Source organism: Levilactobacillus sp. FUA 3915 (assembly GCF_044053135.1).
GTDB lineage: Bacteria > Bacillota > Bacilli > Lactobacillales > Lactobacillaceae > Levilactobacillus > Levilactobacillus lanxiensis.
Genome location: NZ_CP168704.1, coordinates 865,073 through 980,415 on the forward strand (window position 1 = coordinate 865,073; position 115,343 = coordinate 980,415).

110 protein-coding genes, 1 tRNA gene, 2 pseudogenes and 1 riboswitch (2 of these 114 running past the window's edge) are annotated in these 115,343 nt (G+C 50.6%); of the genes and pseudogenes, 34 read left to right on the forward strand and 79 right to left on the reverse strand.

Annotated elements, in window-relative coordinates; translation table 11 throughout:
- Positions 1-851: the 3' portion of an ArgE/DapE family deacylase gene (locus tag ACEPST_RS04205; RefSeq protein ID WP_203642540.1), read on the forward strand. Its footprint begins 385 nt before the window's first position; 851 of the gene's 1,236 nt are visible here — the last part of the coding sequence; its start codon lies off the left edge, out of view; the stop codon is at positions 849-851.
- Between the two features lie 737 nt (positions 852-1,588).
- On the opposite strand, the gene ACEPST_RS04210 is transcribed toward ACEPST_RS04205, so the two are convergent.
- From ACEPST_RS04210 to ACEPST_RS04225, 4 genes are read right to left on the reverse strand one after another with little or no spacing between them, the layout of a single operon-like run.
- Complete coding sequence (locus ACEPST_RS04210; protein WP_395390522.1) at positions 1,589-1,903, reverse strand: WxL domain-containing protein; 315 nt, start codon at positions 1,901-1,903, stop codon at positions 1,589-1,591.
- Positions 1,792-3,729: a lectin-like domain-containing protein gene (locus tag ACEPST_RS04215; RefSeq protein ID WP_395390523.1), complete on the reverse strand. Its 1,938-nt coding sequence runs from the start codon at positions 3,727-3,729 to the stop codon at positions 1,792-1,794. The genes ACEPST_RS04210 and ACEPST_RS04215 overlap by 112 nt, the downstream gene beginning before the upstream one ends.
- 12 nt (positions 3,730-3,741) lie before the next feature.
- Positions 3,742-4,767 (reverse strand): DUF916 and DUF3324 domain-containing protein, encoded by a 1,026-nt coding sequence (locus tag ACEPST_RS04220; protein ID WP_239064462.1) that lies wholly within the window; start codon positions 4,765-4,767, stop codon positions 3,742-3,744.
- 46 nt (positions 4,768-4,813) lie between these two features.
- Positions 4,814-5,461, reverse strand: coding sequence for a WxL domain-containing protein (locus ACEPST_RS04225; RefSeq protein WP_204120417.1), 648 nt, complete (start codon positions 5,459-5,461; stop codon positions 4,814-4,816).
- A 257-nt stretch (positions 5,462-5,718) separates the two neighbouring features.
- Here ACEPST_RS04225 and ACEPST_RS04230 point away from each other — a divergent pair, with 257 nt between their 5' ends.
- Positions 5,719-5,853 (forward strand): hypothetical protein, encoded by a 135-nt coding sequence (locus ACEPST_RS04230; protein ID WP_395390525.1) that lies wholly within the window; start codon positions 5,719-5,721, stop codon positions 5,851-5,853.
- 242 nt (positions 5,854-6,095) lie between these two features.
- Here ACEPST_RS04230 and ACEPST_RS04235 read toward each other — a convergent pair whose 3' ends face one another.
- From ACEPST_RS04235 to ACEPST_RS04290, 12 genes are all read right to left on the reverse strand, one after another.
- A complete protein-coding gene (locus ACEPST_RS04235; protein ID WP_204120418.1) occupies positions 6,096-6,758 on the reverse strand; it encodes a hypothetical protein in 663 nt (220 codons plus the stop codon).
- A gap of 617 nt (positions 6,759-7,375) precedes the next feature.
- Positions 7,376-8,746 (reverse strand): amino acid permease, encoded by a 1,371-nt coding sequence (locus tag ACEPST_RS04240; protein WP_204120419.1) that lies wholly within the window; start codon positions 8,744-8,746, stop codon positions 7,376-7,378.
- 611 nt (positions 8,747-9,357) lie between these two features.
- The gene (locus tag ACEPST_RS04245) at positions 9,358-9,876 is read right to left on the reverse strand and encodes a GNAT family N-acetyltransferase (RefSeq protein ID WP_203637681.1); all 519 of its coding nucleotides are present in this window, start codon (positions 9,874-9,876) and stop codon (positions 9,358-9,360) included.
- A 601-nt stretch (positions 9,877-10,477) separates the two neighbouring features.
- Positions 10,478-10,924 (reverse strand): flavodoxin domain-containing protein, encoded by a 447-nt coding sequence (locus ACEPST_RS04250; protein ID WP_204120420.1) that lies wholly within the window; start codon positions 10,922-10,924, stop codon positions 10,478-10,480.
- A 259-nt stretch (positions 10,925-11,183) separates the two neighbouring features.
- Entirely contained in the window at positions 11,184-12,383 is a 1,200-nt protein-coding gene (locus ACEPST_RS04255) for a trans-2-enoyl-CoA reductase family protein (RefSeq protein ID WP_239064463.1), read from the reverse strand.
- Positions 12,384-12,541: 158 nt separating this feature from the next.
- Positions 12,542-13,537 (reverse strand): tRNA dihydrouridine synthase, encoded by a 996-nt coding sequence (locus tag ACEPST_RS04260; RefSeq protein WP_204120421.1) that lies wholly within the window; start codon positions 13,535-13,537, stop codon positions 12,542-12,544.
- A gap of 268 nt (positions 13,538-13,805) precedes the next feature.
- Entirely contained in the window at positions 13,806-14,771 is a 966-nt protein-coding gene (locus ACEPST_RS04265; RefSeq protein ID WP_204120422.1) for a DUF4097 family beta strand repeat-containing protein, read from the reverse strand.
- Positions 14,768-15,400, reverse strand: coding sequence for a DUF1700 domain-containing protein (locus ACEPST_RS04270; protein ID WP_204120423.1), 633 nt, complete (start codon positions 15,398-15,400; stop codon positions 14,768-14,770). Before ACEPST_RS04270 ends, ACEPST_RS04265 begins: the two co-directional genes overlap by 4 nt.
- The gene (locus tag ACEPST_RS04275) at positions 15,393-15,710 is read right to left on the reverse strand and encodes a PadR family transcriptional regulator (protein ID WP_203642552.1); all 318 of its coding nucleotides are present in this window, start codon (positions 15,708-15,710) and stop codon (positions 15,393-15,395) included. Before ACEPST_RS04275 ends, ACEPST_RS04270 begins: the two co-directional genes overlap by 8 nt.
- A gap of 148 nt (positions 15,711-15,858) precedes the next feature.
- Entirely contained in the window at positions 15,859-16,230 is a 372-nt protein-coding gene (locus ACEPST_RS04280; RefSeq protein WP_204120693.1) for a replication associated protein, read from the reverse strand.
- Positions 16,231-16,500 carry a type II toxin-antitoxin system RelB/DinJ family antitoxin gene (locus ACEPST_RS04285; RefSeq protein ID WP_204120424.1) on the reverse strand — a complete coding sequence of 90 codons (270 nt, stop codon included), beginning with the start codon at positions 16,498-16,500 and terminating at the stop codon, positions 16,231-16,233.
- 201 nt (positions 16,501-16,701) lie between these two features.
- Entirely contained in the window at positions 16,702-17,481 is a 780-nt protein-coding gene (locus ACEPST_RS04290; RefSeq protein ID WP_204120425.1) for a hypothetical protein, read from the reverse strand.
- 257 nt (positions 17,482-17,738) lie between these two features.
- Here ACEPST_RS04290 and ACEPST_RS04295 point away from each other — a divergent pair, with 257 nt between their 5' ends.
- From ACEPST_RS04295 to ACEPST_RS04305, 3 genes are all read left to right on the forward strand, one after another.
- A complete protein-coding gene (locus ACEPST_RS04295; RefSeq protein WP_204120426.1) occupies positions 17,739-18,290 on the forward strand; it encodes a cysteine hydrolase family protein in 552 nt (183 codons plus the stop codon).
- A 275-nt stretch (positions 18,291-18,565) separates the two neighbouring features.
- Positions 18,566-20,218, forward strand: a complete 1,653-nt coding sequence (locus ACEPST_RS04300; protein WP_204120427.1) for a peptide ABC transporter substrate-binding protein — start codon at positions 18,566-18,568, stop codon at positions 20,216-20,218.
- Between the two features lie 13 nt (positions 20,219-20,231).
- Positions 20,232-21,407 carry a mandelate racemase/muconate lactonizing enzyme family protein gene (locus ACEPST_RS04305; RefSeq protein ID WP_204120428.1) on the forward strand — a complete coding sequence of 392 codons (1,176 nt, stop codon included), beginning with the start codon at positions 20,232-20,234 and terminating at the stop codon, positions 21,405-21,407.
- Positions 21,408-21,468: 61 nt separating this feature from the next.
- Here the strand turns inward: ACEPST_RS04305 and ACEPST_RS04310 are convergent, their stop codons facing one another.
- From ACEPST_RS04310 to ACEPST_RS04345, 8 genes are all read right to left on the reverse strand, one after another.
- Positions 21,469-22,452, reverse strand: coding sequence for a LacI family DNA-binding transcriptional regulator (locus ACEPST_RS04310; RefSeq protein WP_204120429.1), 984 nt, complete (start codon positions 22,450-22,452; stop codon positions 21,469-21,471).
- 160 nt (positions 22,453-22,612) lie between these two features.
- Positions 22,613-23,155, reverse strand: coding sequence for a 6-phospho-3-hexuloisomerase (gene hxlB / locus ACEPST_RS04315; RefSeq protein ID WP_203642562.1), 543 nt, complete (start codon positions 23,153-23,155; stop codon positions 22,613-22,615).
- Positions 23,155-23,775 (reverse strand): orotidine 5'-phosphate decarboxylase / HUMPS family protein, encoded by a 621-nt coding sequence (locus ACEPST_RS04320; protein WP_204120430.1) that lies wholly within the window; start codon positions 23,773-23,775, stop codon positions 23,155-23,157. The genes hxlB and ACEPST_RS04320 overlap by 1 nt, the downstream gene beginning before the upstream one ends.
- Positions 23,775-24,737 (reverse strand): sugar kinase, encoded by a 963-nt coding sequence (locus tag ACEPST_RS04325; RefSeq protein ID WP_204120431.1) that lies wholly within the window; start codon positions 24,735-24,737, stop codon positions 23,775-23,777. Before ACEPST_RS04325 ends, ACEPST_RS04320 begins: the two co-directional genes overlap by 1 nt.
- A 25-nt stretch (positions 24,738-24,762) precedes the next feature.
- Positions 24,763-26,052 carry a gluconate:proton symporter gene (locus ACEPST_RS04330; protein WP_204120432.1) on the reverse strand — a complete coding sequence of 430 codons (1,290 nt, stop codon included), beginning with the start codon at positions 26,050-26,052 and terminating at the stop codon, positions 24,763-24,765.
- Between the two features lies 1 nt (position 26,053).
- Positions 26,054-26,803 (reverse strand): sugar phosphate isomerase/epimerase family protein, encoded by a 750-nt coding sequence (locus ACEPST_RS04335; protein WP_204120433.1) that lies wholly within the window; start codon positions 26,801-26,803, stop codon positions 26,054-26,056.
- A 17-nt stretch (positions 26,804-26,820) separates the two neighbouring features.
- Positions 26,821-27,075, reverse strand: coding sequence for a hypothetical protein (locus tag ACEPST_RS04340; protein ID WP_203642568.1), 255 nt, complete (start codon positions 27,073-27,075; stop codon positions 26,821-26,823).
- Between the two features lie 357 nt (positions 27,076-27,432).
- Positions 27,433-28,740, reverse strand: a complete 1,308-nt coding sequence (locus ACEPST_RS04345; RefSeq protein WP_204120434.1) for a hypothetical protein — start codon at positions 28,738-28,740, stop codon at positions 27,433-27,435.
- A gap of 288 nt (positions 28,741-29,028) precedes the next feature.
- Between ACEPST_RS04345 and ACEPST_RS04350 the strand changes: the two genes are divergently transcribed.
- The 5 genes from ACEPST_RS04350 to ACEPST_RS04370 all read left to right on the forward strand — a co-directional run bounded on the left by ACEPST_RS04350 (position 29,029) and on the right by ACEPST_RS04370 (position 32,761).
- Entirely contained in the window at positions 29,029-30,051 is a 1,023-nt protein-coding gene (locus tag ACEPST_RS04350) for a C39 family peptidase (protein ID WP_204120435.1), read from the forward strand.
- A 79-nt stretch (positions 30,052-30,130) separates the two neighbouring features.
- A complete protein-coding gene (locus tag ACEPST_RS04355; protein ID WP_395391032.1) occupies positions 30,131-31,135 on the forward strand; it encodes a DUF5776 domain-containing protein in 1,005 nt (334 codons plus the stop codon).
- A 196-nt stretch (positions 31,136-31,331) separates the two neighbouring features.
- Positions 31,332-31,652, forward strand: coding sequence for a hypothetical protein (locus ACEPST_RS04360; protein ID WP_204120437.1), 321 nt, complete (start codon positions 31,332-31,334; stop codon positions 31,650-31,652).
- A 40-nt stretch (positions 31,653-31,692) separates the two neighbouring features.
- Entirely contained in the window at positions 31,693-32,214 is a 522-nt protein-coding gene (locus tag ACEPST_RS04365; protein ID WP_204120438.1) for a hypothetical protein, read from the forward strand.
- A 31-nt stretch (positions 32,215-32,245) separates the two neighbouring features.
- A complete protein-coding gene (locus ACEPST_RS04370; protein ID WP_204120439.1) occupies positions 32,246-32,761 on the forward strand; it encodes a helix-turn-helix domain-containing protein in 516 nt (171 codons plus the stop codon).
- A 120-nt stretch (positions 32,762-32,881) separates the two neighbouring features.
- Here ACEPST_RS04370 and ACEPST_RS04375 read toward each other — a convergent pair whose 3' ends face one another.
- The 4 genes from ACEPST_RS04375 to ACEPST_RS04390 all read right to left on the reverse strand — a co-directional run bounded on the left by ACEPST_RS04375 (position 32,882) and on the right by ACEPST_RS04390 (position 36,720).
- Positions 32,882-33,718: an arginase family protein gene (locus ACEPST_RS04375; RefSeq protein WP_204120440.1), complete on the reverse strand. Its 837-nt coding sequence runs from the start codon at positions 33,716-33,718 to the stop codon at positions 32,882-32,884.
- 47 nt (positions 33,719-33,765) lie between these two features.
- Complete coding sequence (locus tag ACEPST_RS04380; protein ID WP_395390528.1) at positions 33,766-34,500, reverse strand: MerR family transcriptional regulator; 735 nt, start codon at positions 34,498-34,500, stop codon at positions 33,766-33,768.
- Between the two features lie 463 nt (positions 34,501-34,963).
- Positions 34,964-36,127 (reverse strand): glycerate kinase, encoded by a 1,164-nt coding sequence (locus ACEPST_RS04385; protein WP_204120442.1) that lies wholly within the window; start codon positions 36,125-36,127, stop codon positions 34,964-34,966.
- On the reverse strand, positions 36,127-36,720 hold the full coding sequence (locus tag ACEPST_RS04390; RefSeq protein ID WP_204120443.1) for an AMP-binding protein: 594 nt from the start codon (positions 36,718-36,720) through the stop codon (positions 36,127-36,129). The genes ACEPST_RS04385 and ACEPST_RS04390 overlap by 1 nt, the downstream gene beginning before the upstream one ends.
- A 323-nt stretch (positions 36,721-37,043) precedes the next feature.
- On the opposite strand from ACEPST_RS04390, the gene ACEPST_RS04395 reads away from it, so the two are divergent.
- The gene (locus ACEPST_RS04395) at positions 37,044-38,783 is read left to right on the forward strand and encodes an aryl-sulfate sulfotransferase (protein WP_204120444.1); all 1,740 of its coding nucleotides are present in this window, start codon (positions 37,044-37,046) and stop codon (positions 38,781-38,783) included.
- 888 nt (positions 38,784-39,671) lie between these two features.
- Positions 39,672-41,214 (forward strand): annotated as a pseudogene (locus ACEPST_RS04400) (IS1182 family transposase); the annotation flags it as partial.
- A gap of 232 nt (positions 41,215-41,446) precedes the next feature.
- On the opposite strand, the gene ACEPST_RS04405 reads toward ACEPST_RS04400, so the two are convergent.
- Positions 41,447-42,391 carry a zinc-binding dehydrogenase gene (locus tag ACEPST_RS04405; protein ID WP_204120445.1) on the reverse strand — a complete coding sequence of 315 codons (945 nt, stop codon included), beginning with the start codon at positions 42,389-42,391 and terminating at the stop codon, positions 41,447-41,449.
- A 98-nt stretch (positions 42,392-42,489) separates the two neighbouring features.
- On the opposite strand from ACEPST_RS04405, the gene ACEPST_RS04410 reads away from it, so the two are divergent.
- Positions 42,490-43,296: a MerR family transcriptional regulator gene (locus ACEPST_RS04410; RefSeq protein WP_204120446.1), complete on the forward strand. Its 807-nt coding sequence runs from the start codon at positions 42,490-42,492 to the stop codon at positions 43,294-43,296.
- A 98-nt stretch (positions 43,297-43,394) separates the two neighbouring features.
- Here ACEPST_RS04410 and ACEPST_RS04415 read toward each other — a convergent pair whose 3' ends face one another.
- From ACEPST_RS04415 to ACEPST_RS04425, 3 genes are all read right to left on the reverse strand, one after another.
- Positions 43,395-44,051 carry a DUF1275 family protein gene (locus ACEPST_RS04415; protein ID WP_204120447.1) on the reverse strand — a complete coding sequence of 219 codons (657 nt, stop codon included), beginning with the start codon at positions 44,049-44,051 and terminating at the stop codon, positions 43,395-43,397.
- Between the two features lie 126 nt (positions 44,052-44,177).
- On the reverse strand, positions 44,178-45,110 hold the full coding sequence (rihA, locus tag ACEPST_RS04420) for a pyrimidine-specific ribonucleoside hydrolase RihA (protein WP_204120448.1): 933 nt from the start codon (positions 45,108-45,110) through the stop codon (positions 44,178-44,180).
- 121 nt (positions 45,111-45,231) lie between these two features.
- Positions 45,232-45,303 (reverse strand) — tRNA-Gln (locus tag ACEPST_RS04425).
- A gap of 317 nt (positions 45,304-45,620) precedes the next feature.
- On the opposite strand from ACEPST_RS04425, the gene ACEPST_RS04430 reads away from it, so the two are divergent.
- On the forward strand, positions 45,621-46,598 hold the full coding sequence (locus tag ACEPST_RS04430) for a LacI family DNA-binding transcriptional regulator (protein WP_204120449.1): 978 nt from the start codon (positions 45,621-45,623) through the stop codon (positions 46,596-46,598).
- Here the strand turns inward: ACEPST_RS04430 and ACEPST_RS04435 are convergent.
- The 10 genes and pseudogenes from ACEPST_RS04435 to ACEPST_RS04480 all read right to left on the reverse strand — a co-directional run bounded on the left by ACEPST_RS04435 (position 46,590) and on the right by ACEPST_RS04480 (position 56,018).
- Positions 46,590-47,219, reverse strand: a complete 630-nt coding sequence (locus ACEPST_RS04435; protein WP_204120450.1) for a pentapeptide repeat-containing protein — start codon at positions 47,217-47,219, stop codon at positions 46,590-46,592. The two genes, ACEPST_RS04430 and ACEPST_RS04435, sit on opposite strands and share 9 nt — an antisense overlap.
- A gap of 384 nt (positions 47,220-47,603) precedes the next feature.
- Positions 47,604-48,038, reverse strand: a pseudogene (locus tag ACEPST_RS04440) (RNA-guided endonuclease TnpB family protein); the annotation flags it as partial.
- A 26-nt stretch (positions 48,039-48,064) separates the two neighbouring features.
- A protein-coding gene (locus ACEPST_RS04445) for an IS5-like element ISLpl3 family transposase (RefSeq protein WP_096109514.1) occupies positions 48,065-48,840 on the reverse strand; the annotation gives its coding sequence in 2 pieces (ribosomal slippage) (positions 48,065-48,516 and positions 48,516-48,840; 777 coding nt in all).
- Between the two features lie 50 nt (positions 48,841-48,890).
- The gene (locus ACEPST_RS04450) at positions 48,891-49,607 is read right to left on the reverse strand and encodes a hypothetical protein (RefSeq protein WP_395425080.1); all 717 of its coding nucleotides are present in this window, start codon (positions 49,605-49,607) and stop codon (positions 48,891-48,893) included.
- Positions 49,608-50,621: 1,014 nt separating this feature from the next.
- A complete protein-coding gene (locus tag ACEPST_RS04455; RefSeq protein WP_125764212.1) occupies positions 50,622-51,014 on the reverse strand; it encodes a VOC family protein in 393 nt (130 codons plus the stop codon).
- A gap of 13 nt (positions 51,015-51,027) precedes the next feature.
- Positions 51,028-51,735 (reverse strand): fructose permease, encoded by a 708-nt coding sequence (locus tag ACEPST_RS04460; RefSeq protein ID WP_225893650.1) that lies wholly within the window; start codon positions 51,733-51,735, stop codon positions 51,028-51,030.
- A 90-nt stretch (positions 51,736-51,825) separates the two neighbouring features.
- On the reverse strand, positions 51,826-52,827 hold the full coding sequence (locus ACEPST_RS04465) for a zinc-dependent alcohol dehydrogenase family protein (protein ID WP_125764208.1): 1,002 nt from the start codon (positions 52,825-52,827) through the stop codon (positions 51,826-51,828).
- 25 nt (positions 52,828-52,852) lie between these two features.
- Entirely contained in the window at positions 52,853-53,728 is an 876-nt protein-coding gene (scrK, locus tag ACEPST_RS04470; protein WP_204120452.1) for a fructokinase ScrK, read from the reverse strand.
- Between the two features lie 693 nt (positions 53,729-54,421).
- Positions 54,422-55,534 carry a glycerol dehydrogenase gene (locus ACEPST_RS04475; RefSeq protein WP_395390533.1) on the reverse strand — a complete coding sequence of 371 codons (1,113 nt, stop codon included), beginning with the start codon at positions 55,532-55,534 and terminating at the stop codon, positions 54,422-54,424.
- Between the two features lie 241 nt (positions 55,535-55,775).
- Positions 55,776-56,018, reverse strand: a complete 243-nt coding sequence (locus tag ACEPST_RS04480) for a hypothetical protein (protein WP_395425081.1) — start codon at positions 56,016-56,018, stop codon at positions 55,776-55,778.
- A 59-nt stretch (positions 56,019-56,077) separates the two neighbouring features.
- Positions 56,078-56,175, forward strand: a riboswitch (guanidine-I (ykkC/yxkD leader).
- Positions 56,176-56,231: 56 nt separating this feature from the next.
- Between ACEPST_RS04480 and ACEPST_RS04485 the strand changes: the two genes are divergently transcribed.
- Both ACEPST_RS04485 and ACEPST_RS04490 read left to right on the forward strand, forming a co-directional pair.
- Positions 56,232-56,555: a DMT family transporter gene (locus ACEPST_RS04485; protein WP_204120454.1), complete on the forward strand. Its 324-nt coding sequence runs from the start codon at positions 56,232-56,234 to the stop codon at positions 56,553-56,555.
- A 2-nt stretch (positions 56,556-56,557) separates the two neighbouring features.
- Positions 56,558-56,872 (forward strand): DMT family transporter, encoded by a 315-nt coding sequence (locus ACEPST_RS04490; RefSeq protein ID WP_204120455.1) that lies wholly within the window; start codon positions 56,558-56,560, stop codon positions 56,870-56,872.
- Here the strand turns inward: ACEPST_RS04490 and ACEPST_RS04495 are convergent.
- From ACEPST_RS04495 to ACEPST_RS04510, 4 genes are all read right to left on the reverse strand, one after another.
- Positions 56,861-57,355 (reverse strand): GNAT family N-acetyltransferase, encoded by a 495-nt coding sequence (locus tag ACEPST_RS04495; protein WP_204120456.1) that lies wholly within the window; start codon positions 57,353-57,355, stop codon positions 56,861-56,863. The two genes, ACEPST_RS04490 and ACEPST_RS04495, sit on opposite strands and share 12 nt — an antisense overlap.
- A gap of 52 nt (positions 57,356-57,407) precedes the next feature.
- Entirely contained in the window at positions 57,408-57,863 is a 456-nt protein-coding gene (locus ACEPST_RS04500; protein ID WP_204120457.1) for a hypothetical protein, read from the reverse strand.
- Between the two features lie 185 nt (positions 57,864-58,048).
- On the reverse strand, positions 58,049-58,603 hold the full coding sequence (locus ACEPST_RS04505; RefSeq protein ID WP_395390536.1) for a DUF2441 domain-containing protein: 555 nt from the start codon (positions 58,601-58,603) through the stop codon (positions 58,049-58,051).
- Between the two features lie 135 nt (positions 58,604-58,738).
- Positions 58,739-59,569: a histidine phosphatase family protein gene (locus ACEPST_RS04510; protein WP_395390537.1), complete on the reverse strand. Its 831-nt coding sequence runs from the start codon at positions 59,567-59,569 to the stop codon at positions 58,739-58,741.
- A 266-nt stretch (positions 59,570-59,835) separates the two neighbouring features.
- On the opposite strand from ACEPST_RS04510, the gene ACEPST_RS04515 reads away from it, so the two are divergent.
- Both ACEPST_RS04515 and ACEPST_RS04520 read left to right on the forward strand, forming a co-directional pair.
- On the forward strand, positions 59,836-60,285 hold the full coding sequence (locus tag ACEPST_RS04515; protein ID WP_204120459.1) for a hypothetical protein: 450 nt from the start codon (positions 59,836-59,838) through the stop codon (positions 60,283-60,285).
- 12 nt (positions 60,286-60,297) lie between these two features.
- Entirely contained in the window at positions 60,298-60,759 is a 462-nt protein-coding gene (locus ACEPST_RS04520) for a hypothetical protein (RefSeq protein WP_204120460.1), read from the forward strand.
- A 297-nt stretch (positions 60,760-61,056) separates the two neighbouring features.
- Here ACEPST_RS04520 and ACEPST_RS04525 read toward each other — a convergent pair whose 3' ends face one another.
- From ACEPST_RS04525 to ACEPST_RS04560, 8 genes are all read right to left on the reverse strand, one after another.
- Positions 61,057-63,225, reverse strand: a complete 2,169-nt coding sequence (locus ACEPST_RS04525) for a glycoside hydrolase family 65 protein (RefSeq protein ID WP_395391034.1) — start codon at positions 63,223-63,225, stop codon at positions 61,057-61,059.
- Positions 63,226-63,376: 151 nt separating this feature from the next.
- Positions 63,377-64,429, reverse strand: a complete 1,053-nt coding sequence (locus ACEPST_RS04530; protein ID WP_203642617.1) for an alpha/beta hydrolase fold domain-containing protein — start codon at positions 64,427-64,429, stop codon at positions 63,377-63,379.
- 213 nt (positions 64,430-64,642) lie between these two features.
- The gene (locus tag ACEPST_RS04535; protein WP_204120462.1) at positions 64,643-65,470 is read right to left on the reverse strand and encodes an alpha/beta hydrolase; all 828 of its coding nucleotides are present in this window, start codon (positions 65,468-65,470) and stop codon (positions 64,643-64,645) included.
- Positions 65,457-66,833 (reverse strand): MFS transporter, encoded by a 1,377-nt coding sequence (locus tag ACEPST_RS04540; protein WP_204120463.1) that lies wholly within the window; start codon positions 66,831-66,833, stop codon positions 65,457-65,459. Before ACEPST_RS04540 ends, ACEPST_RS04535 begins: the two co-directional genes overlap by 14 nt.
- Positions 66,834-67,717: 884 nt before the next feature.
- On the reverse strand, positions 67,718-68,500 hold the full coding sequence (locus ACEPST_RS04545) for a tyrosine-protein phosphatase (protein ID WP_204120464.1): 783 nt from the start codon (positions 68,498-68,500) through the stop codon (positions 67,718-67,720).
- Between the two features lie 376 nt (positions 68,501-68,876).
- Entirely contained in the window at positions 68,877-69,611 is a 735-nt protein-coding gene (locus ACEPST_RS04550; protein ID WP_204120465.1) for a hypothetical protein, read from the reverse strand.
- A gap of 318 nt (positions 69,612-69,929) precedes the next feature.
- Positions 69,930-70,181, reverse strand: coding sequence for a hypothetical protein (locus ACEPST_RS04555; RefSeq protein WP_204120466.1), 252 nt, complete (start codon positions 70,179-70,181; stop codon positions 69,930-69,932).
- 181 nt (positions 70,182-70,362) lie between these two features.
- Entirely contained in the window at positions 70,363-70,896 is a 534-nt protein-coding gene (locus ACEPST_RS04560; protein ID WP_204120680.1) for a PadR family transcriptional regulator, read from the reverse strand.
- Positions 70,897-71,093: 197 nt separating this feature from the next.
- On the opposite strand from ACEPST_RS04560, the gene ACEPST_RS04565 reads away from it, so the two are divergent.
- Positions 71,094-71,630 (forward strand): phenolic acid decarboxylase, encoded by a 537-nt coding sequence (locus ACEPST_RS04565; RefSeq protein ID WP_203637720.1) that lies wholly within the window; start codon positions 71,094-71,096, stop codon positions 71,628-71,630.
- 57 nt (positions 71,631-71,687) lie between these two features.
- Here ACEPST_RS04565 and ACEPST_RS04570 read toward each other — a convergent pair whose 3' ends face one another.
- Both ACEPST_RS04570 and ACEPST_RS04575 read right to left on the reverse strand, forming a co-directional pair.
- Positions 71,688-72,278: a Fic/DOC family protein gene (locus tag ACEPST_RS04570; RefSeq protein WP_204120467.1), complete on the reverse strand. Its 591-nt coding sequence runs from the start codon at positions 72,276-72,278 to the stop codon at positions 71,688-71,690.
- Positions 72,275-72,772, reverse strand: coding sequence for a helix-turn-helix domain-containing protein (locus tag ACEPST_RS04575; RefSeq protein ID WP_395390539.1), 498 nt, complete (start codon positions 72,770-72,772; stop codon positions 72,275-72,277). Before ACEPST_RS04575 ends, ACEPST_RS04570 begins: the two co-directional genes overlap by 4 nt.
- Positions 72,773-72,842: 70 nt before the next feature.
- Here ACEPST_RS04575 and ACEPST_RS04580 point away from each other — a divergent pair, with 70 nt between their 5' ends.
- Complete coding sequence (locus ACEPST_RS04580) at positions 72,843-73,307, forward strand: NUDIX hydrolase (RefSeq protein WP_204120469.1); 465 nt, start codon at positions 72,843-72,845, stop codon at positions 73,305-73,307.
- Positions 73,308-73,811: 504 nt separating this feature from the next.
- Here ACEPST_RS04580 and ACEPST_RS04585 read toward each other — a convergent pair.
- The 5 genes from ACEPST_RS04585 to ACEPST_RS04605 form a co-directional block, all read right to left on the reverse strand.
- Complete coding sequence (locus ACEPST_RS04585; protein WP_204120470.1) at positions 73,812-73,991, reverse strand: hypothetical protein; 180 nt, start codon at positions 73,989-73,991, stop codon at positions 73,812-73,814.
- A 501-nt stretch (positions 73,992-74,492) separates the two neighbouring features.
- Complete coding sequence (locus ACEPST_RS04590; protein WP_204120471.1) at positions 74,493-75,821, reverse strand: dihydrolipoyl dehydrogenase family protein; 1,329 nt, start codon at positions 75,819-75,821, stop codon at positions 74,493-74,495.
- 12 nt (positions 75,822-75,833) lie between these two features.
- On the reverse strand, positions 75,834-77,048 hold the full coding sequence (locus ACEPST_RS04595; RefSeq protein WP_204120472.1) for a cupin domain-containing protein: 1,215 nt from the start codon (positions 77,046-77,048) through the stop codon (positions 75,834-75,836).
- A 531-nt stretch (positions 77,049-77,579) separates the two neighbouring features.
- Positions 77,580-79,376 carry a translation elongation factor 4 gene (gene lepA / locus ACEPST_RS04600; protein WP_204120473.1) on the reverse strand — a complete coding sequence of 599 codons (1,797 nt, stop codon included), beginning with the start codon at positions 79,374-79,376 and terminating at the stop codon, positions 77,580-77,582.
- Positions 79,354-80,028: a TetR/AcrR family transcriptional regulator gene (locus ACEPST_RS04605; RefSeq protein WP_204120474.1), complete on the reverse strand. Its 675-nt coding sequence runs from the start codon at positions 80,026-80,028 to the stop codon at positions 79,354-79,356. The genes lepA and ACEPST_RS04605 overlap by 23 nt, the downstream gene beginning before the upstream one ends.
- A gap of 685 nt (positions 80,029-80,713) precedes the next feature.
- Between ACEPST_RS04605 and ACEPST_RS04610 the strand changes: the two genes are divergently transcribed.
- From ACEPST_RS04610 to ACEPST_RS04635, 6 genes are all read left to right on the forward strand, one after another.
- A complete protein-coding gene (locus ACEPST_RS04610) occupies positions 80,714-81,844 on the forward strand; it encodes a TcaA second domain-containing protein (protein WP_204120475.1) in 1,131 nt (376 codons plus the stop codon).
- A 16-nt stretch (positions 81,845-81,860) separates the two neighbouring features.
- Positions 81,861-82,301: a zinc ribbon domain-containing protein gene (locus tag ACEPST_RS04615; RefSeq protein WP_203637730.1), complete on the forward strand. Its 441-nt coding sequence runs from the start codon at positions 81,861-81,863 to the stop codon at positions 82,299-82,301.
- Between the two features lie 17 nt (positions 82,302-82,318).
- The gene (locus tag ACEPST_RS04620) at positions 82,319-83,800 is read left to right on the forward strand and encodes a zinc ribbon domain-containing protein (RefSeq protein ID WP_204120476.1); all 1,482 of its coding nucleotides are present in this window, start codon (positions 82,319-82,321) and stop codon (positions 83,798-83,800) included.
- Between the two features lie 11 nt (positions 83,801-83,811).
- Positions 83,812-84,672: a DUF6574 domain-containing protein gene (locus ACEPST_RS04625; RefSeq protein WP_395390540.1), complete on the forward strand. Its 861-nt coding sequence runs from the start codon at positions 83,812-83,814 to the stop codon at positions 84,670-84,672.
- A gap of 107 nt (positions 84,673-84,779) precedes the next feature.
- Positions 84,780-85,307 carry a GNAT family N-acetyltransferase gene (locus tag ACEPST_RS04630; protein WP_204120478.1) on the forward strand — a complete coding sequence of 176 codons (528 nt, stop codon included), beginning with the start codon at positions 84,780-84,782 and terminating at the stop codon, positions 85,305-85,307.
- A 178-nt stretch (positions 85,308-85,485) separates the two neighbouring features.
- Complete coding sequence (locus ACEPST_RS04635; RefSeq protein ID WP_203642645.1) at positions 85,486-86,142, forward strand: EAL domain-containing protein; 657 nt, start codon at positions 85,486-85,488, stop codon at positions 86,140-86,142.
- Positions 86,143-86,212: 70 nt separating this feature from the next.
- On the opposite strand, the gene ACEPST_RS04640 is transcribed toward ACEPST_RS04635, so the two are convergent.
- The 4 genes from ACEPST_RS04640 to ACEPST_RS04655 all read right to left on the reverse strand — a co-directional run bounded on the left by ACEPST_RS04640 (position 86,213) and on the right by ACEPST_RS04655 (position 90,727).
- Entirely contained in the window at positions 86,213-86,926 is a 714-nt protein-coding gene (locus ACEPST_RS04640; protein WP_204120479.1) for a response regulator, read from the reverse strand.
- 3 nt (positions 86,927-86,929) lie between these two features.
- Entirely contained in the window at positions 86,930-88,528 is a 1,599-nt protein-coding gene (locus ACEPST_RS04645; RefSeq protein ID WP_395390541.1) for an ATP-binding protein, read from the reverse strand.
- 98 nt (positions 88,529-88,626) lie between these two features.
- Positions 88,627-89,631: a 2-hydroxyacid dehydrogenase gene (locus ACEPST_RS04650; protein ID WP_204120481.1), complete on the reverse strand. Its 1,005-nt coding sequence runs from the start codon at positions 89,629-89,631 to the stop codon at positions 88,627-88,629.
- A gap of 22 nt (positions 89,632-89,653) precedes the next feature.
- The gene (locus tag ACEPST_RS04655; RefSeq protein ID WP_395390542.1) at positions 89,654-90,727 is read right to left on the reverse strand and encodes an AEC family transporter; all 1,074 of its coding nucleotides are present in this window, start codon (positions 90,725-90,727) and stop codon (positions 89,654-89,656) included.
- Between the two features lie 726 nt (positions 90,728-91,453).
- On the opposite strand from ACEPST_RS04655, the gene ACEPST_RS04660 reads away from it, so the two are divergent.
- Positions 91,454-93,103, forward strand: a complete 1,650-nt coding sequence (locus tag ACEPST_RS04660) for a peptide ABC transporter substrate-binding protein (protein ID WP_204120483.1) — start codon at positions 91,454-91,456, stop codon at positions 93,101-93,103.
- Between the two features lie 281 nt (positions 93,104-93,384).
- Here the strand turns inward: ACEPST_RS04660 and ACEPST_RS04665 are convergent, their stop codons facing one another.
- The 3 genes from ACEPST_RS04665 to ACEPST_RS04675 form a co-directional block, all read right to left on the reverse strand.
- A complete protein-coding gene (locus ACEPST_RS04665) occupies positions 93,385-93,897 on the reverse strand; it encodes a hypothetical protein (RefSeq protein ID WP_204120484.1) in 513 nt (170 codons plus the stop codon).
- Between the two features lie 18 nt (positions 93,898-93,915).
- Positions 93,916-94,398: a hypothetical protein gene (locus ACEPST_RS04670; protein WP_204120485.1), complete on the reverse strand. Its 483-nt coding sequence runs from the start codon at positions 94,396-94,398 to the stop codon at positions 93,916-93,918.
- Positions 94,399-94,632: 234 nt separating this feature from the next.
- Positions 94,633-95,631 carry a LacI family DNA-binding transcriptional regulator gene (locus tag ACEPST_RS04675; protein ID WP_204120486.1) on the reverse strand — a complete coding sequence of 333 codons (999 nt, stop codon included), beginning with the start codon at positions 95,629-95,631 and terminating at the stop codon, positions 94,633-94,635.
- A 288-nt stretch (positions 95,632-95,919) separates the two neighbouring features.
- Here ACEPST_RS04675 and ACEPST_RS04680 point away from each other — a divergent pair, with 288 nt between their 5' ends.
- Positions 95,920-97,317, forward strand: a complete 1,398-nt coding sequence (locus tag ACEPST_RS04680; RefSeq protein WP_204120487.1) for an SLC45 family MFS transporter — start codon at positions 95,920-95,922, stop codon at positions 97,315-97,317.
- A 30-nt stretch (positions 97,318-97,347) separates the two neighbouring features.
- On the forward strand, positions 97,348-99,021 hold the full coding sequence (locus tag ACEPST_RS04685) for a glycoside hydrolase family 13 protein (protein WP_204120488.1): 1,674 nt from the start codon (positions 97,348-97,350) through the stop codon (positions 99,019-99,021).
- 367 nt (positions 99,022-99,388) lie between these two features.
- Here the strand turns inward: ACEPST_RS04685 and ACEPST_RS04690 are convergent, their stop codons facing one another.
- The 3 genes from ACEPST_RS04690 to ACEPST_RS04700 all read right to left on the reverse strand — a co-directional run bounded on the left by ACEPST_RS04690 (position 99,389) and on the right by ACEPST_RS04700 (position 101,899).
- The gene (locus ACEPST_RS04690; protein ID WP_125764133.1) at positions 99,389-99,937 is read right to left on the reverse strand and encodes a phosphoribosyltransferase family protein; all 549 of its coding nucleotides are present in this window, start codon (positions 99,935-99,937) and stop codon (positions 99,389-99,391) included.
- Between the two features lie 3 nt (positions 99,938-99,940).
- Entirely contained in the window at positions 99,941-101,014 is a 1,074-nt protein-coding gene (locus tag ACEPST_RS04695) for an NCS2 family permease (RefSeq protein ID WP_204120490.1), read from the reverse strand.
- 204 nt (positions 101,015-101,218) lie between these two features.
- Positions 101,219-101,899, reverse strand: coding sequence for a hypothetical protein (locus tag ACEPST_RS04700; protein WP_204120491.1), 681 nt, complete (start codon positions 101,897-101,899; stop codon positions 101,219-101,221).
- 175 nt (positions 101,900-102,074) lie between these two features.
- On the opposite strand from ACEPST_RS04700, the gene ACEPST_RS04705 reads away from it, so the two are divergent.
- Together ACEPST_RS04705 and ACEPST_RS04710 are read left to right on the forward strand one after the other, a co-directional pair.
- Positions 102,075-102,497 (forward strand): MerR family transcriptional regulator, encoded by a 423-nt coding sequence (locus tag ACEPST_RS04705; protein WP_203642659.1) that lies wholly within the window; start codon positions 102,075-102,077, stop codon positions 102,495-102,497.
- A gap of 178 nt (positions 102,498-102,675) precedes the next feature.
- Entirely contained in the window at positions 102,676-103,953 is a 1,278-nt protein-coding gene (locus ACEPST_RS04710) for an MFS transporter (RefSeq protein WP_275404321.1), read from the forward strand.
- 183 nt (positions 103,954-104,136) lie between these two features.
- On the opposite strand, the gene ACEPST_RS04715 is transcribed toward ACEPST_RS04710, so the two are convergent.
- The 3 genes from ACEPST_RS04715 to ACEPST_RS04725 all read right to left on the reverse strand — a co-directional run bounded on the left by ACEPST_RS04715 (position 104,137) and on the right by ACEPST_RS04725 (position 106,072).
- The gene (locus ACEPST_RS04715; RefSeq protein ID WP_204120492.1) at positions 104,137-105,324 is read right to left on the reverse strand and encodes an NADH-dependent flavin oxidoreductase; all 1,188 of its coding nucleotides are present in this window, start codon (positions 105,322-105,324) and stop codon (positions 104,137-104,139) included.
- Entirely contained in the window at positions 105,314-105,622 is a 309-nt protein-coding gene (locus ACEPST_RS04720) for a hypothetical protein (RefSeq protein WP_204120493.1), read from the reverse strand. Before ACEPST_RS04720 ends, ACEPST_RS04715 begins: the two co-directional genes overlap by 11 nt.
- A gap of 78 nt (positions 105,623-105,700) precedes the next feature.
- On the reverse strand, positions 105,701-106,072 hold the full coding sequence (locus ACEPST_RS04725; RefSeq protein WP_203642663.1) for a winged helix-turn-helix transcriptional regulator: 372 nt from the start codon (positions 106,070-106,072) through the stop codon (positions 105,701-105,703).
- A gap of 146 nt (positions 106,073-106,218) precedes the next feature.
- Between ACEPST_RS04725 and ACEPST_RS04730 the strand changes: the two genes are divergently transcribed.
- Positions 106,219-107,307, forward strand: a complete 1,089-nt coding sequence (locus ACEPST_RS04730; protein ID WP_204120495.1) for a S66 family peptidase — start codon at positions 106,219-106,221, stop codon at positions 107,305-107,307.
- Between the two features lie 378 nt (positions 107,308-107,685).
- Here ACEPST_RS04730 and ACEPST_RS04735 read toward each other — a convergent pair whose 3' ends face one another.
- The 3 genes from ACEPST_RS04735 to ACEPST_RS04745 form a co-directional block, all read right to left on the reverse strand.
- Positions 107,686-108,663 carry a cation diffusion facilitator family transporter gene (locus ACEPST_RS04735; protein ID WP_204120496.1) on the reverse strand — a complete coding sequence of 326 codons (978 nt, stop codon included), beginning with the start codon at positions 108,661-108,663 and terminating at the stop codon, positions 107,686-107,688.
- A gap of 84 nt (positions 108,664-108,747) precedes the next feature.
- On the reverse strand, positions 108,748-109,722 hold the full coding sequence (locus ACEPST_RS04740; protein WP_204120497.1) for a serine hydrolase: 975 nt from the start codon (positions 109,720-109,722) through the stop codon (positions 108,748-108,750).
- A 71-nt stretch (positions 109,723-109,793) separates the two neighbouring features.
- On the reverse strand, positions 109,794-110,564 hold the full coding sequence (locus ACEPST_RS04745; protein WP_204120498.1) for a hypothetical protein: 771 nt from the start codon (positions 110,562-110,564) through the stop codon (positions 109,794-109,796).
- 1,065 nt (positions 110,565-111,629) lie between these two features.
- Here ACEPST_RS04745 and ACEPST_RS04750 point away from each other — a divergent pair.
- The gene (locus tag ACEPST_RS04750; protein ID WP_203642671.1) at positions 111,630-112,802 is read left to right on the forward strand and encodes an iron-containing alcohol dehydrogenase; all 1,173 of its coding nucleotides are present in this window, start codon (positions 111,630-111,632) and stop codon (positions 112,800-112,802) included.
- 450 nt (positions 112,803-113,252) lie between these two features.
- A complete protein-coding gene (locus ACEPST_RS04755; RefSeq protein ID WP_204120499.1) occupies positions 113,253-113,909 on the forward strand; it encodes an HAD family hydrolase in 657 nt (218 codons plus the stop codon).
- A 52-nt stretch (positions 113,910-113,961) separates the two neighbouring features.
- On the opposite strand, the gene ACEPST_RS04760 is transcribed toward ACEPST_RS04755, so the two are convergent.
- Together ACEPST_RS04760 and ACEPST_RS04765 are read right to left on the reverse strand one after the other, a co-directional pair.
- Positions 113,962-114,588 (reverse strand): GyrI-like domain-containing protein, encoded by a 627-nt coding sequence (locus ACEPST_RS04760; RefSeq protein ID WP_204120500.1) that lies wholly within the window; start codon positions 114,586-114,588, stop codon positions 113,962-113,964.
- A 349-nt stretch (positions 114,589-114,937) separates the two neighbouring features.
- Positions 114,938-115,343, reverse strand: the 3' portion of a protein-coding gene (locus ACEPST_RS04765; RefSeq protein ID WP_203642678.1) for a GyrI-like domain-containing protein. It continues 65 nt past the right edge of the window; 406 of the gene's 471 nt are visible here — the last part of the coding sequence; the start codon falls outside the window, past its right edge; its stop codon occupies positions 114,938-114,940.

Consider the following 115,343-nt stretch of genomic DNA (forward strand, 5'->3'; position numbering starts at 1 on the left):
TCATGGCCACGGTTGGTGAAGAATACGGCCAATACGGTGCCCAACAACTCGGCGAGGCCGGTTACGCCAACGACCTCGACACGTTGATTGTCGGCGAACCTAGTGGGGTTCACAAACAACTCTTACTGCAAAAGCAGATTCAATACATGCTACAAAGCGACGAGGCCGGCGCCAAGGCGCTGTTAGCCGCCAACCAGACCAACGAACAACACTTCATTGAACTGGCACACAAGGGCTCATTGACCTACACCGTTCATTCTAAAGGGGTCGCTGCCCACAGCTCCATGCCTGAAATCGGCAAGAACGCCATCACCCCACTGATGACCTTCTACCAAAAAGAAGAGGCTTACTTTGACAGCATCAAGGATTACCGCAACCCCGTTCTGGGTGCCATCACACCCGTTGTGACGGTTATCAAGGGTGGCGAGCAAATCAACACGGTTCCCGCCAGTGCCGACTTATCCGTAAAGATTCGGACCATCCCCGAACTGCCAAACGCCGACATCACTGCCGCTATCAAGCAAATCATCGCTGACATCAACGCGCAGGGTGCCGACCTCAGCTTGGACATTCTCAGTGACTTACGGCCAATGCACACCATGGAAGATACTGAACTCGTCTCAACGGCCAAACAGATTGCCGAAGACGTGCTGCAACAGAAGCTGCCATTGATTGGTGTTCCCGGTGGCACCGACGCCTCTTCCTTCCTGGCGTTCAATCCGGACATCGACGTGATTGTCTTTGGGCCTGGTAACATTACCGCGCACCAGGTTAACGAGTACGTGGATTTGGACATGTACCACCGGTTTATCACCATCTACGAGCGCCTAATCACTTCCTTGCTGAAATAGGTTAAACTGGTCGTTGTTTCGCGCCTTCGGGCTGGTGAAAAATGGGCCGTGGCGCTGTGGGCGCACGTCTGGAGCCAAAAGGCGGTCTCCAGACTTACTTTGAGCCGAAGTTCACGTCTCAAAGATAGCAGTTGCCTAAGCGGGAAACCCGCTAAGGCAACTCCCACGGCTGAGCCCATTTTCACCAGCCCTGCGGCTTACACTTGTTTAACCTATTTCTGGTCGGGTTCTCTACTGTCACCATTTAGTGCACATAACTCCAAATGGTGATGGACCCGCTGTTAGCTTTCACGACTGACACCTACTTGACCTATTTCTAGGTGATTCATTTACGACCCAGTTAGTACAATTGGCTATTCCATTAAACAGCCATAGCTTGATTTCCTGAACCAATTGGTATGATAACCCAGCCAGGTATTAACTAATCTTTCGTCACAATGATCCCTTAAAATTAACCATTTAACCCAAAACAAGCCGAAAACCGTTCATCACCACGATGACCGTCTCCGACTTGTTTTTTATCTCCACCACCAAAAACAGCCGCCCTTCTACGGACGACTGCTTTTGGAACATAAACTATTGGACTTGCCACTTCCAGACGGGCACCCGGTCACGTTGGCAGTTAGCTGCTTACTGAGTAGTTAACCGGTAGTCGTCTGTGGCTGCCTTTACGGTGTCAAAGCGTACCCGCGACATTCCGTGTTGACTGTTTGGTTTTAACGTGGCATCCGGTTCCTCTAGCTTGGTGCATTGGCCAGTGACCACGTGAGCGTTCCCTGGTAGCGACCTTGGCTGGAGCTGCTCTGGATGTCTAAGAAGACACCCGTTTGCGGCGTCCAGCTGCCGGCCACATCGACCAGCCCATCGTTGACGCTGTCGTCCGTCACGTGTGACAGAACGGGCGTCGGCGTTGGACCAAGCCGAATTGTTTGGTAGGGCGTCACGTACACTGGGTAACCTGCCATAGCCCGACCATCCTGGGCGGTAAACGCTGAGGCCTGCGCTGATAGCGTCCAGCGTTCGCTCGTCCCCCGGGTATCGCGAACCGCCATTCTCCGGCGCGTTTAACCCGCTGTGCCCGGCCAGTTAATCGGGCGGCTTGAAAGCTCTCACTCGGGGAAATACTCGCAAATGTTAAGTTACCCGCCACCGTTAAAACGAGGGTGACTGGGCGTGAAGCATCGCCTTGTTCCGTGCGTGCCACCAACTTCAGACGGTTGGTTCCGCCTTGGAGTTGCGCGGCAGTCAGCGGTACCTGAAACGTGCCATCTTGACCGACAACTTGTTCTTTGAGCGTCTGCCCATTTAGCACCGGGGTGACGACCACCCCAGGCTGCTGGGCTTCTGACGTCAGAATACCCACGTGTCCCCTGACCGTGGTATCCTGACCAACCTTCAGCGCTACGGGATTGTCGCTCGTCACGCGTAGCTCAAGGTCGGTTCTCGGGTTGATGATAAAGTCCGGTGTGTCCGCAGCACTAACCAGATCCGGAGAGGTAAACGTACTGGTCGTTGCCGGAACCTTGTGCGTTTGGGTGGCGTTGGCTGCGTGCCCAGTCAACCTGATTGTCGCCGTCGGGTTTGCCGCATTCAGCTGTTTCGTCAGTTGAACCGGTAACCGGCCCGCCTGAATGACCGCTAAGTCTAGTAGCTGGGCCGTTCCGTCGGCGTAAATTATTTGACCACCCGTCACGTCAAATTTTTCGGGGATTTTTAAATCGGTGCGAAGATCTGACCATGGTTGGTTGCCACCGTGGTAGGTCAGTTGGTATTCCAGCGATAACCGATCGTTACTCAGAACTTGATCCCCCGCTTGAATCACTCGCTGCCGCGTTAAGTTCGTTAACGTGGCTTGGCTCGTCGCATCGATCAAGTTGGGAATATTCTCCAAAACAACGAGGTTATTTTCAAAATACCGACTGCTCGCAGACGTAAATCCCCAGCGGACTGTGCCGGTCTTACCCGGATCAATTTTAGACGGCATGATACGCGCCGATTGGCTGACGCCTGGTTGCCGTTCATTGGTCAGCGGATCCCGGTCGTCGAAGGTATAAGTCATGGTTTCGGCCTTGGCCGCCCACTTCAAAGTGAGGTGGTGCCATTGACCGTTCGACAAGAAATCGGGCTCATTAACATTGGCAATCAGGCCATTGTGCGTCATGCTGTAAAAATAATCTTTCTGTCCGAGAAGCGCCCCAAAGAAGTTCGTTGCCGGTAAAAAGTGTTGCACGTAAGTCGTGGGTTGGGCGGGATAATTGGATGCGATGTGTACCGCCGGATAATTGGTATCAAAGGCATTTGCCTTGCCCGCCGGTCGATTATCCGGCTGGTCGTTGAAGTACGTGTCGAACTCCAGCGCCCAGCTGTTCTGAATGGCGGACTTAGCCAAGTTGACTGCCGAGGATTCGGTGGCGTCGGTATCTTTGGCCCAGACCCCCAGCGTTTCACCGGGAATCTGACCGCTAACTTTACCACCTGGCATGGCTGCCAATTTGGCTTCATCATTTTGCAAGACAAACGCTAACCCATCACCGGCTTGGGCGTCCTGATCACCCAGGTACAGCCACATCCGTAGCGTTTGGTTCTGCGTCAGGTTCAGCGCCCCCACGATCGTTGACCACAACGCCCCAAACTGATTGGGACCCGTGGTCAACTTGGCCGCTTCGGTGCCGGGAGACTGTGGATTGGTGCCCTCAACCACGGCTGCCGAGCTCTTACTGGTTGTTTTCGTCGTGACAAATGGATCTGTCCGATTGAGGCGAATGCCCTGAGGCACTTTTTGTAGCGCCTTAGTGTAGTCCGCGTCAGCGCGGGCGACCACGCTGCCAAGGCAAACGACTAGTAGAATCAAGCTAGCGCTCAGCCACCATTTCAACAACGCCAATCCCTCCTATTTCGCTGATTTTTGGTGCCGATTGCGATACCACAGGTAGCCAATGATTGCTAACAGTAAAGCAATCAACAGGCCTAATAAAGCGTACAACCAGTAGTTAGGCTGCTGAGTTGGTGTCAAGACGGTCTTGTTCATCCGCTTGACGGTGCGGTTCGCAATGGTGAAATTACGGGTAAACTGCCAATCTCGTTTGCCAGCTTGGGCCGTTAGATGCAGGGTGTACTGCCCCGCCGGTAAGTTCTGGGTCCCCCACGGAATCCCAAAGTTAAAGTTACTGTTGGGCGCCATCCCCAGCCCACTCTGCTGTTGCCGGATGAGTGTCTGGGTCGCGCCAACCTTGGTAACTCGCGCATTGATCTTCAGCTTTTGCATAATGCCTGGCTCAGGGTTTTGCAGATTGGCCGTCACAAAGTTGCGGCGGTTGATCTGTGTCGCTTGAATCTGATGTAGTAACAGATTCGGCGCTACCGGCTGGCGGCTCTCTTGCAACTCGATGCCGATTGCGTAGGCAAAGGCATTTTGGATGGTAAAGTGGGCCGTTGGCTTCTTGGTTTTGCCGGGAATCTGTTCCACATACACGCCACCGAGAATCATTCCCCGGAGCCGTTTGGCGGGCATCGTATAGGTGAGCGTCACTTGTTTCCGGGCATTAGCTGGGACCGTGACCTTCTGGTTGGACGCCCGACTGAAAATGTCTTTGATGCCGACCTTCAGCGATTGATCCAACTGTGGCTTGAGCTGACTGTAGTCGATCACCCCGTTATCGTTGGTGATGGCTTGGGTCACACTGACATTGAATGATTGCTGGCGGTTACTGGTGTTTGAAATATAAATCGTCAGGTGTTGTTGCGCCCGGGGTTGTGTCAGCAGGTCAAAGTAGCCGGCCTGCTTGTTCAACTGATTACTGGGTAACGACGCTTTAACGGTATACCCCACGGAATCCGCGGCAGCCGTCGGTACGTGACCGGCTAACGTCAACATGGCCAGTCCCATGGCAAGCAAAATTTTTAGTCCCCGATTCATCACTGACTCCCCCTCAGTCACCAAATTAACTACCGGTCAACCATCATCATTGTGGCGTCTCACTCAGCTGCCACGTCAGCGTTGAGGTGTAGTCCCCAGGAAGTTGCCCAGCGGGAACCGTCAAGTTAACTTTGGCTGGGGCATAGCTTGCGTCCCACACACCTAAGCCACCCTTGGCTTCGGCGGCGAAGACTAGCTGATTGATGCTGCCACCCTCAAGCGGCGAAATCGTCGCGATTGGTGTAGCTGAAGGGTTGCCCTCGTTGGCTGCATCTACGCTCGCGTCACCTAAGCTCAGGACGGCGCCGTTCAGGGTATCGCCCGCGGTATCCGTGAACGGCGTGTTCTTTAACTGAACACTCCACCCAGTAGCTACCCCAGGGTTAGAAACCTCAAGTGGATTATCAACGGTCGTTGAGAAGTAATTGCCGTTGACCTTCCCGTTAGGTGCTGGATTGCTCCCAAAGCTAATGTTTGGGGCACTATCCAGCGAAACAGCTGCGTTTGGATCCATGGTAAAGTCTGCAGACGTTGTCGTGTTTTCCGTGGTAGTGGCAGATGAACTGCTACTACTGCCGCTGCTACTGCTGGTATCGGTAGTTGCTGCTGCAGCTGGAAGCGCACCGGCAAAGCCAATTCCGAGGCCTAAAATTGCTAGGCTACTCAGCAGCGAAACCTTTAATCTGCGAGTCATCATACTCACTCCTCTAAAAGTTAGTCCTACGATCTCCGAGCTGCTTTGAAAATATCTATTAGCAAATGGTTCGTTCCCGACGGCGAGCTCAAATCGCCCTGTTGTGGGGCCGGTTCCAGCCTATGGTACGGGCTTCCACCTCGACTTTGAGCCTGAGGAACGGTCTCAAAGGTCGTCCCCTGCTCTAGCTGAGTAAAATTCTCAGCTAAGACCAGCGACACAACCGGGCGATTTGGCCCGCCTCTGGTCACTGACATTTGCTAGCTATTTTCTATCTGCAATCCGCATTCGTTTGGATCGTCGTGGGTTACTATCCCGTTGATCAGTTAGGCCTGTTGCCGTGCCCCTCACCGACTGTTGCCATCGTTAAGGGGGACCTGCTGACGAACTGAATTTGAACCCATTACCCATCAATCATAGTCTCATGATTACCAGTTTTAGAGTAAACGAATAGCCCCGGTAATGGCTGAGCCACCCGTAAGTTGATTACCTAACTTGTTCCGTGCCGGCCACTTGGTCCGCCGACGGTCTTACTAAATAATTCCTTTAGTAGCCAATTGCTTGATTCACTAATGATGATAACCGGTTCCAAATAAAAAGACCAGCTTTAAGCCGGCCTTTCGTACCTAGTCATTTAATGATGGAAGTCGGCCACGGTTAAGGCCAACAACCCGTTTAACCATTCACGAGTAGCGTCATCTGGGGTTCCCTGAATCTGATAACCCAACGGACTAAACAGGGCATCCACCGCGGGCCACTGTACCTGGCCATCGTGGAAGAAACTCTGCGTTAACCGTTCTCGTTGCTCGGGCGTGATGGGTGTCGCCATGACGGTTAGTAAGTTCACGGCCAGTTGGTCGGCCACTAAGGCCGCATACGCCGTGGCCGTCAGGGGTTTCACGATTTGACGGCGCGTGGTCAGTGGCACGGCTGGCCCCTCCCGCAACAGAAACTTTTGCCAGTTCATGACTTGTTCCAGCAGGACGCCGTAGAACTGCCAGGGTACCTGATTGCCAATGTGTTTCAGCGTGGTGGCCGTGGTGGCGGCAATGTCCCATTGCACCTGGGATTCGCCTTGTGCCAGCACGGTGGTCAACCATTCACTGAAGAATCGCTGAATGGTGGCGTCCACTAGCGGTGAGCGCTTGCTGCCTTGGGTCAAATGGTAACGCCCGAGGAGAAAATCCTCCACCTGTTGCCAGTCGATGACGTTGCCGGCCTGGCGCTGTTTGCGGCGCTTTAGCTGGCGTAATTGTTTTAGACGACTTGATTTGCCGTAATTCCCTGGTCGACTCATATTTTTTTTGCTCCTTCTTTGGGGTTTTCTTTATTGTGTTAGTGCTTTAGGTCAAGTGCGGGTTGTGATGGCCGCCTGCGGCTTCCAGGACTACGCCTGCTGTGGGGTCGGTTTCCGCCAAAGTTCGGGCTCCCACCTCAACTTTTAGCCTTGAAACCCACAAGTCTAAAAGGTTGCCCCAGGCTGTAAGCCGGCTAAGAAACGCCGACTAACACCCTCGACACAGCTGGCTCCGTCCTGGCTTCCTCCGGCTCTTGGTTGGGCGTTGTTGCTTACTCTGGTTTGAAAACCCCAAAGCAGGAGCTGGTCATAGTCGTCGCTGGTGGCGGTATGGTTGGTCAACTTTCTTATTGTAGTTCGGTTGCCATAACTCGTTGTCGGTAGTGCAATCGGGCTGACATTTTTACCTCAGTTACTGTATCATACCGCAACCTTGCGATGAATTAAAAGATTAATCGGCTAGTTAAGAACATAGAAAGGCCCAGTCCATAAACTACCGAACTGGGCCCCAATACACATTTAATTTTATACAGCGAGTGAACCCCCAGCTGCTAATGACACACAGATTGTCAGCCCCAGCAGGCGGCGTGCCTGGCTGACGGAGGCGTTAAACCCATCTATTTCTTAGCCGCAACCTTTTCGCGTGGCTGGTACTTGCGGAAGTAGATGATGGTCATGATGGCCAAGAAGACCACCCCAACCAAGATGGATACCCGCGTTTCCGGGTTCAGGAACATGAAAATCAGCGTGATGGCCAAGAAGACCAGCGTGATGTAGTTCGACCATGGCGCAAACGGCATCTTGAATGGATGGTTGGCCATTTCTTTCGGATTTTGCTTGCGGAACTCGATTTCACTGATCAGAATCACGAACCACGGCACCATGCCGGGCAGGACACTGGAACTGTAAACCATCACGAAGATTTGGCTCGCATCCTTGAAGAACATGGGCAAGACCACGTTGAGCACAATCCCAATCGCAATCCCGACAGAAATCGCGATGACGGAGTAAAATGGCACCCCATGACGGTTAAGCAGCGTGACCTTTCGGGGCAGTTGGCCCTTGTCCGCTAAGGTAAAGGCCATCCGGCTGGCACTGTAGATTCCGGAGTTAGATCCAGACAGCGCGGCCGTCACAACCACAAAGTTGATGATAGACGCCGCGGCCGTAATCCCAATTTTCGCAAACGTTTGAACGAACGGTGAGCCAATTTGGTTCAATTGGTCCCACGGATAGATGGCCACAATCACAAAGATAGCGCCCACGTAGAAAATTAAAATCCGGGCAACCGTCGAGCGAATCGCGGCGACCAAAGTGTGTTGTGGGTTCTCAGCTTCACCGGCTGTGACCCCAATCAACTCGATACCTTGATACGACGCCAACACGATGGCCAACGCGTAAATGAAGCCCTTGGCGCCACCGGTGAAGAAGCCGCCGTGGGTCCACAGGTTACTGATACCTACCGCGTGACCGCCATTGCCAAACCCAAACAGGATGACACCCAGACCAGCAATGATCATTAAAATAATCGTGACCACCTTAATCAGGGCAAACCAGAATTCTAGCTCCCCGAACATTTTCACGGAGATCAGGTTGGCGATACAGAGGAAGGTGATGGCCACCAGACCCGGTATCCAGTCCGGTAGGTTGGGCCACCAGAACCGGAAGTATCCGCCCAGCGCAATCATTTCACTCATGCCGACCACGATGAACTGGAAGATGTTACTCCAGGCGGTCAGGTAACCAAAGACGGGATGCATGTATTCGGAAGCGAAGGTCGCAAACGACCCGGTTGTGGGGTGAACGTAAAGCATTTCGCCTAACGCCCGCATAATTAAGTATAAGAAAATCCCTGAAATAATATACGCGATAAGGACGGAAGGTCCCGTCCACTTGATTGTGGAACCAGACCCCATAAATAATCCAACGCCGATTGTACCGCCCAACGCAATCATCTGCATTTGACGGGCACTTAGTTTTCTCTGCAATCTAATTCCTTCTTTCTATACGTATGATCACGCTTGGTTCGGGTTAAACCAGTGCCTCCGGGAGGGTGAAAATGAGACCGTGGTCAAATCCGTTCCCGCCGGCGGGCTCAAGATATCCTGCTGTGGGGAACGGTTCCGGCCTGAGAAACGGTCCTTCACCTCGCCTTGAAACCTCACCAAAACCGTGAGTTTCCAAGGTCGTCCCGTGCTCTAAGTTGAGAAAACCACTCAACCAAGACCACCGACACAGCTGGACACCTTGGCCCGCCTCTGGTCACTAACATTTGCCCCTGATTTTCACTACCTCGGGACTGACACTGGTTTACCCGCTACACAAGCGTTTCATTTAATGAACAATAATCTCGTTACTATCTGCCCGCTTACATATAAATCTGGCATTGGTTAACGAACACAAACATGTATGATTAAAACTTCATGAGAAAAGGTTACCTGATTTGGGCCCTTTTCGCAATCTTTTTTTATGCAAAAATTGCGTATGTTTGTTAATTCTATTTTCAAGTATGCCGCAAAATTAGTGTTGTTTCAATCTGACCTGTATACAAAAAAGGCCGTTAGCGGCGGTGTGCCGGTAACGGTCTTCACGAAACTTTTTACAAAACCTTCTCATAAACGAAGCAAACGTCGTCTGGATGGTAAACGCCAACGATTTGCCCGGCCTTGACGAACCCAAATTTTTCAATTAAATGTTGCATCTTGGCATTGTCCCGGTGGGTATCGATCCGAATCGTTTCAGCATCTGGATGATTCTTCGCGATGTAGTCGAATAAGTCACGGAACAATTGTGAGGCATACCCTTTTCCTTGGTGATGGGAGAAGATAGCTACCCGGTGGACCGTCACGTACTTATCGGTATCCTTTTGCCATTCACCCTGCAAGGTGTCGTAGGCGTGGTCTGGGGCTTCAATCACAGCGGCAACGCCCAACGTTTCGTGGTCATCACTGTTGTAAATCACTGCTCGGCCGTCTTCAATATCCCCCTTGATCACGTTGCGGTTAGGGTATTCGTTTTGCCATTGGTCGATGCCGGCGTCAGCGAGTTGCTTCTTGCCATCTTCGATAATGTCACAAACTAGGTCTAATTCTTCAATCTTTGCTTTCCGTAAATACATGGTGGTCTCACCTCATCTTAAATTTTATCTTACATTGGTTGGTACTGGTTATTCTAGTCCTTGGTTTCGCCTTACCGGGCAACGAAAATCAACCGGAACGCGGTGGGCGGGCGTCTGAAGCCAAAGAGCGGTCTTCAGACTTACTTTGAGCCTCCAAGTACGAGTCTCAAAGATACCAATTCTCTAACCGGCAGAGCCGGCAAGAGAATTCCCACGGCTGAGTTGATTTTCGCTGCCCTCACGGCTGACATGGGAGTAGCCCCACAATGGTCGCGGCATTTAACCTGACTGCGGCCACCCTCATTGTTGCCTAAATTTATCTGGCGTGCCAACAGTTATAGTAACTCCCGAGCTTAACCAGTCTGTTGGGAAGCCCACAATCAGGAGCCGGAGGCAGCCAGGTACGGAGACGGCTGTGTCGGTGGCGTTAGACCGAGCGTTCTTCTCGGCCTTACACCACGGGACAACCTTTGAGACCTGCATGACCCTCGCAGGGCTTAAAGTTGAGGTGGGAGCCCGCTTCTCAGGCGGAAACCGGCCCCACAGCAGGCGGAGTACCTGGAGGCCGCAGGCGCAGCAGCTTACACAATCTGCTTGCTGGCTAAACCTGCAGGCTAGCTAACACTTGGGCGGCTAGTGCGTCGACGCGGGCCCAGTCTGAATCGTCTGGATCCTGGTCAATCTTGACTGAGTCAGCGACCTGTTCCCCATTGCTGGAATTCAGCTGGATGGTGAGGTAGTCGACGGCCCGGCCAAAGTGGATGTGCTTCTTTGAACTGGAACCCAGAACGGCAAACTTGGTCCGTGCCAAATCAACTTCTTTTAAATCTTCAAAGAAGTCCTGGGCCTCGTCTGGCAAGTCGCCGTCATGGAAGGTATAGCTAATCACAATAATGGCATCGTTCGCTGCTAAATCAAAGGCGTTGGCCTGTGAAATCTCAGTAATCACGGTCTGTGCCCGGGACGCCAGTTGTGCTTGCACGTGGCCAGCGATGGCCCGGTTGCGACCAGATTGACTGGCAAATATAATCTGAATTGATGGTGTCATAAGTTAAATTTCTCCTCAATCGATTTCAACTAGCCGCGTCATGAAGCCCTTTAACGCCACTAGAAACTGCTAAGTATTATAGACCTTTTTGCCCCATTTCCCTAGCAAAAAGCAATCGTTCGCGCGAACTTTTTCTGGGCGTGATGACGCCAATTTGACACTAGGCCCCCGACTAATCCCGGTATTTCACAGATTAAACCGCTCTCGCACCACACAGAAAAACGACACCACTAGCCGTGTCGTTCTCATCAATCTCTTATTAAAACGATAATTTTGTAAATTCATCCGGGTCCATCACGTTCGGTACCCCGGTGATACCGAATCCATTTAGCTGACGGAACTCCTGGCGAAACTGCTGGTAGCCAGGAAAATCCGGGGTGAAGTTGGCTGGCGTGATTTGCGGCAAGACGGCTTCGACCACGTCCTGAACCGCCGGCGACAATTCCAACGCATCCGGACGCAAACGCCCGCGGCCATCCACTTCACGGTGGCTACCGTAGACCATGTCCCGGAATAACCGGTCAATGTGGTCGATGGGTTGTTCGTGGCCGCCACGGTCCTGTTCGACGCGGTAAAGCGCCATGCAGTAGCGGGAAAATCCCGGAATCACCACGGACGCCTTGGTCGTCACGGAACGGTTGACGCTGACCAACGCTTCCCCGCCCAGCGGTGCCAACTCGGCTTGTAGGCGCCGGCCGCTGGCTTCAGCTGCCCGCTTGGCCTGACCCAACGTGCCATCGTGATAGATGGGCGCCGTGACCCGGGGACCTTCGTAAGAGTAGAGAATCGTTTTGAAATTATCGGCAAGGACCCCGGCCGCCTGTAGCGCGTGGACCCAGAGTTCCCAGTCCTCGCCACCCATCACGTGGTTGGTCGCGGCGACTTCATCCACCGTTGCGGGGTCTAACGTGGTACTGACGAGTTTTTCATGTTCCAGGTCCAACGTATAGTCCGTGAGGGGCGCGCCCAACGGCTTGATGACGGATCGCCAAGCCTCATCGGGATTCACCGGATTTTTTCGTTTGGGTGCGGCGATTGAGTAGACCAGGAAATCAATTTTGCCACCGAAATCGGCCTTGATGGCTTGAATGACCGCCCGCTTGGTTTCCGGTAAGAAAACGTCGGCGTTCAAATTTTCCGCCAGCAAGCCAGCCTTTTCCGCCGCCTGCTTGAAGAAAACCTGATTCCACCAACCGGCCGTTCCCAAAAAATCAGGCCGTGGTGGGCGTTCGTAGCCGACAGACAGCGTCGCCGCGCCCATGCCAAAGGCGGCCGTGAGCCGACTGGCTAGCCCATAGCTAGAGGAACCACCCAAAATCAACGCGTGTTTGGCCCCCGCGTACGTTCCCTGTTTCGTAACCGTCGCAATCTGTTGGGCCATCATTTGTTGGAGTCCTAAAGGATTCACCGAACGCGCAACGTTGCCTGCAATTTTTTCCGTGAGCGTCATCTGTGCCATACCGTCGTCACCCTCCCGAGTGTTTACTTCTAAAGTACCACTTCTGGGGACGGTGCCGGTAGGAATTTGCCTTAAGTCAGAGCCATCACAGAAAAAGACACCACTCACCATCAACCTCATAACAGGCTGATGGTGAGCGGTGTCTTCATTTTTAAGGGTTAATCGGTAAATTCTGAATCCGCCAATAACTGGCGAACCTCATCCGTGGAGTGGGTCTCCATCATCGCGTTCCGCAGGCTAGCGGCGTTGCGCTGGTTGCGGACGTAAATCTTGAAGAACCGCTTGAGCGAAGGGAACCGGGACGTATCGAAGCGTTTTTCGAAGTCGTCATACAGGTCGAGTTGATAGTTCAACAGGCCCAACAGCTCCTTGATGTCGTGTTCCTTGGGTTCCTTTTCAAAGGCAAACGGACTGGAAAAAATGCCCCGTCCAATCATGATGCCGTCGACGCCGGGATGTTCCTGGGCAATCTGGCAACCTTGTTGGTAGGTTTCGATGTCCCCGTTGAGTTGTAACAGGGTGTCGGGGGCGACTTCATCACGTAGCTTCACGATGTCGTCGATCAGCTCGAAGTGCGCGGGCACGCGGCTCATTTCCTTCTTGGTCCGCAGGTGAATCGTTAACAACGGAATATCCTGTTGAAGCAGGAAGGTCAACCAGTCACGCCATTCATCCAGGCGACTGTAGCCCAGCCGCGTCTTCACGCTAACGGGCAAGCCCGCCGTCTTGGTTGCCGCAATCACGGCACCCGCGGTCTCAAAGTTGCGGATCAGGTCACTCCCACCGTGGTTCTTGATCACGGTCGCATCCGGGCAGCCCATATTCAAATCAATGGCCTCATAGCCGCGCTCCTTGACGTCAGCGGCGGCCCGTTCAAAGGCCTCCGGCTCATTGCCCCAGAGTTGGGCAACCGGCATGTGGGCCTCTTCTGGCGCCACGTAGAGCCGACCCTGAACGGTAAATTTAGCCTTGGGATGGGTCACGCTGATAGCGTTGGTGAATTCCGTGAAGAATACGTCGGGCGCAGCGGCCTTGGCCACGACCCGCCGGAATATGGCGTTGGTCACGGCTTCCATGGGTGCCAAGCTAAAGAACGGCCGGTTTTCGGCCTTGGCGTGGTCCGCAATAGTTTGCCAGTAAGATGAATCAGACACGATAAAGTCTCCTTAATGTAAGTAAATTTGATGTTTAGTCCGGTTTAGTGCAGTCCATACATTTTACCACGTTTGGCGGTGAAAGCTAGCAAAAGAGTGGGACAAAAGGTGCTTAGCCGGCGAGCATTAAGGCGGCTAACCGAATAATCCCGGTCTTGGATTGTTTGGTTAGCCGTTTTAAGCGGACCCGGCTGCCTTTTGTCGCACGTTTCGGCCAGATAAACAGGTACGCAAAAATGCGTCTGGGGTTCTGCCCCAGACACATTTTTTAATCGGTCCCGACAGTCACATCGCCGTCTTCTGTGGTCAGTTTATACTGACTCGTGGCATTCGGATGTAACCAATAACCACTGTGCCGCGCGTGACCCTTGACCTTGATATCCCCCATATCAGCGTCTTTGACCACGACCTTGGCACCGGCCGCCTTGGCAATGTGGGCGTTGATGTCCCCATCATCCGTCGACGCCGTTAACGTCTTAGTCAGCCGATTATTTTGTAAATGCACGTCGCCATCCGCCGTGGTTAAATGACCGCCACCCAGTTTCGTTTTCGAGAGCCGGACGTCCCCATCCGTGGCTGTCAGCTGGTTGTTCGTTGCGGCTAAGCGACTATCACTGATGCCGATATCCCCGTCATCCGACGTAACTTGTAGGCGATTGGCTTTGACTTGACTCGCCCAAACATCCCCATCGCTGGACGCCACCGTCACACCGTTTTGAATCTTCAAGTTCATAAGACTGATATCATCTGAACTTTTCACGTTCACCTGTTTGACGGTCAAGTCTCGTAGTGAAACGCCGCTGTTCTCCCGTTTGACGTCGATACTAGTCAGATGCTTATTCCGTGGCACCGTGATCAGCACGCCCCCATTACTGTAGTCGTCATCGCTGAAGCCAACGATTGTCTGACTCATCTGCTTCGTGGTACGACCACCCCGAACAGTTAGGGTGCCTTTGGAAACCGTTGCCGTTGGCCGTCCCTGTGTATTGTCCAGATAGCTGGCGGTCACCCGATCGGTATTGCCGGCCTTGATGGTCACCGGCGCCTGGGCATCCACCACAATTTTATCGTAAGCGCCGGGCTGGTAAGACAGCTTGCTGCGCCGAATGACCCGAAAGCTCCGCGAATCGTGGGACCACACGACACCTTTGTCGCCATGATTCCACCAGCCAATGCCAATCAAAATGGCCCCCAAGACCACTAAAGTCAACGCTATTTTTGTCGTTCGTTTCATAGTTTCCGCCCCCGTTCTGCCCGACTCCGTGGAATGAAGCGGTGATAAATCTTTTGTGCCGTCCACGACAGAGCCCAAGCAACCTTACTCCCGATCCATTTCAAAATTAGCCAGCCAATCCAGCTTGCCCCCAACGCGAAGAACCCGATTCCTAGATAGAAAATTCCGGTCCAAGGCGCTTGGAAAATGGTGCTAACGCCCATGACTAGCCCCATGACGCCCACCGCAATGATGCTGAGGTAAACCGCCAGAGCGGCCACAAACAGGCTAAAGACGACTGCGGCAAACGCCAGAAAGAGTGCACCGACAACAATTAAAATGGGAATGGTTACGGGCGTTGACAGTAGGGCCAAAATAATCAGCCAAACCGTCCGCACGTTGTTCTTCGTAGCTTGAACGGTCGACCGTGACTGTGCGTGGTCGCCGGCCTGTTCCGTCATTTTAATGGAATAATCGGCGAGAACCTTGCGCGCCAACGACCGGGGTGAGCCCAATTCGTCCACGGCCTGCTGGTAGGTTTCAATGCCGGCATCCAATAAGTATTCGCGATAATATTCCACGACCTCCTGCTGCTCCGCCGTTGTTAACTGGCCGAGTAGCTTTTGTACGGTCTGAATGTACTCATTCATCTTGGTTGCCCCCTAATAACTTTGTGATTGCTTGATTGAAATCCTGCCATTCGGCCTGAATCTCGGCCAGCCGCTGTCGACCGCTCGTCGTTAGCCGATAGTAGCGGCGATTGCGACCCTGAAAGGGTTCGTCGTAGGTTTCCAGCCAACCATTTTTCTTCAGCCGCCGAAGGACTGGGTACAGGGTCGATTCCGAAATGGGAATCAACGCTCGGACCTCCTGGGTCAACGTGTAACCGTAATGATCCTCGCGTGTGAGTAGGCCCAGCACACTGCCGTCCAACAACTCCGTGGGTACTTGAATCGCCATGTGACTGCCTCCCTTGCAATGCTATACGACGTATAATATCAATTCACTAATAATATACGATAGTCGTTAGGGGTTGTCAAGAGTTTGGTGGGAATGATTGGATGTAAAAACGACCTCGGCGTTGGGCTGAGGTCGTTAACTATCACTATCATCGGATCAAATCACTATGCGTGCCAATATCTAACAAACATACAATTTTTTCAGATTCAATCCGAACGTACATTAATAGATGGTCACCATTATGTCCATCAAGATGAAGTTCCAATACCCTCGTCGTCAGATGCCCTTGTGGATATTGGCGACGCAATCCTTGCAGAATTTCTTTAGAAACTACAATTTCGTGAACGTAATAGTACGCAGGAACTTTTTCCCCAGTAATAAAACACTGAATCACAAATTCCCACGGTGACTGAAAACTGGTAGCACCTTCATTGAAAATTGCCTGCCAGCGAGAATTTTTATTAACCTTTTTAAAATGCTTTTTGAAACGATGGGTGGCAATTACTTGATAATCACTCATCTAATTAAGCAAATCATGATTCAGTTCATCAAAGTTATCGTAACGCTTTAATTTTTTCTTACCAGTGGCATCATCAATCACTTCCTGCAGCGAAGCCAAGACTTCGTCATTAGCAACTTCTAAAACAGAATCTAATTGACCGTTAGCAAGATTAGTCATCATCATTCGCGTGAAATCTGAAAGCGTCAAGCCTGTATTCGCAAGCTTGGCTTCAGCTTTTCGTTTTGTATCAGCATCAATTCTGACTTGAATCCTAGCTGTGGTTGCCATAGTATCCCTCCTTTCCTTATCGTACTCCAATTGTAGCACGCTATTAGATAATACTAGCTGATTACGCTTAACCTGTTTCATCAAATCACACCTTTACAGAATTTTTATGGTTCATAGGTTAACTCCGTAAAAACACTGTAAATTTTTTATTTAATTGAAAAACGGCTCAAATCCATTGAAAGGACTTGAGCAGTTTGACTGTTACCAAATAATTTTAGGGACGTGCTTAGCATAGTGATAAGTCCGAACTTTCTTACCGTGAAACGTGGTTAGGCTAGTGGCCGTAAACGATTTGCTAGAAAGCTTGTGGATCTTGTACGTGTGCTTTTCAACTTTCGTGAGACCGGGAGCTTCAATCTTACCTTTGAGGTAATAGTTTGTCCCCCGCTTCTTGTACTGTACGCCGCTCAGACCCGTGTCGCCAGCCTGGCCGAGGCCTTCCGTTAAGGCCGTCTTACGGAAAGCGAAGAAGTAGTAGCCGCTAACGCCCTTCTTGGAATACATGTTGGCGTAGAATGACTTGTGCCGTAAGAACTTGGGGAAGCCTTTGTGCCAGACCTTTTTGGACAGTTTACGCGCAATGGTCCGGTGCTTGGTCGTGGTTCCGGGTTCATATGATTCGCCATACGTTCTGGTTACAGCAATCTTTTTGCTTCCCTTAGGCACTAACGTCAAATTAGCCCGATAACCACCGCCTAGGCCAGCATAACTGAGCTTCCAGCCGTTCTTGTAACGCTCCGCACCAGCGGCGAAATGCTTATCTTTGGCAATCTTTCCCTGACTGTTTAATTTCAGCTTATCCATTTTGACAACTTTAAATAAGTTGTAGTGATTCGTTAATTTAACCGCCTCTTTCAGGCTCAACTTCTTCACACTAGCAGATGCCGTTGTGGTGCCAACAACCTGAGTCATCCCCACTAAGCCAATGCCTAATCCTAAAACGGCCAAACTGGCCATTAAAATCCGTTTCATATTTTTCATGACGCTTCCTCCATCTATGTAGAACTAACTCAATATAGTATTATTTGGAAACCTTCGTCCTATTAATCATCTTAATCTCACAACAAGGTAGAGGGTAATGTGTTATGACTTATAGAATTACCGTTAGCTACACCGTAGTCTTCCCAAATCATTCCACATCACGTTGGTTGATATAACAAAATAAATAGCGTAATCCTTTGACTTCACTCGTGGGCTTCGACATACTGGTGAAAACGATTGAAAACGGGGGATTTTTCATGACAAATCAAGCTTTGTTGATCATCGATTACACCAATGATTTTGTGGCAGACACTGGGACACTGACTTGCGGCCAACCGGGACAGCTCTTGGCACCGGCCATTACCAAACTAGCCGACGAAACGCACCAGGCTGGCGGTTGGGTACTCCTACCGACCGACGTTCATACGCCGAACGACCCCTACCATCCCGAAACCAGGCTCTTCCCACCCCACAATGTTCGCAACAGTTGGGGCCGCGAGTTGTTTGGCGATGTGAAGACGTGGTTTGACCAAAATCAAATCGCTGAAAACGTGTGGCAATTCGATAAAACCCGCTACAGTTCATTTGCCGGTACGGATCTCGACCTACGTTTGCGTGAACGCCACGTGGACACCCTGATTCTCACGGGCGTTTGTACCGATATCTGTGTCCTGCATACTGCCGTGGATGCCTACAACCTCGGCTACCACATCATCATCCCCGCCGATGCGGTGGCTAGCTTCGATCCCGCTGGCCATACTTGGGCGTTGAACCACTTTAAGACCTGCCTAGGCGCAGAAGTTATTTAAGCCAAACTAATTAACGTCCGTTACTTTCTCACGGTTTCAGAAAGTAGCGAACGTTTTTCATTAATTTTCATTTTCCCAAAGACCACTAATCCCTTGACCAGCATGCTCTAGATCATCAGTCACGTTCAAAATAATCAACTACCCCAAAAGTTATCTGTTGAAGCGCTTACACCCTTGTGGTTATAATGGCTGTGGTTCTGCCAAATCACTTCTAATTTTCACGGTTGAATTGACCTGGCAGTTTGGTTAATAGATTTTATTGGGAGGTTAATATTATGTCTTTTCGTTTAACGCGTCATAAGTCGGTGGCTGTGGTGGCCCTGGCTATGACTCTTTTAGCCACGCTCTCTGCGTGTGGTTCCAAACCAGCAGCATCGCAGCAGAAATTAGTCCGTACGGCTAACATATCTGCCAACTTTGTGATTTCAACGCTGGATATTTCAAAGTCACGAGGATTCGACCAAGCCGGTAATATGTTTGATAGTCTATTCTATCTCAACCGGGATCATAAGGTTGTCCCAGCATTAGCGACCAAATCGACCGTCTCCAAAGATGGCAAGACCTATACGTTTACCATTCGTAAGGGCGCAACTTTCAGCAACGGTGATCCAATCAACGCGCAGAGCTTTGTGTACTCCTGGCAACGTTCTTTGAAACCAAGTACCAAGTCCTTGCACCCCTATATTTTTAAGGGCATCAAGAACGCCATGGCGGTCAATGCGGGTAAACTCCCCGTTAGCAAATTGGGTGTTAAGGCCACGGACAGTCACACCTTTGTCGTTACTCTGGATCATCCAATTGCTTACTTTAACAAGTTGATGACCTACCAAGCCTTCTCCCCACAGGACAAAAAAATTGTGGATAAGTATGGCAAGGATTACGGAACAGCCCCAGACAAAGTCGTCTTCTCAGGTCCTTACAATATGACTAAGTGGAAACCACAGGGCACCACCTGGAGCTTTGTCAAAAACAACAAGTATTGGGACAAAGACAAAGTTAAAATGCACAGAATTAACATGCTTTACGAAGTCGACCCGCAAACTAGTCTAAATCTCTATCAGGCTAAAAAACTGGACTTCACGATTCTAACCAGTGACCAATTTAAGAATTTCAAACACAGTCATCAACTGTACACGGGTCCCTATTCCTACATGAATTACTTAATTTATAATCAAGGTATTAAGAATTCAGAATTGAACAAGGCCTTTAACAACATCAACATCCGTAAGGCTATTTCCTTAACCATTGACCGGAAACAAATCGTTAATGACCTTCTGAATGGATCTGGTCTGGAGCCAACTGGTGTGGTGACCCGCTACCTGGGTTACAACGCTAAGAACCAAGACTTCGCTGAGCTACAAGCCGGTGGCGACAGCGTTCGTTATGACACCAAGTTAGCCAAATCCTACTGGAAGAAGGGGCTCAGTCAACTGAATACGAAATCGCTGACCTTCTCACTAATGACCCCAACGGGCGATACCTCAAGCAAACTCGCAGAATTGATCAAGGCCAATGCTGAAAAGCAGCTCCCTGGCTTGACCATCAAGCTGCAAAATGTGCCCGACCAAATCGCCTACCAACGCAGTACCGAAGGCCAATTTGAGGCTTACCTGGGTGGGCGTGGCGCCGATATCGCTGACCCCATCGAATTTCTCCAACCAATGCTCAGCACCAATCCGCAAAACTACGGCGCTTGGAAGAACAAGACCTATGACAAGTTAATTGATGATTCAACCACCGATAATCTGAGTGCGACCGACCGTTGGCAAAAACTGTTAAAAGCTGAAAAACTCCTGTCAGATGATCAAGCTTTAACGCCTCTCTACCAAAACTACAATTACTACCTGAAGCGCTCAAACTTACATGGCATTACGCACAACACAACTGGCGCACAATGGAACTATAAGTACATGTACATGACCAAGTAGGGGGCAAATAGTTATGAAAATTACTAGTGTTGATATCTTTCAAGTCAAGTGGAATCAACAGTATGGCGCCTGGCATCCCATCGTCATTCGGGTCAATACCGACGATGGCATCAGCGGCTTCGGCGAATCTGGTATCTTTTATGGTGACGGGGAATATGGTGCGCTGGGAAGTCTAAAAGACCTCTCTCAGCTCATCATTGGCCAAGATCCTCGGAATACCGAAAAAATTTGGCAACAGTTTTACCAACGCACCTTCTGGGGTAAAAGCAGTGGCACCACTTTCTACGCCGCCGTTAGTGCCATTGACACGGCGCTCTGGGACATCAAGGGGAAAGCCCTTGGCGTCCCCGTCTACCAACTTTTAGGTGGTCAAACCCGCACTGAAATTCCGGCGTATGCCAGCCAGTTGCAGTTTGGTTGGGACCCCGAAACAAGGTATTTGGCCACACCGGCAGACTACGCAGCGGTGGCTAAAAAAGCCGTTGCCGAGGGCTATAAAACCATCAAGATTGACCCCTTCATGCTCGATGAACACGGTCATTTTGGTCAAAAGCTCATCGGCCTGCAGGACTACGCCCAACTCCAGTTGCCAGTTGACCGGTTAAAAGCTGCTCGCGATGCGGTTGGCCCTGAAATTAATTTAATCGTCGAATGCCATGCTGGCCTCGACGTCAATTCCGCCAAACAGTTCTTACCCCTGATTGAACCCCTGAACATCTTCTACCTGGAAGAACCATGCTCACCATTGAGTCCGGAATTAACGAAACAATTAAAGAACGTTACCGCGATGCCGTTAGCTAGTGGTGAACGGATTACGACGCGTTTCGGCTTCCAGCCATTCATTACCAATCGTTTGCTGGACGTTATTCAACCCGACGTCGCCATCTGTGGGGGGATTAGCGAAGCCAAGAAGATTTGTGACATGGCCGCCGCGTTCGACATCGGCGTCCAACTCCATACCTGTGGAACGCCAATTGCGACGGCAATGGCCTTACAACTTGAGGCCGCCGTGCCAAATTGCTTTATTCATGAACAACACGAAATTTCGCTGAAGCCTGACAACGAAAGGATTGGGAAGTTCGCCCAACAACCCCAAGAGGGTGTCTTCACCTTCTCCTCTCGTCCAGGAATTGGCCAAGAACTGAGTGACGCGGCCATTCAGGAGTCTCACTGCGAAACAATCAAATAGTCCGTCTAAGCAAAAAAGGTATTCGCCACGGCGAATACCTTTTTCTAATCCATTCATTTACCTACTGCAATTTGGCCGGGATAATCATCTTATCCGGTGCAACTTTTTCCCCAGCAAGTTGTCTGAGCATCAATTCAGCTGAACTGGCCCCCATCAAGAAGGGATTCTGCGTCAGCAACGTGAGTTTGGGCTCCATTCGGCGGATAAAGTCCGTATCCGCAAAGCCCGTTGCCGTCACGTTCTGATTATCAATGACACCAGAGACAATGAGATTCGGGAAGAATTCCAACAGCCAACGTTCCTTTAGGGCAAAGACCACCGTCTTCTCATCACTCTTGGTAATCAACTGCGTTAGACGCTGGTGCACATCGCTATGGTTATACGAGGCTTCGGAAACCTCTAAGACATCCACATTCTGAGCCGCCGCTAGAATTCCCCGGTACCGTTCTTGTCGGGTACGGCTGAGTTCCAGCTCAGACGTCAAGACGACCACATGCTGATAGCCTTGCTCTTGGAAATGTGCCGTTGCCGCCTTAGCCGCCTCAAAGTTATCCGTCACTACCTGAGGCCACGGACAGGCATCCATTTCCCGGTCAACGCTGACCACGGGAATTTGCTGGTGCAAGATTTCCTGCACCGTTTGGGGATTACTGAAGGATTGCAGGATTAACCCATCAAAGCCGCGCGAACCAATGGCCCGCAACAAAGTCTTTTCCCGTTCAATGTCAGCGTTGGCATCGAGCAGGACCCCAATATACCCCTGACTTTCCAGGATAGAACTAATTCCCTTAAACAAATCTGTTGAGAAGCAATCATCAATGTTCGCAACCATCACGGCAATGAGCTTACTTGATTGCGTAATCATTTGTCGGGCAACCGAATTGGGCACATAATCCAATTTTTTAATGGCGTCTTGAACCTTAGTCGCGGTTGCCGCGGACATGCGGCCTAAATTGCCGTTTAGAAAACGTGACACCGTTGCAATCGAGACGCCTGCTAACGCCGCAACATCTTTAATATTTGCATTTTTATTTGCTCTAGCCATTAGCTTTATTCGCTCCATTACCTTTTAATTTATGTATGAACGCTGTCGTCACATCGATAACATCGCTCACTAGTTTATCATGATTCTAGCATGCCACGCAAAAGCTTGGTATGAAAAAAGACAATGGCCTCAAGCCATTGTCTTTTGGTGTGGTCGCCGTTTATTCCATGTTGCTATGGGTTGCCGCAGCTGAGGCATTTGAAACGTTATCCCGCCGGCTGAGTTTTAAGCACAGAGCGTCTAACGTCAAATGAACACTCTGATCAAACAAGGTACTGAGCAGTTGGATGGACTTAACGCCATCGCCAGACTTGGTTGCCCCGGGAACCACGATAACTGCCTGGCCCACTTTGCCTAATGGTGAGTCAGCATGACTGGTCACGGAAATCACTGTCACACCGTTGTCTGCGGCCTTAGTTGCCAGTTCCAAGATGCTGGCCGTTTTACCAGAACCGGAAACGGCCAACAGCACGTCTCCCGCTTGAACGGATGGCGTAATCGTTTCGCCAATCACGAAAACGGTGTAGCCAATGTGCATCAGCCGCATGGCAAAGCCCTTGGCCATCAAGCCAGAACGACCGGCACCCAAGACGAAGATGCGTTGGTCCTTTTGAATCAATTTTTCAGCTTGGTCTAATTGGCTTTCGTCAATCATCCCCATAACCTCATTCACTTCTTGCGTAATCTGATCAATCAATGTCATTAGTGCATAACCTCCATAAACTTTTGTGCTGCAGCAACTGGATCAGCCGTCTTTACGATAGCCCCACCAACGATAACCGACTCAGCCAGTCCTTGGGTGGCTAACTTTTGGGCCATTGGCAAATCAATGCCACCGGCAACGGAAATGTGCTGAACTTCGGGGAAGCTTTCGTGGAAGTCGGCAACAGTGGCAGCGGCGTCAAAACCGGCCTGTGAGTCCTTCGCGTGGTGAATGCCATAAATCGCGTCTGGGTAACCCACAATTTGGGCCGTCTTGGCAGCGGTAATCTCCATCATATCAATAAACATCTGCTTGCCACGCGACTGCGTCAGTTGATAAACGCTGGTCAACGTATCTGGGGAAGCGGTACCCATCACGGTTAAAATATCCCCGACGGCAAATCCTTTATCGAATTCATAATTACCTTCATCGATGGTCTTCAGGTCTAACAGCAATTTGGCATGCTGCAACTTGGGCAGACGGGCCTGGATTTGTTCCAAGCCGTAATCCTTAATCAAGGACGTCCCAAATTCAATAATGTCAACCTGTCCATCCAGTTGTTGCGCCAGGTCAACGGCCTTATCTAAGGTCACCCGGTCAATCGCTACTTGTAAATCCATTAGTCTTCGACAACTCCTTCTCGTTGGTAAAATGCCTGTAATTCACTAGGTGTTGGGTAACCATCGTTGTCCCCATACGTTTGCACCTGAAGGGCACCGACAGCGTTCCCCCGCATCACGGCGGACTTCAATGACTTCTTCTCGAGTAATGCGGTGAGCACGCCCATCGCAAAGCCGTCGCCGGCACCCACCGTGTCAGCCACCTCGGCCACTTTAAAGCCCTTAACCGTATAGCTTTCGTCGGTGTTCGTCTTCACGTAGGCGCCATCTGGCCCCACCTTAACGATGACAACCTTCGTCCGTTCACCCTGCAAGTAAAAATCGGCGATGGCCTCGGGATCAGAAGACCCCATCAAGATTTGGCCTTCTTCGACACCGGGCAAAACAATATCGGCGTGCCCCGCCAGTTCGTTTAGCGTCGCCGCCATCTTTTCCCGGCTAGGCCATAGCGTTGGCCGCAGGTTGGGGTCAAACGTGGTTAGAATATCTTCCGCTTCTAGCCGACTTAAGAGCTTCCGGAAAGCGGCTTCGGCCGTCGCCGAGATTGCGGGGAAGATACCGGACATGTGGGCTGCTTGAACGCCCGTCAAATCAATCTTTTCCACTACCGCCGGCGTTAAGTGCGCCGCCGCAGACCCTCGCCGATAGTTGTGGGTCGTGGGATTGCCATGGGTAACCCGGTCCTTGAGTTGGAAGGCCGTCCAATTCTGGGCATCGCGGGTAATGTAGCGGGTCCCCACTTGGTGTTCCTTAATGGTTTTGATGACGTAATCGCCCAGCGGTTCTTCCCCTACTTGAGAAATGTAATCCACCGAATGCCCCAACCGTTGTGCACCAATGGCCACGTTAAGTTCTGCGCCACCTAAAATTTTATGGAAATCAAGGGCGTCACGCAATGAAACGTCTGGTTCCTTGGAGGCAAACGTCACAATCGGTTCGCCAATCGTTAATATTTCACTCATCGTTATTATCCTCTTTTCTTAATTTCTAGCCAAAGAAGTAGTACACCAATAATTCATTAATAATCGACACGGCCCACATGACGGGAACCCCGTGTTTCAAGAAATCTCGCGTCTGAACCTTCATGTAATCCAATCCCCAGACGTTCCAGGACTGCGTAATATCAGTCGAAACGGCTAACAGGGTTGGCACGTAAAGAAGTGGTAACAGGAAGGCGTCACTAAACAGCCCAATTCCTGACAACACGGCTGCGGTCGCCGCACCAGCACCCCAAACGTGGAAGGGACCACGGAACAGCGCTAATGGCGCCAAGATCCCGAAAGCTAAAGCCAGGATCAACATGTTGTGGGGTAGGACCGCTTCAAATAACGGCCGGAACCGGACGGCATCCATCGAGGCCGCGCCACTGAACATAATCAATGCCATCAAGAACATGATTAAACCCGCAATATCACTAATCGCTTGTTTAATCGTACTGTTCAAGAAGGTCACAAATTTTTGATACCCCTTAAATTTACCAGTCAATAGCATGGCCAATAGCGTTGCTAAGGTCAGCGCGGGAATCGCATCCCACTTGAACAACATGTTCATTAATACCGGTACAATTGGCACGATGAAGGCCAGCTTAGGAATCTTGACATCGGCGGCCTGTTGGGTCTCCGCACCAATAATCTTTAAGTTTTCCTCTGCCTTGCTGGGATCAATCTTTTTCCGATTCCAGAAAACAAATAGCATGACCGCAACCAACTGCACTAACATGGCGCAAACACCAAAGACGAGATAGGTGCCGCCATATTGGGCTTTCGGGAAGAACGCTTTAATTTGGTTGTACAACACCACGTTTAGATACATGGGTGCCCCAATGGCCATGGAAAAGGCGGACAAGGCAATATCTCTGGGTAACCCGACCGACAACATGATTGGCAGTAAGATGACCCCAATGGCAATCACGGAACCCACGCCATACGCGCTGACGAAGATGAAGGCGGTCACCACAATCACCAATAAAACAGCTAATAATGGCCGCTTCTTGCCGACTTGATTCGTCGCCTCGGAAATCGCTGGGGCAATCCCGCTATCCACCAACACCCGGCCAAACCAAGACCCAAAGACAATGTAGATGATTGTGGGACCGTAATTCAGCGCCGGTTCGGCAAACACCTTTTGAATGACTTGGTCCGCTGGAATCTGGCCAATCACGGCCCAGAGAATCGCCATGATGAAGAACCCAATCATCAGGTTGCCACCTTTGACGATGTAATAAATAAAGCCAACAAATGTTAATAAGAGCAAAATTGCGCTAATTGTTGAACCCATGCTAGTCACCTACTTCCGCGCGCAACAGCTGTAATTGCTGCGTAATCTCAGCATCCGTTGCCATGGGGTATTCCAAGGCAAATGGCACATCGTGAGGCAGTAATTTCAGGAGTTCGCGCCAATCATAAATCCCAGTGTCCAAATCGGCCGTCGTCACAAGCTTGTCTTGTTCCTCACGCGTGTTTTTCAGGTGAATGTAGTGGGTGTCCGCTGCTAAAGCTTGGGCACTCGCTGCCGCATCCCCCTGCGTAAACGCCCAGTTACCCAGGTCATACACGTAACCAATATCGGCTGAAGTCGCTTGATGAGCCGCCGTGAGGAAGGTTTCAATCGCCGCTACCGTCCCCGAAACAGGCGTCTGGTCATTTTCGACGTTCATTTCAATTTGGTCGAGAGGTAGTTGGCCTAACGCTGCTGCTAAGTCGCCGGTGAAACGATCAAAATGCCCGGTATTAAACTTGATTTTTTCAATGCCCATTGCTTGGCCTTCCGCAAAGTAAGTTGGCAGTTGTGGGTTCAACTCGCCGGCTGGCGTGAAGACCTCATCTGGCACACTGTAGTTAACGATTAGCCCTAACTGCTTGGCCAACTTACCAATCTCAGCAGTTTCTTGCGCAATGTCGGTGAAATATTCGCGGCGGACTTCGATGCCGTCAGCCCCTAAATCTGCAACGTGTTGTGTCAACGCAACCTGTGAAGTCCCCTGCTTAACCAGTGCTTCAAAAACCCAAGTGTTTAAAATAACTGTCATGATTGATTCCTCCATTTTTAGTATTGGTTGAGCTGACTGACCCGCTCGAGTAATTGTTCAAAACTCATGTCTTTAAATTTAACTGTGGTCGTGGCAAAATTCTGAGCTTCTACCTGATTAAAATCATTGGCGAGGTAAAATGCCGTGAGATAACTCAGTAAATATTTCTTAGCTGCCGGTGTTAATTGATTTGTGTCAATGCCTGCTTGTGTCGCCGCACTAGCAAATCCCTGCGCAAACGTCACCGGATCAATAACCGTTCTATCCGCCATCTTAAGAACCTCCATCATCATTTCATCCATCAAAATCCAGCTGGTGATTTCAAAAGCTATGGTAAACGTTTTCCTAAACTGTGTCAACCGCTTTCAGTTTTATTTTATCCTGGTAAGATTAGGAAAATCAGATGAAAACGTGACAGCATAGTGTTCGTTTAGGAAAACGTTACCCTAAAACTTTTTTCTAGTCATCCCGCTGTTCTGGTTACCTGCATACAAAAAGATGGCCTCGCGCAATCTTAACGATTTTGCGAAGCCATCTTGATATTTTTTCTAGTTGATGCTGCTTAAAACTATAGCGTGTATGCCACAACTTCATTAGCAAACAGACTAATTATTCGATGACGCATTCGACTAGTCATTCAAATCAAATAACTTGGTCTGATAACTGACATCTGCCTGATGCACAATGTTTTTAACCGTAATCGTATAAGCATGGTTCAGCTTAATTTGACTCGCAGCCGGCTTGTAGTAAACCGTCGTGCCAAATTCACCATATGAGTCACTGCTGATGCCGACGTTCGTAACTTTAACGGTCTTGTGCGTTGTGTTATCCACGACTTTTACGGTCGGTGTCGGCGCGTTGCTCCCCATCTGATGTGCAAACGAAACGGACCAAACCGTTGATTCGGCTGCACTCATCGGGAACACACCAGCCTTAGGAAAGGCTACAGTGGCCGGAGACTCACCGCTACCTGCACCGCCAAAGACGTTCAGATCATTGTAGATACCGGCTTGGCCAACCCCCACCTTGGTGATGCCACCCAGGACCCATTCACGGTGACCGGGAATTTCTCCGCTGATATTATTGCCGTCATTAACATATGACACAATATTATCGTACGGCTTAGTCAGCCCCTCACTCAGGTTACTTGTATTCGTCGCCTCAGCACCATGTTTCCAATCGGCAGTCGAGACAAAGCCGGGCTTAGTGAGCCCAACCAGGCCATGGGAAATGCCCTTGTTTGCAGCAGCCAATGTCGCTGCACCGTACTGAGCATCCGTGTTCCAACTGGCATCAGCGGACACTTTACGCAAGCCGAACATTTCCCGATAAAAGTTAATAGAATCCACCGTGGCATCGATATACTTAGCACTCAATTTTCCAGGAGTAAATGTCTTCTTAACGGATGGCTTCTGGTCATACATGCCTTTGGTCGTGTTGGCAATTTGCTTGAATTGCTTGCGGTACGCTGCGATTTGTGACCGTTCGCTGGCGGTAAAGGCCTTCTTCTCAGCAACCTTCGACTTAGCTGCATTCTTCTTAGTCGATTTAGCCTTGATTTTAGCCTCAGACTTGTAGGCATCTGAACGTGGATCACTATCTTTTAGTTTCTTGACGTTTTTAGCGACAACGTATCCGACGAAATGGCCACTCTTCTTCTGCAACTCACGGTAAGTGACACGCTTGCCATTAGTTTTCTTTACAGTGAATTTTAAATCAGACCAAAAGATTCGTTGCTTGGTTTTTAACTTCTTCGTTAACCGATAGTTTTTATAGATGGACCCCTTCGTGACAACATATTGTTCCTCCCATCCCTCTGACTCCCAGGAAACAATTGTAGCTGCCTTGTGCTTTGCCTGTGCCGGTACGGTGCCCAGCAAACCGCCAACCGACAAAGCTGCCAACCCAATGGCAATAAATTTTAACCAAGATTTCATTCTTAACGCCTCCAAAGTACTATGTATTAACTACTATTGTGATTACATAATTAATCATACGAGTTGTTCACCCGAAATTCCATGCTTTCCCGCTTTATTGTCGTGGCTTTTTACAGGGAATCCTGCATGCAATTATTCCCGATAAGTGCCGTTGCAACAGCATTTAGCTTTGTTTTTATCATTGTTTCACCCTCACATAAGCGGTACAATGAGAGATATCGAAACCATTATTATGGCGGACTATCTGTTCGTTAAATAATTTAAATACATATAAAGGTGGCAATTTTCATGAAACGATTTATTGGAAGCCTGGCCGTATTGGGCCTGGGCCTCTTCTTAGGGACGGCCCCCAACGGCACCGCTTATGCCAAAACGGCCACGTCGTCCGCTTCGTCAACCGCAACGACTAAGACAGCCACGGGTGAGACCAACCCAGCTAAGTCCGAAGCGACCAGCTCTGAATCTTCCGTGAGCTCGTCAGAATCAACGTCCTCATCTTCATCATCGGCCAGCTCAGAATCTAAAACCAAGCCTAAACCAAAGCCGAAGCCAACGCCCAAACCGGTCTATCGTAAGGTTCTCAGCAAACAGACGGTTAACTACTACACCAAAATTGGGACCAACCAGAAGCACAACTACAAGGTCTACAAAACTGGTGGTGCTAAGTCTTCTGCCAAGAACATGAAGGCCATTTCAAATGGCCGGGCCTACGCCAACAAGAAGGTTCACATCACTCGCGAGGAAACCATGGCAGACGGTCTTTGGTTGAAATTCACTTACAACCACACCCAAACTGGCTGGATTCACCGCAACGGCACCGTGAAGTCCTACCGTTGGTTAAACGTGCCGCTGATTGCGCAACGGCCAGAATTACCAACTGGTTGTGAGATCACCGCCACGACAATGATGCTCCAGTACGCGGGCGCCAAGGTCACCAAGATGTCTCTGGCTAAGGAAATGCCTCGCAGTTCGAACCCTAACAAGGGGTTTGTCGGCAGTCCTTATTCTCGTTCTGGCTGGTGGATCTATCCTAAGGGCCTGATGGGCACCGTGAAGAATCATCTGGGTTCTGCCAAGGATATGACGCGGGCTTCATTTAGCAAAATGAAGGGCCAAATCAACGAGGGACACCCTGTCGTTATCTGGGTCGCCGGCGTCGATGGCTTCATCAACCACGCTATCACCCTTTCCGGCTACAGCAGCACGCGGGCCTACTACAATGACCCTTGGACTAAGAAGAAGACCAGCATGACGCTTGCCAACTTACATAATCACCGTAAGAAGGACGCCTACCGGGCTTTGAGTTATTAATTAGATTTCCATAATAAGTGCACATAAAATAAAGGAGCGAAATACATTGAACAAGCATTGGTTATCCGCCTTACTCGTCATCGCCGGACTTGCCAGCGTTGGTGCCACAACCACCGCACAGGCCAAGACCGACTACTACACCAAGAATCCCGGCATCATCCGGGTCAAGAAGACCGTCGCCTACTACAAAGACGCAGCCAAGACCAAGCACGTCACCACGGTTCACAAGGGTCATTTTGCTAAAATTTCTAAAGTGGTCACGGTCAAGGGTCACGCACCCGTTTTAAAGACCAATACCGGCAAGTACGTCACGGCCAACAAGGCATTCGTTGCCAAGACCAAGGGTTACCAAAACCCTAAGAAGTACTACCAAGTCAACTACACCAAGGTTAAGCCTTACGGTAAGGTCGGCTACACCGTCAAGCGTGGTTACGAAGGCATCAAGACCTGGAAGATCATGCGTCGTTTAGGCACGGCCAACGGTTATAACAAATATAATTCTGCGACCTACTACGCCGTTAAGAATTTCCAACGTAAGCACCACCTGAAGGTCACTGGGAACGTCAACGAAAAGACCTGGGTCAAATTGGGCTTCTCCAAGTCCAGCTGGACCAGCATTGATTCTTACACCGCTCCCCTTGGCGCACATGCCTGGAACGGCCGTAAGGAACACATCGAAGCCATGATCAAGCAAGCCTATAAGTACAAGGGCAACCCCTACTTAGTCGGTTCTTCATCCAAGCCAATTTACGGCACGGACTGCTCCGGTCTGGTCATGCAATCCCTGTACGCTGGTGGTATCAACACGAAACCAATCAGTTCCATCCATCACGCCTACCCTGGCAACGAATGGAATTCTCGCAACCTTTGGGCTAGCAAGAAGTTCCAACACGTTGCCTACAGTCACAAGAAGCGTGGCGACCTGGTCTTCTACTACGAACCTGGTACCCACGTCATCTGGCACGTGGCCATTTACTTAGGTAAGGGCAAGGTCATCGAAAGCTGGCCACCACGGATCATGGTCCAACCTATCAAGAACGGTCAACGCTCATACGTCGCCGGAATTGCTCGTGTCTTCCACTAAAAATTGAATTTAAGCACAACAGTTAAGCGACTAATCCGATTGGGGGTTAGTCGCTTTTGTTGTGGCGTTTCGTTGCTATTGGGGTGGGGCCATGGTAAGGTTCGAGTACAGTTAATTGCTGATACGTAAAAATATTTGACCTCTTTTTACGGAGTTAACCCTTAGAACGACTAATTTGAATTCTGAGGTGATTTCCGTGAAACCTGACCCACCAATTATCAAAATCATTCAGCGTATCGAACATGATTACGAACAAAAGCAACTTTCACTTTACCTCCACAAGAAATCCACTGATTTTTTGCGCTCACGTGGTCTGCGCGCCAGAACCGTTCTTAGACTTACCGTCCGCCAACTACCCGATAGCCACAGTTACCGGGGACCATCCCTGCATCACTGGCTGACAGAGTTTATCGTTTACGAATTTATCGAAAATATTTTAGACGGTGATATGTACGTTAAATTTGATCTATCACCCACAACAAGCCAACTAGAATCCATCCGCGTGAAAAGCCGTTGAATCACACTTGGAAGCAATACTGGCATTGGAGGCAAACGAGATGGCACCTAAAATCATTGGTCAAACAATCTATTCATTCCCTAACCAAGCCGTTACTTTCACAATTATTGAACTACAAGAAGTGGTCCTCATTAACGGCGAAAAAATTAAAAATACCCATCGCTACTGGGTCCCAACTGGTGACAACCTTGCTGACGCTGAAAATTACGTCGAGCCCCTCACCAATCCTGATGAGAACTTGGATGCGGACTACCAACTGTACCGGCAACAATTCAACCTATTAACGCCACAAGAAATTCGTCAGGCCCGAGAGGCACTTGGACTATCCCGCGCGACAACAGCGTTACTCCTAAACCTTTCTGAACCACAATTTAGTGCCATTGAAGATGACGACCTTTTACAAACACGTAAGCAAGACGCAAAGCTACGCCTACTGAAGAACCCTCAAGAATTACGGACAAGCGTCAATCGCTACCAGAAAACAATTGAGCGCCAAGCGACACGCTACCAGATAGATCTCAGCGACCTCAATCGCCTTCTATCGCCAAACGCATTGTCCTAATTAAAAACGTCATGGAAAGTAGGCACATAATATGAAAATCATTGATCACGTAACCGCCGCCGATGCTATGGGAAATAATCTAGCATACACGGTCATTGAACTCACGGAAACGGAGTTAATTGGGGGCGACCCTCTGGAAAATACGCACCGCTATTGGGTGCCTGCCGGGAGCGATATTCACGATTCAGAGACTTACCTAGAGCCACTAGATAATGTTGACACCAATTTCACTTCAGACTATCGGCTGTATCGTGAAACATACGGTTTTCTTTTTCCAGCAGAGATAAAAGCTGCCCGCGAACAATTAGGCCTAACCTTACGTGAAACCGCCTTGATTCTGGCTATGAGTTTTGCGACTCTCTCCAACATCGAAAATAGTCTTCTTCTACAATCTTTTGACCAGGAAATTAAGCTCCGTCTTCTGACCCAGCCAAATGACTTACGGCATCTCATCCGGCAACATCGGCCATTGATTCGTTCTCGAGCTCCTAAAAATGACGTCAACGCCGATAAGCTCTTTAGTAAGCTTAATTTAGCCATTGATTAGGCTCATCAGTCCCTGACACGTCATGCCGCATTGTCACAAATAGCCACACAAAAACGACGACTACAAAAACAAGTAGTCGTCGCTTTCAGTATCAGTTGGTAACACGCTGTTACCTTTATTTTAGTTAAAAATTGAAATATCACGCAACGCCTGACGCAGATTAAGCGCATCCTGAGGCAATGGCGCGGCGATGCTGAAACCAACTAAATCGGCTTGCGCACTGATATCTTGCATCAACCGCACGACCTGCCGCAGCGCCAATTCACCCGTATTCGCATCTGCTGGTTCCGTGTAAGATTGGGCTGGTAAAATCGACCGGAAGTCCGCGGGTGTCAGGACATCCAGGTCAAAATGAACGGCAATCTGAGTTAGATGTTCCGCCGCCATCCAATCCAGCACGGACTGGCTGTCACTGGCGATATCCTCCGCGGTAGCGTGCCGAATGCCTAGCGACGTGACTGCCTGGTCCATGGGACGCAACGGCTCGTTTAGTCCCGCATACATCAACTGACGGGGCAGGAGCGGCTGTTGCACGGTCAACGCTGGATCACCCTGACCCAGCAAGTTGCCCGCCACCATTTCGGATAAGTGCGATGACGTGCTGGGGTCGGCAATGTCCGGGTGTGTGCCCAACCACAACACGCCGAGATGCTCGCCGTACTTGCCGCTCAAGTAATCCACCGGTGCCGCGGAAATGACACTCCCACCACCGGCCGTAATCACGCGGTCGGGGTGCTTGGCAGCTAAAATCGCTTGTGTCTCCGCAATCTGCTGTAAGACAACTGGTTTGTTCTCCCCACCAGCCACGATTCCCTCAGCCAGCGGCACCTGAATCGTTTCTGCACCAGCTTCTGGTGGCAAGACCAACGACAACAGCTGCGCACTCAACTGATTATCGGCCGCACTAGCCCCCGGCCACTGTGGCAAAACCAACCGAATCGTTCGCTTCTTATCCATGAAAAACGCCCACCCTTCCATTTGTGAAATGACTAACTATCCTTAGTCTATTTCACTTCGGTCGGATTAGCAAATACCTCCACACAGTACGATTTACGCCCACAGTGTGGGCAAACTAACTTCCGGGCTCGTGGATTGTGTCCCGCCCAAAAGGCAGCCCAGAATCGCGGCTGAAAAGTCGTTTGGCATTGGGGACAAACGTACGCCACCGACCGCATGTACCACCGCATCAACACCGTTGCCACGACAACGGCTAGGGCCATTGCGCCGCCGAAAACCCACCAATTCCCCGATTGCCAAGAGTAAACCAGTCCGGCCACCTCAATGGCGTCCATCGTGAGACCACCTGCAAGTAACCTGACGCGCACCTGTTTCAAAGACTGATGATTATTCATTAACTGATCCATGTCCTGAATGGATTTGAGGGACACATTGGCCGTATCGGTTAGGCTCTTCTGCACGGCCATAACCGTCTTGAGCTGATTTGCCGCCTCGTCGCGGTCGTGTGTCAGCCGCTTGGTCTGTTCCGCCAGCAGTAAGGACAAGACTTCCTGAGCATTATCACTGGTCCGAATCTCCTGGATGGCGGCCAGCTTCAGGCCAAGGCTCTTTAGGAGCAAAATCAGCTTCAATTGTTCATAGTCATCTGCCGTATAAATGCGCCGGCCACCGTCAGAAATTTCTGTGGGTTTGAGCACGTTCTTCTGGTCATAATACTGTAGTGTTCGGACCGAAATGCCTGCTAACCGAGCCAATTCGCCCGTCGTGTATGTGATTGACATGGATCTCACCTCCTGAGTCTAGTTATAGCGGATGACGCCGCGTAACGAGCAAGTCTTTTGGCCAAATTATTTCAAATTAGGTTGGTTAATGGCGTTCCCGGCGGTGAATTCAAGGTGCCCTGCTGTGGGGAACGGCTCCAGCCTGAGAAACGGTCTTCCGCCTCGACTTGAAACCTCGCTGAGAATCACGATTTTTCAAGCGCGTCCCATGCTCTAAGTTGAAACAAGCCCACTCAACTAAGACTATCGACACAGCTGACCACCTTGATTCACCTCTGGTCACTTACACTTGCCCTAATTTTCCACTCAGCTTAAATGCTTGTAACTGGTGTGCCAACGTACGATTTCTTAACCCTTTTTAGACTCCTAGTTTCCTGTCCACAGGGCTCAAACACGTTTTCTCAATTATACAGAAATAACCCGGGACATATCAATTCTGCCTGATATGTCCCGGGTTATATTTTTAAGCTTTAGCTTCAGGGCCATTATTCCCCGGGTTATTTCCTAGTAGAAACGCCCTCATCGCCGTCATTCCGGCTTGTTTTAATAACTTAGGCGTCTGAGAAATTGCTTCGGTGACCGACATAGGTGACACCGTCGATGATAGGACCAGGTCCGCACCCGCTGCGTACACGGCTGCTAAATCTGCGCCCAGGCTCCCGGCAATCAAAATGACTGGTTTTCCCTGGGCCTTCGCCAACTTTGTAATGCCGATTGGCGCCTTGCCCATCAGGGATTGGCCATCGATTTGGCCTTCACCACTGATGACTAAATCCGCCGTAGCGAGCTTGTCCGATAACTGGGTCAACCGCAAGATTTCCTGAATTCCCGGTTGGAGTTGGCCGCCTAAGAAGGCTAATAAGCCAAACCCAATCCCACCGGCCGCACCGGCACCCGGTTGTTGGCTGAAATCCGTCCCCGTTTGCTGCGAGACTAGGGTGTTCAGGTGCTGTAGCCCGGTATCCAATTGCTGAACGACAGCCGGTGTTGCCCCTTTCTGCGGACCAAAGACGGCTGCCGCACCTTCAGAGCCCGTCAACGGATTCGTAACGTCCGTCAGGCCAATGATCTTGGTCTGGGCCAGCCGTGAATCCATCTGCTGGCAATCTAACCGGTCAATCTGCCCGACACCGGCGCCCTGGTGAACCACTTCAGCACCCTGGTCATCGTAAAAATGGGCCCCTAAGGCCTGAGCTAGCCCCACACCACCATCGGTCGTGGCACTGCCGCCGAGACCAACGTAGATGGTTCGTGCACCCGCGTCCAAGGCCGCCTTGATGACCTGACCAACACCATAGCTAGTCGTTTTCAGCGGATCAAGCTGGCCAGCCACCTGCGTGATTCCAGCACCCTCAGCGACCTCTAACACGGCGACGTGATCTACTAACAGTCCCCAGTGGGCCTGCAGTGGCTGTCCGGATGGCCCGGTCACATCAGCGGTCATGTGTTGGCCACCAACCGCCGTCAAAATACTAGCAACCGTGCCCTCGCCACCATCGGCAACAGGCACCTTAACCACTTCCGCCTGGCCATCGACGGCCTGAATTCCTTCGGCTAAATAATCAGCCACTTCCAATGACGTCGCGCTTCCCTTAAAGGAATCCGCGGCGATAATAATTTTAGTCATCATCGACACTCCTCAAATAGATACCCCCAGTATACCGCAGTGGGAGACTGTCGGTCTTGAACCCTGCGGCGAATCGAATCGTGTGTCAGACTGATTCGTTGGAATTCACCTGTTGGGAGGATCAGTGCCAAGTCTTCTTCGGTGGGCGTTGCGGCCACGTGACCCGACACAGCCGTATCCCGGATGACCGTCAGCCGCTCTGTGGTGTTTAACGTTAAATCGGCCCGTTGGGTTTGCCGATTTTCCAAGACCGCGGCGACAAATTCATCCCCCACAATCATCGCAGCATAATCGCGTGCGTTCAAGTCGGCCAGCATGTCAGCGACTGATGTATTGGCAGGAACTGGGTTCATCACCGCCCCGATTCCCCAGATAGCCTGCGTCAAAATGGGCGTCATCCCCGACTTAGGCAGACACACGTAAACCACATCGCCGTGGCCCACGTTCAGGCCGCGCAGTTGGTCATCGAGCTGATCAACGTCGGCCGCGAGTTCCGCGCCGGTATACCACCGGTTGTGAGAGTCATCCCTGAGTATTTTTTCGTTAGCATTTGCCTTTAATTGGGTGGTTAAGTTGAGCGTCAGTTTTGACATGAGCATCCGTTCCTTTCCAGAATAATTAAGCTGTCTTTAGTTATAGCATTTGTCCTGTCATAACGTCCTGATTCTTTCCTAAAAGTAACCTGTGAATTTCTTAGATAGCCCTTTGGCAACCGATTATCAAAAAAAATAGGTTGTGCGTTATTAGCGGTCAGTTATGGTAGGATTTATAAAATTCACAGGATGTTCACACAATTTTCAGAATTTATTAACATGCCTAGTTTATATCAGGCGTATATTGTAAGTGTTACATAGATAATTTGGGGGAGATTGGTCTTAGTGACCAGTCCCCCTTTTTTCGACAATTTTAGAAGGAGATGGCTCATTTGCAATTCAAACACCCCCGGATGGTAACGCTCGCCGTTGCTTCCCTGGCAATTCTGACGGTCGGCCTAGCCGGTTGTTCCACTACCAAGAACTCGACCTCATCAGCAGCGAGTTACAAGATCAAGAATAACAAGGCCGTGTTGACGACCGCCCAAATCAAGAAGAATTTGGACACGAAGATCATTACGACGCGTCAAGACAGTCAGAAGAGTTTGACCGCAACCTATAAAGCAGCAGCACAAAACAGCAAGTACACCCTGGACAGTCCCTACGTGAAGGTTAACCCGTACGAGACGTCCCCACTGTCCGCCCTGGTGACGTTTACCACCAGCGACGCCGAAAAGGTCAGCTACACGGTCGTGGGTAAGACGGACAAGACGTCCATCACCAACACCGTTAAGGGTGGCTACACCAAGACCCACCAGGTTCCCGTGGTTGGGTTGTACGCCGACTACAATAACACCGTCAAGATTACCGCCACCAACAAGGATGGCAAAACAAAGACTAAAACCTTAAAGATGCAAACCAGTGCGTTGCCAAAATATATCAAGGACGCGACGTTGACCACGAAAAACGTTGACAAGTCCAAGATGGAAATTGGCAAGAACAAGCTGACCATCATGAACCGGACCACCAAGCAGCCATTTGCGATTGACGCTGACGCTGCCGTGCGGTGGTACAGCACCGACTATTCCCAACACACGATTGAACAGTGGACGGGTGGTCACATCATGATGCTGTCCAAGAAGGACGTCAACTCAGACGTTTACAACGATTTAATTGAAACCGACTACTTGGGCCGGGTCTACAAGGAATACAGTTTCGCCAACAACACCAGTAGTTCCGACAGTGCTAGTGTCAGCAAAGCTGCGGCCAAAGCCAACACCGAAACCACGGTCATTCACCATGACCTGGTTGAACTGCCAAATCACAACTTCCTGGCCACCGTTTCCGACGGGTCCAAGTACAAAGAAGACACCATGATCGAGGTTTCCCACAAGACTGGGAAAATCGTTAAGGTCATCGATATGAAGAAATTGATGCCTAAGGCGATGTATACCAAATTTGCTAAGGGTGCCGATGGCAAGGTCGACTGGCTGCACCAAAACGCCGTGGACTACGACAAGAATGACAAGTCCATCGTGATTTCTAGCCGGAACCAAGACCTGATCATGAAGATGGATTATAAGACCAGCCACATCAAATGGATTTACTCCGGCAAGAAGAAGTCCACGTGGCCCAAGGCTTACCAAAAGTACCTGTTGACGCCCAAGAAGGGCACCATCATCACCGGTGGTCAACACGGTATCTACCTGCTGAACAACGGCGGCAAGAACACGGCCAACAGTGAAGACTTCCTGCTGTACGACAACAACATTAGCGTTACCAACGGGAATAAGAAGACTTCCGGGAAATACTCGCAAGCCGTTCAATACCACGTGGACGCCAAGAACATGACCATCAAGTCAACCTGGTCATGGGGTAAATCCCTGGGCAAGGCCAACTTCACCTACGTGATTGGTTACGCCGAACGCCAAGCCAACGGCAACACGCTGATTGACTTCGGGTTCAAGAACAACGGGGCCGCAAGTAACGTGATCGAAGTGACCAAGGATGGCAAACAGGTCTTCAACGTGACGATGAAGAGTGCGGCGGCTAAGGCTTATGCTTACCGGGCCTACCGCGTCCCATTCTACAGTTCCAGCTACCAATTCGACGCTACCCGCTAATTGGTTGTAAGCACTTCGCCTGCGGCGGTCAGGTCCGCCGAGCTGTGGGGCAACCCACTAGAGCCAAAATGCGGTCTCTAGTGGCGGTTAGACGCCTCACCCAAACCGTGAGTCGTCCAACACGACCGGTGGTGTAAGGCCGGAAAATCACCGGTCTAACGCCACTATCACAGCACGACTCCCCTGACCGCCTCCGGCTACGTTCTGGCAACACTAGCTGAGGTCGAGCTTGTACTTCACTACTCATTTATTTTTGAACACTACGCAAAACACCCGTAAGGACGGCCAACACGGTCGCTCTTACGGGTGTTTTTTCATTTGGTTTTTGGTAACACGCTCTAAAATCAAGCAACAAAGTTATGTTAACTTGGCATGACCACGGGTTAAATTCGTGTCAGCCCTAGGACTGGTGAAAATGGGCCACGCTGGTGGATGTCAGTGACCAGAGGCGGGTCAAAATGCCCAGCTGTGTCGGTGGCCTTGGCTGAGGTTCTTGCTCAGCCTAGCCCACGGGACAACCTTTGCGACCGCTTCTCAGTCGCAAAGTTGAGGTGGAAGACCACCCCTCAGGCTGGAACCGGCCCTATAGCAGGGCGTTTTGAACCCGCCGGCGGGAACGAACGCCACCGCCCGATTCTCACCAGTCTAAGACTGTACGATCAATAACGTGATAAAACGCAAGTCAACGGGTTAAATCTGTGTCAGCCGCAGGGCTGGTGAAAATGGGCTCAGCCGTGGGATGAGGCTGTGACATAAGTCTCCAAAACGAAAACTGGTTGAGAAAAATCTTCGGATTTTCCTCAACCAGTTTTTTGGTATAATCAAAATAAAAAAGAGCATCGGTCGCACCCGACACTCCTCGAAACTATCCCCGAAAGGATGTTCAATATGCAAGATTATTATAACATGAACCAAACGACTTTGAGTATCGCTTTAGACTATTTGCCAGAAGAAAATCATCCGGCTCGTTACATTGATACGCTGGTTGAATCTCTAAAGTTAGACTACTCCTATCAGTTTGGTCGTCCTCGAGAATATGATTTAGCTGCCATGCTTAAACTAGTCCTACTTGCTTATACCTATGGAATTTTCAGTAGTCGTCAAATCGAGAAATTTGCCCGTGAAAATAAGCCCGCTGGTTGGCTAATCGCCGACCAGGTTCCTTCATATCGAACTATTTGTCGTTTTCGTATCTCGGATGAATTGGCTAATTTGACGCAGCAAAGTTTAAACAACTTAACGTCATTTTTAAAAGATGCCGGTGTAATTGACGATGTCACATTTATTGATGGGACTAAGATTTTAGCCGATGCCAATAAATATAGCTTTGTGTGGCGGAAGAACACCATCCGTTTTGACAAAATGAATCGGGACCAATTGGTCTCGATTTTGGGCGAACTCCACGAAGCAAAGCTCATCGGTGAAGTCCCAGCTGGTTCTGACCTTACAGTGAGCATGTTGGACGCTGTGATTGGAACAGTTGAGGATAAGTTGGTTACTTTAGATGAAAAAGTTCAGGCAACAAGAAAAATATCACCTAACCCAGCCAAGCAACAGCGACGGCTTCTTAAAACACAGCGCCGAAAATTAGACCAACGGCGGGACAAGATGATTGAACATCAGCAGCAACAAGCAACCTACGGTCAACGAAGCAGCTACTCAAAGACTGATCATGATGCCACTTTCATGAGGGTTAAGGAAGACCCCATGCAAAATGGCCAGCTGAAGCCAGCCTACAATCTTCAAATCGCAACGAGCAATCAATTTATTACCGGATTCGACCTGTTCCAAAACCCAACCGATACACGAACCTTTCCACTATTTTTAGCAAGTTTGGAATCGCAAAATGTGCTTGGTAAAGTCATTGTGGCCGATGCAGGTTATGGCTCAGAAAGTAACTACCGATATTGTGAAGACGAGCTCGATAAACACGTCGTATTAGTTCCTTACGGGACAATGCTCAAAGAAAATAGTCGGAAGTGGCAAAGTGATGATCGAAAGGTAATGAATTGGGATTACTACGAAAAAGATGACTATTTTATTGACCCGAAAGGTGTCAGATTCAACTTTAAAGCTTATCGAAAAAGCACTGACAAGTATGGCTTTACTCGTGGATTTAAAGAATACGAAGCCGAAAAATACAATGAGAATCATGAAGTGATTCCACTGGCTTTGACACCAAAGAAAAGGCTTCGCCGAATTAAAGTGAATGAGGCATGGGAATACTTTAAGGCAAAGGAACGCACCCAGCTTTCAAAGCCAGAAAACAATGCTATCTACGGACGTCGAAAGATTGATGTAGAGCCAATTTTTGGCAAGATGAAGGCTTATTTGCATTTCAATCGCTACTCGGTCCGTGGTCTAGCGAAGGTCAAAAAAGAAACTGGAATCCTCGTTCTAGCATTGAATATCCTCAAGTTAGTCTCCACCAGGAGAAGACGGCTTGAGAATCAAGAGCATGGAAATAAGGCACGAAACCAAAGTTCGGTTTCGTGCCTTATTTTTGTTCTACAGAGGCTAGTTATGTCACAGCCTCATGGTGACTTTGAGACGCGCCCTTGGCGGCTCAAAGCAAGTCCAGAGACCGCCTTTCAGGCTCGGGGCGTCCTCCCGCCGCGTTCCGGCCCAGTTTTCACCAGCCCGGAGGCGTAACCAACGACATTTTAGTCGTTGTCGACGATGACTTGGCCTAGCTCGCGGCTGGCCATCACGTATTCGTGGGCCGCGCGGATGTCCGCCAGCTTAAAGACCTTGGCAATTGGAATCGACAGGTGATTATCGTTGATCAGTTTGAACATTTCCGTTACCATCGTGGGGTCCACTTCAGTCGAGTCAAAGACCGTTAAGAACTTGCCAGCCAGCATGAACGGATTGAAGTTTTCCAAGATCCATTCACCAGATAACAGGCCGATGACCGTGACCACGCCGCCCTGGTTCAAATGGCTGATGGAGTTCGTCAACGTGACCGTCCCGACCATGTCGATAATGCCGTCAAATTGTTGGTCAGAATCCAGCTGGTTATTGGTGTCGAGAACAGCAAAGTCTGCGCCATTCTCCTTCAAAGCGGCCAACATTTCTGGTCGTCTGCTGGTGGCGGTAACCGTCAATCCCATGGTCTTCGCGAGTTGAACGGCTGCCAAGCCAACGGCGGTCGTACCCCCACGAACCAATAACGTTTGACCGGCGTGAAGGGATAACGTCTTCAATGCCCCGAAGGCCGTATAGAAGTTTTCCGGATACTCGGCTAAGGTAACCCAGTCCCCGTCAAAATCAACTGGGAACAGGTGGGCATCGTCGACCAGCGCGTATTCTTGGTAGCTGCCATCGACTTCGCGGCCCAGGCCACCCATCATGGTCACAACCTTCTGACCGACCTTAAACGCGCTATTTTTAGCCGGAACAGCAATCTCACCGACGGCTTCTACCCCAATCACTCGTGGAAACTTAACCGATGGTGAGCCGCCAGCCCGGGTCAGTGCTTCGTAGCGGTGAACGCCAAACGCATGGATCCGCATGACGGAGTGGCCCGCCGTCACTTCTGGAATTGGCCGTTCAACCAAATTCATGGCGGTCACATCGCCGGGTTTATCAATAACAATTGCACGCATAATTAAAATCTCCATTTCTTTTTTGATTTGCTTAATCAATAATCTTAGTATAGAGTGTGACGTAACGTTACAGTCAAGAAATTAATTGGGGTGAATTCATGTTAACCATTCAAAAATTTGCAGAACTAGCCGGCACAACGCGGCGAACGCTCATTTTCTACGACCAAAAGGACCTGTTTCACCCAAAAAAGGTCGCGGAAAATGGCTACCGGTACTATGATTACGACCAGTTGTACACGGTCACGTTCATTTTAGAATTACGTCAGCTCGGCCTCTCCATTTCAGAAATCAAGTCCCTGAACGCCAGCCACTCGTCGAATTCACTAAATACGAACCTGAAGTCCGTGCTGGACAAAATCAACCAACAGATCGATAACCTGACGTTGCTTAAGGAAACCCTGACAACGCGCTTTGATCAACCGGCACCCGCGGAAACGCTCCCGCAAAACCGGCCATTCACGGCCACTGAGACGGCCACTTTATTCTGCCGATCCCGCCAATCCGTCGCCTGCACGGAAAAGGAAATCGCCGAAATTTACGCTGATTTTTATCAACAATTGGGTAAGCTCAAGCTGGTTAATCGCCAGGACTCAGGCTTTTTGACGCAGTTACCCGGCAGCGATGCCAACGGCTACCCGACCGCCTCATTTTGTATTTTGAAGGCTGTGGCCGCCCGTACCAACACCCAGGACCTGCCGCTCCTCAAGAAACCAGCAGGCCAGTATGTCAGCATCGACACCACGAATGATACCAAGCACATCTGCCTGGCATTGACCATCTTGGCCGCCTACATCCAAAAGAATCAGCTGAAAATCGACGACCAGCTGTGGCAAATGAACCTGGACGAATCCTTCACCAGTAAGGGCTCCTCCAACCTGGTGCGGCTACAGTATCAACTGCTTTAGCCGGCCATTTCTCCTTTAGACGAACAAAAACTGTGAGTAGCCAGTCAGACGACTTGGACTACTCACAGTTTTTTTAGTCTAATAATTTCAAGATTACGCTAGTGTTTCCACTTACGACGATGGTTTTGCTGATACTGCCAAAAGATCAGGCCAGCCAATAATAAGATGGGGACTAAGACCGTGTACCCCGCCAGTAGCTTGCTAAAAGCCGCTACCAGCACAGCACCCAGGGCAAAGCTTCCCATTACTGCCAAGCCATTCTTGGCACGTTGCCGTGCATCGCGGTCGCGAAAATGACCAACCGCCAGTAACGTTGTCGCCATGTCCCGTGGGTTTCTGTTGGGCAGGAGCTCCCGGAATCCCTCGAGTTCCACTGCAGCAGCCAACGACAGCAAGGCCGTCGCCACCCAGTTAGGCACCACGTCGGTCGTTGCTAGAACTACGATCAGCACACCAAACTCCAGCCACAGAGCCACATTTTGACTGTCCCACCGCCGCTTGGCCAACAGGCGCTGTAAGCCTTGAACCAGGCCAATCCCGATACCAAAGGCCAGTAACGCTGTTAAATAACGGCCCATCTCAGCTAGTTGGAGGTGGCCAAAGTTCAGCCCCAACAGTAATAAATTCCCCGTTTGAAAGCCCGCAAAGACCGCCCCATGTTCCAGGTAGGTATAGGCGTCTAACGCGCCGACAACGGCCGTCAAGCCGCTCCCCCATAACAGCTCCTCATGAGCTGGAAAACCAGTCTGTCTCAAAGTTGTCACCTCTCCGAAAAATTTCGTCTTTTCAGTATAGGTGAAATTGTTTAAGATTTTCCAAGGACAGCCAAAAGTCCCACCGACCGTGAGTGTCTAGGTCAAGTGGGACAAGGGATTTCTCGGCTAGTTAAATGTTTCTAAAGACGTGGTGATCAACCGGATAAAGGCCTCGCGGTCGACATGTAGCAGAACGTCGGTATTCTTTGGCTTACCCGTCAATTCATAGTAGTCACAAACCGTTTCGCCACGAACCAATTCGCCCTGCGTTTCCACATCCACGTTCATCAATTCGCTCTCAAACATGTCGGGATGCAGCAACCACGCAATCGTGCACGGATCATGGAGTGGCGCGCCCTTGAACCCCCATTTAGGATTCTCGTGGTACAGCTCAAAGAAGTTCAGGAGCCCGTAAAAGGCGTGCGCTACGGGATTGTCGATTTGGCCAACGGCTTCGATTTCTGGTTTGAGAATCTGAGCCTGATGGGTCACATTCAGCGGCGCCATCGTCAGTGGAATCCCGGCATTCAAGACAATTTTGGCCGCCTCAGGATCCACGTAAATGTTGAATTCGACCGATGGCGTCCAGTTGCCCAGGCCCATCGCGCCGCCCATGAAGACGATGCGATTGATTTTATTCTTCAGCTCGGGATAGACGCGCAGGAACAGCGCCATATTGGTCATCGGCCCCGTTACTACCATTGTGACGGGCGTGGCGCTTGCCCGCAAGGTTTGGGCCATCAGTTCAATCGCCGTCATGTCCTGCACAGCAAAATCGGGGTCTGGCAGGTCAGCACCGTCCAGCCCACTCTTACCGTGGACATTACCAGCCGTTTCTAGCGGTTTTAACAGCGGCGTACGATTCCCACCAGCTACCGGGATCTCTTGGTGGTGCATCAGTGTTAGCAGCCGCATCGCGTTGTTTAGTGTCTTCTCCGGCGTCTGGTTGCCGGCGGACGTGGTCACGGCCAACAGGTCGATCTCTGGGTTGGCAATCGCCAGCATCATGGCCAGCGCATCGTCGTGACCGGGGTCACAATCTAAAATAATTTTCGTCATTTGGAAAACTCCCATCCTCATCGTTACCCTCATTCTAAACGAAAATGGTAGCGCTTTCTACCGACGACAAAAAAATCCTCGCCATTGCCTACGCAATCGACGAGAATCCACATACTTCTAATTGGGCTAGCTGGGTTCGAACCAGCGCATGACAGGATCAAAACCTGTTGCCTTACCACTTGGCTATAGCCCAAGAATTAAGTCATCACTGACCCAACAGAAATAAATTTTATCATTAAGTAGGGGGGTAGCGCAACCCCTTTTTTGAATTTTTTGTCGGATGAATAGTTGCGTCCTTACCAGTAAACCGCTAACATTACCGTAGACACTATGTTTGGTTGGCTTAATTGGTTGTAAAAAAGGTGCCTTTATCAAAAAATTAGCCCCTACTAATAATTGTGCTTGTGTATAATTCTACAATTGTTAGCTACTGAAAGTCCTATAACTGCCACCAGACGATTTTATTCTTAATATTAATAATCGATTATTAATTACAAGAGGTGAACACATTTGACAGGAAAAGTCACCATTAAGGATGTGGCCAAAGCGGCCGGCGTTTCCGAAGCCACCGTTTCTCGGGCCCTGAGCCACAATCCCCGCGTCAAGCGGGATACGCGTCAAAAGGTTCAGAATATCGCCAGCAATTTAGGCTACCATCCCAACGGCCTGGCCCGCAGCATTCGAGTCCAGCAAACACATACACTAGGCGTCATCATCCCCGATATCTTAAACGCCTTCTTCACCCACCTGAGCCGGGCAATTGAAGACGCGGCTTCCCGGTCTGGTTATGACGTAGTGCTGGTCAACACCGACGAGAGCCTCGCCAAGGAGGCCAGCGCCCTGAACCTCCTCCTGGAGAAGCAGGTCGACGGGATTATCATTACCAGCGCCGGTGGGCCCACCGACTACGCCGCCATTCTTGGCAGTACCCCCGCCGTATTTGTCGACCGCATGCCGCCTAACGTCCAGGATACCCCGTACGACCGGGTGTTGGTCGATAACGTGCAGGGCACCCAAGCCATCGTGACCCGGCTGATTCAGCAAGGCGCCCAACGCGTGGGCATTATTAATAGTGCAGTCTCCTTCACCGCTAGTGAACGGTTGACCGGTTATCAAAAGGCCTTAACCGCGGCTGGGCAAGAACCCGACGCCGCCATTGAGGCCACCGCCCGCGAAGATAATAGTAATGTACAACAGATGACCCGCCAATTATTAATTAATCAAAAATGTGACGGCTTATTTGTTGGCGACAACACCATCATGGAAGAGGTGCTTCGCAAGCTCCCAGACCTGAATCTGCCCCATCTCCAATTGGGGGGCTTCGATGACCAGGACTGGTTCGACTTTCTCCCGCAGCCCATCGTCACGGCCAAGCAGCCTATCGCCGAACTGGGACAGACCGCTATTGACCGGCTCCTGGCCAAGATTGAAGACCCTGACCTCTTACCCAAAGAGATTCGACTGTCCGCAACCACCATTTCACGCTAGGCGGATCCCCAGAAACTGGCTGGCAAAGTAGGCGGCCTGGGTCTCGTTGAGCCGACAGCCATGCAGGTCAAATTCGGTTGCCCGCAGCGTGTCGAACTGGCAGGTGCTCAGGTCAATTTTGTTGAGGCTGGTGTCCGAAAGGTCCGCTTCGTTCAGGTCACAGTCCACAATCTGGACCTTTTTCAGGGTGCTATCCAGGCAATTCAGCTCGGTCATTTTGCTGTGCTGGCAGACGACATCTGTTAATTTTGTGTCGTTAAAATTTGTCAAAGAGAGGTCACAGTCAGTGAAGGTGACCTCTTTTAGTATGCTCCGGTCAAGGGTCGTGCCCACCAGCTTGCAGTTTTGAAACGCGGTTCGAAAGAAGCTAGCACCCGCCAAATCACAGTTTACCAGTGTACAATTTTTCAGAATCACGTCGGTCAGTTCCAGGCGACTGATGGTATCCGCCATTAGCGTCATCCCGGTCAGTGTGGCCTGATCGAACATCACCCGGTCGAGGCTTTGGTCGGTAATGGTTTCCTGTTGTAATTTCACCTGGGCGAGTAGATTATCCTCCGCGCGAGTCACGGCCATGAAGCTCTGTGGTTCGAGGGTCCCCGGAATTTTGGGATCATTCATGTTGGTCAGCTCCTAGTTGATTTTTCTCTAGTATACCGAATTTCAAGGCTTCCAAAATAGTTTCCACGAAAAAAGCGGATCACCCTGACTGGGGTCATCCGCTTTTGCTGATTATTCGTGAACCTTAGCGGCCCTTTGCTGACGCGCCGGGCCGGGATTCGCAAGTTTGATGAGGTGCTCTGAGTTGGTCCACGAATAGTTTCAGCGAGCATTGCTAAGCTGTTTGATGCACTCTGCCAGGAGGTCAATTGTCCCTGAATAAATTCAGAGGCTTGTCGCTCACGTGTCTGACGACACAGTAGTCCAACATGCCTTTTGAGGCACTCCTACTCGTAGTGGCAACATCGTCGGGTAATTGACAGCTACCCGTTTAACTATCAGGATCTACCCAATAGCTGTTAGTTTTTTGATTTTTGGTCGCTGGACACCATTCAACCACTCTTGACCCAGCATTTCGATATTCATTGCCCCTAATCGGTCATCATTACAACGATATTGGCATTGTTTACACCAATACTCGTGAGTATCGTGATGCCGGTTGGTTTTCTCAACCAGTCCACACTTGGGACAGCGTTGTGAGGTGAATGCTGGACTCACTTTCAGAACAGTACTTTGAATAGCCTGAGCCTTGTATGTTAAAAAAGACTCCAGCTGGAAAAAAGACCAGGAACGATGGCTGTTACGCAAAGACTTAGGTAAATCATCTACATTGAATGTTACATTGCTTAAGTCTTCCAAGACAAAAAGTGTATGCGAACCATATAAGGTAACGAGTGTCTTGGCTATCCGGTGATTCACATCGGACATCCAGCGGTTCTCTCGTTGAGCTAGGGTCCGTCTGAAAACTACTTAAGTAAGATGCAAATTGAGGCAATGTAAACCGTAGCCAGATAAACATGAGCGAGCTTATCATAACGCGTTGCAATCCTACGAAAGTTCTTCAACTGATTGAAGAAGTTCTCAATCAAATGGCGCTCACAATAAACGTGGTAATCACAGGTCCACTTGTCTTTGGTATTTTCCTTTGGCGGAATGGTATAGACGGCTGCTTTATCTTTAATATACTGGCGAAGTTTCGCGGTGCCATAGGCTTTATCCGCGATAATATTTGATTGAGAAATATCGAAGCCTTCCAGCAACTCACTGGCAACTTGGCTATCATGTACTTGACCACCTGTTAGGCGAAAACCCAAGGGATTCCCTAATCCGTCAACGAGTGCGTGAATCTTGGTCGTTCGGCCACCTCGACTTAGTCCAATAGCTTGATTTTCGACCATACATTCGGCGTTTTTTTTGCCCCAGTGGCCTTTTGATGCGCTCGAACGATCGTTGAATCTAAGCTCAAGTTTTCCATGTCGGGATTGTCAATCAATTCGAGAAAAACCTGTTCGAACAAGCCTGAACTTACCCAGGCTCGGAAGCGACTATACACCGTTTTCCAAGAGCCATAGCGTTCAGGTAGATCACGCCAAGGAGCCCCGCTGCGCATGAGCCAGAGGATAGCGTTGAGGGCGGTACGGTTGTCTAGGCTTGATGGACGGCCAGTCCGGTATGGCGGGAAGTATCCTTTGATTCGGTCCCACTGAGCATCTTCCAGTTCGTATCGTTTAGGTGTTGTCATCGGAATGCCTCGATTCGTTTTTCCTCAGATTATACCTGAATTTTTAGTTTTCAGACAGTCCCTAGTTGTTTCAACTTTTTCTTGGCAGACTTGGTACCTTTACTCTGCAGTTGTCGACGGATTTCTAAGAACTTCTTTCGCTTACGTAAGACTTTCTGGCCGTCAAAGAACAGTGTCTTACCCAGGTGATCATAGATTGTTGCCAGGAAGCGTAAACCACGGTCAATGCCGACAATCTTCGGACAGCCCTGTTTGTCAAAGTCATCAACTTCTTTGGTGATGCCAATGTGAAGGAACCACTCACCACGACTATGGACTAATCTTGCGGTACCAAATTTCCAATCTCCGTGAAAATAGTCTTCGAAGCCTTTGTCGGTAAAGCATAACTTCGTCCGTTTATCCAGGGTGGTGATTGAAATCTGTTTCATCTCACCCATAAAGGAATAATTTCTTTGGCGAACTAAATCTGCCTGTGGTCGACGAAAATGGATGGGTTTCACCAACCAGTTCAAGTCTCTGGGAACTTGAACCCACTTTTTGTCCTCATTCTTGTACCGGTAAGGATGTTGCTTCATTTGTTCCTGAACCGTTTTGTAACGCGCTGCGACCGTCCGAAAAACAGACTGGACCATCTGACTATTCAACTGTGATTCCTGTCTGAGAACTTGGTACAGCTGATGATTGATTTTTAACCAACTTAACGGGAACCCGTGGTCAAAGATCCATTGACTGACAATATTAGCTAATCGCTGGTACTCTCGGCTCATTGCTAAGAATCCCGCCGACTGTTTGCTGTCTGGATAGAGTCGTAATTTAATCGTTCGGCCTAGTTTAACCAATAGCTACCTCCCCTGAAGATTGGTCTAAGTATAGCATGTTTGGTTACTTGGTAGGGGAACATATGTTTTATAAAGTGTTAAGTTTTAGCATTAATCCCGCGATTATAATCGCAGGTTTCCTGCTAGTTTTTAATGAAGCTCTGTGGGTCGAGGGTCGCTGGAATTTTGGGGTCGTTCATGTTGGTCAGCTCCTAGTTGATTTTTCTCTAGTATACCGAATTTCAGTGGTTCCAAAATAGTTTCCACGAAAAAAGCGGATCACCCTGACTGGGGTCATCCGCTTTTGCTGATTATTCGTGAACCTTAGCGGCCCTTTGCTAACGCGCCGGGCCGGGATTCGCAAGTTTGATGAGGTGCTCTGAGTTGGTCCACGAACGCTTTCAGCGAGCATTGTTACCTGTTTGATGCACCGCCAGGAGATGATCTGGTGCTAGGGACTTGCTCTGGTCCGTTCCATCTGAGACCTGGCAGGCGAAGCCGTCTCACCGGAACAGGTGGCATGCTGGGAGCCAAAGGCGGTCTCCTAGCTTTTTCTCCTGCCTGCGACGGCTAAACCGATTTCGATTACCAACGCCAACAATCTTCAGTACGCCACACCCACTTACTAGTGATCTGTGATTTCAGATAGCGGTACTTCCCCCGACCTGAAATGTTTTGGACTGGCTGGTAGTCGTTGCGTACTGGGGATTGAGTTAATTGGTTAGTTTGACTAATTCTGTATTAATTTATTTCTTAGAGTTGCTTGTTTTGAAAGAGACTTGGTGGGCGTCGGTTCTTTGGACCAGCTCTGCACTTGTCTGTTTCGGAAACTGGCGGCCTCTGAAACGTGCTACATAAGGCAGGTCCCTGCGCTTAGAAAGCTAAAGACCTCCTGCCCGGCGCTGCCGAACAGAAGCCCTTTAGCTCCCTAATGCTCAGGACCTAATCGCCTTATTCCGCACTCTACTTCAAAATCTCACAAAACTCAATCGTCTCATGGTTAGGTCCCAAAATGTTGAAGAACCGAATCCCCTTATCCCAGAAAGATGGGATGGATTGGACTTCGTCATTGACCATGTCTAAGCCCTGTTCCTTGGCGGCGGCAAAAGCCTTGTCGACGTCGGTGGTGTTCAGGGAAATATGGTTGATGGCGCCAGCTTCTGGGTTGGTTGGGTCGCCTTCCCACGTTTCAATCGTTAGGTTGCCGAACCGCATGAAGGCACACCGGTTTTCCCCATTTGGAAATAACCCGGCCCGTTCGAAGCCTAATGATTCGTAGAAAGCCATCGTCTTGTCTAAATCTGCCGTGGGAATCCCCACGTGTTGAATTCCAGTAATAAAATCTTGAACTGCCATTTTTAATTAGCTCCTATTCAATCTTTTGTCCGACGTCAACGGCCTGGTGCTTCAGCTTAGGGAAGACCACTTTATCAGCGATCCCGGTAATCCCACCCTGTGCCAAGAAGGCAAAGATGGTTCCCAGACCAAAGTTGGTAAACTGCCGCGTGATGATCAATGCCACGATGGCCATAATGGTCGGTGGAATGTAGGAAGCCCACATCGCCTTTGCGGCATTCCCCTTGAAATAGCGGAACCGCAAAATCTGCATCAAATCATCGGCGGGATGCAATACTAAGTTGACCCGTTGGTAAATGGAAATCGCAACGGCAATGAACGCCACCCCTAAGAAGTTCAGGGCGATGTACAACACAATCATCCCCGTGCTCCGGGCATCAGGAAGCCCCGCGAACAGCGCTGGATATTTGCCGTCAAAGAAGTCCTCAAACACTTGAATCAACGCTGAGAACGGCACCATGAAGATCATATTCCCGGCAATCCGTTTCCAATCCCAATGATGAATCAGGATGGCATTCAATACGGCCGTTAAGAAGCCCATGATGAGAAATGCCCAGAACAGATTCCAGTGAAAAGCCGTTCCCAAGTTGGCTTCGGCTGCGGACCAATAGGCCGCCCCCAAGAAGGACGGGTGAATCTTGGCGCTCGTGACCAACGTTAACACGTTACCAGCCGAGTTGATGACCAGCGACAGTGCAAAGAAGGCAATGGCCTTGGACATGGAAATCGTCCGCTGGCTACTTACCGTCACGTCGGCACCCGTATTCAAATCGCTTGCTTCTTCTACTTTCACAATAATCCCTTACCTTTACTAGTCACTAACTTTAACGACAGCCTTGCTGACACCAGCAACCTTACCGTTCAAGACGTCTTCAACTTGTTCCAAGCTAACTTCGTGGCTGATCAATGATTCAACGTCCAATTGGCCGCTGGATAACAGTGCGATCCCGTCTTCGAAAGCGTATGGGTTGATGAAGGCCCCTTGGATCTTCAGTTGCTTTTGGTAAACTTCGTAAGTGTTCATCGAGAAGGTTTGGTTAGGCTTACCCACACCAAACATCAGGACTTGCGCACCCTTTTTAGTTGCTTCAACAGCTTGTTCTTGCGTTTGTGGTAACCCAACGGCTTCGATAACCACGTCGTAGTCAGCGGGAATGCTGTCACGCGTCGTGTTGAAGGTGTTGGTCACACCAAATTTTTCCTTGTTGAAGGCTAACTTTTCGTCAACGATCCCAGCAAAGTCGACTTGGTGAACGCCGTAAGCTTGTAATAATTGCACGAATAATTGCCCCATGAAACCATCGCCGATAACCAATGCCTTTTGGTATGGCTTAACGTCTAATAAAGTCATCCCGTGAACGGCACATGAAATGGGTTCAGTCGTGGCAGCGGCCTTTAAGGACACGTTGTCAGGAATTGGGTAAACGACGGATGAAGGTGCCGTGAAGGATTCTTCCAAACCACCATCGCGGGTAACCCCAACGGCGGACAGGTTGTCACACAGTTCTGGACGGTCAGTCCGGCAGTATTCACATTGGCCACAGTAGATGTTAGGGTCAACAGTGACACGGTCGCCAACCTTAACGTTGGTGACGTCACTACCGATAGCGGCAACGATCCCGGAGTTTTCGTGACCTAACACGATTGGGGGAACGGCGTCGGCTGAACCTGGAAGGCCAGCGTACAGGGCGCGGTCGGTCCCACAGATACCTGCGTAGGCAGTGTTAACTAAGACTTCGTTGGGCTTAACTTCTGGCTTTGGTAAATCTTGGATTTCCATCTTTTTGGTTCCAGTTAAAACTAAGGCTTTCATAAATAATTTCTCCCTCTCTTATGTGTTACTTGTTGTACTCGTTGAGTGCTAACGCAAAATCGCCGAGCGTGGCTGAACCATTGTTTTTGACGACGGGCATCACGATGTAATCCGTGAGCTTGCCGACCTCAACGTAGTCATTCAATAACTTAGCAAATTCGTTGCGAACCTTATCCAGGAAGGCTTCACTGACAACCCCGCCACCAAAGACGATTTTGTCAGGCCGCATCATCAACGTGACCTGCAAGGCTGCTTGCGCAACGTAGTAAGCCATGATGTCCCAAACGTGGTCAGTCAACGGCACGTCCTTACCGGGTTTCCCCAGCCGCGCGTCGAACGTTGGCCCACTGACCAAGCCTTCCAAGCAATCGCCATGGAATGGGCAGATGCCGGCGAAATTCAAATCGTCGGGGTGGCGCTTCAGCCGAACGTGACCCATTTCTGGGTGGCCTAAGCTACCGACAAAGTTGCCATTGATGATGGCACCGGCGCCCACACCAGTCCCAATCGTGAAGTAAACCAACGAGTTCACGTTCTCATTGAAGAGTGTGGACATCACGTATTCGCCGTAAGCGGAACCGTTAACGTCGGTCGTCCAGTACATGGGTACATCCAAGTCCTGCTTGAGTCGACCGATGAAATCGGTGTCGGCCCAGCCGGGCTTTGGTGTGTTGGTGATATAACCATACTTAGGTGAGTTGTGACGCAGTTCAATCGGGCCAAATGATGAAATGGCAATGGCCTTCAAATCAGGAAACTGCTTAAAGTAAGCGATGGTTTTGCTTAAGGTTTCTTCCGGGGTGGTGGTTGGGATCCGCACCTTGTCTTTCGTCTGGTAATCCTCGTTACCGATTGCACAAACAAACTTGGTTCCCCCTGCTTCAATACTTCCGAGTTGCATATTTGCTACCTCCATATTATCGCCGGGGGCCGTGACCCGCGGCACCGTATTAACTAAGTTATGATGACTGATACAGTCATTTTTAAATCGTTTTCAGTATAGCAACCACATCGGTCAATTTTAAGGCTTTTTCACAACTAAAATTTTCAGAAAATCCGAGGAAATCACGGTCTGACGGAAATACAATCGATTTCATTTTTCGTGAAATTCGTCACTTATGCACAAAATATCGGCGAATTGATCATTTTCTGGAGGCGCTTACATTTTATTTCATGCTAAAAAGAGTGAGACAGAAGGCGGTTAGCCGGCGAGCATTAAGGCTGATACCTAAATAATCCTGGGCTTGGATTGTTTGGGTATCAGTTTTAAGTGGAACCGGCTGTCTTCTGTCCCACGTTTCGGCCATATAAAGTTAGCTAGCAAAAAGGACCTGGGGAGCCAGGTCCTTTCGATAAAACTAAGTTAAACTGCATCCCTTTTCTTCTATAAAGGTTGCCAGGAATTCTCGAACAATGATTTGCTTAAGTACGTTGGACTAGTTCTTCGCGAGCATATCCTGGTCCTGGCGGCCTCCGAAACGTGCCACTACCGGGCAACTGGTTCCGCTTAACAACCCTAAGCAAATAACCCAAGACCGGAGTTATTCCCTTAGCGCCGTTAATGCTCGCCAGCTAACCGCCCTTCGTAGCACTCTTACTCCGCACTCTTTCTTTCCTGGTAAGCGCGACTATAAGCATCCACCTCGCGCATCGCTTGGGCGACGTCGTCTGGCGTGACTTCAAACGGCATGCGGCTCATGGTGTCTGCTGGGGCCGTTGCTTGTTCACCGACCTTGAGCAAATCTTCATCGGTAGCGTCTGGAATCTTTAGGTCTGCTAAGGTCGTTGGTAGACCCAAGGACAGATCAAAGTCCAGGTAACGGTCGAATTCTTCTTCGCTCCGGCCTTCCAAGAAGAGCTGGGTCAAGGTGCCGTACGCAACCTTTTCCCCGTGGGTCAGGTCGTGGATCGGGCCGTCTAAGGCGGTCAACCCATCATGAATGGCGTGCGCAGCGGACAACCCACCACTTTCAAAACCGACCCCACTCATCAAGGTGTTGGCTTCCACGATTTTGTTCAGAGCGCTGGTGACGGCGTGTTGCTTCACAGCAGCTAATGCTAAGCGGCCGTACTTGAACAACGTGTCTTCACATTTTTGGGCAATCGCATTGCCGACCAAGGTCTGCTTAGCGCCCAACATGGTGTCGTTGTCACCCTTGGCAACCGCTTGGGCTTCAACGTTAGTCGCTAACGCATCGGCGATCCCAGAAGCTAACAAGCGCGCTGGTGCCCCGGCAACCAAACGCGTATCGATCAAGACCAGGTCAGGGTTCTTGTCGTAGAAGCGGTAAGCCTTGAAGGACCCATCTTCGTTGTAAATAACGGATAACCGTGAGCAAGGTGCATCGGTTGAGGCCAGTGAAGGCAAGATAGCCACTGGCACTTTGAGGTTGTCGGCGATAGCCTTGGCTGAATCCAAGGTCTTCCCGCCACCTAAACCGATGATGACATCGGCGCCAAATTCAGCCGCGATTCCGGTAATCCGGTCAATTTCTTCTGGTGAAGCTTCACCATGGAAAACAACCTTATGAACATCAAACTTGTTATCACTTAAGTAGTCTTTGAACTGGTCACCCACAATTTTGTAAACTGCGGTATCGGCCATCAGGATTGGCTTGCGGCCTAATTTTTCTAAGTACTGAACACTGTCGAACAAAACATCCTTGCCTTGTACATATGAAGCGGGACTCCCAAACATTTGTGTCATCAAAAATCGCTCCTAACTGTATTCATTCTAGCGCCAAGTCACTGTCCTCAATAAAAAACGGAATCGTGACCAACTATGTGTGATTACCTTCACAACACCTACAGTATACAAATGGAAACGCTTTATTGCAATAGTTTCTTACGAAATAGTTTTATATTTCGTAAGAAACATTTGATTTATCTTTAATCTGTCACAGTCTCTAAGTAGTTGACCCCCGTCAGCCATCCGTGCTAAACTAGCGCTATCGAATCAGCTTGGTGCTCGCAACAATCTGCTGGTGGTAAAAACCAAAGATGCAACGTTGCTTGCGGGTTAAACTCGTGTCAGCTGCAGGGTCGGCAAAAATGAGCTTAGCCGTGGGAGTTGCTTTAGCGGTTTGCCGCTTAGGCAACTGATATCTTTGAGACTCGCCCCCTAGAGGCTCAAAGTAAGCCTGGAGACCGCTCTTTGGCTCCAGGCGTGCGCCCACAGCGTCACGGCTCATTTTTGCCGACCCGGAGGCGCAGACAACGATCCGTTTAACCACGCCAAGCAAAACTGAATACTTTTGTTCTCTAGGGTTCCGCCAATCCGTTGGGTCTGGTCCGAGAGAGAACCTGTGGTAACTACCACAGACACGGAAGGGAAAAAGCCTGGGAGATCTTGTCATAAACTGACAAGGTTTCGCAGGCTTTTTCTGTAGAAGGAGGACTTATCTATGTGGAAACATTGGTTAATCGTCGTTTTGGGCGCAATTTTTGAAGTTAGTTGGGTCGTTGGATTCAAACACGCCACGACCCCCTGGGAATGGCTAGTAACCGGCATCGCCGTCTATCTGAGTTTTTATTTCTTGATTCGGGCCAGCCGGCACATCCCCGCCGGCACCGCCTACGCGGTCTTTGTCGGTCTGGGCACGCTGGGAACGACCAGCGTCGGCATCTTGGCGTTTGGTGAACCCGTCAGTCTGGCCAAGGTTGGCCTGATTATTCTCTTGTTAATTGGTATCGGTGGCTTACAAGTCACCACGAAAGGAGCGAAATAATTATGGCTTGGCTCTATCTAATCTTCGCGGGACTCAGCGAAATGCTGGGCGTCACCTTCATGAACTGGGCCTTACACGCTAAAAAATGGGGGCTGTGGGCACTCATGATTTTAGCGTTCACCCTCAGCTTTGGTGGCCTCGAATTGGCCCTCAAAACCCTCCCAATGGGTACCGCCTATGCCGTGTGGACCGGAATCGGTGCGGCTGGTGGTGTGATCACCGGGATGCTATTCTTCCACGAATCCAAGGACTGGCGCAAGCTTCTCTGGGTAACGGTCATTCTGGCCGCCACCATGGGCTTGAAATTAATCAGTTAAGGGCAACACCAGATTGTACCAGGTCTCTCCGGCGTGGGCTGAGGCCGACACGCCTTCATTCACATAACCATTGCGTTCATAGAAGGGCACCAAGCGTTCCAGACAAGTCAGCGTAATGGCCTGTCGGTGCTGTTGGCGGGCCACTTGGGCTAAGGCGGTCAATAATTGACTGCCGAGGCCCTCTTTTTGATGGGCTGGACTGACGGCTAGACTCAGGACCGTCTGGTAGGCATCAGTGGTATTGTTGGGCGTTGATTTGCCAAAGAGTTCATCGGTCAAATAGCGCTGATCAAAGGCCGGACCAACCACGTAGCCAAGGACCTCTGGGCCCTCTCTGGCAACCAAGAAGGTGTCAGCAATCAACCGAATCCGTTCGGCCATACTGGCTTCGGTGGCCGCCTCAGCCGGTGAGAAACCAGCATTTTCAATGGGCATGATTTGCGATAGGTCTTGCGGTTGTGCAGGGGTGATGGTCAGTGTCATGAGTATTTTCCTCCAGAAGTATGATTACTCCCAGTATACCGCTCTCCCCCGATTAATTGCGGTAACCCGTCACGTGCTTAGTCTGCTTGAACTTCTCACCGGAATACTGGTAGAAGAAGTGTTTTCCCGAGACAAAGTGAATTTGCTTCCCCGTCTTCTTCAGGGCAAACCGGACATTTCGGGCCTTGACCCATCCTTGATGTTCCATGTGGCCTTTAAAATAGTAAACCCCGTGGGCTTTGTGGTACTTCACCCTTTTTACCATCTGCACAGGATTATTCGACACCCCCAGTGAAAATGTCTTGCCATCCAGCTCGATGACTGGTGGAAAACCGGATGCTGAATTTTGCCTGGGTGCCGTTGATTGGTACAATCCCCGGAGCACTTTCGGCGTCCCTTTGTGCCAGGTCGCTGCCTGTACGGTGGTAGCCATCCCGACGTTCCCAACAAAGAGGGCGACGAGGCCCACTAAGATTAATCGTCTAACTTGTTGCCATCTCTTTTTCATATCTTCAATTCCCCTGTCTGCTAGTTTTTGGCGAAGCAGTTGGCTCTTAACTCCTCCCATTCTAAAGAACTGAAAAGGCGTTTGCAAAGCATTGCCCTCCATAATGTTTATAATAAATCCGCAATAAATTGGTTATAAAATAAAACAAAAGTCAGCTTTAACTTCTGCTGACTTCCCAATAACACTCAAAATGTCCGAACAATCCGGGTCACCACAATTCGGCCCCCCAGCAAGACCTTACCCAACCGTTCGCCCGTCGCCGGGGTGTTCCAGTACGTTGCCGCAGCCGCCAGTTTCATACTGACAGCCGTACCGTCCGTAGCCGGCAACAGCGTCGCATCCCCCGCGAAGGTCGGCCCATCGGTCGTGACCTGCACCAGCTGAAGCACCTGACGACCTTCCTTTTCAAAGAGGTCGCGCCAGGTCAACGCCTGCTGATAGCTACTGGCCACAAATAAACAGCGGAGTCGTGACGGATACGTCGGGTGATCGCGCAAACGGACCAGTTCTAACAAGCTCTCCCGTAGCGCGTGAGCCTGTCGATCACGGTCCCGTCGCAACTGAGTGGTCTGAGCTGGTGTTAACGTCAGCCGAGGCGTTTTCAATAGGTGATCCAAGGGGAGCTGTTCGCCGTGTTCCAGGAAAAATTTGGCCTGCCAATTGGTCTGTCCCTGCGAAAAATCAAAGACCTGGCGTTCATGAACAGCTTGGCGCGTAACTAAATGGTAAAAGACTGGCATGCTGGCTCACCTCCGTGGTTAGAATACCTTGATTATACCCGTTTTAGCAGCCAACACCCCACCGTAGCTCCCGGTTATTTCCACCACTTGGCAAACAAAAAACAGGCCGGATTTCTCCGTGCCTGCCTTCAAAAACTATTTAGCGAGCTTAGCGCCCTTGTTAGCGTAGTACATGGAACCGATATTCCCAGACACACTGAGCTTACCGTTCTTGTAAACTAACTTCGTAACGGAAACGTTCTTCAATGGCGTCCCCTTGTACTTCTTGGTCATGGTTGAGAGGTATTCGTTGATGGACATCCCGGAACTAACGACCAGCACGTTACCACCGCCACGCTTCTTGGTGTTCTTGGCGATCGTTAACATTTCCTTGGCCATCCGCTTTTCAACTTGCTTGGAGCTTTCGGCACGGTCAGATTTAACCAATTTAGTCTTCTGACTGTTCTTTTTGTCCAGTTTGAAGTAAGCGTCTTGGAGCTTCGTCCAGTAGTTCTTACCTTGCTTAGCCATCATTTCGTCACCGTTCTTGAAGCCGTAAACGCCGGCAATCAAGGCGTTGTCAGTCGCGATACTGTCGCCTTCAAAGCTACCGTAGCCGCCTTCACGCAGGTACTTAGAAACGTTGACTTTGACCTTCTTGTTGCCGGAGTAACTCAGAACGTGCTTAGCGGTAACTTGTTGCCGCGTCAGGTTCCCAGCGTAGGCAGCCTTGAAAGTCTTGCCCTTCAAGCCTCGGCCGAGGTCGTTTGCCACTTTGGTCCCATTGCTGGTCAGTGGAAAGTCGCTCCAACCTTGAACCCGGCCCATCACGTTCCCAGTCGTTTCCCCATGACGGGTCAAGTAGATGGTAACGGGCTTCGTGGTCGTCTTCTTCTTAGCTTGGGCGGTCGTGGTGCCACCAACCATGGCAACGGCCCCAACCGTAACTGCTAAGACGCCGAGAACTTGCTTACCGAACTTCATCATAAATCTCCTCCGTATATGTATAGATTGTTAAACGCTATCCCCGAAACAGCCGGCTTAGCTATGGCTAAATGGCTGTTTTAGAAAACGCTTACACGTCTCAATTTAGCATAAACTGTTGGTTAAAACAATGAATACTTTTTATTCATTATTTTATATAAACCGACTGGTTAGTTCGCCATGAATTATACACAATTTGAATATTTCGGTCCCACCAACTTCCCTTCGTTGCCAGTGGTATACTTTTCGTATTACGAGGAGGAATACATATGAAAAAATTCAAGCTAGCTTTACTGCTGCTACTAGCAACGTTGACCCTAACTGTTTTGGCACCCACGACGGCCAGCGCCGCCCGCCAAGCCCCAACAATTCCCAGTGCACTGCGAGGGACCTGGTATCTCTGGAACAAGAAAAATCATCAACGACTGAAGATCAATCGTCACAGCTTCCGGTTGTCCACCTACCGCCATGGCAAATACAAAACGGTCGTTGCTGTCAACGGTAATAAGTGGCTTTCGAAAACAACTAGTACCTTAATATTTTCCGAACCTAGCAGTAAGCATGGCTTCTGGTATCTTGGCCAAAACTCCGGTGGGGCCAATCTGTACCTGAAACGGACCACCCACAAGCACCACGCGGCGATTGCCCGGCAGATTTCCGTCGTTGATGATGACGTGAAGACTTCCGCCCATATCGTTTACTATACCCATAAGAAATAGAGGACTTCATCGATGAAAAAAATTCGTACGCTACTCATTATGCTACTGGCCGCTCTTACCCTTGGCGCAACCCTGCCAACGACGACCGCCTCGGCAGCCAAGCACGTCACCACGCCCAAGTCCGTTCGCGGTACCTGGGTGGCTAAGTCTAAGCATTTTAAACAACGGTTGAAGATGACTAAATACACGTTGACCGTGACCCGATATCACAAGAATGGTCGTGTCAACAAGGTTGGCTCTTTTACTGCTCGTGGAAATAAGACTGTGAAGGGCCTGTACGAACCCAGTCTTTACGTCAGCAAACACAAGAGTAAAAAGGGTTACTGGACGGTTGCCCTGAACCAGAGTAACGATGCTTTCATGGTAAAAAAAGTTAGGCATCATGGCAAAGTTGCTTTACGTAACTATTACCCGACCTTTAATCCTAAGGTGCCCATGGAACACAAAATTCGATACTTTTATCGCGTTAAATAACCAGCACGTAAAAATGGTTCGCCACAATTAATTTTGTTGCGAACCATTTTTTGATTTGCTGTTTGAGGTTACCCGACCTGAAAAATTGTTTACGTTTAGACTAACCATTCAATTCAGATTGCTTTAGGTCGCTTGTCTTGTTCTACGCGGAACAATCCTGGTCCTGGCGGCCTCCGAAACGTGCTACGCGAGGCAACTGGTTCCGCTTAACACCGTAACGAAAATGCCCTAGGCCCGGGGCCATTCCCGTTACGCCGTTAATGCTCGCCAGTTAATCGCCTCGCTCCGCACTCTTCTCTAACTAACCTTCTCCAAAGAAATCAAATGCCCATTCACGCTAACCCCATAGGTTGGGATTGGGCCACTGATCACCGTGACGTTGGTTGCGGTGGCCGTTAAATCAATCTCTAAGACGCTGGCTGCAATCTTCATCCGGTACGTCAGCCGGTGGATTTCTTTGGGTAAATGATTGGCAAAGTGGACAACCTCGTCTTGGACGTAGAAGCCCGAGAAGCCGGCGACTAATGCCAGCCAGCTGCCCCCCAGATTTGCTAGATGCAGGCCATCTGCCGTGTTTTTTTGCAGGTTGACCAGATCCATTTGCGCCGTGTCCATGAAGTAATGGTAGGCCTTTTCTGGATCACCCATCCGTGCCGCCAAAATGCTAAAGATTGAGCGTGACAGCGAGGAATCATGCGTCGTGACCCCTTCATAGTAGTGATATTCACGCTTCAATTGGTCATCCGTCAAGTCCTCTGGAAACAGGTAATCTGCCAACAAGGTATCGGCCTGCTTCGCCACCTGATACCGGTAAATTGTCAACGGGTGGTAGTGCAACAACAGTGGGAAGTTTTCCGGTGTCGACCGGTCGACCGGCCAGCGCGGCTTACTTAAGAAACTGTCGTCTTGCTCGTTAATGTGCAGGTCCTCGCTATACGGCAGATAAACGTGTTCGGCCAAATTTTCAAAGACGTCTAAGTCCGCTCGACCAATGCCGAACTTGTCTAAGCCCTGCGGATCATCCTTTAAAATTTCCTTGGCTAAATAGGCCACTAGCTCAAAGTTATGTTTAGCCAATCGGTTGGTGTAGTAATTATTGTTGACTAACGCCGTGTACTCATCCGGCCCCGTTACCGTGTGAAATTCAAAGCGGCTTTCGGTGCCCTCCTGATGCCAGGACCCGAATTCTTCCCAGAAATGCGCCGTTTCCAGCACCATTTCAAAACCACACTGCTCAATGAAGTCGATGTCTCGCGTAATTTCGTAATACTTGCCGACCGCGTAGGCCACGTCCGCATCGATGTGGTACTGCGCCGTGCCGGCTGGGAAGTAGGCCGAGGCCTCCTCGCCGTTGATGGTCCGCCAAGCAAAGAGCGCCCCCTGCGCCACGCCCAAGGTCCGCGCCCGTTGCCGCGCCTTGGGGAGCGTTTGGTAACGGTACAACAGGAGCTGCCGAGCCATCTGCTGGTTGGTGTAAATGAAGTAGGGCAGCATGTACATCTCGGTATCCCAGAAGTAGTGACCCTCGTAACCGGACCCGCTCAGGCCCTTGGCCGCAATGTTCGTGCGACCATCCCGTCCAGCTGCTTGATTCAGCTGGAACAGGTTGTAATGAATCGCCAAATCCAGCTCGTCGTTGCCGCTGACCGTCACTTCACTGCGGTTCCAAACGTCTTGCCAGAAATCTCGGCTGTCCGCCAACAAGACCGACAGCGAGTTCGCCATGAACGGCGCCGCGGGATCAATCGTATTCTGTTTGCCGATAGCCCCAACATACACCTCGTAGGTCAGGTCGTGGGCCACGCGGTCGCTCAAATCGACCGTTTGCCGTAACAAGCCGGCGCCAGGCGTCAACATCCCCAGATAAATCGTCACCGCCTGCTTGGTCTGCCGCGTCTTCACGTGGTACCGCTGCAGGTTACGCCCCATGAATTCCGTCTCACAAATGGGAAGCCCCGCCATCCGCGTCTTCCGGGGATCGGCGGACGCAATGGCCTCGGCCTCAGCCGGCACCGCAATGGATTTACTGATGACCAAGCCGCCGGCATAGTTGGCCGCCATAAAGCTATAGCTGGCCGCCCAGAATTCCGTCTGCGTTTGCCCAATTGTGGATTTCATAATCATGGTAATTGTCTCGCCCTGCAACGTTTGCAGGGTATAATGCTCCACCAGCGCGCCGGTCGTCAAATCCAAATCGACCGCTGTCCGTTCACTGTTGGTGAAATCATGCCCGGTAGCCGTGGCCACATGAATGTGCCGGAAGTCTGGTAAATTTAAAATCGTTTGGTGCTGCGTCGCGTACCCGATGCCCGCCTCCCCATAGGTGATGGGGGCGGTTTCATAAAAGCCATTGATCAGCGTTCCCGTGATGGGATTACCCGTAATTGGATCATTGGCCCGCACGCCGAAGTGCCCATTTGCCAGCGAAAAGATGGTTTCCAAGTACTCCGGCTGGTGATCGGCCACGTCGTGCAAAGTTAAGTGATAGTCGCGTAAAGTCTTCGGTCAATTTTCAATGAGTCATCTGGTCACTCACACTGGCAAGCCCATTAGTCACTAACTCATTGAAGTTAGTTGTCTTACCAGTTGTCGCTCGAAAATTTTTCCTATTGAAGTCCTAAATCAATCGTGCCGCCGTTGCCAGTGCGTCTTCGACTGCTGGGACGTTTCCCGTGAAGTTTAAGAAGGCGTGGCTGATGCCGCCGTAACGGAAGTAATTGGCGTCGTCGTTGGCGTGACCCACCTTTTTGATGAAGGCCTCGTCTTGAAGACGGAACGGATCGTATTCCCCGACCAACACGGTGACCCGGTGGAAAATCTCTGGGTCGGCTAGTAATGGCGACAGGAGTGGTGCCGTCAGGTCAACTGGCTGATCCGCCACGTAGTACCCGCTCATGATTGTATCTAGCTGTTCAAATAACTGATAGCTCCGGTGTAAGGCGTCCCGTTGCTCATCGACGACCGGAATACTGCGGTCATCCCACAGCGGGCCGTTTAAGTCGGAACCCTGAATCAGTGTTGGGTAAAATAGCATGTGACTCGCAATCGTGCAGATGCCCATCGACTTGCAGAGCTGGCTGACGGCTAAGGCAATCGAACCCCCGGCCGAGTCACCGCCCAGTGAAATCTGCTGGTAGCTCTTGGTCATGGCCGCCACTACGGCTAACCCGTCCAAGATGCCAGCCGGATAAGCCTGTTCCGGTGCCAGCGCATAATCCACGTTGTAGACCACGCAGTTCGCCTGTTCCGCCACGAACTTCAGCGCCAGCAAAACATCTTCCGGTGTACCCCCGTAGTAGGCGCCACCGTGGAAATAGATCAGCGCCTTATCCGCGGTCAAATGGTCCATCCGGGCGATACGAATGACCCGGACCCGCCGATTCATCGATACGATTTGTTGCATCTCGACCTTCATTTCAACGTTGGTTAAATCCCGTTGGCCCGAGGTTTCCGTCCCTTGCCGCAGGCTAAACAGGTCAGTCGGCAATTGTGGGTTCTCTTCGATTTCGGCCACGGTCTCCCAAACCAATGGCTCGAAGGTATGAATCGGGTCACGTTCCTTGATCCAGCTGGTCACGCCATCCTCAACACTGCTAACCCGCATTTTCTGCAGCCGTCGCAACTCATCGTTGTACCCCAAAGACTGCTTGGTTGTCGTATCATTCAACATTTTGATTACCCCTCTCGTGAAATAGTCGTTCCGACGAATCTTTCATGCTGAAAACCCGGCACATCAGCCAAACTAGCAGATGAATCCCCATCCATCGCCGGCGCCTCCGGAAAAATGGTGGCAACGTCTTTCACGTTCGGCTATGTTTTAACACCAAAATGGCACGGTGTAAACGGGTTATCAGCGACTTTTTCTCTTTTTTCAAAATGGCCATCACCATAGGCGCTGCAGCCAGCGTAACTGTTCGGTAAACCAGCCCGCCACCTCTGCTTGCACGTAGCGTTGGCCAAACGTCGCATCGCGATGCGTGCCAGCCGCAAAGGCCGTGACCGGCTGGGCCAAGCTCAACGCATGTGGCCCGCGCGGATACAGGTGAAACCGTACGGGCACCCCTTCGCGCCGCAACGCCTTCACGTAACACTGCGCGTTAACCGGCGAGACGAGTTCATCCGTCGCTGTCGTCCAAATGAACGTCGGCGGGTTCTGGGCCGTTACCAGGTGGTCGGCCTCCGTCAGCGCCCATTTTCCCGCAATGGCTTGCCGGGTCGCCGCATCGACCGGCCAGCCTAATCGCAGTCCAATCACCGGGTAAGCCAGGGTCACCGCCCACACGGAACAATCCTGACACGGCAATTGACAACGCGTCGCGAACTGCGGCCACAAGTCTGCGTAAAGTGCCGCCACGTGGCCACCCGCGGAAAAGCCGACCAGTAAGATATGATCAGCGTCCACCGCGTAGTCGGCGGCCTGCTGGTGAAAACCGGCAACGACGTGGGCCAGTTGTTCCAGCACGGTCGGGTAGACCGGGGGCTGGTCCAGTAAGCGATAGGCCACGACCGCCACCGCATACCCCTGAGCCAGGTACTGGAACGCAACGATTTCATTTTCCCGGTCACTGTAAAACCGGTAGCCGCCACCTGGCAAGAGAATGACCAACGGCCGCCGCGGTGGCTGGTCAAAGTCAGCGATGGCGGCCGGTTGATACAACGTCACGGCTACCGAATTTTCCGGCGGCCCGAACGTTAAGTTAAGCGTCTTCATTTAATTTGCCAGCGTCATCCTTCACAGCCTTGGCGGACGCAATTTCATCTTCGTCCAGCTTGTAACCGAAGAACAGGATGACCAGAATCAGTAAGGCTAAAATAATTGGCAACCAGACGAAACTGGTGCTGATGGCGGTCAACGCCTTGGCGCCCTGAATCTTGGCCGTGGCTTGGAAACCACCCCAGGTTAAGAGCCAACCAGAAACTAACCCACCGAAGCCCATGCCCAGCTTAGCCCCCACCATTGGCACGGAGGACAGGATACCGGGTTCGTCAATGTGCATTTCGGAACGCGCGTATTCCACGGTGTCGGCAATCATGACGAAGGCAATGGAGAACGCAGCCCCCATGGCTACTAAAGCAATCACGTTCCCAGCAAACAGGAGTGGAATGCTCTTGAAGCTCATGATGATTTCACCCACAGCGAAGGTCGCCATGGCCAGAATCATGACGTTCCGGTGTTTCATAAATTTACTCAGGAACGGAATGGAAATGTTCCCGATGACGGCAACGATGACCAGCCCATTGAAGGCTCCTACCAGGTCGGCCCGACGGTAAACGTAGGTCAGGTAGTAAACGGCCGTCTGCATCCGGATAACCCAGAATGTTTGTAACAGGATGAAGCTCAAACTCAAGATGACCCACGGCTTGTTCTTAACCGCGCCCTTCAAAGATTCACCCACGGAGAGGTGGCCTTTGATTTCTGGTGCGTCGGCGGAATCATCAACGATATCATCTTTTTCACGCAGGTTGGCAAAGGCGCCTAAGAACAGAACGATGATGGCAATCCCGATAAAGATCCCCCAAATCATCCAACCTTTTTCGGCGTTCTTACCCCCTAATTTGGCAACCATCGGTAAGGAAATAGCCCCAATCACAGCGGTCCCGATGTTCGTCATAACCATCCGGGCACTTGCCAGGTTGGTCCGTTCGTCAGGATCTTTGGTCAGGCTAGGCAGAATAGCAGTAATCGGCGTGTTTGCCCCAGAATAAACTAAACTAAATAACGTGTAGACAATTGAGATCCAAGCCAACTGGAAGACTTTGTTGCCGCCAAATGACGGGTTGAAGAACAGCAGCATTGTCAGAATCCCCAGCGGAATCCCGAACCATAGGAAGTATGGCCGCGCCTTCCCGTATTTCGAGTGCGTGTGGTCAATCAAGAATCCATAGACCACACCATCAAAGGCATCAATGATCCGAACCACGAAGAACAGGGTTCCCACAAAGGCTGGTGAGATGCCCATAACCGTGGTGTAGTAGAACAGTAAATACAGCCCAACAATTTGCCAAATCAGGTTCCCGGCCAGGTCGGTCGACCCGTAGAAGAACCGTTGTTTCCATAACTGTGCTTTACTCATGATACGTACCTCCCCCAAAAAGTTTTTGCGCATTTCCAGCAATCTGTAACCGCTTACATATATAGCATAACGGTTAAGGGCCTCATCTGTAATCCTAAATTCTGACTGGCAACTTACCTTTTCTAACCTCCTCAGCCATTCATTAGGCTTAGTTAGCCAGAATTGACTTACTAACGGTTACCGTCGACCCTATCATACGCGATATGTGACAAAATCAGTAGTTGGGGGGCTTTATTAGTTATCAGTTTTAACCAATTGCCCCAGGTCAGTGACAGCCAGCGCCTTACCGGGCGTCGAAAATAAACCGGAACGCTGAGGGCGGACGCCCGGAGCCAAAGAGCGGTCTCCAGGCTTGTTTTGAACCTCTGAAAACCGAGTTTCAAAAACACCAATTCCCTAAGTGGCCTAACCCGCCACTAAGGGAATTCCCACAGCTGAGTTTATTTTCGACGCCCTCTCGGCTGACACTGGTTCTCCCACTGACTCAGGAGCAATTGGCGTTGTATGCCCATCTTGCCTTTACTTCCAGTTTCATCTTTTTTCTTCCACACACATACTTTTTAACACCATAAAAATACCACGTCTCCAAAGTCGGCCCATGCTGTAGAGCGGGAAGGAACCCCGCTCTACACCCTCGACACAGCCGTCTCCATCCCTGGCTTCCTACGGCTAAGATTGGTTTTTACCCATGACACAGGTGGCCCTCTAGCTCTGGATCACTGGTTGGTCTGCTTGCTCTGCCAACTACTAATCTTATGATCTTTAGCACTCTTGTGAACCTCTGCGAACCGAGTTTCAAAGACACCAAAACAGCCGCATCCCCAGTTAATGGCGGATACGGCTGTTAGATCAGTCATTTCGGTTTAATTCTAGTGACACTAAGCTTAGGCCTTCGTCAGGTAGTTGGCTTTGATTTGCTTGATTTGGGCTGGGGTAATCTTTAAGCCCTTCTTGATGTAGTTGTTCATTGAGCCGTAGTGTTCCTTAACTTGGCTGTAGAACAGGTTCAGTAAGGCTGGCTTAGCCCACGTTACATTCAGTTGGGTGTTAGACAATAAGTAGTCGCGTTGGATGTCCTTCTTGCTTACCCCTAAAATCGTGTAGAGGATTGCGGCAGACGTTCCCGTCCGATCCATCCCGTGTGAGCAGTGAAATAACAGGGCACCCTTCTTGTTGTTGGCAGCAGCGACTAAGAATTTGTGGTAGCTCTTCTTGGCAGATGGCTTGTTGGCCATGTCGCGGTACATACCTTCATCATCGTTATCGTAGTTGGACTTGGTTCCTAAGATAGAGGAGCCTAAGTATTTAACGCCGGCAATCTTCACGTCGGGCTTTTCAGCGATTTGAGCCTTAGTCCGCAGATCAAAGATTTCCTTGACGTGATACTTTTTCACTAACTTCTTCGTATCCGCCTTCGTCAGTTTTTCCAGTGAATCACTCCGCAGTAAACGGTCCTTCTTAACGTGTTGACCAGTCTTGGTCTTGTAACCACCCATGTCTCGCATGTTCTCGGCACCGGCCAACTTGATAGGCGCGTTGACCTTCTTGGAAATAGCTGGTTGCAGGTCTGCATCCTTCTTGGCTGTCGCTGCTTGAGCAGGCGCGGCGGTAGCCCCGAGTAAGACCAATGCACAACTGATTGAAGCTAAAACGGCACGAATTTTCATGTAAGTGTAATCCCCTTTCTGAATAAGTTAACTTTACCAAGACCAAGTAAATTTTTCGCAAGGTTTATGTAAATTTTGCGTATTAATTATTCTGGCTGTTATTTAATTATTAATTATACTTTATTTGTAAATTCATAACTAATTGGGACACCAATGACGACTAGTTGCAGTAACAACGGCACTTAAGGCCTTGCCGACTCATGGATTGGTTAGCTGTATTGTGGCACCACAATACAGCCTCAAATTTTAATTAATCCCACTAACCGGTTCAATCATTCTTGACTCAATCTGAACACGCTGTCTAATCTCACAAAAATACAGCACGCCAACTATGGCCATGCTGTATTTAAAGCCGTTTGAAATTAGACACATCCTGTCACTTGCCGCTCTGATTATCTAGGTTTTCAACAGCAGATGAAACATTATCAATCAGACTGATAGCCACATCAGATAATCCCGCATCACTACGGTCCTTAAGCACATCATCTAGATCATTGTAATCATTAAGAATCTGCGCTTTGTAACTCCCATAGCGGCCCTTAAAAAGCTTATACGTTTTAATAATCCCCTGAATGTCAGTTGAATTATCATAGTCCGCTCCTAGTTCCATCTGAAAAGTCACGTTAGATAGGTCTCGACCACTCGCCCCATCATGGTAGGCTACCTTATAGTTCATATGCGCAAACAAGCCCAAAGCCCGATCCTGTACATCCGGGGACATCCCCTGAACGATACGTTTCATGGCCACGATATCTTTCTTTTGTCGGTTGTAAGTCCGTTGTTTGGTCAGATTGCCGTGCCAGACCCAGCCCTTAACCTTGCCAGACTTATTTTTAACGTAGTAGTAAGTCACCTTTTTACCATTGCTCTTGCGGATCTTAGCTGACTTGTACGTGTAAAAGTTAACTTTGGCGTACTTGCTGGCCTTGTGTGTCCGCTTGGTCAGCTTCGTGTTCCGATAGAAATAGCCGTTGCTGATCTTATAGGCCGCCTTCTTCATTTTCTTAGTCTGTAAAACCTTGGTTGCGGCTTGTGCCGGGGTCGTGACTTCAGCCGTTACACCCAACGTTGTCACGGCTAACACCGCTGCCAAAACTATTCTGAACTTCATATGTATCCTCCCGTGAAAAGCCAATTTTGACCTTTCAATTGATTTGAACTGTCCCTTTTGTAAACAATCCACCACTAAGTATAGCCATCCCTCGTGGCCGATAAAATTTCGCGCGACTTGCTGGTCTGCTTGCAGAATTAGATCTGAAAAGGTCATTGGCTCCGAGAAAATTTTAGGCCAAAATAAAAACACAGCAAGCTACCACTGTGCCATACTTCCATCCTTAGTTACTGATGATAGCATTTTTTAAGAAAGCTACTTCCTTGCCAGAATGGGGCTCTGCATCAACGACGACAACATCAGCACACTTGGGCATTCTCATTCAACGCACTCCTTACCAACTGGCTTAGCAGGTCCCAGTTCTGGATCATTCCGTAAGTCCGCTTGATAAGCATATTCTTGCCAATCAGGTGTCGCAAAAATGTTTTGCCGCTTGATTGGCTGGTAAAGAATCCCACCATCTGGTAATTTTTTCACCTGATACTGGGTTCCTACATCCACATCTAAATCATTAGGGACCGTCAAAACACGGCTATTTCCAGACTTTCGCAAAGTTACAATCTTAGCCATACCCCTCAACTCCCTTGTTTTGATTTGGTGTAGCACGAAGCGCTCGTGTATACAGATGTATGACATTTATTTGCTATATCAGGAAGTATACTTCCATTTCTACTCAGATTCAGCATTTTTGGAAGTATGCTTCCATTTTTACCTATTTTTCTGATTTCTGGAAGTTTCGCGTACCAAATCCTTAACGCAAAAACTTCTCCAACCAGTCCACATAGTACTGCTCCCGACCAATCGCGTGGTCCAAAATCAGGTAATGCCCATAGGCCTGATCAATCGCCGCCTGGTCCGGAAAGACCGTCTTGCGGCGTTGCTTGAGGTGGGCCAACTGGGCGCGGTGGAGGGCCGCCTGTTCCTGCAGCATGGGCTGAAGCCGCGGGTCGGCCGCCGTTTTAATAAAGTACAGTTTTAAAATAAATTCGTCCTTGGTCGCCGACAATTCTGGCGACGGTTCGCTCACCCAGGCCACCAATTTCGCATGGCCGGCCGGCGTCAACGAATACTGCTTCTTCGCCAGCTTCTCGCCCGTCACCGTATCCTCGTGGGTGATGTCGCCGCTCGTTTCCATTCGCTTGAGCATGGGGTAGATCTGGCTATGTTGCGCCTGCCAGAACTCCCCGATCTCATTTTCAAACGCCTTCGCCAGGTCGTAGCCGGTCTGGGGGCGCTGATTCAGTAGGCCTAAGATGATGTATTGTAGCCGATTTCGCTGACCGATAATCATCAGCCTCCTTCCATTTTACGAGAATTTTTCTCGTCACAAACGCGTTGCGCTGTCTCAATTGAACCAGTTCCCCGGAAAAACATCAAGGAAAATCGTTGACAAGTCCCGCGGAAGTGACTATGATAATCAAGTAAATAAAAACATGTAATTAATTACATGTTTTTCCTGCAGAATAGAAGGAGATTTTTAACATGACTAAAACATTCAAAACCCTCGATGACTTCCTGGGAACGCACTTTATCTACACTTATGACAACGGCTGGGAATACGAATGGTACGCGAAGAACGACCACACCGTTGACTACCGAATCCACGGTGGCATGGTCGCTGGTCGTTGGGTCACGGATCAAGAAGCCAACATCGTCATGCTGACGGAAGGCATCTACAAGGTTGCCTGGACGGAACCAACCGGGACCGACGTGGCTCTGGACTTCCTGCCTAACGAAAACAAGGTCAACGGGACCATCTTCTTCCCTAAGTGGGTTCAAGAACATCCTGAAATCACCGTCACTTACCAAAACGAACACATTGACGTGATGGAAGCTGCCCGCGAAAAGTACGCCACCTACCCTAAGATGGTCGTCCCAGAATTTGCGACGATCACTTACATCGGCGACGCTGGTCAAAACAACGAAGACGTCATCAGCGAAGCCCCTTACCAAGGCCTGCCTGACGACATCCGTGCTGGCAAGTACTTCGACGCCAACTACCAACGGGTAAATAAGTAAACGTAATCGCAAAAATGGCTTCACCCAGCTCACTTTGAGCTGACGTGAAGCCATTTTTCATTCCAAAATTTTTAGAAAGACCGCCGCCATCAACGCCGGCTCATCCTGAATACTAGCGGTCATATAGGCTTCCTGCTGTTCCTGAGTGAAGTCGAGACGAAAGCCCTTCTGCCAGGCCAACACCTCCGTGAAGACCCGCAACGTCCGGCCATTCCCCTCGCGAAACGGGTGAAACATGTTGATTTCCGTCACCAAATTCCCCAGGGCCGTGGCCACCACCTGCTTGTCCGCCGGTAGCGTCGCAAAATCCGTGAGCTGTCGCTGAATATCCCACTCGGCATTGCCAAACAACATGACGGGGTGAAAGTGGGTGACAACGCCATCGGCCGTCTTGTTGAAATCCACTTCGCGGTAGTGACCCGCCCAGTCGTAGATATCGCCTAGCAGCGCGGCGTTGACGCGTTTTAGTTCGGTGACGTCCTTGCCGGTTAGGTGGTAGTCCCCAACATAATAGTTATTTTGACGAATCAACTGCTGAGCTTGCTTACTCACATTGTATTCTACTACGTGCAGTTCTTCCTCATCAGTAATGCCTAACTTATTACGTAAAGTCCCGTTTGGTTGTAGGTAGTCCGCCCAAGTCTTCACTTATTTGGTACCGCGTTTCTTGCGCGTACTCGTTTCAAAATCTCTTCCGCACTTAAGGGTCCCTTGGTATAAAACTCTTGGGACATCTTGATATCGTCTACCGTTGGTTCAAAACCCTCATACATGTTGTTAATGATTGCATTCAACGAAGAACGATACTCCTCTTCATTTCGAAACGGAACGCCCATAATGGTGAAAGCTTGATCATCGTGTGCCAAGTACATAATTGCCTCATCCTCCTCTATACTAATTAACTCCGTAAAAACTGCGTCATTGTTCGCCAAAAGTTGAATTAATTTAACTGCGGGACCACTGGGCGCATAATCTGCCTGTTCCCAGTGCTGGACAGTTCTAACGGAGACGTTGAGCAACGACGCCAACCGCCGTTGACTGATGCCGTAGTGCTGGCGGATGAATTTAATGTTCTGTGCAGTTCGACTCATCGCAATCACCTCAAACGTATTATACCCTTCAAGGGTAGTTATTGCGTTCAAAGTGCCTCCTGCATCCCCAACTTTTGCGGTATACTGAGGACAAAACTCAGAGAAAGTAGGTCAACAACTAATGGCAAACTATATCAAAGAAGTTCGGGATTTAGTGGGACACAAGCCCTTAATTTTAAACGCAGCGGCGGGTATCGTGGCCAACGACCAGCATGAAGTACTGCTCAACCTGCGGACCGACACCCACAACTGGAGCCTACCCGGCGGTTACCTGGAATACGGTGAAACCTACGACGACGCCATGATTCGTGAGTACAAGGAAGACGCCGGCCTCGATGTTGAAATCGTTAAGCCTCTGGGACTCTTCGATCAGGGCTTCACCAAATACCCCAACGGCGACGTGACTCAGGTTATTTCCCGGCTGTACCTGGTGAAACCCGTTGGCGGACATACCCTGGAAACGGCCACGGACGAGACGCTGGATTTGAAATACTTTCCGTTGGACCAGTTACCGCCGCTGTTGAACCAGCAGACGGCCGACATGCTCGCCGCCACCAAAACTTACTTTGACGGGTTGGCGCGGTAGTCGCCTTACCGGGCGGTGAAAATAGGCCGGAACGCGGTGCTGTTCGTTCCCGACGGCGAGCTCAAAGTGCCCTGCTGTGGGGTCGGTTCCAGCCTGAGAGGCGGGCTTCCACCTCAACTTTGAGCCAAGAACCGGTCTCAAAGGTTGTCCCATGCTCTAAACTGAGAAAACCACTCAGTCAAGACCATCGACACAGCTGGTCGCTTTGGCCCGCCTCTGGTCACTGACATCCACCAGCGTAGCTTATTTTCACCGCCCTCACGGCTGACACTGCGTAAACCCATCAAAACGTTTCCCTTTAATTTAAATATGACAGCTGGTTACTTTCTTTCCCGCCAGTGCGTTCAAGATGCCCTGCTGTGGGGCCGATTCCAACCTGAGAAACTGGCTTCCACCTCTGGTCGCTGACATTGGACCGCCCATTTTCACTGCCTTAAAGACGACCACCGCACCAATCACTCTCGTAATGGGCACTTTTTCACAATAGCCTCAAACTATTTAAACCTAGTCCTCCTCAACCTCACGCCAGAAACTCAGAACCACTAAGAAGCCACCGGTCCCTAGCCCAACCGCGCGTGAAAATGAATCATCGACTGGCCACAAATAAAACTCAACACCCAAACAAATGAGACCTAACCAAAACACTAACGTCCGATAAAAATGCCGGTTAAATTGTGTTTTCATGCGACCATCCCCCTGTTTCGCAAATTCTAAAGCCAATTTTAGTGGACTTAGAATACGCCAACGCTAGGTAAAAATAGGTGGATTCACCCCAATTTGTTTGGTGACCGCTATAACCTCTAACAACACCAAAAGGCCCGAGACAACAACCGTCTCGGGCCTTTTAACTATCATTCTCATATTCACTTAAAACCGACCACCGTTGCTTACTTGTGGCACTGGACTAAACCAGCGTCGACACAGGATTGGTAAAAATGGGCCACACTGGTGGATCTCAGTGACCAGAGGTGGGCCAAAGTGACCAGCTGTGTCGATGGCCTTAGTAGCGTGGTTTTCGCTACTTAGCCCATGGGACAACCTTTGAGACCGTTCTTTGGCTCAAAGTTGAGGTGGAAGCCCGCCCCTCAGGCTGGAACCGGCCCCACAGCAGGGCCGCTTTGAGCCCACCGTCGGGAACGAACAGCCCCATGTCTGGCCCGGTTTTCACCAGTCCGGAGACCCTCGTTAAGTCCAGATGCCGTATAAATCAGCGGCAGCGGATGGATAAGCAAAGAACGTGTCATGCAGCGCTTCTGGTGTCACGTGCTGTTGGATCAAGAGGGCCAACTGGTTAATCACTGTGTCGGCTTGGAGGCTAATGGCTTCCGCCCCAACTACTTCACCACTCTGACGATTAATCACCAACAGTAATTTCGCATCGGTATCATAGTTCCGTTGATACGTTAACCACTGACTCAAGTCAACGGTCTTCAGGGTATAGTGCGCGGGATCTTGGCGCGCAGCCGCAACGCTGGCACCGACCTGCGCTAACCGGGGGAGACTGAAGACGGCACTGGCTTGAAGCGGATAGGTAATCGGAAAAGCTTGGGGCGCACTCAGCGCGTCGCCCACATATTTGCCTTGATAAATGGCATAGTTTGCCAAATTAGGCGTTCCGGTGACGGCACAATCCCCCACCGCATAAATATGGGGATTGCTGGTCTGCAGGTACTCATTGACGCGAATGCCGTGGGGGGTTACGGCCACCCCAGCAGCTTTCAAATTCAAGTCCTCGACGTTAGCCAGTCGGCCTAAAGCCGCGTAAACCACGTCGGTAGACCAGTGAGCACCCTGCTGCGTTGTCACCTCGAGTCCCGTCGGCGTCTGGGCCAACCGGGAAATTTCATCATCAAAAATCATGTGCACGTTGTGTTTGGCCAGGCTAGCCAATAGCGTTTGGACAAGTTGGCCATCAAAGCCGCGGAGCGCCACATGGTTGTGTTGGATCAGCGTTACGGTGGCGCCCGCCTCACTTGCGATACCGGCAATCGCAAAAGCAATCACGCCGGCACCCAGGATTGTGATGCGTTGTGGCAGTTGGTGACTCCGGAAAAAGCTGCCAGAGTGTTGAATCAACTGGCCGCCAGGAATGGCGACTTCGCGGGGACGTGCCCCGGTCGCAATCACAAAATTTTTCGCTGTTAGTCGTTCACCATTGACGCGCACCTGCTGGTCATTCACAAATTCAGCATGGCCCTCAAAGGTGGTGACGCCATTGGTTTGGAAACGTTGTTTGAACCGTTCCTGCGTTTGTCCCACGACGGCATCCCGGTGAGCGGCTAGTCGTGACCAGTCCACTGGTGGCACCGGGCCATTCTGTTGGGCAAACGCGCGGTGGGCTTCGACGCCCGCTAATAGGACCTTCTTCGGGGTACTGCCCCGCGTCACGGTGGTGCCACCCCAATCACGCTGCTCAATAACCGCAACGGATTGACCGTGGGTGACGGCCCGCATGGCGGAACCGGCACCGCCGACACCTCCACCGATAACGATGGTCTCAAATGTTTGCGTCATGAAATATCACTTCTATTCGCTGAAGACGTCGGCAGCGCTACTGGTATCTGGCGCGCTCTTGGGGTGTTGCACCTCACGGCCGGCGGCATCCTTGTACCAAACGACCGCAGCCTCTTCACTTGGGAAACCTTCAACCGTTGAAACGGGCAGATTCAGGTGATCGGCAACCATTTGCGATGGTGACGTTGCTAACCACTTGTTCAGGGAAACGTCGGAGTAAACCGGGTTCTTGAACAATTCGATAAAGATCAGCGGTTCCGTCCCAATGTTTTGAATGTAGTGACCGGCTTCCTTAGGAATGACGCCCACGTCACCGGCGTTAAAGTTAAACGTCCGGGCCAACGTGTTGGAGTTAAAGACGCCCACCTTGGCTTGACCTTGAATGTAGTAATCCCATTCCTCAGACTTAGGGTGCCAGTGCATTTCCCGCATCCCACCAGGTTGCACTTCAACAATGGCCGCAGAAATCGTCTTGGCGGCTGGGAAGACAGATTGGTCAATAATCCAGACCTTGCCGGCTTCAAATTCCTTGGCGGGAACGTCCTTCATGTGCAGCGTCAGTGGCGTCTGCATTGGTGTCCCAGGCTTCTTCACCGTGTCGATAGGACCGGGAACGTTGCCATTAAAGATGTATTTTTCATGGCTTGGGAGTGGCTTCAACGTGTCTTCGTCGACCTTAAAGTTAGCCGCAATCACGTCCTTAGGCGTGTGTGCCAGCCAATCGGTCAGGAGGAAGGTGTTGTTTTCAGAAAAGTCGGGTTCACTGAAGACTAACAGGAACTCACAACCTTGGTCCAGCGCTTGAATGGAGTGCGGAATCCCAGCTTCGAAGTCCCACAGGTCACCGGCTTCAATGTCATCAATGAAGCTTTCGCCCTTTTCATTCAAGGCCGTGACCCGAGCGTTTCCGCGTAACATCATGGCCCATTCGGCTTCCTTGTGCCAGTGCATTTCCCGGTAAGAACCAGGCTTCAAGCACATGTCAACACCCGCTAAATCGTGAGAAGCGGGCAGTTCACGGTTCGTGACCTCACGCGTCCAGCCGCCTGATTCCAACCGCATATGCACGTCGGAAAAGCTAAAACGGAGGTTCGCAACCGTCCCGTGGTCAGTGGTTGGTGGCACCAATAAGTCCGGGTTTTGTAAATCGCGTTGATAGTTCCGGGGGCCCTGGTCGATCCAGCCAGTATGGTCTTCATTACGAATTGGTTCTTGTTTATCAGTCATTCGAAAATCCCCTTTACCTATAAGATAATTTTAGTATAAGTCACTTGTGACCGTTAATCAATCATATAGACAACTTTATATATTACAGATTACATTAAGAAACCGTAAACGTGTTGTAAATAAAGAAAACAATCGTTATTGTGCCACGTATAACGTTTTATGTAACGCTTTTGCTAAACAAAAATCAGCCATCGACTAAATGACTGGTTTTAGATAAATATTCGCTTATTTGATTACAAGACAATAGAAAAGTTAAGCATTAGCCACACAGCTAATTCAGCAGCCACCGTACACCAGAAAGGCCGGCGCACTCAACTTAGAAAAGTTGACCGTGTCAGTGACCAGAGGCGGATCAAGGTGACCAGCTGTGTCGATGGTCTTAGCAGAGCGATTTTTCTCTGCTTAGCCCATGGGACAACCTTTGCGACCGCTTTTCAGGCGCAAAGTTGAGGTGGAAGCCCGCCTCTCAGGCTGGAACCGGCCCCACAGCAGGGCACCTTGAATCCGCCGCCGGGAACGGCAATCGGAATCCTATTTTTCTAAGTCGAGGACGGCGTTGAATACTTCCTGGGGCAGCTCGATATCGCTGTGCGCCGACTGTCGCTTATTCATGCTCTGCCGCCGCAACAACGCCTGCTTCTTAGACGTGCTGCGCTTCTCGCCGTTAGCCGCGGCATTCTTTCGCAGCGGTGGCACGTCAACCCGAGCTAGGGCCTTGCCTTCAACCACCGATTGGACCGGCATGGGGTTCAGTTTACGCGGAATCACGAACTTTAATTTGTGAACCAACTCTTGGGCCATCAGCGGTGCGTCCTCGCGGTGAACCACGAAGGATAGCGCATCGACTCGGGCGTAGTTCACGTGGACCTCCACCTTGACCACGTCGGCAATGTCATAGCCCGCCAGCTCGGTCGTCAGCGTGGCGTACCCGTGCGAAACTGACTTCAGCGCGTTGAAAAAGTCGTAGGCAATTTCAGCAAACGGCAATTGGTATTCGAGGACGACCAAGTCCCCTTGGTTACGCATATCCTGGAGCTCACCTTTGTGCTGAGTGGCCAGCTTCATCACGTCGCTCAGGCTCTCGCTGGTCGTGGTGATGGTCGCCGTGGCTAAGGGTTCCTCGACGTAATCGATTTTGCTATAGTCGGGGAACTTGATGGGATTATCGACAATCAATGGTTCTTCAACATTTTTCACGTGCACGCGGTAGGTCACGTTGGGCGCCGTAGTCAGCACGTCCAGGCCGTACTCGTCATGTAGGCGTTCGCGGATGATTTGTAAATGGAAGATGCCCAGGAACCCACACCGAAAGCCGGCTCCCAAGGCGTCGGAGCTTTCTGGGCGATAGTGGAACGACGCATCGTTGAGTGCCAGCTTTTCCACGGCCAATTGTAAATCGTGGTAGTGATCACCCTGGGGATAAAATCCGGCGAAGACCATCGACTGTGAGGGTTGATACCCGGGAAGCGCCGTGTCTGTGGGGTTGGCCACACTGGTCAACGTATCCCCGACACGCAGGGCTTGCGGATCCTTCAACCCAGTCACCACGTAGCCCACATCGCCGGCCACCAACTGCTTGGCAGCGACCCGTTGTGGCGTGAAAATGCCAATTTCGTTGGCGGTCACCGGTTGGTCGGTGGCCATTAATTTCAGCTTATCGTTCGGCTTCAGCTGCCCATCCATCAACCGGACGTAGGCGATGATTCCCTTGAAGGCATCGTATTGGGAGTCGAAGACCAGCGCCTTGAGCGGTTGCTTCACCGATCCCGTGGGCGCCGGAATCGTGGTGTGAATGGCTTCCAGCACATCGTGGACATTCAGGCCGGTCTTGGCAGAAATCTTAAGCATGGTGACGTCGGCAAAATCTGGGGACAAAGACCGGATCTGTTCGGCAGTCCGCTCAACGTCGGCCGCAGCGGCGTCAATCTTGTTGATAACGGGAATCACGGTCAGGTGGTTGTCCTGGGCCAAACGCAAGTTAGCAACGGTCTGGGCCTGGACCCCCTGGGTGGCGTCGACCAGCAAGAGCGCGCCATCACTAGCGGCGAGGCTCTTGGATACCTCATAGGTGAAGTCGACGTGCCCCGGGGTATCGATAAAGTTATATTCATACTCCTGGCCATCATCGGCGGTGTAGTAGTTCCGGACCGTCCGGGATTTGACGGTGACGCCGTGAGCCTGTTCCACGGCCAAATCATCCAATAATTGGGCTTGGCTTTCGCGGTCGGAAACGGTTTGGGTCTGTTCCATGATGCGGTCGGCCAGCGTGGATTTTCCGTGGTCGATATGGGCGATAATCGCAAAATTACGAACGTTTTGAATTTGCATGCAGTTCCTCCTCAAGGATGCCGTCGAGGTAGTAGCCAAATGTTTGGCACGCCTCGGTTTCTAAATCAATCTGAAAAATTGGGAAATCGGTCGCGAGGCTGGTGTGGTTGAAGCGTTCTAGTCCGGCCAGGTTCATTAATCCGCTAATAATGGCGCTCTGACTCACAAAGAGGTGACTCGCGGTCGCCACGCTGAGGCCGGGCACCTTGGCCGCCACCGTCTGGCCTAACGCCAGATTGGCTGCGTACAAGTCTTGGCGTCCTTGCTGGGTCTGTTCACGGTCGGCGTGACCTTCCAGGACAGGCCCCCGCAAGGCATTCAGCCGGACTAGGGTCGCGTGGTCGCTGATCAACGTCCGCGTCTCTGCCAGCAAACGCGTCTTTAACTGTGTGGGCGTCAAGGCTGGGCCCTTCCCCAGATCGGCAGTCAGCGTCGTGAAGTAGCGCTGGTACCCCGCCAGAAGGAGCGTCATGAAAAGACTCTCCTTGGTCGGGTAGTAATTGAACAGCGTCCCCTTGGCCACACCCGCCTGACGGGCAATCTGCGCCATCGAGATATCGGTGAACGCCTGCTGCTCAAACAATTGCCAGGCCACCTGCGCAATCCGCTGGGCCTTGGCCTGCTTGGCGGTTGGGGATAAAGTATTACTCACTGGCTGACCTCCTTCTAAAATTGACCATCAGTCATTTTTGCAATTCTCTAACCATATACTGTCGAATAGCTTTGTGTCAACTAATTTGTTAAAACTATCCTTTCACTGAACAAGGATTGGCGTATAATAATAAACGTAGCAAAAACTTAATAAATTAGTCCGGTGTTGGGTAGTTAATGTTTAAGTAACTGCCTGTTCAGGTCATACATAATCTCATCCGCTTAGTGTTCATTGTTGCAAAAACCAGTGTCGTTAGTCAATAAACGACAGTATAGTGTTAACCGGGACGCCAGCCTTCTCACTTGATAACGATTGACTTCTGTTCATCAGGTAACTAGTGGAAATACTGACGCACAGGCGAGTGACCAGAGGTGGGCCAAAATGACCAGCTGTGTCGGTGGTCTTAACTGAGTGTTTTTCTCAGTTTAGAGCACGGGACGACCTGAGAGACTGGTGACTTTCCAGGCTTTCAGGCGAGGTGACGGACCGCCTCTCAGGCCGGCACCGTTCCCCACAGCAGGGCATTTTGAGCCCACCGCCGGGAACGGACTCGATGCTCATATTTACACCAAGCGGTAACAAACGTCAATTGATCTCAACGGCTGAGCCAACGCGCAAGCTTTCACTGTACGCGGGCTACGGCCTTTTTTCGTCCCTAATAGCCAAAATCTGAGGAGTGAACCCTATGAAAACTTGTCCCAACTGTCACCAACAGGTGGCGCCCGATAGTATTTTCTGCGAGCACTGTGGTTTCGACCTGCGCACCGCAGCTGCCACGACCCCAACCAAGGCCCACCGGTCACGCCGCCGCAACAAGGCCACTAAGCCCGGTAAAAAGAAGTCTAAGTGGTTCAGCCGCGGAATATGGGCCATTCTCGCCGTCGCGGTCATCGTGGTGATTGTCCTGGCTGGCTCTTTCTACAATAAGCAGGCCGGCAAGGAAAAACAGATTGCCACCATCACCGATTACATCACCGATAACCAGAGTGACGATTTCGCCAAAAAATTGGTTAGCGACAATCCCAATTTAAAAATCGACGGTGATACGGTCCAGCCACTGTTCACCTACGCCCGGAAACACCCGAATTACGTGGCCAACATGAAGGCTGACCTGCAAAAGAACGGCGAGACCCGTGACCACACGTTTACGTTAGAAACCGCCGGCCACAGTTTCCTAGTTTTCCCGATTTATAAGCTGCGGGTCACCACCATGCATCCCGTGCTGACGACCAACGTCGCCAACGCTACCTTGATGGCCAACAACCAGGCCCTGGTCACCTCGAAGAATAACCATTACACCTACAAGGCGGGGCCCCTGTTCCCCGGCCGCTACACGTTCAAGCTGTCCGGGAGCCAATCCAAGGCCAGTGTGACCGCCGACCTGGTCGCCAGCAACGCCGTCAGCAAGCACGTTGACCTGATCGCCCAGGCCGCCAAGAAAGGCCATGACGTGACGAACAACAACGAAGATGAAGCCACCGTTTCTGACGCGACTGGCGGTAAGGTCGAGGACAACACCACCAGTGACGACAGCGATTACGATGATGATGACGACACGGATTCCGATAGCAGCTACGAGGACCTCTCCACTGACGGCCAAGCTGCCGTCGACGCCATTTATTATGCCGATTACATCGACGACGAAAATGATTACACCTACACGGAATCCATGCCACACGACCACGTCACCGAGGTCAAGTTGTATGACGACGACGGTGATCACGACGGCACGTACCGTTATGATGACATCCACGATATTTTAGCTGAATATAATTCGTCGACCGGTAAATTTGAGACCGTTGACACCGACGACTAACGAAAGGACCATTCCTATGAAACAAACCTACTACCGTATCTGTTCCAACTGTGGCAACCAGAACGCCGCCGACGCCAATTTCTGTTTGAAATGTGGCACGACCCTGTCAGCCGCAGATGAATATGCGCTGATTCCCCATGCGGCCGACCAAACTTTCCCCCTGTTTGACCTGGAACTGACCCCCGATGAGGTCGCCCAGACCAAGAATTTCCGAATTACTGAGGACCGCGACATCCCCGCTGGTTACCGTTCCGCCGGCCTAATGTTTGCCGAAAGCGACGTCGCCCCGCGTGCGGGCGCTAAGGCCGCCTGGGAAGACCTGATGAAACACGTCTACGCTCTCTTGCTTGCCAAGGGATACGACGGTGTGGCCCGGGTCTCCATCCAACCGGAACCCATGCAACCGAGTCAGCTCTGCCTGTACGGTGAAGCTTTAATTGTCGACACTCAGCACTAATAACTGGAGGAATCCTTATGCATTTAACCCATTACGCAGCCCCCGCCAATGATCAGCCTGGCGGCGGGGCCGCAAACTTCTGCCCCAACTGTGGCCAACCCGTCTCAGCAACGGACACGTTCTGTCCCAACTGTGGCGCCAATTTACAGGTCGCTACCGGTGACACAAACCAATTTCAAACGCCCCAACAATCTCAAGCAACGACGCAAGCGTCACAACGGACGGCCCCCACTCGGCCAGCCCGCAAGCCACGGCAACCGTGGTCGAAGAAAAAGAAACGCCTCTGGTGGGGCATTGGTGTCGCCGCGGTAGCCGTCATCGGCTTCTTCGTGTGGGGTAGCAATCATTACTCCCGCGCGGCAACGCTAGACCGGACCATCAACGATATCAAGAGTGGCAAGCACCTGACAGACGACTTCACCAGCGCAAGTTCCGACTTGACGCTGAGCAAGTCTAAGTTGTTGCCCATCAATCGCTACTACAGCGACCACTCTCAGGACTTGAGCAAACTGAAAGCTGATCTCGACAACAGCGGTCGCAGTACGGACGGCGATTTCGTTTATGAACAAAACGGGCATCACCTGTTGTTCTTCCCGAAGTACCAGATCAGCGTGAGCCCGGTCTACCCGACCGTCACAACCAACCATACTGGCAACGTGATTACGCTGGACAACCACAAGATTGCCACCGCCACGAGCGACAGCTTCACCAAGAAACTGTCCGCCATGGTCCCCGGTGAATATCACCTGCAATCTCAAGGAAAAATTGGTGGCCATAATCTGACCAACAGTAGCGATTACCACATCACCAGTAACAAGACATATGATTTGGAACTGACCACTATTTCAGTGGAACTAGACACCGTTGCGGGCTCTAACGTGTACTTAAACGGCAAGAAGATTGGGACCGCCGACAGCACCGGGACTTACCAAATCAAGAACGAACCGTGGACGTCCGACATGAGCGTTTATGCCGCCTACACGTCCAGCGCCGGGAAGGCAACAACGCCAACCACCAAGCTGAAAAAGGATGATGACGGTAGCTACGTCGACTTGGATTACAAGGATATGATGGATAAAGGTGACGCGGACGACTTTATTTCGAATTTGTTTGAAGCCGCGCAAAATCTCGCGGACAATGGTGACGACAGTACCGATGACGATGGCGACGATATGTCCGACTTCTTTGTCAACGGGACCAGCAACAGCTACTACGCTGACCTCAGAAAGATGGCCAAGGGGTACAACGATAATGACGATCTCGATGCCATTGGCATGGATACCGACGTGACCGACGTTAAGCCTGGCCCGAATGGCACTAGTGAAGTGGTCTTCACGGTTGAATACACGTTTGGCTTGAGCGATTACGACTACGACCACGTGCAGGACTTCCAGTACACGGCCACGGTTCAACCCGCTAGTGATGATTCATCACAAAGCTATCAAATTTTGAAGTACGGTCACGCTGTTAAGACGTCTGACCGCCACGAAGACGATTAAGGAGAAACTAAATGACTAATCAACCAAGATTCTGCCCACATTGTGGCAACGAATTAAAAGCCGACGCCAAGTTCTGCCCCAAGTGTGGGTACGCGCTAAGCCCGGTCGCCACCGGCTCTGAGCCTGCCGCTGCTCCTCAACCAGAACCAACGCAAGCGGCACCAGTTGCCGAACCAACAACTACGGAAAATGCGCAAGCCTTCTCTGGCAATTACTTCAACTGGTACCTGGACACCCTCAAGCACCCGAGCCAACCACGTGTCGAAGCTAACCGGTTCTTCGGGATCATCTCCATGGTCGTTGAAGCCCTCCTTTTAGCCTTAACGCTAACTTTACTGGGCCAAAAGATTGTCAACATGGTCACCAAGATGCTCAACACCTACGAAGAAGCGCAACTGGCTAAGTACTTGAACCTGAATGGACTGGTCTTCAAATCCGGTCTAATCATCTTCTTCCTGGTCATCATTGGCTATGCCATCTACGTCAGCATTGGTTACGCCTTCCGTCGCCTCATCACGGAAGAATACGTGAACTTCTGGGACTTCGTAAACCAGTTCGCTGGTGTCACCAACTTGATTTTAATTTTTAACCTGATTACGTTCTTACTAGGCCTCATCACCGGATCTGCTAACTTCTCCAGCCTCAGCATTTTACTGGTCTTCATGGTCCCAGCAAACTTGCTGATCAACGCAGCCTTCGTCTTCATCATTATCGATGGCGTTGACCAATCGCGGATGGACAAGTTCTACACCGTATTTTTAGCTGAGATCTCACTGACCGTGGCCTTCTTCATCTTTGGCTTTATCGCCACGAACATCGTTGGGGGTTCTATCGTAAGTTACGTCCAATCGCTGTACAATAGCGTCGTTTAACCTTTTAGAAATCGGCTCAGCAGAAATGCTAGCCGTTTTTTTCGTGCACAAATTTTCTAGCAAGTGGTATTCTAGAATTTATAGACGTACCAAATGGAGGACGAACAATGAGTTTAATTTATTTGAAACGGGCAACGGCGGCCGACGTGCCAGCTATCATGCCCATTATTGCTAACGCTAAGGCCCTGCTGAAGGCCGATGGCAGTCCGCAGTGGCAAGATGGCTACCCGGACGAAGCGGCCATCAGACGCGATATCATGGCCCAACAGAGCTGGCTGTTGATGGTTGACGGTCAAGTGGCTGGAACCGCCGCACAGGTGGTCGGTGACGACCCGAACTACCACGAAATCGATGGTGAGGGCTGGCACAACACGACGGCGCCCTACGCGACGATTCACCGGATTGCCCTGAGCGTTGGCTTTGCTGGGCAACACCTGAGCCACTATTTCTTCTCTAACCTGATCAGCCAAGCCTACCAAGAAGGCGTCCGCAACTTCCGCATCGACACGCATGCCATGAACCAGCGGATGCAGGCGATTGCCGGGAGCTTAGGCTACCAATACCGTGGCGAGATTCGCGTGGACGAACCCGGCGATAACCTCCGTCACGCCTACGAGCTGAATTTAGCAGATTAGCCAAGTGTCACCATTTTACGGGTCGTTCGCGTTCACTTAGCGGACGACCAGCTGAATTTGGGGTGCCAAATTGCTAAAGTCGTGCACCATTATGGCTGTAAATTAATTGCGCAATGATGTATAATAATCTCTATTGTTTATTTAGACTGTTTTAGCAGAGAGGGGATTTTCTTTTAAAATGTATCGATTTTTCGTCCAGCCGCAAGTAAACGCGGCAACGCAGAAGTTAGCTGGTTACGAACTGTTATTACGCTCTTATTGTCACGATTACTGGGTGACGCCAACCGATTTCACAGCGCTTCCAATGGACCAACAGGTGTCACTGTCCTATCAAGAAATCACGAACATTTTAAAGGATCACAAAGATAATCCCGAGATTTCGCTAAACCTAAACCGTGAACAATTCACGGACCGCCGGACAATTGGCCACTTGATCCACTTGAAGAAATCCATCAAAAATTTGAAGTTAATCGTCGAGTTAACGGAAGCGCCTCTGCTGGAAGAACTCCACCGTTACGTGGCCCTGTACCGGGCGTTCGATATCAAGTTGAGCTTGGATGATGTCGGCACGGACAATCCATGGTGCCCGGCTGTGCAAGACATCCTGCCCTTCATGGACAATATCAAGTTCGCCATGCAAAATTTCCGGCTTCAACATCGTCAAAAAGAATTGCTACCGAGCCTCAGCTCCTGGCGTAAGATTGCCGACATGTACCAGCTCGGCTTCACGCTGGAAGGCATCGAGGACCAAAGCGACGTGGCGTTGGCTAAGAAATACAACGCCGGTACGACCCAAGGGTACTATTACAGTAAGCCTGTGCCCTACGCTGGGTAATTGCATACTTATTCGAAATGAAACGACACGCTGGCCGGTTGGCTGCGTGTCGTTTTTTGTTTGCTATATTTTATAAATAATCGCGTATTTTCTGTTCTTGTTGCTGGTCAATCTTGTACCTAGTTAATGGTCGCCCACTCTTTTGGTAAACAACCTCTGAAGATAGAACGGCGATTCCACCCAAAAAGTCTAAATACTTTTTCGTCGAAACTCGTGACAAGCCCGTATTATCCGCGACATCCTGATTGGAAAAGTCACCATCAAAGTCTTGCAAAACATGGACGATTTTTCGTAGTGAGAGTTTGGCTAGACCCTTTGGCAGTGCCTTATGGCTCCCCTCCTGCTCACGCTGGTTACTCCCCAGGAACAGGCTGTCCAGGTCCGTTTGAGAAACCGTTATTTTATTATCCACTACAATCATTTTAAGATATTTATCTATTGCCTTTTGGAATCGTTCAAACGAAAACGGCTTTATCAAGAAATCTAGCACACCGTAATTCACGGCTTCCTTAAGGGTCTGTTGATCATTAGCCGCCGTCATCATAATCACTTGCGGGTGTAGTTGTCGCTTAAGCAATTCCGCCAAGAACTCTGTTCCATTCATCTGTGGTAAATACATATCTAATAAGACAAGTTCGTAGTCCGCCAAATCTGGCAATGCCAACGCAGCAACCGCACTATCACATTCTTTCACATTGGCCGATTTAAACTGCGGCACTTGATTAAGAAACTTATGATTAATCATCCGGACCATTGGATCATCTTCAATAATCAAAGCATTCATATATTAGTCTTCCTTTACCTCAACCCGAGCAGTTATTTGACTCCCACGTGGTTGATTGCTAGTCACTTCCAAAGTCCCATTCAGCCGATCAACAGCCGTGCTAATGAGTGTCATCCCATAACCACGATTTTCTCCCTTGGTCGAGAAACCTTGGTCAAACATTTTATCGCGAACCTCTGGTGTAATACCGCTCCCGTTATCGCTAACGCAAATCTCCAAGCTACTTTCAGCCGCGAGGTAGGTTAGCTTCAAAGTCACTTGATTCTTCGCATTAACCTGTGAAAACGCCGCAAAAGCATTATCCAAAAGATTGGAAACAATTCGCAATACTAAAATTTCAACGTGATTATCTAATTTCAATTGTGGCACATAAGAATCCGACGTGATTTCAAATGAAATTTTTTGTTCCTTAGCTTCTTTACTCTTGCCAAGTAATAAGCCCACCATCGCCGACCACTTAATTTTTTCAGACACATAGCCAACGTCCTCATGGTAAGAGTTCGTAATCTGTTGAATGAATTTCTTTACCTCAGTATATTCTTCTAATTCAAGCAGCCCGTTGATTACCTGCAACTGATTCATAAACTCATGTGTTTGGGCCCGTAGCGAAGAAATATAATGCTCCGTCCCCGTTAATTTATTTAACAGACCAGAAATTTCAGACATGTCCCGGATCATAGAAACTTGACCAATTTTTCGCTCACGAACCCTTAAATCATTAGTTGAAATTAATAATTGCTTATCTTGAAAATTAACTTCCACACTATTTTCTGCCGAACGCGGTTTGTCGCTATTAAATAACAACTTATTTAGTGGCGAAGAAATTTTCTGATTAACGATTATGTTCGGTTCAAAGAGCTCTTGGGCAACCTGGTTGGCCGACAATACCCTTCCTTGATTATCAATGGCAACAATCCCTTCTGGCAAGGAATTATCAATTAATGCTTGGCGTGCCGTTCGTTCCGCGATTTCTTTGGGTTCCATTCCCAGTAATAGGTACCGTAAATACATCCCCAATAGAATCGAAAGGACCACACCAATCAGCATTCCCACTAAGCCACCAATCCAGATAGGCCGGGTTCTTTTAATGATTTGGTCATGCAGATTCTTCTGCGTGACCCCCACGCAAACGACACCGATGACGCGACCATCACGATACACCGGATAAAACACACGGTATTCGGGTCCCAGAACCCCGGTCTTTTGCGAATAGTGAATGCGCCCCTTTAAGGCAGGAAGTGGGTCAGTCATTGAACTAAAGTGATGGCCAACGCCTGAATTATTGGGGTGGGACAACCGAATTAAATCATGATTTAAGACCACAATAAAGTCAACATCATCTCGTTTAATTAGTCGCTTTGAGAAGCGCTGTAAATTCCGACTCGAGCCTTGGTTAGACGCCTGAATCACATCTTTAACCGTTGGCATCTTCGCGGTAGCCCGTGCAACTTTAACAATCCGTTCTTGGGTTGTCTGCTTACTTTCCGCCGCCGTATCTCGTTGGATTAAGATTGTTGTCGTTAGCACTGAGAGTCCAATTGTCACCGCCATGACCGCAATCACAATTCCCCAGAATGGGATGTATTTTTTAATAAAAGCCATATCTCCACCTCACCTGTCATACTACACGTCTGACGTAAGTATATACAATAAGCCCTCCCTTAAAATTAATAACAAATTTAAAGGAGGGCTTATTATGGCTATTTAGCCTTGATTTCATTCTTGGTCGTACCGGTTGTTAAGACTTCGTGGAAGTTTTCGTAACTGATGCTAATCATATCTTCTAACGCTGGCTCCGTATAAGATCCAACGTGTGGCGTAATCAAGACATTCGGATTGGCTTCAACCAATTTCTGAACACCCTTATCTGGAATCGCTGCACTGTTCTCAAAGCTATGGCCTAAGATATTAACTTCATCATCAACGACGTCAGCGCCATAACCACTAATTTGTTTATCAGCCAGTCCTTTTAGAATAGCATCTACGTTTGCCAGTTCACCACGAGCTGTATTAATGAGAACTGCCCCCGGCTTCATCTGAGAAATAAACGTCTCATCAACTAAGTCTTCATTTTTCCCAGGGAAATAAGGGACGTGAATGGAAACAATGTCACTCTGCTGCAGGACATCCTCCAAGGACATCATCTCTGCTAATTCTTGTGCAGCCGCTGATGGATAAGGATCGTAGGCTACAATCTTTGCACCCAAAGCACTGTACAGCTTGGCTTCAGTAAAACCAATTCGTCCAATTCCGACGATACCAACCGTTGCCGTATGAATTTCCTTACTGAACATCGCCGGTGAAATTTTAAAGTTAGATTGACGGGTTTGGCTGATTCCCAAGTTAACGTGACGGAATAAATTCATACCTAACGTAAAGGCAAGCTCAGCAACCGCATAGGGTGAGTACCCCGGAACCCGAGCCATGGTAATACCCAAGTCCGCAGCTGCTTGTAAGTCCATGTGATTGTAACCAACGGAGCGGGTAAAAACAGTTTTAATACCCCATGCTGCAAATTTTTCTAAATTCTCACGGTCAGCGACGCAATTTCCTCGAACTAAGACAGCGTCCGCTCCCCGAGATTGGTCGGCATTTTCATGCGTTAAGAGGTCCTCGACATAGGTCATGTCAAAGTTATATTTATTCAGTTTATCGAAGTAAGGTTTTTCAATCGGCCGAACGCCATACGCTGTAATTTTTGTCATACTCAACTACACCCTTTCTAGATTAATGGAAAATTCCTAAACCGCTAATAACTTGTAAGATGGCAATCCAAATTGGCATCATGACCACCGCAGAAATTGTTGAAATAAAGGCCGCATTCGATGACATAACGGCTTCTCGATCAAAACTAATCGCATAAGCAGAAGCAACTGAAGCCGTTGGCGTTGCCATCATAACAACAATCGTGGCTACTGCAACAAAGCTCAAGGACAAAATCCCAGTAACGTTTAATAGCCATAAAATAACCAGGTTAATCAACGGAACAATAACGACCTTGTTTAATGAGTAGTACCATGGGGTCTTATCCTTAGCGGCATCCTTAAACGAAATGGATCCTAAGGTCACACCAATTGCCAACCAAGCTAATGGGGAAGAAAGATTAGCCAAGTATGAGAGTGGCTTGTACAACCAGAGCGCAGTCTGATCAATTCGGTAAAAAGCAACCGTGGTTAAAGCCGTGGTCTGGACGCCATTGACAGCGGCATGCACTGTCATCTGTGGCACTAGATGTTGTCCCAACCACATGAATAACCCAAGGAACGTGGCGATGACGATTGGATTGGCAAACATTTTCTTGATATTCTTGGCTTCCATCTTCAAGCCAGACATCTTGATGTAGGCGTATGAGTAGAGGAAGATTCGGTAACCGATGTTAAAAATTGAGCTGTACATAACCCCTTTGGCGCCATAAACCGCACCAACAATTGGAATACCAAAGAACGTGGTTGACCCGAACGTCGTTAAGATTGCTAAAACTTCACGTTCTCCTTTTACATATCGCTGATACATAAATGGCGTTACAAAGATCAAAAGAATATAAATCACAATCCCCCAGACCAAGACGCCCATTCCTTCTTTAAAGGCATCGCCGTCCATTGGTTGCATAAATGAGTTAAAGGCTAAGGCTGGAATAGCTACCGTTAAAGCGACCTTCGTTAAAACTTTACCGAAGTTTTCGCCAAACGTTCCGCGTCGCCGTAGGAAGAAGCCAAGTAAGATAATAAAAATCGTCGATGTAATAGAACTAATAATTGCTGCATTCGTGAATGTTGATTCAACTGCTTTAAGGACATTCATTAGTGTCGCCTCCATATGTTTTCCTTTTGATGAATTCATCTTACGTCGACTTTGCTCACTAATATACATAACGAAAGTTTTGTAATTAATGTAAGTTATGTAAGCGGTGGTCTAACCAGTTATCAAATTCACAATTTAGTTATTCAGCGACTACATCAGCTACTCCCCAACTTAAATGGCGGCACAAAGTCAGGTCTACTCCGCTCCTCAGTCGGGTAAAATTCAATTAAGAAGTCTATTCAAGTACCACGTTTTACCCCGTATAAATACCCGAATTTTAAAATGTGAAATCCATGATAAAAATAATTATATTTACCAATCACCCAATCCCGTTTCTTCTATATACCCCCACAATCCCCGCTACCACGCCTTTAAACAAATTGAATTTTCCCTGTTGACAAACCACCCCCAGCTCGTTATTATTAGAGCCATATTAGAAATACACGAACGCATCACCAGGAAGAGTAGCCGTTCCCGCTAAGTTCAGAGACCACCGGTAGCTGAAAAGGTGGCTTACAACGGAGCAGCGAAGATGAGCCTGGTAGCTGACAATTGGTGAAAGCTGATTGTCCGAGTTGAAGCCCGTTACCGCTTCCGACTTTTGGCAACAGAAGTTACGGAGATGGTGGATGTGAGTCCCCCATAAAACAAGGTGGTACCGCGAGTGAAATCGTCCTTATGTAGCAATTACATAAAGACGATTTTTATTTTGAGGAGATGTTTGGAATGAAGAAAAAGGGAACGATCTTAACGGTGGCGGCTTTGAGCCTCTTAACATTAGCAGGGTGTGGCAGTCAGTCCAGCTCCAGCAGCAGTAACGGCAGCAACAAGTACGCGGACAAGCAGGAATTGAACTGGACGGAATCCTCCGAACTGGCGACCAACGATTTAGCCAAGGCCACGGATACCCTGAGTTTCACGGTCCTGCAGAACACGCAGGAAGGCCTGTACCGCCTGAACAGTAAGGGCACGCCAGCCAACGCGCTGACCACCAAAACCGAGCTGACCAACGGCGGCAAGACCTACACATTTAACCTCCGTAAGGGGGCCAAGTGGTCTAACGGCGACGAGGTCACGGCCAAGGACTTTGTTTATTCCTGGCAACGGACGCTCGATCCCAAGACCGCTTCGCAAGATGCCTTTTACTTCTTCCAGGTGAAGAACGCCGAGGCCGTCAACAGTGGCAAGAAGCCGCTCAGCTCCCTGGGAATCAAGGCCGATGGCAAATACAAGCTGACGGTTCACCTCACCAAGCCCGTTTCCTACTTCAAGAAACTCCTCGCCTGGCCCCTCTTCTACCCGGTCAACCAAAAGGCCGTTCAAAAATACGGCAAGAAATACGGCACCACGTCCGCCACGACCGTTTACAACGGGCCCTTCCGTTTGACCAAGTGGAACGGGACCAGCACTACCTGGACGTTAGCTAAGAACAAGACGTACTGGGACAAGCAAGCCGTGCATCTCGACAAGATCAACGAAGTCGTGACCAAGAGCACCACGACCAGCTACAACTTATTTAACGCCAAAAAGACCGACGAGACCTTACTCGACGGCCAACAAGTGAAGAACAACAAGAACAATGAAAACTTCGTTAAACGCCTCCCAACCGGGACGCAACGCCTGAGCTTGAACCAAAAGACCGTGCCCGCCTTTAAGAACGTGAACGTCCGCAAGGCCTTCTCCCTGGCCATCGACCGGAAGCAACTGGTCAACGACGTGCTCCAGGATGGCTCAACGGTTTCCAAGGGCTTCGTACCAGCCGGCATGGGCAACAATCCTAAGACTGGCGAAGGTTTCGACAAAGAAGCCGAAGTCAAATCCGCTGTTTCCTACAATTTGAAGGAAGCCAAGACGTTACTGGCCAAGGGCCTCAAGCAGACCGGTAAGAAATCACTCGACGTTTCCCTGTTAGTTTCCGATACCGACGCCAGCAAGCAAACGGCCGAATTCCTCCAGAGTTCGCTGCAGAAGCTGCCAAACGTGAAGGTCTCCATCAACACGATTCCTTACGTTCAGCTGATCACGCGTCAACACAATAAGAACTACGACCTGACCTTGAGCGGCTGGCAATCCGTCTTCGCCGACCCCATCAACTTCCTCGACGTTTACGAATCCAACTCTAGCTACAACACGTCCAGCTGGTCCAATAAGCAATACGACCAACTGCTCGACGAATCCGAAAACAAGGATGGGAACCAAGCATCCAAGCGTTGGAGCAAGCTGGTCGCAGCCGAAAAGGTCTTGATGAACGATCAAGGGACGATTCCCCTGTATCAAGCTGCGAAGTCCCAACTGTTACGGAAGAACGTGAAGAACATCAACTACAACCCAGCCGGTGTGCCTTACGACTTCAAGACGACTTACATTGCTAAGTAACGATTGATTAGCTCCTAGTCCCACTGGACCACGACCCCCCTCGTAGTCCGGTTGGCAGGCCTCATCAGCCAGCACCATCTGTCAGACTTATCTATGTCTTCTTTATATAGTAGAAACAGGTTCCAACCGGCGTTTGAAGTGCGCCCCGGTTGGAACCTGTTTTTGCGTTTATTGTAATTTGTAAAAGTCTGTGGGGTAGCTGGCAACCGTGTGTCGAAAGGCTGTCATCGTTCGACAGTACCGCCATCCCCATGATCATTTTTTCATTAAACGCGACCGGTCTAATCCAACAAGTCACCAACGGAATGACTAGGTAGTGGTTGGCGGAAGGCGTAAAATTTTGTGCCAGATATTTTAACCTGCAAGGCCTGCACCTTTTTGCCCAGAATCTTGACCTTAACCTTAGTCTTGCTTAACGTGATTGCCGGCGTGCCGGACGTCATGCGCAGAACCATCCGGTAGCTAACCTTGTGGGTCTTCTTGGCAACCTTTTTGGTGTAGGTCAGTGGAGCGACAAACTCTACTTGCCAGACTGGTTTATTTAGAGCCGGTGTCTTCGAAGTGTAGACGCCATACGTCACTTTCTTAGGTGCCAAATTCACGCGCGCATACGAAAAGATGGGCGCTTTCTTTTTGCCGACAGCTTCTCCACCACCGTAAAGGTACCAATTGCCGCGGTAACTCTTTGGCAGGGCGACCGCCTTGCTGGCAGCGTGAACGGGGATGGTGCTGGCCACGCCAAAGAAGCTGACGCTGGCTAAACTGACAATTAACCCTTTAACCCATTTGTTCATCAGAAAACATCCTCTCCGCTAGTCCATCATATCCCAGGAACGCGCCTTCGTGGCCTTACTAAAGGCATAGTTCGTATCGCCGTCCTGGTCCCAAGCCAACGCTGGGGTCTTCACACCCTTCACCTTGACCGACGTCAGCCGGAATTTCCCTAAATTACTCTGGTCACCTAAAGCTCTGGCCTGATAGAAGGTTTGGTTGTGCTTCGTTTTGACACTGAATGTCACCTTGGCCTCGGAGGTTATAAATGACGTCAAATCTGACAGATCAGCGTTCTTAGTCGAACTAATGTCACTATCGATACCAGAATCCGTTAATGCAATCTGCTCCACGTAGTAGTACTTCGTGTGATGATGACGCGCATTGCCCAGGTACCCATACCAATTTCCCTGCAGGTTATCTGGCAACGTCGCAGCGTGTGCCGTAATGCTCTGACTAGCCACTGCCCCAAACGCCACAACGGCTAACCCAGCGATGATTCCTTGAACAAATTTCCGACTCATCTGAATCCCCTACTTTCTCCTCAAAATAGTTATTCCAACTAACTATCTTAAAGATAGTCCAACCGGGTTAATAATACAAGATGTTTTTGTTCTGACATAAATATTAATGACACGCACTGATATTACGCCAATCTATCAGGACTCACTATTTTTAACTCTTGTAACAGGTTTTGCTAAAATGGATGTAAAAAAAGCGCCGGAAATTTAGCATTCCGACGCCACAATTCAATTTATTTATTCTGCCTGCAGCATCCGCACACTCTGGCGATTGACTAACTTGATTGGCGTAATCTTCTGCGGTAGCGTCTCGGTTGACCGCAATTGTTGAACGCCCGCAATGCCCATTTCATAGAAGTTTTGCGACACGCTGGTTAGCTGCGGTTGGACCAGGCTACACAGTTCCGTGCCGTCAATCGCCACGATGGAGAGGTCCGCGGGCACCAGCAGGCCCAGGTCACGCGCCTGATTCATCACGCCAATGGCCGCCATGTCACTAGCGCCCACAATGGCGGTCAGTTCGGTCTGCGCACCGTACGCCTGCATCGCTGCCTGCCCGGCGTCATAGCTGTAATTGCCCAGCTGAATCCACTCGGCCTTGGGTGTGATGCCGGCATCCTTCAAGGCCTGTGTATACCCGAGTACCCGTTGGCGGCCGGTATGAAAGTCCCTATCGACGCCAGCCAAGCCAATTCGCCGATGTCCCTGTTTGATCAGCGCTTGTGTCGCTTGGTAACCGACCTGCCAGTCATCCGAGGTGATGTACGGCAAACGCTCCCCGTCAAAAGAGATGGAGAGAAAACAATACGGCACCTGTGAACCTTGAAGTAGCGTTAGATTTTCCGGCGCCAAGTCCACAGATAGTAGCAGGATTCCCATCACCGGTCGCTCAATCACCGTCATCAATGCCCGGCGTTGTTGGGCCGAATCGGCATCCCCGGCGTATAAAATAATCACGTTCAAATTATGCTGGTGGGCTTCTGCTTGAATCCCTTCAATGATCTGACTGGCGAAGTTGGTCTTGGTCGAATTGACCACGGCCGCAATCACATTGCTGTGGCGTGTCACCAACTCGGCCGCCGCCGTATTCTTCTGGTAGCCCAGCTCAGTCGCCGCCGCATGCACCTTGGTGGCCGTCGCTTCACTAAAGAACGCCGACTTGTTGGCCAAAACCCGCGACACGGTGGCCGTGGAGACCCCCGCTAATTTCGCAATATCCTTAATCGTTGCGGCCATCACGACCACCTACTTTCCTCTGATTTTCTACTACTGGTTCCGGCCAGTCGTTTCTCTATACCTGACCTTTTCGTTTTCATGTCTAGGTCCTATTCTACCGTTAATAGCGTGAAATAACAAAACCATTTGCCACAAATTCAGTAATTTTACACAAACGTTTGCTTTTCTTATTTTAAGCCATTGTAAACGTTTGCGTAAAGTGCTAGAATTCATCTTGTAAGCGGTTACTTAATTAATTCAACCGATGATAGCAATTATTCAACTTTCATTTTTTAAGGAGGAATCACTATGGCTCAAAATACAGCCTTAGAAAGTGAGCAAGCCCCGACGACCGTAGCTACGACCGCCAGTGAAAACTCACTACCGAAACTACCCTTGAAGACCATCTTCGCGATGACGTTTGGTTTCTTCGGGGTCAACATGGCCTTTTCCTTACAGTCCTCACAAATGGGCCGGATTTTCCAAACGATTGGCGCCGACCCAACCAAACTGGGCTTCTTCTTCCTGTTGCCCCCACTGGCCGGCATGGTCGTGCAACCCTTGATTGGGAAGTACTCCGATATCACTTGGAATCGGTTCGGCCGGCGGATGCCCTACCTCATGATTGGGGCGCCCATCGCCGCATTGGTCATGATTCTGTTGCCTAATGCCGGGTCGTTTGGCTTTGGTTACGCCTCACTGGCCGCCTTGTTATTTGGCGCCATCGCCATTCTCTTCATGGACCTATCCTCTAACGTCTGCATGCAACCGTTCAAGATGATCATTGGGGATATGGTCAACGAAGACCAAAAGGATTTGGCCTGGTCTTGGCAACAATCCTACTCCAACTTGGGTGGGGTATTGGCAACAATCTTCCCATTCGTATTAACTTGGTTTGGGGTATCCAACGTGGCTGCTAAGGGTACTGTGCCCCTGTCCGTGCGAATGGCCTTCTACATTGGCGCCGCGATTCTCTTAATAACCTCTGTCTACACGATTGTTTCCGTTAAAGAATACGACCCCGAAACCTATAACCGGTTCCACCACGTCAAGGCGGAAACCAAGCAAAAGACGGCCAGTCTCTGGCACTTAGTGAAGACCGCACCACGGGCCTTCTGGGAGATTTCCTTCGTGCAACTGTTCGACTGGTTTGCCATTCAATACCTCTGGACTTACGGGACTGGCGCCATCGCCGACAACGTTTGGCACACGGCCAACGCCGCTTCCGCCGGTTACCAAGCCGCTGGGAACTGGTTCGGCATTCTTTCCTGCATCCAGTCACTAGCCGCCGTTGTTTGGGGCTTTGCCGTTCTGTCTCACACCAAACCGAACCAACGGAAATTCTGGTTCCGGGTTAGCCTGATTATGGGTGGCCTTGGGATGATCTGGATCTACTTTATCCACTCACAATGGCTATTAATCCTGCCATTCTGCCTGATTGGTATCTGCTACCTGACCATGCAAACACAGGCTATGTCACTCTTCACCGAATCACTCAACGGGAAAAACGAAGGGGCCTACCTGGGACTCTTCAACTGCGGGATTTGCTTGCCACAAATCATCGCTTCCCTGGCCAGCTTCGCCATTTTCCCAGCCATTGGTCAATCCATGCCCGGGATGTTGGTCATCGCCGGCATCGCCTTTCTCTTAGGGGCCGTCGCTGTGAGTGTTATTCACCCTAAATTATCTGAAAATTCTGTAAACTAGAGTTAGCAATATCTATAGGAGGTTTTATCTATGTCTAAGCAATGGTGGAAAAACGCCGTCGTCTATCAGGTTTACCCGCGCAGTTACCAAGACAGTAACAACGATGGGATTGGGGATCTCCCTGGTCTGACCCAACGCCTGCCTTACATTAAAAAATTAGGGGCCGACGTCATTTGGTTGAACCCCATTTACAAGTCACCCGACAAGGATAACGGTTACGACATCAGTGATTACCGCAATATTCAGGATGCTTACGGCACCATGGCCGACTTCGACAAATTATTAGCCAGTGCCCACCACCAAGACCTGAAGATTTTAATGGACTTAGTGGTCAACCACACGTCCGATCAGCACGACTGGTTCCAACAAAGTCGGCAGTCAAAGGACAATCCTTACTCAGACTATTATATCTGGCGCGACCCCGTCGATGGCCACGAACCCAACAACTGGGGCTCCTACTTCAGTGGGTCTGCTTGGACGTTCGAGCCCAAGCGTGGTCAGTACTACCTGCACCTCTTTGCACCGGGTCAACCCGATTTGAACTGGGAAAATCCAAAGGTTCGGCAAGAAATCTGGAGTCTCATGAGATTCTGGCTGGACAAAGGGGTCGACGGCTTCCGGATGGACGTCATTAACTTAATTTCCAAGCCAGCCGGTTTGCCGGATGCGCCCCAAGCACCGGGTGCCCCTTACGGTAACGTGGAGCCACTGGTCTCAGATGGCCCTAAGCTCAACGATTACCTGCGGGAAATGAACGACGAGGTCTTGTCCCACTACGACGTCATGACGGTGGGTGAAATGCCTGGGTCCACGCCAGAAGACGCCATCACCTACACCGGGCTTGAAGCTAACGAATTGAACATGGTCTTCCAGTTCCAGCACGTCAGCCTGTCCCCCAACGCCGACCCGCGTCTGGGCAAGTGGAACGACGCTCCCGTCAAACTGACCGAGTTAAAGGGCGCCCTCTCCCGTTGGCAAAAAGCCTTAGATGGCAAGGGGTGGAACAGTCTTTACTGGAACAACCATGACCAACCCCGTACCGTTTCTCGTTTTGGTAACGATACGCCAGCCTATCGGGAACTCTCCGCGAAGATGCTGGGCACCACGCTTCACATGCTCCAAGGCACCCCTTACGTTTACGAGGGTGAGGAGTTAGGCGAAACCAACGTACACTACACCACACTCGACCAGTACGAAGACCTGGAAAGCTTGAACGCCTACCGGCAAAACGTCGAGGAAGAAAAGATCATCGACCAACCAACGATGCTGAAATACCTGTCACACATGTCCCGGGATAATGCCCGGACACCTATGCAATGGGATGATTCCAAGAACGCTGGTTTCTCCAAGGCCCAACCGTGGTTCGCTTTAAACCCGAACTACACCAAGATCAACGCGGCAGCCGAAGTCGACGATGACCAATCCGTCTTCAACTACTACCGGCAGTTGATTGCCTTACGCCACAGTAGTGACCTGATTGTTCACGGTACCTATGAAGAATTAGATGCCGACGACGAACAAGTCTTCGCCTACAAGCGTCACTATCAAGGGCAAACCCTCTTGGTCATCAGCAACTTTACCGACCAGACGGTCACCCGCGACTACGACCAAGCCAACGCCAGTGAAAAGCTCATCGGCAACTACGCCGACGACCAAGGCACCACGCTCCGGCCTTACGAATCCAAAGTTTATCTCTTCAAATAAAACCTCTGACTGACATCAAGGCAAATTAAAAACCACCTAGGTCCAACAACGACTGCGAGCGTTGTTGAACCTAGGTGGTTTTGTGTGTAATGAGACTTAACGTTGATCAAATTTATTCACGGATAGCTTGGGCGACAACTGATAAATGGGTCAAACCCGTGTCAACCGCAGGGAAGGTGAAAATGAGCCCAGCCGTGGGAATTGCCTTAGTGGCGTGAGCCGCTTAGGCAATTGATACCTTTGAGACTCGCTTTTCAGAGGCTCAAAGTAAGTCTGGAGACCGCTCTTTGGCTCCAGACGTTCGCCCACAGCGGACCGGTCTCATTTTCACCTTCCCGGAGGCGCTGACAAAAACAGTTTAACCCGTTTAATCGATGGGAAACAAGGGGAGCTTGGCCAAGTACTGAATGTCTGGTCGGTCCGCCGCGGCGCCCTCGGCCAGGATGGCCATCTGGCCCACAATGGTGGCTCCTGCCCGCTTCAACAATTCCTGGGCGGCGTTCAACGAGCCCCCGCTGCTAATGACGTCATCGACAATGACGACCTTCTTCGCCACCAACCGATCGGCATCGGTGCCATCCAGTACCAACTCCTGCGGCGCACTGGTCGTGATAGCCGTCACGGGGACCTTGAGGGGCGCCCGCATATAATCCTTGGTGGCCTTTCGCAGCACCACGAATTGCGGGTGATCGGTCAGCCGGCTAAGTTCTTGGGCCAACGGAATGCCCTTACTCTCTAATGTGACGAAATAATCAAACTTCTTAGGCACCAACTGGGCCAATTGTTCCGCGGCATAATCGGTTAACTCGGCATCCCCTAATAGCACAAATGAGGCAATCGCTAAATCTTGACTGATGGGCACCACGGGCAACTGCCGCGTGATGGGTCCCACCTTTAATTCATACGTTTTTAACATCGCTTAGACCCCCAGTCCAACTAGTAACAACCCTTTCAACAGGCCCCCGGTTAAGAGACCAGCAAACGGATCGGCCACGGCCGTCACCACCAAGGTAATCGCGGCCACGGTCGCATCCTTTCCCTGCAAGGCAGTCGCCGCATCTGCCGGAAAAATCACGACGGCCCCCAGAATAAATAGGAAACCAGCAATCGAGGCACTCGGCACGTATTTTCCCAGCCGGGGCAACCAACCCACCGCCAGAATCGCGGCCATGATCAGCATCATCAGGATCCCGGCAATCACCGGTTCTGGCGCACTGGCCGTTGCAGAAATAATCGTTTCGACCGGTGCCCCGCCGAGCAGGCTGGTGCCCATATCGGCTAACGACTGCGTGATCGTCAATAGGTTCAGATTGACCGGATTGGGCTTAAGCCCCGTCATCTCCCCCGTAATTAACCCGTAGGAAATGTTGGCCCCAATGTTCAGACAGGCCAGACTCAACGCCCCACGGACCACGCGGGGATTAATCATTGGTTTCGTAAAGACAAATCGGCGAGCCGTCACGTGTTCCGGGAGCTCGGCACGGTAGTGGGTAATGAAGACAGCGGCCAAACTCGATCCGATGACGGACAAAACAATCGTCCAGACTAAGTCTTTGGTCACTAAATAGGTCACGGCGGCCAGTCCAACCGACGTCCAGCCCGTCAGGCGTTCCTGTTTCGCCATGCCCAACGCAATCTTCGCCAGCATGATTCCCACACCAGCCATCATCCCCGCCATGATGCCATTGCCCAGGAGCGCAACAATTTTAGTGAGGGTCCCGGTCACCCCAATCAGGAACATGACCAGGGAACCGCCTAAGATAATCGACGTTCGCTCGCGTAAATCCCTGCCCAGCTTTCCCGTCAGCGCTAAGGATTCTGCCTGAAAGGATAAGGGGGCCACGGCGCCAAATGCCCCGTTGACCGCTGAAGCAAATAGAAACGAAAACATCGTCGGAAATATCGCAAAGCCTAGTGACATCGCCATGATTCCTTGGGGAATTCCATTTAACACAACTCCGATTGCTGCCAACAGATCCGCTAACCAATGCATCAGACGTCCACCCTCCACACGTTTCTTGCCCGTTATTTCAACATTCGTTTTCTTTCTACAGAATACGTTAATCAAATGATATTGTCCACTTATTTTTCCATTTACACGAACATTCGATATAAATTGCGTTATTATTTTCGGATATATTTAAGGGCATAAAAAAGTGCGACCCACCATTCGTTGAGTCACACAACCATTATCTCGTTAAGAATTTTTCAACTGCCGTTCCTGAACCGCGACCCGCAACAACCGCCACGAATCCGGTAACTGCAGCGCCTCCAGCTGGCCATGCGCCAACGCCACGGCCTCCTGTACAAGTTGGCCCGCATGCGTGTCACAACCCGCTGGGGCGTAGGCATCGTACTGGCGATTCTGCGTGAGCAGTTGGGTCAGGAGTTTTCGCAAAATCGTGACCCCCGTTGGCAAGAGCAGTTGGTGGGCCGTCACGCCGATCTCTTGCAGCCAGCACTGCGCTTGACCGGCAATGCCCGCTAACCTGGCCGGCGTTGCTGGGCCACCCGACTGCTGAACCACGACGAGTCCAACCAACGCGCCCATCGCTGCTAGCACCGTGGCATGACTCACCTGAGCCAAGTCTAATAGTAGATAGTTGGCGACGGTTGGCTGCCACGCCGGCGTCGTGACTGGCAGTGCCGCCAACAGCTGATTGCCGAGACGGCCGTAGACGGAGTGCCCCAATTTTTCAATCAGGTCCTCCAACGACACCTGAGGAACGATGGTGAGCTCGTCGGTTGCTGTATCCTGGATCAACAGGTCCCGTGGCTCTGGGCCAAACAACGCGGCCAGGCTAGCACTGGGGTCGGTCGCCCAAGGTAGCCGTGGCACAAAGTCTTCACCCGCAGACTGCACATTAAATTGTCTCACACCATCACCCCTCCTCATCTATCAGCAGTGTACCCCCTTCGACCTACTTGAAGGCAACCCCTTTGTGCCTAAATTTTAAATCGAGGCAAACGCTTGCGCAAATGCCAGCAAACGTGTATGATTGAAAACATTGCTTAGAGTTAGTCGAACGCGAACCTTTTGAGGAGGGACCTAGATGTCTTATACCATCCACGAAGTTGCTCAGAAAATGGGCATTTCAACCTATAGTATTCGCTATTACCACGATCACGGCATGTTGCCCAACGTCAAACGGGACGCCAACAACAACCGTGTGTTTAACGATGTCGACTTGGAAGGGTTACATATCATCCTGTGCTTACGCGGGACGGGGATGCCCGTCGAACGGATTCAGCACTACCTCGATCTTGTCCAACAAGGGGAATGCACCGTGCCCGAACGCTACGAAATGATGCAAGCGCAACAGGAACGGACGCTCCGCGAAATCGCTGACCTTAAGGAACACCTGTCGACCATCAACTTCAAGGTTGATCATTACGCAGAAATTATGAAGACTCACCAGCCCGATAGTTTTGTGCCCGCAAGTATGCGCGACACGGCCACCAACCAAACGGCTTAAACTTGACCGGCTCCCACTAGCATTAACCACAGTTTCATCAACCAAATCAGCCATCTCTCACCGTTGTGTGCGAGGTGGTTTTTTGTTGAGTCAATTTTCTTGCACCCCCTTAACTAATATGCTACGCTTAACCACCTGCGATTCATTTATTAAATATTTTATGAGGGGGGTCCGCTCCTTGGAAACCACACACCTGCCGCACTGGCGGCGCAACATCTATCTCTTCTTAACCAGTCAGTTTCTGTCGGGCATCACCAGTATGGTGGTCCAGTACGCCATCATCTGGTACTTGACTAAGCAAACGGGCTCGGCGACGGTGCTCAGTCTGGCCACTCTGCTGGGAATGCTCCCGATGGTGCTCCTCAGTCCCTTCGTGGGACCATTCGTTGACCGACTGAACAAGAAGACCCTGCTGATTGTGCCAGACATCGTAGCCGCCGTCTTCGCCATCATTTTATCGATTGCGGGCACGCTCCAATCGACCTTCCCCCTGTGGCTAATTTTCATTTCGCTACTGGTCCGGTCGATTGCGCAGACCTTTCAGATGCCAACGATCCAGTCGATTCTGCCCACCATGGTCCCGACCGATGAGCTCACGCGGATCAACGGACAGCTGGGGATGGTCCAATCGGCCAACATGATTATTTCACCAGCGCTGGGCGCATTTCTCTTTGCCATCGTCCCCATGAATTTCTTGATTCTGGTCGACGTTCTGGGCGCCATCATTGGGATTAGCCTGTTAACATTCGTGCGGATTCCCGAGCATCCCGTGATCGACGAGAAGGTCCACGTTCTGGCCGATGCCAAATTTGGGCTGATGAAACTCCGCAACACGCGGGGCCTCTGGGCCATCACCATGATTGGTGCGGCCTTCACGCTGATGTTCATGCCCGCCGCCAGCCTGTACCCACTGATGACCATGGGCTACTTCCACGGCACAGTTGGCCAAGCCGGCCTGATCGAAGTCATTTACTCCGTCGGCATGCTCGCCGGGGGCGCCATCATTGGCCTCTTTGGTAATTGGCGCGACCGGATGAAACCCATCTTCTGGGCGACCGTCGCCATGGGCGTGACCTTTGGCGGCAGTGGCTTTCTGCCGGGCAACCAAACCGGCTTCGTCTGGTTCGTGGTGTTAAACGCCTTAGCCGGTGCCATGACGCCGTTCTACAGCACCCTGTTGATGGCGATGATTCAACAGAGTTTCCCCGCCGACCAACTCGGCCGCGTGCTAGGCGTGCTCAACTCCTTGACCAGTGTTGCCGGACCGGTTGGCCTGATTTTTGCGGGTCCCCTAGCCGATAGCATCGGTGTCGAAAAGCTGTTTATCATCGGCGGCCTCGGCTCCCTGATCTGTGGTCTCGCCATGTGGCTATTGCCAAGTGCTCGCGCTTACGATCAGCAGTTACAGGCGCGCCTAGCAACTGAGGCGTCGGCTCAACCTGATTTAGATGACTAATCCTAAGGATCTGTTTCCGGACAGGTCCTTTTTTCTTATCTACCTAATGGCCATTCATTCTGGTCGGCCAAATCCGCATCACAAACTAAAAAGGCACGGCCAAGGGGGCGAACCTCCTGGCCGTGTCTTTACTTGCTAAAACAAGTATTTTCTATTCGCGAAATTAATAATTGGTGGGACTGACTACATCTTCTTCTCAAAACCTTCCATTGGCGCTGCTTCGTTTTGGTAATCAGCCGCAACGGCGGGGTCCGTGGTGAAGTGCATGACGGAGTAGAAGGCGCCCTTCAGGTAGTACTGCATAGCCACCGGAATCTTCAGTTCGGTCATTTCAGATGGTGAGAGTTGGTAACGGATGCTGGCTTCATCCCCGTCCAATACCTTTTCCATCCATTGGGGTTCGCGAATCATTTCGCGGCCCATGGCTACCAAATCAGCCCCCATAGCGAGAACGGCATCGGCGTCAGCCGGCGTTTCCACGGAACCGACACCAATCAGTGGCTTGCGCCCGGCCAATTGGGCGACGAACTTCTTAATCAGTGGTTCGTGGTCACTCTTATCGTTCAGTGACGTCCGTTGGGCAGACCCCATGGACATGTGGACGTAATCCACGTCAGAATCGCCTAACATGCCCAGGAAGGCCAAGCTATCAGCTAAACGAATCCCTGGCGTTTCGATTTCCTCAGGTGAGATTCGGTAGCCCAACAGGAATGGGCGGTCGGCGTACTGGGTAATCGCCTTATGGGCACTGGCAATCACAGCCTTGGCAAAGGCCATCCGGTCATCGCGGTCGCCACCCCATTTGTCCGTCCGACGGTTCGAGTTAGGAGAGAAGAACTGTTGCAATAAGTAGGTGTTGGCCCCGTGCAGTTCGACCCCATCAAAGCCAGCGGTGATGGCCCGACGCGTAGCTTCACCAAAGGCAACGATCAACTCATCAATTTCCGCCGCCGTCATTTCCCGCGGTGTCTGGGAATCGGCTGGAAAGGCAGCCTTAACGGCACTAGCACTGACCGGTTGATTGCCACGAAGAATGCTGTCGTTAGACTTTCGGCCAGCGTGGAAAATCTGCAGGACAGCCTTGGTGCCATTGCGCTTCATGGCGTTGGCCAAACGGCTCAGTCCCTCGATGTCGGTATCATTGGCAATCGACAGTTCGCCTTCAAAGCCCTTACCGCCAGCAATCACGTTCGCCACTTCGCCAATGATCATGCCAACGCCACCGGCCCGAGCGCCGTAGAAGTCGATTTCATCGTTGGTCACGTGGCCGTCGTAGAAACTCGACATGGTCGTGGTTGGGGACATGATTACCCGGTTCTTTAACGTAACCCCGTTCTTAAAGCTAAAGTCCTGTTGAAAATTATAAGTCATCTGATTTTCCACCTTTCTGAGTTGCGGTACATTTTTGAATTGCCGTTAAAATCGGTCGGAGGGTCTCACCGGCTGGCGTCAGCGCCCAGCGCCGTTGTTTCACGTGAAACATCACGAGTTGGCGGCGCTGCAATCGCCACAAACCACACCAACAGCCCCACCGTTGCTTGCCATTTAGCCGCTGCCAGATCATCCTCATGGATTGGGGACCCGCTGCCAGCAACAGGAGTAGTTGCCACTGCACGGGTTGCGTGACCACCGTTTGGGTCGTCTGTAGCCCGCGAATCGAATGCGCCATCGCGCCACCTCCACAACGAAACCTAGCATAACCGCTTGCCGGGCAGAAAAAAAGAAGGCACTTAAAAGTACCTCCTCGTTAATTTTCTAAAATATGGCTGAAGCCCCCGTGGTCATTGGCGATTTCCATGTCGGGCACTTCACTGGCCCGGCGTTCACCCCACACGGACATCTGTACCAGGATCTGGCCCAAAGAACGGCCTAGGTCGGTCAACGCGTAGGTGACTTTAAACGGTGCCCGTTCCCCAGAAATGTGGCGGATGATGATGCCGTCTTGTTCCAGCTCCCGCAGTTGTTGCGTCAGCACCTTTTGCGAAATGGCTGGCAACTCGCGGCGGAGGTCACACGTTCTTTGGGGCCGATTGCCCAAATGGCACAGCAGTTGTGGCTTCCATTTCCCACTAATAATGCCCAGCGTTGCCTCGACCCCATTGTTATACGACTTCTTCACGTGATGACCTCCTCAATAGTTTTACCCATTATAGCGCCTAAGCAACCTTTTGGGGAGTAGGCACCTTTTAGTAACCATGAAATCAATTCCCCAATCCATCGTTAAAAGCGTAAAATGAGATTAATTTAATTTTGGGAGGGATTTCAATGATCAAACCACATCGTTTACATACCGGCGATCAAGTCGCCCTCGTTAGCCTATCTAGCGGCGTTATGGGTGAGGCCTTTGCCACTCACGAATACCATCGCGGGCAACAACGCCTGCGTGCACTTGGCTTAATTCCCGTGACCATGCCCAACGCCCTGAAGGGACTCGACTACCTCGACGCCCATCCCGAAGCCCGCGCCGCCGACCTCAAGACGGCCTTCACCGACGATACGATTGCCGGCATCTTCTGTGCCATCGGTGGCATTGACACCTTTCGCCTGGCCTCCTATCTCCTGGACGACCCCGAATTTGTGACCGCCGTTAAGACGCATCCCAAACTCTTTACCGGCTTTTCCGACACGACCGTGGATCACCTGATGCTGTATCATCTGGGACTCACCACCTATTACGGCCCCAACGTACTCAACGATTTGGCTGAGTTCGACACAGACCTATTGCCGTATACCAAACGCACGCTGACCCATTACTTAGAAAATACCGCCACGACACCAATCACCAGCAGTCCCATTTGGTACGAAGAGCGGACCGACTTTTCCCCGGCGGCCCTGGACACACCGCGGGTCAGTCATCCCGAAACCCGGGGCTATCAGGTGCTCCGGGGCCACGGTAGCGTCACCGGCCGGCTCCTGGGCGGCTGCCTCGATAGCCTGAACAGCCTGCTGACCGACACCCGTTACCCGGAGGAACCCGTCATCGCTAGAAAATACGGCCTCATCCCTAGTCCCGCAGACTGGCGCGATAAGATTCTCTTCCTCGAAACTAGTGAGGAAAAGCCGACACCGGCGGCCTACCAAACCATGCTGCAGAACCTGAAGCAGGCTGGCATTTTGGGCAACGTGAAAGCCATCATCACGGGAAAACCGCAAGATGAAGTCTACTATGACGACTACTGCCAGGCCCTTTTAACGGCGACCCAGGACCTCGACGTGCCAGTCATGACCAACTTCAACTTTGGCCACGCCTATCCCCGAACCGCGCTGCCATACGGTTTAACCGCGAAACTTGATTTCGACGACAAAACATTAACCATCACGGAACCTTTCTTTTCTGGGGAGATCACGCAATGAATTCTTGACGGACCGAATTATTAATCAATAATCAAAAATAATAATTATTAATAACAAAAAAGAAGCCGCCAATATTAGCGACTCCTTTTTTGTTTAAAATAGCCTGTTGTCCAATATAAAAAACTCCTATTCCCCTTAAGAACAAAAGGAACACCGTGATGGCCCCAATGGGTTAAAACAATGTCAGCCGCAGGGCTGGTGAAAATGGGCTCAGCCGTGGGAGTTGCCTTAGCGGGTCTCCCGCTTAGGCAACTGCTATCTTTGAGACTCGTTTCTCAGAGGCTCAAAGTAAGTCTGGAGACCGCCCTTCGGCTCCAGACGTGCGCCCACAGCGCCACGGCCCATTTTCACCAGCCCGGAGGCGAAGTCAACATCAATTTACCCCGCTGGAACGGCCATCACGTTGGTATCGACGACGCCGAACTCGTGGCGCATCGCCGCTTCAATCTCCTCGCCCAACCGGTAACTATCCTGAACCTCCATGTGAGCGTCGACCGCAATCACCAAATCAACCGTGACCACGTTACCGTTGTAGTGAGCCTTGAGGTCTTCCACCCGTTTGACCCCCGCAAAGCCCGCGGCCATTTGCCGAAATTGTTCTTCAACTTCTGGATCAAAGTAGTCGGCCAGGTTCAAGCTGCTCTCGCGGAAAATCTTGATGCCCGCCGTCAAAATGTAGATTCCGACCAACATACTGGCCACGCCATCTAGCCAGGTCAGCTTGAATACCAGCGCGCCGCCAATCGCAATCATGGTCGCGATACTGGTTATGGCGTCGCTCAAACTATCCAGTGCGGCGGCCGTCAACGCGGCGTTCTTTAATTTTCGACCGGCACGGCGGTTCAACCACCACACTCCCAGCATGACGACCGTGGCGATACCGGCCCCCAGAATCGTAATCGGTTGGGGCACCTCCTGGTCGGCGGGATTCATGAGACTCTTGATGCCGCTATAGATGACGCTGGCGGCAATGGCAATCATCACGATCCCGGTCAGCATGGTGAAGACCGTTTCGTAGTGAAACCGCGTCAACTGGAGGCGTTGGCCGTTGTGGCTGTAATCCTCCGGTAACGGCTGGCCCATCAAATCATCGTCGTGAATATCACGGGCAATGTAGATACCAATTAATAACAAAACGGTTGAAATAATCCCGGATAAATTATTAAACGCATCGGCCCGCAACGTTTGGGAGTGCCCCACAATCGCCAAATAAAATTCGATAACAGCGATGCCCAGGTAAGCCGCCACATTTAAGTATAGGTGCCGCTGAGCGCCGCGTAACTTGGCCAACTCGGCCTGTTGCCGGGCCTGCCATTCGGCCTGTTCCTGTTGCCGATGCTCGTTCAATTCTTTCATACACAATCCCTCTTATCCGCTTAGATAGCTCCATTATAAGCCGTTTAGTCTCTGTTTGATTAGGGAATTTCAGTGTTCCCCAAATCAGTGAAATACGGCGGCATCAACCAGTTTGCCCAGTTGATTCATCGCCGGAACCTGCTGGGAAAGCTCGCCATTTTGTGACAGTGCCACGACCACCACGGCCTGCTTGCCCCGAGCAAAAATGGCCGCATCATTTTCCACGCCATAGGTATCGAACTCACCGGTCTTGTTGTAGATTTGACGATTGGCTGGCACCAATTTGGGTAGCTTGGTGTGATTGGTATTGGCCGCCATCAATTTTAAAATCGCCGTATCGGCAGACCGTGAAATCAGCTGGTGCCGCCAAATTTTCATTAGCAAGTTCCCCAAATCACGAGCAGAGGTTTCGTTGTCCCGTCCCGCTGCGAGCGCCTTTTGATCCATCATCTTTCGCCGGAGCACCGTTTGGGTGGCCCCCAGCCGCTTGATTTCCTGATTGACGGCCGCCAATCCCCCGACCTCGCGGATGATGATGTTGGTGGCAGTGTTATCGCTCACGGTCATCATATCCTTTAGCAACTCGCGATTGGTGACGCGCGTTCCGGCGGCTTGCGCCTGTAGATTTCCGGTGCCGCCCACCTTGTCCGCCTCCCGGAGCGTATAGGTCGCGGCCAAATCAAACTTACCAGCCGCAACCTGACGATAGACTGTCGCCAAAATAAACAACTTAATATCACTCGCGGCCTTCTGTGAACGGTTGTGCCAACTCAGCGTCTGCCCCGCCGTTGTTTGAATGAACACGGCGTTTTGCCCCTTCAAGTGGCCCATCGTGCTCTGCGCAATTTGTTTAAATGGCGCGGCTGGAACCGGCTTCTTGGCCTTGGCGTTAGCTGTTTTTGCTTTAGGTGTTTTTGGCTTGGTTACGCTAGAACTGGCCGATGCCGAGCGGCTAGATGTCAGTTTTTTCGCCGCCTGATGGGCTTGGCCACGCGACTGACAGCCGACCAATCCCAAACTTGTGACACCGACCAGTAACCACAATCCCCATTTTTTCATCAAAATTCCTCCTGACCTAAAAATACACGGCGGCCGTTAGATGCGGGTTGCCGTGTACTAAAGATCTTAATTTACTGCATCCAGACTTCGTTCACTAAATCACCATCGTATGAGTTCCCATCCGTCAACACGATATCATCGTCATAGGACGTGTAGCCATAGTAGGTTTCGTGCTCGCCGTTGCTCCAAATCACGTCGATTTCCACGTTGGCATCGATTGTCTTGGTATCGTTGGTGCCGGTCGTCACGTCATAGGACAAGACGCCGTGTGCGCCGGAATCCTTGATGGTCGCGGTCCCATGGAAGGCGGAACCGTCGTTGTTGTTCTGCACGACCGAGCCGTTATCGTGAATCGTCAACGTTTCCTGTTGCCGGTCGCCATCGTCGTCATTATAGAAATAATAGTCGCCAACGTACTTGCTGTAACCGTCAAAACTATTGTTGGTGGTCGTCGTGGTCGTGTTGCCGCCACTGGTCTGACTCGTGGCCGCACTATTGCCCTTGGACTGGGTCTTCTTCAACAGAAATTTGTCATTGCTCTTTTGCAGACTGAAAAATTCCGTCTTCAGGGCGCCAAAGCCCTTCTTGTTTAAATCCGTCAGATTAATACTGCTCAGCTTTTTGTTCGACTGCTTGTATTTCCCATCGGCATTCAGGGATTGTGCCGCCGCGATAATCGACTCATCTTTGGCCGTTTTCCCTGACGCCTGTTTACTGCTAGATTGGTTTTGCTTAAACGCATTCTTGGCCTGTCGACTACTCATAGTAGACGTGCATCCCGCCAAACTCCCCGCTGCCAACAACGCAACAGCGACCGTTAGCCAGTGCTTTTTATGTGCCATTTTTCTGCCTCCACAATTGATTTATGTAGTTCTTACTATCAATTTTAGGCCAACCCATCAACAACTACAATGGCTAACACTAAATAGTGATTGGCCAATTAATAATTAAGAAAAACGACAATCATTGTCGCAGATTGTTGCCTTAAATATGCTACTAATCCCCCGTGTCGATGGTCTTAGCTAAGTGCTTTATTCTCAGCTTAGAGCATGGGGCGACCTTTGAGACCGCACCTCTCAGGCTGGAACCGACCCCACAGCAGGGCGTTTTGAATCCGCCGCCGGGAACGGAATAGCTACTACAGTTCCGGCGCAATTTCCACCATCCCTTCAACCCAATTTAGACTAGACTAAGACAATTGGGCACGCCAACGACCACCCTCCCGTAACTGCGGGTTAAAACAGCGTCAACCGCAGGGATGGGAAAACTGCACCACCATGTTAGTGACCAGAGGCAGGTCAAGGTGAACAGCTGTGTCGGTGGTCTTGGCTGAGTGCTTTATTCTCAGCTTAGAGCACGGGGCGACCTTTGAGACCGCATCTCAGGCTGGAGCCGGACCACCCAATGGCGGAAATGAGCTCAGCCGTGGGAGTTGCCTTAGTGGCCTGCCACTTAGGCAACTGCTATCTTTGAGACGTGCTCTTCGGCTCAAAGTAAGTCCGGAGACCGCCCTTTGGCTCCGGACGTGCGCCCACCGCGTTCCGGTTCAATTTCCGCCATCCCGGAGGCCATGACAACGATCAGTTTAACCCGTACCCAGGAAAATGCGTCAGGGGGTTCACGACCCGGTGAAACCTGACGCAAACAGTTGTCTCCCCCGAAATTCACAGCGAAATGAGAACAATTTGTTTACCTTTTCATTAACCCGTTTCCATTATTGTAAGCGCTAAATAAATTTTCTTTGGGCATGATGAACACCGTCAAATCGGTGATACACCCTGGTTTTCTCGGACAACTAACAAACTTTTACCCGAAAGCAGTTGCAAACTGTAATTTTTTTAGTTATAATTGCTTTGTGAAATTGGTACCAATGATTTTCAAAACTTCCGAAAGAAGGCATTTGTATAATGGCTGAACGTAGTTATGACTTTCTTATGCCCAGTGTCAATTTCTTTGGCCCTGGCGTAATTAGCAAGATTGGTGACCGTGCAAAGATGTTAGGGATGAAGAAGCCCGTCATCGTAACGGATAAGTTCCTTGAAGGAATGGAAAACGGTGCGGTTGAACAGACCTTGAACTCCTTAAAGGCTGCTGGTGTTGACTACGTTGTGTACAACAACGTTGAACCGAACCCTAAGATTCGCAACATCAAAGAAGTTAAGAAACTTTACTTGGATTCAGGCGCTGACTCCATCATCACTGTTGGTGGGGGTTCTGCTCATGATACTGGTAAAGGTGCCGGCATTATCTTGACTAACGGTGATGACATCACCAAGTTAGCTGGAATTGAAACGCTCGACAAGGCTTTGCCACCACTGATTGCCGTTAACACGACTGCTGGGACGGGTTCAGAATTGACTCGTCACGCCGTTATCACGAACGAAGAAACCCACTTGAAGTTCGTTGTTGTTTCATGGCGGAACATTCCGTTGGTTTCCTACAACGACCCTACTTTGATGTTGGACGTTCCTAAGGGCTTAACTGCCGCTACTGGGATGGACGCTTTCGTTCAATCCATCGAACCATACGTTTCTGTTGACCACAACCCAATCACCGACTCACAATGTATCGAAGCTATCAAGTTGATTGAAACTTCCTTACGTGAAGCCGTTGCTAACGGCCACAACCTTGAAGCTCGGACCAAGATGGTCGAAGCTGAAATGTTAGCCGGGATGGCCTTCAACAACGCTAACTTAGGTTACGTTCACGCCATGGCTCACCAATTAGGTGGTCAATACGACGCCCCACATGGTGTTTGCTGTGCTTTGCTCCTGCCTTACGTTGAAGAATACAACATCATTGCTTGCCCAGAACGTTTCGCTGAATTAGCTGAAATCATGGGCGAAAACACTGAAGGCTTATCAACGCGTGACGCTGCCGAATTGTCCATCAAGGCCATGAAGCAAATGTCACAAGACGTTGGTATTCCTAAGTCCATCAAGGAAATCGGTGCAAAGCCAGAAGACTTTGAACTGATGGCTGAAAACGCCTTGAAGGATGGGAACGCCTTCTCTAACCCTCGTGTAGGGACTAAAGAAGATATCGTTAAGATTTTCCAAGCAGCTTACGACGCAAAATAGAGTGCGGAGAGAGCCGGTTAGACTCTGAGCATTAACGTAGCTAAGGGAATACCCCCGGTTTTGGGGTGTTTTCTTAGCTGGGTTAAGCGCAGGAGTCTGGCTCTCGTAGCACGTTTCAGAGGCCGCACGTCTCCGAAATATAAAATGCGTAGTGTCAGTCCCACCGGTTCAAGGGTCCAATAACAGAGGCCAGTCCCTCTGCGACACACCACCCTAGTAACCGCCAACAACGTTCACAACCAGACAGCCCCCCGCTATCCAGCTTGTGAACCATGTTACGGACTGACAACTGCGATCGGTTAGAATTAACCGTCTAACCGATCAGAAAATTTCAGTGGCCACCTGGTTACCCCCTCTTGGTCACCACTAAAAATAGATTGATTGTGTATTACAGCTACGAAAAGCCACCTTTGCGGGTGGCTTTTTAGTTTGACTAAGGAAGGTTTTTCAATGACAAAATTTCTAACCTTTGACTGTTACGGTACCCTGCTACGGGAGGAAGGCACCTACGCCGAAATCGTGCGGGCCGCGCTTCAGCTGGGGGTCGATGCCAAATTGGCGCGGCAACGGTTCATCACCTACCAAGGCGACCGCAACAACATGCATCCCTACCTAGACTATGACCTATTGACTCGCAACAATTTACTCCACCTGGACGAACAATTTGACCTCCAACATGGTTTTGAACGCTACTATCCCGAGGTATTAATGGCGCACCGCGCACTCACGCCGTTCCCCGAAGTGATTGCCACGCTCAAAACGCTGCGTGAGCGCGGCTACCACCTGATTATGATGTCCAATTCCAGCTGGGACATCATCCCCGCCAATGCCGACAGCCTCCAGGTGCCCTTCGACATTTGGACTGCTGAGGACGTCCACGCCTACAAGCCGGATCACACCTTCTTCGACGCCGTGGGCAAGCATTACGGCTTCACACCCGAGAATCACTGGCACATCGCGCAGGGCTACGCCAGTGACATCATCCCCGCCGATCAGCTTGGCTGGCGGTCGATTTGGGTCAACCGGGAAAACGCGCAACCCACAGCTGCCGCTCGGCCAACCCACATGGTGACTACCCTGGATAGCGTTCTACAGTGGCTCCCGTAATCTTTTAATCATACCAAAAAAGTCGTCCGACAATTGTCAGGCGACTTTTGATTTACTTTGGTTGAACCCGATACCGCAACAGGGTTTTCGCCCTTTCCGGAGCGGTCCGGCGCGCATCCGTCAGGTAAATTTCGCGGTGCCAGTAATCGCCCATGGTGGGGATGACCTGCAAGTTCTGCTCGGTCAAGACCGTCTGGAGCTGGGCAAACGTGGCTGGCTCATCGTCAAACGGTCCCTGATGGATGGTCTGAAGCACCTGTCCCTCCGCGTAGGTTTCCCAGGTTAATTGGTCAAAGTAGGGATTGGTCTTCTTCGCCTGAACGGCAGCCAAGGCCTGGTCAAAATCCGTGGCCGTCAACCGGTCTGGCTGGCGCAACATGATTTTGTATTTCAAGGCCGCCTTGTTCAGGTTGGCCCCGCGTGAGCCATCAGTCGTCGTCCAGACGCCCTCCAACGGGTAAACCGTGTACTCGTAGGGTTCGCCCAGTTCTCCGCGCTTCAGCGCCATTCGCAGCTGATAGGCCACCGGATACAGGGCGGCGACGTGCTCCCCGAAGTCCGGCTGATTGGGATCACCCTGGCCTTCAATCGTGATAAAGTTCAGTGACGGCAACGTTAACAGCGTCGGCTGCTTGGATAAGTACCAGTCCTTCTCTGCCTTGCGCCATTCATGTTTCATGGAAACGCCTCCTCATTAACTGCTACTTAGGTGTCATCAGTGCCGTTCCCGGCGACGAATTCAAGACTTCCCGCTATGGGGCCCGGCTCCAGCCTGCGAAACGGTCTTCCGCCTCGACTTGAAACCTCGCAAAATACACGAGTTTCCAAGGTCGGCCCATGCTCTAAACTGAGAAAACCACTCAGTTAAGACCATCGACACAGCTGGAAATCTTGATTCGTCTCTGGTCACTCAGTCTGTCTTTATCACTCACAAGGACGCATTCCCTGTGACCAATCTAGAATTTACACCCGTTGTTATCTCCATTATACAAAAAATCGTCAGCCACCTACACTGACGATTCACGAATTTATTTTTCGACTAAAGGAACCAGCATTTCACCGTGAACACCGGCGTCATCGCTCCCCGTCACATAAGATGTGTTGGGACCACCCACGTAGGCGTAGTCGGTTAATTGGGGTAAGATTTCACCGAATGCGGGGCCTTCGAGCGCGTTGTACAGCCCCATTTGATCCGCAGCCGTGCCGGTAATGACCAGGTATTTGCCAGCGGGAAATTCAATCAACCGTTGGCCCGCTGCGGCTGTCGCAGCCGTCGTCACTTGCCGACCGGCGTAGTAGTGAAATTCACCGTTGATAGCTTCGTTAACGGCGAAGGGGTAATCGTTGATGCCGTCCAGCTTTGCCAGCGCTTGGTCCGCGTTGATTTTTTGCCAGAAGTTCGCCTTCTGCTGACCCATTTCGGGAAAGTTGCCG

What these genes read in the sequence shown, in the direction of transcription:
- ACEPST_RS04390 (WP_204120443.1), bottom strand. Translation starts at nt 36,720, where the DNA reads ATGTCAAAACTGACGCTCAACTTAACCACCCAATTAAAGGCAAATGCT.
- ACEPST_RS04505 (WP_395390536.1), bottom strand. Translation starts at nt 58,603, where the DNA reads ATGCCAGTCTTTTACCATTTAGTTACGCGCCAAGCTGTTCATGAACGC.
- ACEPST_RS04295 (WP_204120426.1), top strand. Translation starts at nt 17,739, where the DNA reads ATGACAAATCAAGCTTTGTTGATCATCGATTACACCAATGATTTTGTG.
- ACEPST_RS04375 (WP_204120440.1), bottom strand. Translation starts at nt 33,718, where the DNA reads ATGGATAAGAAGCGAACGATTCGGTTGGTTTTGCCACAGTGGCCGGGG.
- ACEPST_RS04475 (WP_395390533.1), bottom strand. Translation starts at nt 55,534, where the DNA reads ATGACACAAATGTTTGGGAGTCCCGCTTCATATGTACAAGGCAAGGAT.
- ACEPST_RS04455 (WP_125764212.1), bottom strand. Translation starts at nt 51,014, where the DNA reads ATGGCAGTTCAAGATTTTATTACTGGAATTCAACACGTGGGGATTCCC.
- ACEPST_RS04670 (WP_204120485.1), bottom strand. Translation starts at nt 94,398, where the DNA reads ATGAGTCGGAAATTTGTTCAAGGAATCATCGCTGGGTTAGCCGTTGTG.
- ACEPST_RS04645 (WP_395390541.1), bottom strand. Translation starts at nt 88,528, where the DNA reads ATGGCTTTTATTAAAAAATACATCCCATTCTGGGGAATTGTGATTGCG.
- ACEPST_RS04545 (WP_204120464.1), bottom strand. Translation starts at nt 68,500, where the DNA reads ATGAAAATTCGTGCCGTTTTAGCTTCAATCAGTTGTGCATTGGTCTTA.
- ACEPST_RS04585 (WP_204120470.1), bottom strand. Translation starts at nt 73,991, where the DNA reads ATGAAAACACAATTTAACCGGCATTTTTATCGGACGTTAGTGTTTTGG.
- ACEPST_RS04305 (WP_204120428.1), top strand. Translation starts at nt 20,232, where the DNA reads ATGAAAATTACTAGTGTTGATATCTTTCAAGTCAAGTGGAATCAACAG.
- ACEPST_RS04395 (WP_204120444.1), top strand. Translation starts at nt 37,044, where the DNA reads ATGGCTCATTTGCAATTCAAACACCCCCGGATGGTAACGCTCGCCGTT.
- ACEPST_RS04610 (WP_204120475.1), top strand. Translation starts at nt 80,714, where the DNA reads ATGAAAACTTGTCCCAACTGTCACCAACAGGTGGCGCCCGATAGTATT.
- ACEPST_RS04550 (WP_204120465.1), bottom strand. Translation starts at nt 69,611, where the DNA reads ATGAAGTTCAGAATAGTTTTGGCAGCGGTGTTAGCCGTGACAACGTTG.
- ACEPST_RS04325 (WP_204120431.1), bottom strand. Translation starts at nt 24,737, where the DNA reads ATGAGTGAAATATTAACGATTGGCGAACCGATTGTGACGTTTGCCTCC.
- ACEPST_RS04510 (WP_395390537.1), bottom strand. Translation starts at nt 59,569, where the DNA reads ATGATGAAGTTCGGTAAGCAAGTTCTCGGCGTCTTAGCAGTTACGGTT.
- ACEPST_RS04405 (WP_204120445.1), bottom strand. Translation starts at nt 42,391, where the DNA reads ATGCGTGCAATTGTTATTGATAAACCCGGCGATGTGACCGCCATGAAT.
- ACEPST_RS04665 (WP_204120484.1), bottom strand. Translation starts at nt 93,897, where the DNA reads ATGAACAAATGGGTTAAAGGGTTAATTGTCAGTTTAGCCAGCGTCAGC.
- ACEPST_RS04435 (WP_204120450.1), bottom strand. Translation starts at nt 47,219, where the DNA reads ATGAATGATCCCAAAATTCCGGGGACCCTCGAACCACAGAGCTTCATG.
- ACEPST_RS04245 (WP_203637681.1), bottom strand. Translation starts at nt 9,876, where the DNA reads ATGTATTTACGGAAAGCAAAGATTGAAGAATTAGACCTAGTTTGTGAC.
- ACEPST_RS04290 (WP_204120425.1), bottom strand. Translation starts at nt 17,481, where the DNA reads ATGAAAAATATGAAACGGATTTTAATGGCCAGTTTGGCCGTTTTAGGA.
- ACEPST_RS04460 (WP_225893650.1), bottom strand. Translation starts at nt 51,735, where the DNA reads ATGTCCAAGGCCATTGCCTTCTTTGCACTGTCGCTGGTCATCAACTCG.
- ACEPST_RS04380 (WP_395390528.1), bottom strand. Translation starts at nt 34,500, where the DNA reads ATGTCAATCACATACACGACGGGCGAATTGGCTCGGTTAGCAGGCATT.
- ACEPST_RS04685 (WP_204120488.1), top strand. Translation starts at nt 97,348, where the DNA reads ATGTCTAAGCAATGGTGGAAAAACGCCGTCGTCTATCAGGTTTACCCG.
- ACEPST_RS04515 (WP_204120459.1), top strand. Translation starts at nt 59,836, where the DNA reads ATGAAAAAATTCAAGCTAGCTTTACTGCTGCTACTAGCAACGTTGACC.
- ACEPST_RS04490 (WP_204120455.1), top strand. Translation starts at nt 56,558, where the DNA reads ATGGCTTGGCTCTATCTAATCTTCGCGGGACTCAGCGAAATGCTGGGC.
- ACEPST_RS04320 (WP_204120430.1), bottom strand. Translation starts at nt 23,775, where the DNA reads ATGGATTTACAAGTAGCGATTGACCGGGTGACCTTAGATAAGGCCGTT.
- ACEPST_RS04480 (WP_395425081.1), bottom strand. Translation starts at nt 56,018, where the DNA reads ATGAGCCGTGACGCTGTGGGCGCACGCCTGGAGCCAAAGAGCGGTCTC.
- ACEPST_RS04755 (WP_204120499.1), top strand. Translation starts at nt 113,253, where the DNA reads ATGACAAAATTTCTAACCTTTGACTGTTACGGTACCCTGCTACGGGAG.
- ACEPST_RS04745 (WP_204120498.1), bottom strand. Translation starts at nt 110,564, where the DNA reads ATGGCACATAAAAAGCACTGGCTAACGGTCGCTGTTGCGTTGTTGGCA.
- ACEPST_RS04580 (WP_204120469.1), top strand. Translation starts at nt 72,843, where the DNA reads ATGGCAAACTATATCAAAGAAGTTCGGGATTTAGTGGGACACAAGCCC.
- ACEPST_RS04695 (WP_204120490.1), bottom strand. Translation starts at nt 101,014, where the DNA reads ATGCATTGGTTAGCGGATCTGTTGGCAGCAATCGGAGTTGTGTTAAAT.
- ACEPST_RS04220 (WP_239064462.1), bottom strand. Translation starts at nt 4,767, where the DNA reads ATGAATCGGGGACTAAAAATTTTGCTTGCCATGGGACTGGCCATGTTG.
- ACEPST_RS04365 (WP_204120438.1), top strand. Translation starts at nt 31,693, where the DNA reads ATGGCACCTAAAATCATTGGTCAAACAATCTATTCATTCCCTAACCAA.
- ACEPST_RS04715 (WP_204120492.1), bottom strand. Translation starts at nt 105,324, where the DNA reads ATGACTTATAATTTTCAACAGGACTTTAGCTTTAAGAACGGGGTTACG.
- ACEPST_RS04485 (WP_204120454.1), top strand. Translation starts at nt 56,232, where the DNA reads ATGTGGAAACATTGGTTAATCGTCGTTTTGGGCGCAATTTTTGAAGTT.
- ACEPST_RS04350 (WP_204120435.1), top strand. Translation starts at nt 29,029, where the DNA reads ATGAAACGATTTATTGGAAGCCTGGCCGTATTGGGCCTGGGCCTCTTC.
- ACEPST_RS04370 (WP_204120439.1), top strand. Translation starts at nt 32,246, where the DNA reads ATGAAAATCATTGATCACGTAACCGCCGCCGATGCTATGGGAAATAAT.
- ACEPST_RS04705 (WP_203642659.1), top strand. Translation starts at nt 102,075, where the DNA reads ATGTCTTATACCATCCACGAAGTTGCTCAGAAAATGGGCATTTCAACC.
- ACEPST_RS04750 (WP_203642671.1), top strand. Translation starts at nt 111,630, where the DNA reads ATGGCTGAACGTAGTTATGACTTTCTTATGCCCAGTGTCAATTTCTTT.
- ACEPST_RS04760 (WP_204120500.1), bottom strand. Translation starts at nt 114,588, where the DNA reads ATGAAACATGAATGGCGCAAGGCAGAGAAGGACTGGTACTTATCCAAG.
- ACEPST_RS04495 (WP_204120456.1), bottom strand. Translation starts at nt 57,355, where the DNA reads ATGACACTGACCATCACCCCTGCACAACCGCAAGACCTATCGCAAATC.
- ACEPST_RS04450 (WP_395425080.1), bottom strand. Translation starts at nt 49,607, where the DNA reads ATGAGCCGAGAGTACCAGCGATTAGCTAATATTGTCAGTCAATGGATC.
- ACEPST_RS04520 (WP_204120460.1), top strand. Translation starts at nt 60,298, where the DNA reads ATGAAAAAAATTCGTACGCTACTCATTATGCTACTGGCCGCTCTTACC.
- ACEPST_RS04620 (WP_204120476.1), top strand. Translation starts at nt 82,319, where the DNA reads ATGCATTTAACCCATTACGCAGCCCCCGCCAATGATCAGCCTGGCGGC.
- ACEPST_RS04210 (WP_395390522.1), bottom strand. Translation starts at nt 1,903, where the DNA reads ATGGCGGTTCGCGATACCCGGGGGACGAGCGAACGCTGGACGCTATCA.
- ACEPST_RS04675 (WP_204120486.1), bottom strand. Translation starts at nt 95,631, where the DNA reads ATGGCCGCAACGATTAAGGATATTGCGAAATTAGCGGGGGTCTCCACG.
- ACEPST_RS04280 (WP_204120693.1), bottom strand. Translation starts at nt 16,230, where the DNA reads ATGAGTGATTATCAAGTAATTGCCACCCATCGTTTCAAAAAGCATTTT.
- ACEPST_RS04615 (WP_203637730.1), top strand. Translation starts at nt 81,861, where the DNA reads ATGAAACAAACCTACTACCGTATCTGTTCCAACTGTGGCAACCAGAAC.
- ACEPST_RS04310 (WP_204120429.1), bottom strand. Translation starts at nt 22,452, where the DNA reads ATGGCTAGAGCAAATAAAAATGCAAATATTAAAGATGTTGCGGCGTTA.
- ACEPST_RS04720 (WP_204120493.1), bottom strand. Translation starts at nt 105,622, where the DNA reads ATGGCGCATTCGATTCGCGGGCTACAGACGACCCAAACGGTGGTCACG.
- ACEPST_RS04555 (WP_204120466.1), bottom strand. Translation starts at nt 70,181, where the DNA reads ATGGCTAAGATTGTAACTTTGCGAAAGTCTGGAAATAGCCGTGTTTTG.
- ACEPST_RS04595 (WP_204120472.1), bottom strand. Translation starts at nt 77,048, where the DNA reads ATGACTGATAAACAAGAACCAATTCGTAATGAAGACCATACTGGCTGG.
- ACEPST_RS04625 (WP_395390540.1), top strand. Translation starts at nt 83,812, where the DNA reads ATGACTAATCAACCAAGATTCTGCCCACATTGTGGCAACGAATTAAAA.
- ACEPST_RS04690 (WP_125764133.1), bottom strand. Translation starts at nt 99,937, where the DNA reads ATGTTAAAAACGTATGAATTAAAGGTGGGACCCATCACGCGGCAGTTG.
- ACEPST_RS04330 (WP_204120432.1), bottom strand. Translation starts at nt 26,052, where the DNA reads ATGGGTTCAACAATTAGCGCAATTTTGCTCTTATTAACATTTGTTGGC.
- ACEPST_RS04535 (WP_204120462.1), bottom strand. Translation starts at nt 65,470, where the DNA reads ATGAAGACGCTTAACTTAACGTTCGGGCCGCCGGAAAATTCGGTAGCC.
- ACEPST_RS04565 (WP_203637720.1), top strand. Translation starts at nt 71,094, where the DNA reads ATGACTAAAACATTCAAAACCCTCGATGACTTCCTGGGAACGCACTTT.
- ACEPST_RS04640 (WP_204120479.1), bottom strand. Translation starts at nt 86,926, where the DNA reads ATGAATGCTTTGATTATTGAAGATGATCCAATGGTCCGGATGATTAAT.
- ACEPST_RS04225 (WP_204120417.1), bottom strand. Translation starts at nt 5,461, where the DNA reads ATGACTCGCAGATTAAAGGTTTCGCTGCTGAGTAGCCTAGCAATTTTA.
- ACEPST_RS04270 (WP_204120423.1), bottom strand. Translation starts at nt 15,400, where the DNA reads ATGAATGAGTACATTCAGACCGTACAAAAGCTACTCGGCCAGTTAACA.
- ACEPST_RS04530 (WP_203642617.1), bottom strand. Translation starts at nt 64,429, where the DNA reads ATGTTGAATGATACGACAACCAAGCAGTCTTTGGGGTACAACGATGAG.
- ACEPST_RS04410 (WP_204120446.1), top strand. Translation starts at nt 42,490, where the DNA reads ATGTTAACCATTCAAAAATTTGCAGAACTAGCCGGCACAACGCGGCGA.
- ACEPST_RS04650 (WP_204120481.1), bottom strand. Translation starts at nt 89,631, where the DNA reads ATGACAAAAATTACAGCGTATGGCGTTCGGCCGATTGAAAAACCTTAC.
- ACEPST_RS04345 (WP_204120434.1), bottom strand. Translation starts at nt 28,740, where the DNA reads ATGAAATCTTGGTTAAAATTTATTGCCATTGGGTTGGCAGCTTTGTCG.
- ACEPST_RS04255 (WP_239064463.1), bottom strand. Translation starts at nt 12,383, where the DNA reads ATGGCACAGATGACGCTCACGGAAAAAATTGCAGGCAACGTTGCGCGT.
- ACEPST_RS04235 (WP_204120418.1), bottom strand. Translation starts at nt 6,758, where the DNA reads ATGAGTCGACCAGGGAATTACGGCAAATCAAGTCGTCTAAAACAATTA.
- ACEPST_RS04630 (WP_204120478.1), top strand. Translation starts at nt 84,780, where the DNA reads ATGAGTTTAATTTATTTGAAACGGGCAACGGCGGCCGACGTGCCAGCT.
- ACEPST_RS04500 (WP_204120457.1), bottom strand. Translation starts at nt 57,863, where the DNA reads ATGAAAAAGAGATGGCAACAAGTTAGACGATTAATCTTAGTGGGCCTC.
- ACEPST_RS04285 (WP_204120424.1), bottom strand. Translation starts at nt 16,500, where the DNA reads ATGGCAACCACAGCTAGGATTCAAGTCAGAATTGATGCTGATACAAAA.
- ACEPST_RS04340 (WP_203642568.1), bottom strand. Translation starts at nt 27,075, where the DNA reads ATGGCGGATAGAACGGTTATTGATCCGGTGACGTTTGCGCAGGGATTT.
- rihA (WP_204120448.1), bottom strand. Translation starts at nt 45,110, where the DNA reads ATGACGAAAATTATTTTAGATTGTGACCCCGGTCACGACGATGCGCTG.
- ACEPST_RS04740 (WP_204120497.1), bottom strand. Translation starts at nt 109,722, where the DNA reads ATGAAAAAATGGGGATTGTGGTTACTGGTCGGTGTCACAAGTTTGGGA.
- ACEPST_RS04275 (WP_203642552.1), bottom strand. Translation starts at nt 15,710, where the DNA reads ATGGCGATTCAAGTACCCACGGAGTTGTTGGACGGCAGTGTGCTGGGC.
- ACEPST_RS04735 (WP_204120496.1), bottom strand. Translation starts at nt 108,663, where the DNA reads ATGAAAGAATTGAACGAGCATCGGCAACAGGAACAGGCCGAATGGCAG.
- ACEPST_RS04635 (WP_203642645.1), top strand. Translation starts at nt 85,486, where the DNA reads ATGTATCGATTTTTCGTCCAGCCGCAAGTAAACGCGGCAACGCAGAAG.
- ACEPST_RS04730 (WP_204120495.1), top strand. Translation starts at nt 106,219, where the DNA reads ATGATCAAACCACATCGTTTACATACCGGCGATCAAGTCGCCCTCGTT.
- ACEPST_RS04385 (WP_204120442.1), bottom strand. Translation starts at nt 36,127, where the DNA reads ATGACTAAAATTATTATCGCCGCGGATTCCTTTAAGGGAAGCGCGACG.
- ACEPST_RS04465 (WP_125764208.1), bottom strand. Translation starts at nt 52,827, where the DNA reads ATGAAAGCCTTAGTTTTAACTGGAACCAAAAAGATGGAAATCCAAGAT.
- hxlB (WP_203642562.1), bottom strand. Translation starts at nt 23,155, where the DNA reads ATGACATTGATTGATCAGATTACGCAAGAAGTGAATGAGGTTATGGGG.
- ACEPST_RS04660 (WP_204120483.1), top strand. Translation starts at nt 91,454, where the DNA reads ATGAAGAAAAAGGGAACGATCTTAACGGTGGCGGCTTTGAGCCTCTTA.
- scrK (WP_204120452.1), bottom strand. Translation starts at nt 53,728, where the DNA reads ATGCAACTCGGAAGTATTGAAGCAGGGGGAACCAAGTTTGTTTGTGCA.
- ACEPST_RS04335 (WP_204120433.1), bottom strand. Translation starts at nt 26,803, where the DNA reads ATGACAGTTATTTTAAACACTTGGGTTTTTGAAGCACTGGTTAAGCAG.
- ACEPST_RS04265 (WP_204120422.1), bottom strand. Translation starts at nt 14,771, where the DNA reads ATGAAACGAACGACAAAAATAGCGTTGACTTTAGTGGTCTTGGGGGCC.
- ACEPST_RS04540 (WP_204120463.1), bottom strand. Translation starts at nt 66,833, where the DNA reads ATGAGTAAAGCACAGTTATGGAAACAACGGTTCTTCTACGGGTCGACC.
- ACEPST_RS04590 (WP_204120471.1), bottom strand. Translation starts at nt 75,821, where the DNA reads ATGACGCAAACATTTGAGACCATCGTTATCGGTGGAGGTGTCGGCGGT.
- ACEPST_RS04250 (WP_204120420.1), bottom strand. Translation starts at nt 10,924, where the DNA reads ATGACACCATCAATTCAGATTATATTTGCCAGTCAATCTGGTCGCAAC.
- lepA (WP_204120473.1), bottom strand. Translation starts at nt 79,376, where the DNA reads ATGCAAATTCAAAACGTTCGTAATTTTGCGATTATCGCCCATATCGAC.
- ACEPST_RS04680 (WP_204120487.1), top strand. Translation starts at nt 95,920, where the DNA reads ATGGCTCAAAATACAGCCTTAGAAAGTGAGCAAGCCCCGACGACCGTA.
- ACEPST_RS04655 (WP_395390542.1), bottom strand. Translation starts at nt 90,727, where the DNA reads ATGAATGTCCTTAAAGCAGTTGAATCAACATTCACGAATGCAGCAATT.
- ACEPST_RS04300 (WP_204120427.1), top strand. Translation starts at nt 18,566, where the DNA reads ATGTCTTTTCGTTTAACGCGTCATAAGTCGGTGGCTGTGGTGGCCCTG.